The organism is Nocardia sp. NPDC056000 (assembly GCF_042269265.1).
In the GTDB taxonomy this organism is placed as follows: domain Bacteria; phylum Actinomycetota; class Actinomycetes; order Mycobacteriales; family Mycobacteriaceae; genus Nocardia.
In genome coordinates, this window is sequence record NZ_JBHJXS010000002.1 from 514,346 (window position 1) to 629,688 (window position 115,343).

At 67.0% G+C, this 115,343-nt stretch carries 67 protein-coding genes (2 of these 67 running past the window's edge); 52 read left to right on the plus strand and 15 right to left on the minus strand.

Going from position 1 to position 115,343, the window contains the following annotated elements; translation table 11 throughout:
- From ACFC4D_RS07235 to ACFC4D_RS07280, 10 genes are all read left to right on the plus strand, one after another.
- On the plus strand, positions 1–1,612 hold the 3' portion of the coding sequence (locus tag ACFC4D_RS07235; RefSeq protein ID WP_376062090.1) for a condensation domain-containing protein. Its footprint begins 77 nt before the window's first position; only the last 1,612 of its 1,689 coding nucleotides appear in the window; its start codon lies beyond the left edge, outside the window; it ends in the stop codon at positions 1,610–1,612.
- Positions 1,609–6,102, plus strand: coding sequence for an AMP-binding protein (locus ACFC4D_RS07240; protein ID WP_376062091.1), 4,494 nt, complete (start codon positions 1,609–1,611; stop codon positions 6,100–6,102). Before ACFC4D_RS07235 ends, ACFC4D_RS07240 begins: the two co-directional genes overlap by 4 nt.
- Before the next feature lie 292 nt (positions 6,103–6,394).
- Entirely contained in the window at positions 6,395–9,988 is a 3,594-nt protein-coding gene (locus tag ACFC4D_RS07245; protein WP_376062092.1) for an amino acid adenylation domain-containing protein, read from the plus strand.
- Positions 9,989–10,081: 93 nt separating this feature from the next.
- A complete protein-coding gene (locus ACFC4D_RS07250) occupies positions 10,082–16,285 on the plus strand; it encodes an amino acid adenylation domain-containing protein (RefSeq protein WP_376062093.1) in 6,204 nt (2,067 codons plus the stop codon).
- A 40-nt stretch (positions 16,286–16,325) separates the two neighbouring features.
- The gene (locus ACFC4D_RS07255; protein ID WP_376062094.1) at positions 16,326–17,090 is read left to right on the plus strand and encodes a thioesterase II family protein; all 765 of its coding nucleotides are present in this window, start codon (positions 16,326–16,328) and stop codon (positions 17,088–17,090) included.
- 65 nt (positions 17,091–17,155) lie between these two features.
- Entirely contained in the window at positions 17,156–18,481 is a 1,326-nt protein-coding gene (locus ACFC4D_RS07260; protein WP_376062259.1) for a polyketide synthase, read from the plus strand.
- Entirely contained in the window at positions 18,474–21,821 is a 3,348-nt protein-coding gene (locus ACFC4D_RS07265; RefSeq protein ID WP_376062095.1) for an SDR family NAD(P)-dependent oxidoreductase, read from the plus strand. Before ACFC4D_RS07260 ends, ACFC4D_RS07265 begins: the two co-directional genes overlap by 8 nt.
- A gap of 63 nt (positions 21,822–21,884) precedes the next feature.
- Positions 21,885–22,841, plus strand: coding sequence for an ATP-binding cassette domain-containing protein (locus ACFC4D_RS07270; RefSeq protein WP_376062260.1), 957 nt, complete (start codon positions 21,885–21,887; stop codon positions 22,839–22,841).
- The gene (locus tag ACFC4D_RS07275) at positions 22,838–23,608 is read left to right on the plus strand and encodes an ABC transporter permease (protein WP_376062096.1); all 771 of its coding nucleotides are present in this window, start codon (positions 22,838–22,840) and stop codon (positions 23,606–23,608) included. Before ACFC4D_RS07270 ends, ACFC4D_RS07275 begins: the two co-directional genes overlap by 4 nt.
- Entirely contained in the window at positions 23,605–24,414 is an 810-nt protein-coding gene (locus ACFC4D_RS07280) for an ABC transporter permease (RefSeq protein ID WP_376062097.1), read from the plus strand. Before ACFC4D_RS07275 ends, ACFC4D_RS07280 begins: the two co-directional genes overlap by 4 nt.
- A 19-nt stretch (positions 24,415–24,433) precedes the next feature.
- Here ACFC4D_RS07280 and ACFC4D_RS07285 read toward each other — a convergent pair whose 3' ends face one another.
- From ACFC4D_RS07285 to ACFC4D_RS07295, 3 genes are all read right to left on the minus strand, one after another.
- Complete coding sequence (locus tag ACFC4D_RS07285; protein ID WP_376062098.1) at positions 24,434–26,560, minus strand: glycogen debranching N-terminal domain-containing protein; 2,127 nt, start codon at positions 26,558–26,560, stop codon at positions 24,434–24,436.
- Positions 26,523–27,785, minus strand: coding sequence for a glycosyltransferase family 4 protein (locus tag ACFC4D_RS07290; RefSeq protein ID WP_375963000.1), 1,263 nt, complete (start codon positions 27,783–27,785; stop codon positions 26,523–26,525). The genes ACFC4D_RS07285 and ACFC4D_RS07290 overlap by 38 nt, the downstream gene beginning before the upstream one ends.
- A 346-nt stretch (positions 27,786–28,131) precedes the next feature.
- A complete protein-coding gene (locus ACFC4D_RS07295; protein ID WP_376062099.1) occupies positions 28,132–29,226 on the minus strand; it encodes an AMP-binding protein in 1,095 nt (364 codons plus the stop codon).
- Between the two features lie 112 nt (positions 29,227–29,338).
- Here ACFC4D_RS07295 and ACFC4D_RS07300 point away from each other — a divergent pair, with 112 nt between their 5' ends.
- Together ACFC4D_RS07300 and ACFC4D_RS07305 are read left to right on the plus strand one after the other, a co-directional pair.
- Complete coding sequence (locus ACFC4D_RS07300; protein ID WP_376062100.1) at positions 29,339–30,325, plus strand: ABC transporter substrate-binding protein; 987 nt, start codon at positions 29,339–29,341, stop codon at positions 30,323–30,325.
- 29 nt (positions 30,326–30,354) lie between these two features.
- Positions 30,355–30,708: an MmcQ/YjbR family DNA-binding protein gene (locus tag ACFC4D_RS07305; protein ID WP_375963007.1), complete on the plus strand. Its 354-nt coding sequence runs from the start codon at positions 30,355–30,357 to the stop codon at positions 30,706–30,708.
- 18 nt (positions 30,709–30,726) lie between these two features.
- Here the strand turns inward: ACFC4D_RS07305 and ACFC4D_RS07310 are convergent, their stop codons facing one another.
- Together ACFC4D_RS07310 and ACFC4D_RS07315 are read right to left on the minus strand one after the other, a co-directional pair.
- Positions 30,727–32,763: a M13 family metallopeptidase gene (locus ACFC4D_RS07310; protein ID WP_375963009.1), complete on the minus strand. Its 2,037-nt coding sequence runs from the start codon at positions 32,761–32,763 to the stop codon at positions 30,727–30,729.
- A 130-nt stretch (positions 32,764–32,893) separates the two neighbouring features.
- Positions 32,894–34,942, minus strand: coding sequence for a M13 family metallopeptidase (locus ACFC4D_RS07315; protein WP_376062101.1), 2,049 nt, complete (start codon positions 34,940–34,942; stop codon positions 32,894–32,896).
- Positions 34,943–35,266: 324 nt separating this feature from the next.
- Between ACFC4D_RS07315 and rplN the strand changes: the two genes are divergently transcribed.
- The 6 genes from rplN (at position 35,267) to ACFC4D_RS07345 (ending at position 39,293) form a co-directional block, all read left to right on the plus strand.
- Positions 35,267–35,635 (plus strand): 50S ribosomal protein L14, encoded by a 369-nt coding sequence (gene rplN, locus ACFC4D_RS07320; RefSeq protein ID WP_364641022.1) that lies wholly within the window; start codon positions 35,267–35,269, stop codon positions 35,633–35,635.
- 2 nt (positions 35,636–35,637) lie between these two features.
- Positions 35,638–35,952, plus strand: a complete 315-nt coding sequence (gene rplX / locus ACFC4D_RS07325) for a 50S ribosomal protein L24 (protein WP_153808457.1) — start codon at positions 35,638–35,640, stop codon at positions 35,950–35,952.
- Between the two features lies 1 nt (position 35,953).
- Positions 35,954–36,520, plus strand: a complete 567-nt coding sequence (gene rplE, locus ACFC4D_RS07330; protein WP_364641018.1) for a 50S ribosomal protein L5 — start codon at positions 35,954–35,956, stop codon at positions 36,518–36,520.
- A gap of 3 nt (positions 36,521–36,523) precedes the next feature.
- Positions 36,524–36,709: a type Z 30S ribosomal protein S14 gene (locus ACFC4D_RS07335; RefSeq protein ID WP_029923637.1), complete on the plus strand. Its 186-nt coding sequence runs from the start codon at positions 36,524–36,526 to the stop codon at positions 36,707–36,709.
- A 142-nt stretch (positions 36,710–36,851) separates the two neighbouring features.
- A complete protein-coding gene (locus ACFC4D_RS07340) occupies positions 36,852–38,774 on the plus strand; it encodes an FAD-dependent oxidoreductase (protein WP_376062102.1) in 1,923 nt (640 codons plus the stop codon).
- Positions 38,775–38,852: 78 nt separating this feature from the next.
- Positions 38,853–39,293: a hypothetical protein gene (locus ACFC4D_RS07345; RefSeq protein ID WP_376062103.1), complete on the plus strand. Its 441-nt coding sequence runs from the start codon at positions 38,853–38,855 to the stop codon at positions 39,291–39,293.
- A gap of 134 nt (positions 39,294–39,427) precedes the next feature.
- On the opposite strand, the gene ACFC4D_RS07350 is transcribed toward ACFC4D_RS07345, so the two are convergent.
- Positions 39,428–40,582, minus strand: coding sequence for a hypothetical protein (locus ACFC4D_RS07350; protein WP_376062104.1), 1,155 nt, complete (start codon positions 40,580–40,582; stop codon positions 39,428–39,430).
- A 441-nt stretch (positions 40,583–41,023) separates the two neighbouring features.
- Between ACFC4D_RS07350 and rpsH the strand changes: the two genes are divergently transcribed.
- The 11 genes from rpsH to ACFC4D_RS07405 all read left to right on the plus strand — a co-directional run bounded on the left by rpsH (position 41,024) and on the right by ACFC4D_RS07405 (position 47,887).
- Positions 41,024–41,422, plus strand: a complete 399-nt coding sequence (gene rpsH / locus ACFC4D_RS07355) for a 30S ribosomal protein S8 (protein ID WP_364641006.1) — start codon at positions 41,024–41,026, stop codon at positions 41,420–41,422.
- A gap of 14 nt (positions 41,423–41,436) precedes the next feature.
- A complete protein-coding gene (gene rplF, locus ACFC4D_RS07360) occupies positions 41,437–41,976 on the plus strand; it encodes a 50S ribosomal protein L6 (protein ID WP_364641003.1) in 540 nt (179 codons plus the stop codon).
- 3 nt (positions 41,977–41,979) lie between these two features.
- Positions 41,980–42,387, plus strand: coding sequence for a 50S ribosomal protein L18 (gene rplR, locus ACFC4D_RS07365; RefSeq protein WP_364641000.1), 408 nt, complete (start codon positions 41,980–41,982; stop codon positions 42,385–42,387).
- Between the two features lie 31 nt (positions 42,388–42,418).
- A complete protein-coding gene (gene rpsE / locus ACFC4D_RS07370) occupies positions 42,419–43,069 on the plus strand; it encodes a 30S ribosomal protein S5 (RefSeq protein WP_330183416.1) in 651 nt (216 codons plus the stop codon).
- Position 43,070: 1 nt separating this feature from the next.
- Positions 43,071–43,250 carry a 50S ribosomal protein L30 gene (gene rpmD / locus ACFC4D_RS07375; RefSeq protein ID WP_153809684.1) on the plus strand — a complete coding sequence of 60 codons (180 nt, stop codon included), beginning with the start codon at positions 43,071–43,073 and terminating at the stop codon, positions 43,248–43,250.
- Positions 43,251–43,252: 2 nt separating this feature from the next.
- Positions 43,253–43,696, plus strand: coding sequence for a 50S ribosomal protein L15 (gene rplO, locus ACFC4D_RS07380; RefSeq protein ID WP_364640995.1), 444 nt, complete (start codon positions 43,253–43,255; stop codon positions 43,694–43,696).
- Positions 43,697–43,851: 155 nt separating this feature from the next.
- On the plus strand, positions 43,852–45,171 hold the full coding sequence (gene secY, locus ACFC4D_RS07385) for a preprotein translocase subunit SecY (RefSeq protein WP_364640992.1): 1,320 nt from the start codon (positions 43,852–43,854) through the stop codon (positions 45,169–45,171).
- A complete protein-coding gene (locus tag ACFC4D_RS07390) occupies positions 45,168–45,713 on the plus strand; it encodes an adenylate kinase (protein WP_364640989.1) in 546 nt (181 codons plus the stop codon). The genes secY and ACFC4D_RS07390 overlap by 4 nt, the downstream gene beginning before the upstream one ends.
- Positions 45,714–46,514, plus strand: a complete 801-nt coding sequence (map, locus tag ACFC4D_RS07395; protein ID WP_364640986.1) for a type I methionyl aminopeptidase — start codon at positions 45,714–45,716, stop codon at positions 46,512–46,514.
- A 174-nt stretch (positions 46,515–46,688) separates the two neighbouring features.
- On the plus strand, positions 46,689–47,657 hold the full coding sequence (locus ACFC4D_RS07400; protein WP_376062105.1) for a DUF6585 family protein: 969 nt from the start codon (positions 46,689–46,691) through the stop codon (positions 47,655–47,657).
- Between the two features lie 11 nt (positions 47,658–47,668).
- Entirely contained in the window at positions 47,669–47,887 is a 219-nt protein-coding gene (locus ACFC4D_RS07405; RefSeq protein WP_375963032.1) for a hypothetical protein, read from the plus strand.
- A 151-nt stretch (positions 47,888–48,038) separates the two neighbouring features.
- Here ACFC4D_RS07405 and ACFC4D_RS07410 read toward each other — a convergent pair whose 3' ends face one another.
- Positions 48,039–48,947, minus strand: a complete 909-nt coding sequence (locus ACFC4D_RS07410) for a LysR family transcriptional regulator (protein ID WP_376062106.1) — start codon at positions 48,945–48,947, stop codon at positions 48,039–48,041.
- Between the two features lie 71 nt (positions 48,948–49,018).
- Here ACFC4D_RS07410 and ACFC4D_RS07415 point away from each other — a divergent pair, with 71 nt between their 5' ends.
- Positions 49,019–49,426: a nuclear transport factor 2 family protein gene (locus tag ACFC4D_RS07415; protein ID WP_376062107.1), complete on the plus strand. Its 408-nt coding sequence runs from the start codon at positions 49,019–49,021 to the stop codon at positions 49,424–49,426.
- 4 nt (positions 49,427–49,430) lie between these two features.
- On the opposite strand, the gene dtd is transcribed toward ACFC4D_RS07415, so the two are convergent.
- Positions 49,431–49,874 carry a D-aminoacyl-tRNA deacylase gene (gene dtd, locus ACFC4D_RS07420; RefSeq protein ID WP_376062108.1) on the minus strand — a complete coding sequence of 148 codons (444 nt, stop codon included), beginning with the start codon at positions 49,872–49,874 and terminating at the stop codon, positions 49,431–49,433.
- Positions 49,875–49,989: 115 nt separating this feature from the next.
- Between dtd and ACFC4D_RS07425 the strand changes: the two genes are divergently transcribed.
- The 12 genes from ACFC4D_RS07425 (at position 49,990) to ACFC4D_RS07480 (ending at position 94,283) form a co-directional block, all read left to right on the plus strand.
- Positions 49,990–52,122: a hypothetical protein gene (locus ACFC4D_RS07425; protein ID WP_376062109.1), complete on the plus strand. Its 2,133-nt coding sequence runs from the start codon at positions 49,990–49,992 to the stop codon at positions 52,120–52,122.
- The gene (locus ACFC4D_RS07430; protein ID WP_376062110.1) at positions 52,119–52,922 is read left to right on the plus strand and encodes an ESX secretion-associated protein EspG; all 804 of its coding nucleotides are present in this window, start codon (positions 52,119–52,121) and stop codon (positions 52,920–52,922) included. Before ACFC4D_RS07425 ends, ACFC4D_RS07430 begins: the two co-directional genes overlap by 4 nt.
- A gap of 134 nt (positions 52,923–53,056) precedes the next feature.
- On the plus strand, positions 53,057–53,371 hold the full coding sequence (locus tag ACFC4D_RS07435) for a hypothetical protein (RefSeq protein WP_376062111.1): 315 nt from the start codon (positions 53,057–53,059) through the stop codon (positions 53,369–53,371).
- A 10-nt stretch (positions 53,372–53,381) separates the two neighbouring features.
- The gene (locus ACFC4D_RS07440; RefSeq protein WP_376062112.1) at positions 53,382–53,882 is read left to right on the plus strand and encodes a YbaB/EbfC family nucleoid-associated protein; all 501 of its coding nucleotides are present in this window, start codon (positions 53,382–53,384) and stop codon (positions 53,880–53,882) included.
- Between the two features lie 29 nt (positions 53,883–53,911).
- Positions 53,912–87,490: a hypothetical protein gene (locus ACFC4D_RS07445; protein ID WP_376062113.1), complete on the plus strand. Its 33,579-nt coding sequence runs from the start codon at positions 53,912–53,914 to the stop codon at positions 87,488–87,490.
- Positions 87,491–87,593: 103 nt separating this feature from the next.
- The gene (locus ACFC4D_RS07450; protein WP_376062114.1) at positions 87,594–87,860 is read left to right on the plus strand and encodes a hypothetical protein; all 267 of its coding nucleotides are present in this window, start codon (positions 87,594–87,596) and stop codon (positions 87,858–87,860) included.
- A gap of 81 nt (positions 87,861–87,941) precedes the next feature.
- Positions 87,942–89,513, plus strand: coding sequence for a hypothetical protein (locus ACFC4D_RS07455; RefSeq protein ID WP_376062115.1), 1,572 nt, complete (start codon positions 87,942–87,944; stop codon positions 89,511–89,513).
- Between the two features lie 70 nt (positions 89,514–89,583).
- Positions 89,584–91,398, plus strand: a complete 1,815-nt coding sequence (locus ACFC4D_RS07460) for a hypothetical protein (protein ID WP_376062116.1) — start codon at positions 89,584–89,586, stop codon at positions 91,396–91,398.
- A 4-nt stretch (positions 91,399–91,402) separates the two neighbouring features.
- Positions 91,403–92,179, plus strand: coding sequence for an ESX secretion-associated protein EspG (locus ACFC4D_RS07465; protein ID WP_376062117.1), 777 nt, complete (start codon positions 91,403–91,405; stop codon positions 92,177–92,179).
- Positions 92,180–92,202: 23 nt separating this feature from the next.
- Positions 92,203–92,544 carry a hypothetical protein gene (locus ACFC4D_RS07470; protein WP_364640942.1) on the plus strand — a complete coding sequence of 114 codons (342 nt, stop codon included), beginning with the start codon at positions 92,203–92,205 and terminating at the stop codon, positions 92,542–92,544.
- 183 nt (positions 92,545–92,727) lie between these two features.
- Positions 92,728–93,045, plus strand: coding sequence for a type VII secretion target (locus ACFC4D_RS07475; RefSeq protein ID WP_375963059.1), 318 nt, complete (start codon positions 92,728–92,730; stop codon positions 93,043–93,045).
- On the plus strand, positions 93,042–94,283 hold the full coding sequence (locus tag ACFC4D_RS07480) for a hypothetical protein (protein ID WP_376062118.1): 1,242 nt from the start codon (positions 93,042–93,044) through the stop codon (positions 94,281–94,283). Before ACFC4D_RS07475 ends, ACFC4D_RS07480 begins: the two co-directional genes overlap by 4 nt.
- Here the strand turns inward: ACFC4D_RS07480 and ACFC4D_RS07485 are convergent.
- On the minus strand, positions 94,270–95,019 hold the full coding sequence (locus tag ACFC4D_RS07485) for a hypothetical protein (protein ID WP_376062119.1): 750 nt from the start codon (positions 95,017–95,019) through the stop codon (positions 94,270–94,272). The genes ACFC4D_RS07480 and ACFC4D_RS07485 overlap by 14 nt on opposite strands.
- Positions 95,020–95,037: 18 nt before the next feature.
- Positions 95,038–95,409: a hypothetical protein gene (locus ACFC4D_RS07490; protein ID WP_376062120.1), complete on the minus strand. Its 372-nt coding sequence runs from the start codon at positions 95,407–95,409 to the stop codon at positions 95,038–95,040.
- Between ACFC4D_RS07490 and ACFC4D_RS07495 the strand changes: the two genes are divergently transcribed.
- The 4 genes from ACFC4D_RS07495 to ACFC4D_RS07510 all read left to right on the plus strand — a co-directional run bounded on the left by ACFC4D_RS07495 (position 95,408) and on the right by ACFC4D_RS07510 (position 98,718).
- A complete protein-coding gene (locus tag ACFC4D_RS07495; protein ID WP_376062121.1) occupies positions 95,408–95,536 on the plus strand; it encodes a hypothetical protein in 129 nt (42 codons plus the stop codon). The genes ACFC4D_RS07490 and ACFC4D_RS07495 overlap by 2 nt on opposite strands.
- Positions 95,537–95,562: 26 nt before the next feature.
- Entirely contained in the window at positions 95,563–95,961 is a 399-nt protein-coding gene (locus ACFC4D_RS07500) for a hypothetical protein (protein ID WP_376062122.1), read from the plus strand.
- Between the two features lie 73 nt (positions 95,962–96,034).
- Positions 96,035–97,870 (plus strand): serine/threonine-protein kinase, encoded by a 1,836-nt coding sequence (locus tag ACFC4D_RS07505; protein WP_376062123.1) that lies wholly within the window; start codon positions 96,035–96,037, stop codon positions 97,868–97,870.
- A 62-nt stretch (positions 97,871–97,932) separates the two neighbouring features.
- Positions 97,933–98,718, plus strand: coding sequence for a hypothetical protein (locus ACFC4D_RS07510; protein WP_376062124.1), 786 nt, complete (start codon positions 97,933–97,935; stop codon positions 98,716–98,718).
- 87 nt (positions 98,719–98,805) lie between these two features.
- On the opposite strand, the gene ACFC4D_RS07515 is transcribed toward ACFC4D_RS07510, so the two are convergent.
- The 4 genes from ACFC4D_RS07515 to ACFC4D_RS07530 form a co-directional block, all read right to left on the minus strand.
- Positions 98,806–99,315, minus strand: coding sequence for a hypothetical protein (locus ACFC4D_RS07515; RefSeq protein ID WP_376062125.1), 510 nt, complete (start codon positions 99,313–99,315; stop codon positions 98,806–98,808).
- A gap of 23 nt (positions 99,316–99,338) precedes the next feature.
- Positions 99,339–99,836, minus strand: coding sequence for a YbaB/EbfC family nucleoid-associated protein (locus ACFC4D_RS07520; RefSeq protein ID WP_376062126.1), 498 nt, complete (start codon positions 99,834–99,836; stop codon positions 99,339–99,341).
- Between the two features lie 3 nt (positions 99,837–99,839).
- Complete coding sequence (locus tag ACFC4D_RS07525; RefSeq protein ID WP_375963074.1) at positions 99,840–100,163, minus strand: hypothetical protein; 324 nt, start codon at positions 100,161–100,163, stop codon at positions 99,840–99,842.
- Positions 100,164–100,249: 86 nt separating this feature from the next.
- Positions 100,250–101,776 carry a hypothetical protein gene (locus ACFC4D_RS07530; RefSeq protein ID WP_376062127.1) on the minus strand — a complete coding sequence of 509 codons (1,527 nt, stop codon included), beginning with the start codon at positions 101,774–101,776 and terminating at the stop codon, positions 100,250–100,252.
- Between the two features lie 399 nt (positions 101,777–102,175).
- On the opposite strand from ACFC4D_RS07530, the gene ACFC4D_RS07535 reads away from it, so the two are divergent.
- The 4 genes from ACFC4D_RS07535 to ACFC4D_RS07550 all read left to right on the plus strand — a co-directional run bounded on the left by ACFC4D_RS07535 (position 102,176) and on the right by ACFC4D_RS07550 (position 111,894).
- The gene (locus ACFC4D_RS07535) at positions 102,176–109,006 is read left to right on the plus strand and encodes an alpha/beta hydrolase (RefSeq protein WP_376062128.1); all 6,831 of its coding nucleotides are present in this window, start codon (positions 102,176–102,178) and stop codon (positions 109,004–109,006) included.
- Positions 109,007–109,056: 50 nt separating this feature from the next.
- Positions 109,057–110,124, plus strand: a complete 1,068-nt coding sequence (locus tag ACFC4D_RS07540) for an SMI1/KNR4 family protein (protein WP_376062129.1) — start codon at positions 109,057–109,059, stop codon at positions 110,122–110,124.
- 45 nt (positions 110,125–110,169) lie between these two features.
- A complete protein-coding gene (locus ACFC4D_RS07545; RefSeq protein WP_376062130.1) occupies positions 110,170–110,952 on the plus strand; it encodes a hypothetical protein in 783 nt (260 codons plus the stop codon).
- Positions 110,953–111,285: 333 nt separating this feature from the next.
- Positions 111,286–111,894 (plus strand): SUKH-3 domain-containing protein, encoded by a 609-nt coding sequence (locus tag ACFC4D_RS07550; protein WP_376062131.1) that lies wholly within the window; start codon positions 111,286–111,288, stop codon positions 111,892–111,894.
- A gap of 331 nt (positions 111,895–112,225) precedes the next feature.
- Here ACFC4D_RS07550 and ACFC4D_RS07555 read toward each other — a convergent pair whose 3' ends face one another.
- The gene (locus ACFC4D_RS07555; protein WP_376062132.1) at positions 112,226–112,834 is read right to left on the minus strand and encodes a DUF4126 domain-containing protein; all 609 of its coding nucleotides are present in this window, start codon (positions 112,832–112,834) and stop codon (positions 112,226–112,228) included.
- Positions 112,835–113,196: 362 nt separating this feature from the next.
- Here ACFC4D_RS07555 and ACFC4D_RS07560 point away from each other — a divergent pair, with 362 nt between their 5' ends.
- Both ACFC4D_RS07560 and ACFC4D_RS07565 read left to right on the plus strand, forming a co-directional pair.
- Positions 113,197–114,726 carry a YncE family protein gene (locus tag ACFC4D_RS07560; protein WP_376062133.1) on the plus strand — a complete coding sequence of 510 codons (1,530 nt, stop codon included), beginning with the start codon at positions 113,197–113,199 and terminating at the stop codon, positions 114,724–114,726.
- A gap of 24 nt (positions 114,727–114,750) precedes the next feature.
- Positions 114,751–115,343 carry the 5' portion of a hypothetical protein gene (locus ACFC4D_RS07565; protein WP_376062134.1) on the plus strand. 1,291 nt of this gene lie beyond the right edge of the window, so the window shows 593 of its 1,884 coding nt (coding positions 1–593); the start codon lies at positions 114,751–114,753; the stop codon falls past the right edge of the window.

The following is a 115,343-nucleotide window of genomic DNA, read 5'->3' on the forward strand; positions in this document are numbered from 1 at the left end:
GGAGCGGCTGGCCCGCATCACCGCCGCGAATGTGTTCCTGGCACTGGAGATTCCGGCCGCCCTCGCGGACGCCGTGGCGGCGCGCACGGCCGAAGTCCTTGCCGCGCACGAGATCCTGCGCACGGTCTACCCGGACGACCGCCGGGTCCCGTACCAGCGGGTGGAGTCCGCCCCGTCCGGTGCCGCCGACATCATCGAAATCGGCGACGCCGCACTGACTCCCGCATTGCTGACCGACGCCGGCCACGCCTTCAACCTGGCAACCGAATTCCCCGTCCGCATCCGGCTGTACCGCCTCCCCGACCGCACCGTCCTCTCCCTAACCGCGCACCCGGTCGCCGCGGACGACCGCACCCTGGACCTGCTCGCCACCCAACTCCTGGCGACCGGCCCGATCCCGGCCCCCACCCAGTACCGCGAATTCACCGCCGATCAGGTGAAAGCCCTGACCGCCAAAGACGATTCACTCACCTTCTGGACCGAACGCCTCGCCAACCTCCCCGAGCAACTCCTGCTCACCGGCAAGCGCCCGGCCCTGCCCCGCAGCGCTCGCGCGGTGGCGGAGATCCCCGCCGCTCAGTTGGCCGGGGTGATCGGCCCCGCCGCCGCGCCGGACGGGACTCCGTCCGCCGGTGCGACGGCCGTCTTGACCGCGCTGGTGGCCGAGGCACTGCGGCACCTGGGAGCGCCCACCGATATTCCGATCGGCATCGCGGCCGCGGGACGGTCCGAGCGGGCCGCGGACGTGCTCGGAAACTTCGCCAATTACCTTGTGCTGAATGTGGATTCGCCGCGCGGTGGCGCACCTCGTGAGCTGGTGGGCGCGGCGTCTCGTTTGCTGGCCGAGGCGTACGCCAATGCCGGTACTCGGATCGAGCGGCTGACGCATCAGCTGCGTGGTCCGGGTGCGGCGGCGCAGGGTGGACTGTTCCAGGTGTTGGCCGGGGTGCGCGCGGGTGTGCTCGAGGTCGCCACCGGTGACGGTGTCGCTCGTGAGATCGCGCGCGCGGTGGCTCGTCCGCACGGTGTGGATTTGATCGTGGATGCGATCGAGACCGCGTCCGGTTGGACCGTGACCGTCGACCTGGCCGAGGAGCTGTCCCGCCGTCATTCGGCCGGTGAGTTCGCTCGCCTGCTGGCGCGCACCGCCGAATCCTGGTCGGCGGCACCGGATACGGCGACGGAGGCGGGCGAGGTGCAGCCCAGCGCCTGGTTCGTGGCGGATGACGATTCCCTCGATCTGGACCCGCTGGCCATCTCCGGCCTGGGCGGTCCGCCGCAGAACGATGCCGAGCGGGCCATCGCCGACGCGCTGCGCGAGATCCTCGACCTGGATGACGAGGACGAGGTCGGCCGCGAGGACAATTTCTTCGCGCTCGGCGGGGACAGTGTGGCCGCGCTGCGCTTCGTCACCGTACTGGCCGAGCAGGGTCATATTCTCGACGTGCAGAAGGTGTTCGAGTTCCCGGCCGTGTACGAGATGGCCGAGAACCTCACCGCCGAAAGCGCCTCCGCGCAGCCCGAGCCGGTGGCCGAAGTCGCGCCGATGGCCGCCTCCGGTCTCGACGCCGCCGCCTTGAGCGCGCTCGCCGGAAAGCTAGCTGCCCGGTGACCGTGCAGATTCTCGATGTCGTCGCGCTGTCCCCGCTACAGCGCGGCCTGTATTCGGTCAGCGTCGCCTCCGGCGCGGTCGATCCGTACCTGGTCACCTTCGCGGTGCGGGTCGAGGGCCTGGCCGAACTGTCAACGCTGCGTACGGCTTTCGATCAATTGCTGGACCGCTACCCGCATTTGGGCGGCGCGGTGCTGACCGACGGTCTGCCGCATCCGGTACTTGTCACCACCGATGCCGGGCGCATCGGCTGGCGCGAGCTGGATCTGCGCTCCGCCGCCGATCCGGAAGCCGCTGCGCACCAGCTGTATTGGGATGAGGGCCGCCGCCGCATCGACCTCGATGCCGGGCCGCTGTTCCGCGTGGTCGCCGCGCGGGTGGGTGAGCACGACTACGAATTGGTCTGCACCGCACACCACATCATCATCGACGGCTGGTCCATCCCGTTGCTGTTCGCCGACCTCATCGCCCTGCACGGCGGTGCGGGCGCGAGCCTGCCCCCGGCTCCGCCGCTGCGCGAGCATGCCGCCTGGCTGGCGAGCCGCGATACCGCCGCCTCCATCGAGGTGTGGCAACGCGCCCTGCACGGCCTGTCTCCGATGTCCATGCTCGCGGCCCCGGCCCCCGCCGATATCCCGGTGCTCGGCGAAGCCCGCTTCACCCGCGAGGACACCGAACGCGTCACCGCCTGGGCGCGCAGCCGGGGCCTGACCCTCAACACGGTCCTGCAAATGGCCTGGGCCAGAGTGCTTTCCGGCCTCACCGGCCGCGACGACGTGGTCTTCGGCCAAACCACCTCCGGCCGCGACGCCTCCCTCCCCAATGCCGAACGCCTGGTAGGCGCACTCGTCACCACCATCCCGGTCCGAGTCCGCCTCGACGATCGCGCTCCCGCCGACATCGGCGTAGCCCTGCAACGTGAGGTCGCACAACTCCGCGCCCACGAATACCTCGGTATCGCCGAAATCACCCGCCACACCGGCGGCAGCCAACTCTTCGACACCCTCCTGGTCTTCGAGAACACCCCCCTGGGCGCGGTAACCGCCGACATGCCCATGGGCCACGGCGCTCGCTTGAAGCCCCGCCGAGTAGATTCCCCCAGCCACTACCCAATCGCGGTGGTCCCGGTCGTCGAGAACGGCGAACTCATCACCCGCGTAGAAATCCGCCCCGACCTGGTCACCCGCTTCCACCCCGACCGCCTCGCCCACCGCATGCTCGCGGTGGTGGCGCGCCTGGTCGATGCCGATTCCGCCGCCGACGTAAGCCTCCTCCTCGACGACGAACCTGCGGCCCTCGCCTCCAATCCCGCAGCGCAGCCTTCCCCCAATCTCGAGGCAAACACTTCCCCCGACCTCGCGGCGGATCCTTCCCCCGTCATCCCGGCACGCTTTTGGCCGGGATCCACGCCGGAAGTACTCCAACAGGATTCGGAGGATTCCGGCCAAGAGCACGCCGGAATGACGCATGGGGACGCGTTCGAGGCCGTGTCGCCTCATGCGCTGGTTTCCGACGTGCTCCTCGCCGCTGCGGACCGCTCCGCCGATGCGGTTGCTGTGATCGATGCCGACGGTGAGCACTCGTTCGCTGAATTCGGTTCGGCGGTGCGTACTCTCGCGGCCGCGCTGCAGGCGAGTGGGGTGCGTCCGGGCGATTCCGTGGCCGTGGTGCTGCCGCGTGATCGCCGAGTTCTGCACGCGCCCTTCGCCATTGCGCATGCGGGTGGTATCTGCGTGCATGTCGACCCGGGCACTCCGGCCGACCGGCTCGCCTATCTGCTGGAGACCTCCGGCGCTCGCCTGGTGCTCGGTGACGAGGCGCTGGTGGATGTGCTGGTGCAGGTCCGCGCGCAGGATGTGGATTTCGTGCACGGCGTCACCACCGGCACCGGAGAACTGCGTATTCTCGGTGCGGCGCTGAGCGATTCGACCGCACCGGCCGAGGCCACGCGCGGCAGGCTGTCCGTCACGAACGCGGCCGTGCCGTTCTATGTCATCTTCACCTCGGGCACCACCGGTCGCCCGAAGGGTGTTGTGGTGCCGCACGGTGCGCTGCTGAGCCACTGGGCCAATCATGAGCGGCGGATCTTCGCGCCCGCCGCCGAACGGCTCGGCAGGCAACTGCGCATCGGGCACGGCTGGTCGACAGGGTTCGATGCCGCATGGCAGCCGACGGTGGCGCTGTTGAGCGGGCATACCGTGGTGATGCTGGGGGAGCAGGCGCGCACCGACGCCGAGCAGATCGCGGCCGCCATCGCGCGGCACGGGATCGATATTTTCGACACCTCGCCGTCGATGTTGCCGCGGCTCATCGCTTTCGGGTTGTTCACCGAACGGAACGGTGTGGAGCACTGCCCGCTGGCGGTGCTCGCGCTCGGTGGTGAGGCGATCAACCCGGACACCTGGAAGCGGTTGCAGGGCTTGCCCGATACCCGGGTCATCAATTTCTACGGCCCGACCGAGGCGACCGTCGAAGCACTGATGGCCGATGTGCACGACCATATTTCGCCGACCATCGGCCGCACCTTCGATCGGATGACCGCCGAGGTGCTCGATCACCGGCTGCGTCCGGTGCCGCCGGGTGGACTGGGCGAGCTGTATCTGTCCGGCCCCCAGCTGGCGCTCGGCTACCTGAATCGCCCCGCGACCACGTTCGCCGCCTTCGTGGCGGGTCCGCATGGAAAGCGGTACCGCACAGGTGATCTGGTGCGTCGCGCCGATGACGGAACCGTCATCTACGAGGGCCGCGCCGATAAGCAGGTCAAGATCAACGGCTATCGGGTCGAGCCCGATGAGGCCGCGGTGGTACTGCGCGAACTCGACGGCGTCGAGAACGCGGCGGTGCTGGCGTACACCGATAACGGCCGCACCCGCCTGGGCGCACTCGTGGTGAGCGCGGTGCCGGTGCCGCAGTTGCGCGCGGGCCTGGCGCAGCGCCTGCCGCGCTTCCTGGTGCCCACGCGCATCGTCGCGGTGCCCGAGATTCCGTTGAACAGCAACGACAAATTGGACATGCACGCCGCGACGGCCCTGCTCACCGCACAGGTGGCCGGGTCCGGCGGCAGCGAGCCCGGCACCGATACCGAGCGCACCCTGCTCGGCGTGGTCTCCGCGCTGGGCGCGGCGGGCACCGGCCCGGGCATCACCGACAGCCTGGTCGATCTCGGCATCGACAGTATCGGCGTCATCGATCTCGTATCCCGTTTGCGCGGTGCGGGTTTCCGCGTCGCGGCCCGGGATGTGATGGCGGCCGGTGATCTCCGCGAGCTGGCGGCGCGCCTGGACGAACTCACGGCGGCGGGGGAGGATCACGCGGCCGCGGCGGTCACCCCCGGCGGTACCGTGCTCCCGCTGACGGCATTGGCGAACGAGATCATCACCAATGGCGACTACCGCTATCTGGCTCAGTCCCAGGTGATTTCGCTGCCCGACGATGCGACCGCGGCGGCCGTCGCCGAACGCCTGTCCGCACTGGCCACCGCGCACCCGACCTTGCGTTCCCGCCTCATCACCGCCGCGACGGGCCCCGCCCTGCTGGTCGAGGAACTCGCCCCCGCCTCGGCGTGGCTTACCGAAGCCGACGGAACCGATACGCCCGCAACGTATCTCACCGAGACGGTGGCTCGCCTCGATCCGGAAGCGGGCCGCATGCTGGCCGCCACCATCCTGGCCGGTCCGCAACGCCGCCTGCTGCTGTCCATCCATCATCTGGCCGTGGACGTGGTCTCCTGGCTGATCCTGGTGGATGACCTGCGCCGCCTCGAACAGGGCGATCTGCCGTTGAACGAGGAGCCCTACGGCGAAACCGATTCCGCGACGGTGACTTCCGGAGTCGATATCCTCGGCACGCCGCTGGCGGGTCAACTCACCGATCCGGCGCGCGATCGCGCGGGCAAGGTCACCCAGCGAGTGGTGGAGTTGGGCGCGGACCGCACCGAACAGCTACTGGCGGAGTGCACCACGGCGGGCGTTCCGCTGGAAGACGCTCTGATCTTGGCCTGCGCCGGCACCTTCCCGGATATCGCGGACGCGGGCGGCCGCATCGCCGTCACCCGCGAATCCCACGGCCGCCCGGACGATGACGATTCCCGCCGCGTCGGCTGGTTCACCGTCGAGGAGACCGTCCTGGTCCCGGTCGCAGCCGCGGACTGGACCCCGGGCGCACCCGTCCCGGACCTGTCCGATCGCACCTTCGCCGCCCGCGGCCAACTGCGCATCAACCACCTGGGCCGTTTCGACGTACTCCAATTCGGCACCGGCCCTTGGTCACCCGCGCCGCTGGCGGAGTTCACCGGCGAATTCGGCGTGGCCGCGCATCCGGATCTGCCGCTGCGTTTCAGCGTGGACATCACCACCGCCGTGGTGCCCCGGGACGGCCGCCCGTCCCTGGTCGCGCAATTCGATGTGAACACCGCCGTGCTCGACGGCCTGGCGGTCGACGCGCGCGCTGAGCGCTGGGCCGAAGTGCTGTCGGGTTTCGTCCGGGAGTGAGAGCGCAGCCGCATAACTGAAGAGTTCGCCCGTCGCCGAGGGTTGGTGTCACGGCGAAGAATTCGCAGGGGTTGAGGGGCTCGTGCGGGGTCGTGAATGGGACCCATCGGAAGTGATCCGATGGGTCCCATCGGCGTATTCGCTTGTCAGAGGCCCGTAATCAGCTATTTAGGTTAGCCAAACCACACCCCTTCACCGCGCCTGCGGCCATGGGCTACCATCCCTATGAAGTTAGGCAAGCCTACCTTTGGTGTCAGGCCCGAGGCGGAACATTCGCAGGATGAGGAGTTCGATGCTCGACAAGGCTGGGATTCGCGCAATCGTGGCGGCTGCGCTGGACGTCGCCCCCGAATCGATCGGCGATGACGACGATCTCGTCAGCCTGGGCATGCACTCCATGAAGCTCATGCACCTGTCCGCCAAATGGCGTAAGCAGGGCTATGAGGTGCGCAGCTCCGCCCTCGCCCTGGAACCGACGCTCGCCGCGTGGACGGCCCTGCTCGGCGCGGGCCAGGTCGCCGCCGAATCAGCCTCGGCAGCAGCCGAATCCGCGACGGCCCCCACATCGAACGGCTCCGTGGCCCCGGCCGCGAACGGCTCCGCCGACGCCCCGGCCCCCGGCAGCGAATTCCCCCTCGCCACCATGCAGCACGCCTACTGGATGGGCCGCCGCCAGGATCAGGCCCTCGGCGGCGTCGCCGCCCACCTGTACGTCGAATTCGACGGTGACGGACTCGATCCCGAACGCCTGCGCCGCGCCGTGACCCGCCTGGTGCACCGGCACGAGCAGCTGCGCGCCCGCTTCACCGACAGCGGCACCCAGCAGACCCTGCCCGAACCGCTGCGCCCGGTCTTCGAAGCCCTCACCCTGAGCGCCGATTCCGAGGCCGATGAGCTGGAACGCCTGCGCCAGGCCAAGAGTCATCAGCGTATGGATGTCGAGGCCGGGCAGGTCATCGATATCGCGCTGTCGCTGCTGTCCGGCGGCGGTCACCGCCTGCACGTGGATGTGGATATGCTCGCCGCCGACGCGCAGAGCTACCGCCGCATCCTGGAGGATCTGGCGACCCTGTACGAGACGGACGCCGACCTCACCGAATCGCTGGACTACACCTTCCGCGCCTACCTGGCCGCGAAAGAGCAGGCCGCCCCGGATAATTCGGCCGATCGCGACTGGTGGGCGAGCCGCCTGGGCGAGCTGCCCGGTATTCCGGCCCTGCCCGTGCTGCCCGAGGCCGAGCGCCGCGACCCGAGCCGCAGTGTGCGCCTGCACCACTGGTTCGATCCGGCCGCCCGGCAGCGCCTGAACAAGAACGCGCACGGCCACGGCGTGACGCCCGCCGTCGCACTGGCCACCGTCTTCTCCGAGGCCATCGCCCGCTGGTCGGCCCGGCAGCGCTTCCTGCTCAATGTGCCGCTGTTCAACCGCGAACCGCTGCACGACGATATCGACCGTGTGGTCGGCGACTTCACCAATTCGGTACTGGTGGACGTGGACGCCACCCGCGCCGAATCCATGGTGGATCGCGCCAAGCGACTACAGCGCGAATTGCACACCTGCGCGGCGCATTCGGAGTACGAGGGCCTGGACGTCCTGCGTGATCTGGGCCGCCTGCACGGTGCGCCGGTCACCCCGTCGGTGGTCTTCACCTCCGGCCTGGATCTGGGCGAGCTCTTCTCCGACCGCGTGCTGCGCGTCTTCGGCGCGCCGGTGTGGATCATCTCCCAGGGCCCGCAGGTCGATCTGGACGCCCAGGTCGTGGAACTCAACGGCGGCCTGCTGGTGAACTGGGATCTGCGCCGCGACGCCCTCCCGGAGGGCGTGGCCGATGCCATGTTCACCGAATTCCGCGCTCTGCTGGACGGTTTGGTGGCCGACGACGCGGACTGGACCGCGGATCTGGCCATCGCCCTGCCGCAGGCGCAGCGCGATATCCGCGATCACGTCAATGCCACCGACCTCGAACTCGGCGGCCCGCGCACCCTGCACGAAGCCTTCTTCACCCTCGCCGAGCGCCACCCCGAGCGCCCTGCCCTGCGCTGGGACGCACAGGCCGTCGGCTCTCCCGACGAGCTCGCCGTGCGGGATTCGGCAGGTGCGGGTGTGCACGACGCGGCGAGCACCGGTGCCCTCACCTACGGCGAGCTGGCCGGTGCAGCACTGGCCGTCGCGCACGCGCTGACCGAGGCCGGGGTGCGCCCCGGCGACACCGTCGCCGTCATGATTCCCAAGGGGCACAGGCAGATTTCCGCCGTGCTCGGCGTGCTCGCCGCGGGTGCGACGTACCTGCCGATCAGCACCGCGCAGCCGCAGGCGCGTCGGGACCGAATCCTGGCGCGCGGTGGCGCTCGGGTGATCCTGCTGGACACCCCGGCCGATTTGCCCGCCGAGGTGAGCCCGCTGCTGCTGGCCGATGCCATCGCGGGTCCGCGACTGGAGGCCGCGCACGTCGCGGACGCCGATTCGGTTGCGTACGTGCTGTTCACATCCGGTTCGACCGGTGAGCCCAAGGGCGTGGAGGTGAGCCACCGCGCGGCGGCCAACACCATCGACGCCATTATCACGCACTTCGACCTGGGCGCGGACGATCACACCGTGGGTCTGTCCGCGCTGGAGTTCGACCTGTCGGTATTCGATATCTTCGCCCCGCTCTCCCTGGGCGGCGCGGTGGTCGCGGTCGAGGCGAGCATCGAACGCGATGCCGTGGCCTGGTCCGCGCTCATCGCGGAAACCGGTGTGACGGTGGTGAATGCCGCGCCCGGCCTGATCACCATGCTGCTCGATACCGCCGCACCCGAGCAATTGCGCACCGTGCGCGTGGTCATCACCGGCGGTGACCGGGTGAAATCCCAGCAGGGCCACCGCTTCCGGGAAGTCGTGCCGGGCGTGCGTTTCGCGGGCCTGGGGGGCACCACCGAGACCGCCATCCACTCCACCATCTGCGAGGTCACCGACCTCTACCCGGCCGACTGGGCGAATGTCCCCTACGGCACGCCGATGGCGAATGTCCGCTGCCGCGTGGTCAATTCGCGCGGCGAGGACTGCCCCGACCATGTCCCGGGTGAGCTGTGGATCGGCGGCGTCAGCGTGGCCGACGGCTACCGCGGCGATCCGGAGCGCACCGCCGACCGCTTCGTCACCGTGGACGGCATCCGCTGGTACCGCACCGGCGATATGGCCCGCTACCTGCCGGACGGCACCCTGGACTTCCTGGGCCGCGCCGACCACCAGGTGAAGATCCGCGGTTTCCGCGTCGAACTCGGTGAGGTCGAGTCCGCGCTGGCCGCCCAGCCGGGTATCGGCGAAGCCGTTGCGCTGGTGACGGATTCGGGACGCCTGGCCGCGATCGCCGCCTTCGCCGCGGGCGGTAAGCATGCCGCCCCGGAGCACGCCCCGTCCATCGAGTCCGTCACCGCCGGACTCCGGGAACTGTTGCCCGCGCACATGATTCCGGAAATCCTGGAACTGGTCCCCGCGATCCCGTTGACCGGCAACGGCAAACTGGATCGCGCCGCCATCCGCCGCATGGTCGCCGCCGGTGACGATGCCGCCGCCGACAGCTACCTCGCCCCCGAGACCGCGCTCGAGGCGGCCGTGGAATACATCGCCGCCATGGTGCTCGGCATCGAGAAGTTCAGCGTGACAACCGATTTCTTCGATATCGGCGGCAATTCGATTCTTGCCACCACCCTCACCGCGAAACTGCGCGGGCTTCTGGCGGTGGAACGCTTCGGCGTCACCGCGGTGCTCGAGGGCCGCACCGTGCGGGGCATCTGCGCCGCGCTGCTGGCCGCCGAGCCCACCCCGGACCGGCTGGACCAGGTGTCCCGCATTCTGCTCGAGCTCGCCGAGATCCCGAATCCGGAACCGGTCGCCGCGCTCTGATCGGTTCCATCCGATAGCGCACTGAGCGGTATCGCGTGCCGGAATCCGGTGCGGTGCAGGGTTTCTCGAAAGAACAAGGATTGGTTTCACCTGATGAAGTCGCTGGAAGACCTACAGGCAGCAATGGCGGCCCGGCTCGCGAGCGCGGGCCTGGCCGCCGCCCCCGCGGTACCGGTGCGCCGCGATCCGACGCGCGCGCCCCTGTCCTTCGGACAGCGCAATGTGTGGGCGCATCAGCAGATCGCTCCCGACAGCGCCGCCTACAACCTCTGTCTGGCACTGACTTTCGACGGTGAGGTGGACGGTCCGGCCCTGCACCGCGCCTTCCTGGCCCTGGTGCGCAAGCACGAGGTGCTGCGCACCACCTATCACAATGACGAACACGGCGACCCGTACCAGCTCATCCACGACGGCCTGCCGCCCCGCATCACCGAGATCGACCTCACCGCGCACGATCCGGCCGAGGCGGACCGGCGATTGGCCGAACTGACCCGGGCCGCCGCCTACGAGACCTTCGATCTGTCGACCGAATCCTCACTGCGCGTGACCTTCGCCCGCACCCGCTCCGATCGCCTGGTGGCGTTGCTGGTCATCCAGCACATCGCCTGGGACGGTATGACCCTGCCCGCGCTCTCGCCCGATATCGAGAACTTCTATCGGCAGGCGCGCACCGGTGACATCACGGTGGAACCGCTGCGACTCCAGGTCGCCGACTTCGCCGAATGGGAGCAGGACCGCTACCGCGACGGCGACCACTCCGTCGAAATGGAGTTCTGGGCAAGCCAATTCGACGGTGAAGTACCCGAACTCCAGCTGCCGTACGATCGCCGCCCGGTCGCCGTCACCGAACGCGGTGACCGCTTCGACCGGCTGCTGGGCGCGCAGGCGGACGCCAACCTGCGCAGGCTCGCCGCCGATCTGCGCAGCACCCCCTTCTCGGTCTTCCTGGCCGCCTACTATCTGGCGCTGCGCCAGACCACCGGCCAGCGCGACATCGTGGTCGGCACCACCGTCGCCAATCGCGAGGAGTCCGGTCAGGAACTGCTGATCGGCAACCTGTCCAATATGATTCCGCTGCGCTTCACCGGCGCGGGCGCGCACACCTTCGCCGAACTGGTGAACCAGGTGCGCGCCACCACCACCGAAGCCTTCCGGCACAAGCATTTTCCGCAGGAGGGCATCATCCGGGCGGCCAACAGCGCCACCGGGCATATCGGTTCCAAACTGTTCGACACCATGGTGCTGTTCCTGCACCAGAAGATCGACGGCCCGCAACTGCCGGGCGCGGTCACCAGCTGGGAACTGATCGACAATGGCGGCGCACTGCTGCCGCTGGTGGTCGAGACCTTCATGCACGCCGACCGCACCGACGTCCAGATCACCTACCGCACCGATCTTTTCGATCACGGCACCATCGAGCGCCTGCACGAGTACATCGAACAGGTGCTCGCCGCCGCCACCCCCGGCGCGACGCTGACCGCGCTGGAAACCCTCTCCGCCTCCGATCGCGCCCGCCTGGACGACTGGTCGCACGGTGACCGCCCCGCCATCACCCCCGACACCATCGACGCCATGATCCGGACCTCCGCGCAGGAGCATCCGGACCGGGTCGCGGTGATCTTCGAGGACACCGAACTCGACTACGCCGAATTCGATTCGCGCGTCAACGGACTCACCCGCATGCTGCGCGATCGCGGTGTCCGCAACGGTGATCGGGTCGGCGTCTACGCCGAACGCAGCGAATGGCTCCCCGTCGTCTTCGCCGCCGTTTTGCGCGCGGGCGCGGTATACGTCCCCGCCGACCCGAGCTACCCGCTCGACCGCATCGAATACATGCTGGGCGATGCGGAGCTGTCCCTGCTGATCAATACGGTTGGCGCTGATTCCCCCCGTCATCCGGGCGTGTATCTGGCCGGGATCCACGGCTTCGAATCATCTTCCACCGGTGTGGATTCCGGCCGAGAGCGCGCCGGAATGACCGAGGCGCGTCTGCCGCTCCTGGACCTTGCCGCCCCGGATGTCCGCGCCGAGCTGGCCGCCACCGACGGCTCACCGGTCCGTGCCGAGGAACTGGCCCGGCCCGTCCACCCGCTGGACGCTGCCTATCTGCTGTACACCTCGGGCACCACCGGCCGTCCGAAGGGCGTGGTCATCCATCACCGCGCCATCGCGAACCATGTGCAGTGGATGCGCGACTACCTCGGCTTCGGGCAGGAGCGCATTCTGCAGAAGGCGCCGATCGGTTTCGACGTATCGGTGTTCGAACTGGTGAACGCGCTCGGCACCGGCTCGGCAACCGTGCTCCCGCATCCGGAATGGTGGCAGGCGGATGTGGAGGCGCTCGCCGGAATCATCGAGCGGCACCGCGTGACTCAGCTGTCCCTGGTGCCCAGCGTCACCCGCGCCTTCCTCGACGCGGGCCCGGACCCGAAGCGCTTGCAGTCCATGCGCTACGTCTACCTCGGCGGCGAATCCGTGCCGCCCGCGCTGGTGGAAGAGGCCGGCCGGGTGTTCGGCGGCACCGTGCTGGGTCTGTACGGCCCGACCGAGGCCGCCATGGACCTCACCCACGAGGATTTCGCGGGAACCCAGGGCAGCGATGAGATCCGTTCCGCGCTCATCGGCCGCCCCGAATCCAATTCGTCGGTGTACGTCCTCGATGAGCAGCTGCGGCAGGTGCCCCCGGGCGTCACCGGTGAGCTGTATCTGGGTGGCGTACAGCTGGCGCGGGGCTACCACCGGCGGCCCGGCCTGAGCGCCGCCACCTTCATGGCCTGCCCGTTCGCCGGAGAGCCCGGGGCGCGGATGTACCGCACCGGCGATATCGTGCGCTGGAACTCCCGTGGCCGCCTGGAATACCTGGGTCGCGTGGACGATCAGGTCAAGATTCGCGGCCACCGCATCGAACTCGGTGAAATCGGCACCACACTGCGCCGCATGCCGGGTATCGGCTCGGCCGCCGCCATCGCACTGCCGCGCGGCAATGACTCGGTGCTGGTCGCCTACTACGTGGCGGAGCCGGATTCGGTGTACGCCAACGATTCCGAGACCGCCGTGGCGGGTGCGATTCGTGCCTACCTCTCGGAACGCCTGCCCGAGTACATGATTCCGTCGGCCCTGGTGCGCATGGCCGCGCTCCCGCTCACCGCCAACGGCAAGCTGGACCGGCGCGCCCTGCCCGAACCGGATCTCGGCGGCAGCAGCGGTCACGGCCGCGAACTCGGCGACGGCCCGGAAACCCTTGTCGCCGAAGCGGTCCGCCAGGTGCTCAACCTCGGCGACGATCTCGCCCTGGCCGCCGATGACGACTTCCTGGCCCTGGGCGGCGATTCCATCACCGCCATCCGCATGGCCTCGGCCCTGAAGAAGCGCGGACTGGCCATCACCACCAGCGCCCTGTTCGACGCCCGCACCATCGCCGCCATCGCCGCCGCGACCACCCCGATCCTCGACACCGGAGCACCCGCGCTCATCGGCGCGGGCGCGGACACCGGCTGGATCCCGCTCAACCCGATCGCCGCCATGCTCGTCGAAAAGGTCGGCGAATACACCGGATACAGCCAGGCCACCGCCGTGGTGACCCCGCCCGGCGCGACGGCCGAGCAGCTCACTGCCACCGTGGCGGCCCTACTCGACCGCCACCCCCTGCTCCGCGCCCGCCTCGGCTCGGAAACCCCGGAGAGCGCTCTCGCCTACTACGTCCCGGCGGTCGGCGAGGCGTACCCGCCCGTCGAGCTGATCGAGGTCGTAATCGATGGCGACGATTGGGAACTCAGTGCGGGCGAGGTGCTTCAGGCGCATCTGCACGAGGTCGGCGCGGCACTCGATCCGGCCGCCGGGAGCATGGTCGGCGCGGTGTGGGCGCGTACGCCCGATTCCGCCACCGGCCGCCTGCTGCTGGTGATCCACCACCTGGTGGTGGACGGCGTCTCCTGGCGCATCCTGCACGACGATCTGCGTGGTCTCTGGCAGGACGGCGCGCTGGAGCCGGAGACCGGCACCTCGGTGCACACCTGGAACAGCAACCTGGTGCACTACGCCCAAAGTGATGCTCTGGCAGCGGAATTGCCGCGCTGGCAGGAGGTCGCCGCGGCGGCCGATCCGCTGCTCGGCACGCGTCGCGTCGATCCGGTCGTGGACACCGTCGCCACCCTGCACGAGGTCACCGCCGAGCTCGACGCCGATGACACCCAGCTGCTGAGCACGCTCGGCGCGCAGGTGTTCGGCTGCGACTTCCTGGATATCCAGGTCGCCGCGCTGGCCGTGGCCGTACACCGGTTCCGGCGTTCGCACGACAATGACGCCGATACCGTCGCGCTCACCATGGAGCGGCACGGCCGCGTCGAAACCCTTTTCGCCGGAGCCGATCTGGCCAATACCGTGGGCTGGTTCACCAGCGCCTACCCGGTCGCGCTGAACGTGCTGCGCGGCGGCGAGGCCGATATCGTGGACGCGGTCAAGGCGGTCAAGGAACAGCTGCTCGCGGTGCCGGACTCCGGTATCGGCTGGGGTCTGCTGCGCTGGCTGAACCCCGCCGCCAAGGCCGAGCTGGAAGTTCACGCGGCCCCGCAGATCAGCTTCAACTACATGGGCCGATTCACCGTCGCCGATAACGCCGACACCCTCGAACCCTGGGATGCCGCACCGGAATTCGGCTACCTGGGCGGCCACGCCGACCCGGCCATGCCGGTCCCGGCCGTACTGGACGTCAACACCGTGAGCATTGCCGACGGCGACCGCACCGGTCTGCGCGCCTCCTTCCGCTTCCCGGCGGGCGTGCTCACCGACGCCGATGTGCACGAACTCGCCGACCTGTGGACCGGCGCACTGCGCGATCTGTCGAAGACGGTGCGGGACAACCCGGTTCGCCAGCCCACCCCCAGCGATGTGCTGGCGCGCGGCGTGACCCAGCTGGACCTGGACCGCTGGCAGACCCTGTACGGCGCGTTCGCCGACGTGCATCCGCTCGCGCCCATGCAGGCCGGGCTGTACTTCACCGCGCTCGGTTCCGGCGGTAAGGATTTCTACAATGTGCAGACCATGATCGCCGTGCGCGGCGATCTGGAACTGCCACGCCTGACCGCCGCACTGGACACCGTCCTGAACCGCTATCCCAATCTGCGCGTTGCGATTTCGGTCTCGCACGCCGGCCAGCCGTACGCACTGGTCAACGAGCATATGGACTTCCCGGTGCGCGAGGTCGACTTCGCGGGCCGGACCGACTCCGATGAGCGACTGCGCGATTTCCTGCTCGCCGATCAGGGCGAACAGTTCGACCTCGCGCGCGGCCCACTCACCCGCGTCACCGTCGTGCACCTGCCCGAGGCGGTGCACATGCTGGTGCTCACCTCGCATCACCTGCTCACCGACGGCTGGTCCGGTCAGCTGCTGCCGCAGGAGATCTTCGCCGCCTACCTCAGCGACGGCACCGCAGCACCGCTCGGCAACCCGGACACCTTCGCCGAATTCCTGGCCCTGACCCAGGATCGGGAGGAGGCGACCGAGGCCGCCTGGTCCGGCTATCTGGACGGCGTGCAGCCCTGCCTGGTCGCGCCCAACCGGGTGCCAGAGGGCGGCGGCGTGCCCACCGGCCGCTCCGCCGAGATCGACGCGCAGGTGGTGGACCGGCTCACCGAGCTGGCCACCGAACTCGGCACCACCTTCAGCGTCATCTGCCAGCTCGCCTGGGCCAACGTACTGCGCTACGTAACCGGTTCGGAGACAGCGGTATTCGGTGAGGTTGTCTCCGGCCGCCCCGCCGACCTGGACGAGGTCGACAATGCCGTCGGCTGCTTCGCCAACACCATTCCGGTCGCGGTCGGCCTGCGCGGCGATTCCACCTGGCGCGAACAGCTGGCCGAAATCCAGCGCCGCCGTGTCGAACTCATGGAATTCCACCAGTACCGCCTCACCTCGGCCATCCGGGCCACCGGTGTGCGCAAACTGTTCGACTCCATGTTCGTCTTCCAGTCCTACCCGCCCGGCCGGGCCGAACTGGAAAGCCTGCTGGCACAGGCGAACCTGGAACTGGTGACCTTCGAGGGCGGCGGCGCGACCGATAACGCCCTGCTGGTCATGATCTTCCCGGCCAATGAACTGCTGCCCGGCGACGGCGTGCGGGCGGTGGTCTTCTACGCGGAGGACTCCTTCGACGACACCGAGGCCGAGATCATCGAGGCCGCCTTCCACGACACCCTGCGCGCCATCGCCGCCGCCCCGGACACCCGGATCGACGATGCCGCGGTCATCGGCGACGAAGACCACGGCCTGCTGGTGATGCGCCGGATGTGGCAGTGAGCGCCGGAATTCCGCGCGCGGAGAAACAGGAGCAAGGACTATGAGCAATACCCTCGGCTGGATCCGCAAATTCCATCGCCCGCGCACGCCGGGCAGCGCGCCACTGGTCATCTGCCCGCACGCGGGCGGCGGCGCGTCCACCTACCGCCCGTTCTCCAAGGCGCTGAGCGAACACTTCGACGTCTCGATCTTCCAGTACCCGGGCCGCCAGGACCGGGCCCGCGAGGCCGCGCTGACTAGCGTGCCCGATATCGCCGCGGGCGCGTTCGCCGAATTCGTGCGCTCGCCCAGCAATAACGGGGAGCCGATCACCGTCTTCGGCCACAGCATGGGTTCGGTCGTCGCCTTCGAATTCGCCAAGCTGGCCGAGAGCGAGGGCATTCCGGTGCGCCTGCTCGCCGTATCCGGCGCGGTCGCACCGTATCGAGTCGTCGATATGCCCAACCATCCCACCGGGGATGAGGAACTGCTCGACCACGTCGGCGGACTCCAGGGCACCGGCGCGGACGTGCTGGGCAACCGCGACCTCATGCGCATGGCACTGCCCGCGCTCAAGGCCGACTACGCCGCCTTCGACGCCTACGTCTGTGCCCAGGACGTCCAGTTGGACACCCCGCTGCACGTGATGGGCGGCAGCGAGGACGAATTCGTCTCCATCGGCGACCTGTACGGCTGGCAGTCGCACACCCCGCACGAACTCCAGGTGAGCATGTTCGACGGCGGGCACTTCTACCTGCACGACCATGTCGCCGCCATCGCGGAAACCCTCGCGGCGGAACCGATCCGGACGGCGGTAGCCCGATGAGCAACGGCGGCGATCCGATCGGCTCGGACAATGGAACGGCGGACAATGGCGCGGCGGGAACCGGCATGAGGGGCGGTGCGGAGGATCCGATCGTCATCACCGGGATGGCGATCGAAGCGCCCGGCGGTATCGAGACGCTGGCCCAGTACTGGGAAGCGCTGGCCGAATCGCGCGATCTGATCGGACCCTTCCCGCGTGATCGCGGCTGGCCGCTGGAGAAGCTGTTCGCGCTCGCCGAGACCGAAGGCTGGGGCGAAGTCCGCGACGCGGGCGGATTCCTCGATACCGCAGCTGATTTCGATCCCATGTTCTTCGGCATCACCCCGCGCGAAGCGGTCGCCATGGACCCGCAACAGCGGGTGGCGCTGCGGGTGGCATGGCGCGCGCTGGAGAACGCGGGCATCAACCCCACCGCACTCGGCGACGGCGACGACATCGGTTGCTACATGGGCGCTTCCAACACCGAATACGGCCCGCACGGCGCGGAAGTCAACGACTTCACCGGATATCGCGCGGGCGGAGCCGCCATGGGCGCGGTCGCCGGGCGCATCTCCAATGTGCTGGGCCTGGGCGGACCTTCCGTGGTCGTGGATGTGGCCTGCGCATCATCGCTTGCCGCAGTTCACCTGGCCGCCAATGCGATTCGCAATGGCGAATGCGAATGGGCGCTCGCGGGCGCGGCCTGCATCATGGGCTCACCCGGCGCGTTCTTCGAATTCTCCAAGAACAACGCGCTCGCCGCCGACGGCCAGTGCAAGCCGTACTCCGACAACGCCCTCGGCACGCTCTGGGGCGAAGGCGTCGGAGTCGTTGTGCTGGAACGTGAATCGCGGGCACGCGAACTCGGGCACCGCGTCTACGGCCGCCTGCTCGGCTCGCGCATCAACCACAACGGTAAGGGCGCGCCCATCGCGGTGCCCAGCTCCGCCGCACAGGAACGCCTGGTCCGCGCGACCGTGACCGCCGCCGGAATCGATCCGAACCTGATCGACATGATCGAGGGCCACGGCACCGGCACCGCCGTCGGCGATCCGCTGGAATTGACCGCGCTGCAACAGGTTTACGGCACACCCCGGGCCGATGGCAGCAGCCCGCTGCTCGGCTCGGTGAAATCCAATCTCGGCCACGCGCAAGCCGCCGCGGGGCTGCTCGGCCTGATCAAGGTGCTGCTCAGCGGCCTGCACGGGCAGATCGCCCCCACCCGGCACGCCGACAGCCCCAACTCCCGCTTCGACTGGGAGGCCGGAAACCTGCGCCTGGCAGCCAAACTCACCGACTGGGAACCGCGCGACGGCGTTCGCTACGGCGCGGTGTCGTCGTTCGGCGTCAGCGGCACCAACGCACACGCCGTGCTCGCCATGCCCGTCCTGGAAGAGGAAACCCATGCCTGACTACCGCCTTCCGGACGGCAGCACCCCGATCCTGCTGTCCGCCGAAACCGCCGACGCGCTCGGACGTGAGGCCGCCGCCCTGGTCGCCTACCTGGAGGAGCGGCCGTCGGTCACCCCGGATGCGGTGGCGGACATGCTCTTCCGCACCCGCGCGGCCCGGCGATACCGGGCGCTCATCGCCGTCACCGACCGCGACCGGCTGATCGAGGCGCTGCACGCGATCGTCGCCGGGAAGCCGCATCCGGCCGTGACGGCCGGTAACCGCGCCGCGAGCGCACGCCGCATCGCCTACGTCTTCCCCGGCCAGGGCTCTCAACGGCCCGGTATGGGCGTGCTCTACTACGCGCATTCACCGATCTTCCGCGCCACCGTCGACGAATGCGACGCGATCTTCCAAGCGCAGCACGGTATTTCGCCGCTGACCTACCTGCTCGACGAGTCCGGTGCCGACTACGGCGTCGAAATGGTTCAGCCCGCACTGTTCATGCAGATGCTGGGCCTGGCCGCCATCTGGCGCGCCGCCGGGGTGGAACCGCATGTCACCGTCGGGCACTCACAGGGTGAGATCGCCGCCGCCGTGGTCTCGGGCATCATCTCGCTCGCCGACGGCGTCCGCGTGGTCACGCTGCGCGCCAACCTGGTCGGCTCACTCGAACGCGAACACGAGTGGAACGGCCAGTGGGCCATGGCCGTGGTCGGGGTCAATCGCGATGAATGCGAGGCGCTGCTGGCCCGCAATTCCGGCTGGGCCGAACTCGCGGTGGTCAATTCCGCGAACGTGCTCGCCATCTCCGGTGAGCGTCCCGCCGTCTCGGAGCTGGTGGCGACCCTCACCGCACAGGGCAAGTTCGCCAAGGAGATCCGCGTCGAATACCCGGCGCACACCTCCTTCGTCAGCAAGTTCCGCGAGGATCTCGAGAGCACCCTGCGCGACACCCTGGACTCCCCGGTCTTCGCGCCCACCGAGATCCCGTGCCTCGGCGCGACCCTCGGCGAAGCCATCACCCCCGATCTGACCGCCGCCGAATACTGGTACTGGAACCTGCGCAACCGCGTCCGCTTCGACCTCGCCATCGCCGAGGCCGCCGCCCGCGATATCGACATCTTCCTGGAGATCGCCGACCACCCCGCCCTCATGCTCGCCATGCAGGACACCCTCTCCGGCGCGAGCAAGGACCGCGACTTCCGCACCATCGGCACCTCCCGCCGCACCGCCGTAGACCTCGCCGAATTCACCAGGAACCTGGCCCAGGTCGCGGTCCTGGACACGGCCTTCGCCTGGGACACCCTGCGCGACACCACATCCGACGTGCGCCGCCTCCCGCTCTTGGACTTCCCCAACACCCAGACCACCCCGAAACAGCTCTGGGCTCCCTTCAACTACCGCCCCGAAGCGCCGCAGGGCGGCACCGCATCGACATCGGCGGACGCACGCGGTAGCGAAAATGCCTCCGGTGCACTGAGCTCCGGAGCTCTCGCCACCAGTGACACCGAATCCACTGCCGCACAAGCGAGTTCCATCGCAGAAGGTACCGTCGCCCCGCAGCGCCTCGCCGAGCGCTGGGTCCGCCTGGACCGCCGCAAGCTGGTCCCGCCCCGCACCCTGACCGTGATCGACCACACCGGCCGCGCCGCCGACCTCGCCGCCGCCATCGAGCAGGCAGCCCCCCGCCACGGCGCGAAAGTGGTTGCCGGCAAGCGGGGTATGGCAGACGGGACAGCTGCGTCGGCTGCGGGAACCGGCGTTGCGCCCGCTGCATCGAACGGCGCGGCCGGAACCACCGCCTCCGCGACCGCTGCGAGCACGGGTGGGGGAGCGGGTGCCGTGAGTGCTGCACCAGCCACGTCCGGTACGACCGGCGCGGGTGTCGTCGCCTATGACACGGTCGTCCTGCTGCTGCCGCCGTCGGCGGCTGCCGATATCGCCGCGGCGGTGCGGGAATCCGCTGACTTCGTGGGGGATCGGAGCTGGCTGCCCGACCTCACCGGGGTTCGGGACGTCTGGTTGGTGACCTCCGGTGGTGAGCAGGTGCTCGAGGGTGAGACGCCCGCGATCGCGCATGCCGCCGCGCAGGCCGGATTCCGGTGCCTGGCGGCGGAGCATCCGGGTGTCGGCTTCCGGCATCTGGATCTGGCTGCCGGACAGGAGATTCCGGAGGCGGCCAAGGCCGTGCTCGGCGCGATCCACACCTCCGGTGAGCCGGAACTGGCCGCGCGTGCCGGAGCCTGGTACGGCAAGCGGCTGGTCGTGGACGATGCTCCCGGTGACTGCACGCTCACCCCGGCGGACCTCGCCGAGGTCGTGATCATCGGCGGCACCGGCAAACTCGGCCTCGACTGCGCCGCGGACTTCGCGCGCGCCGGGGCCCGCCGCATCACGCTCATCGGCCGTTCGGGCGGTTCCGCCGAAACCGCCAAGCGGGTGGCGGAATTGAGCGCGCACGGCACGGTCATCAAGATCCGCACCTGTGATGTGACCGATGACGAGGCCGTGCGCTCGCTCGGCGACGATTTCGTGGTCACACCGGTCACGCTGCTGGTGCACGCGGCCGTCGACTACAACGCCGCCGCTGCCGAGGTGAGCCCCGAAACCGTGCTCGCCGCAGCGGAATCCAAGGTCGTCGCGCTGGACCGGCTGATTCGCGACCTTCCGCTCGCCCCGGACGCCCGCGTCGTGCTGTGCTCCTCGCTCTCGGCCACCATCGGCGGCCGCGGCCACGCCGTCTACGCCGCCGTGAACCGCATGCTGGACGCCGCCGCCACCGGCTACCGCCGCGACGGCATCGGCGTCACCTCCGTGCAGTGGGGACTGTGGCGGGCCGTCGGAGCCGACAATGCCGATGCTGTTGCCCGCATCAGCGGTACCGGCCTGCTGCCCATGGATCCGGCCACGGCCATCGCCGCCGGATTCGCCGCTGCGGGCAACAGCATCGTGGTAGCGGCCGAATGGTCCAAGCTCCGTGCGATTTTCGCGCTCTTCGGCCAGGAGCCGCTGTTCGCGGAGATCCCGGACGAGCCCGCCCCGGTCGTGCGGTCGTCCGTCGCCCCGGCGGCAGCCGCAACCCCGGTCGCAGCCGCCCCGGTGGAGATCACCACCGCACCGGCCGCCCCGATCGTCCAGGACATCGCCGGACAGGTCCGCGATGCCCTGCGCTTCGTGATGGGCATGGACAACACCGAACCCATCGACGGCTCCATGCCGCTGGTGGCGCTCGGCCTGGATTCCCTTCAGGCCCTGGACCTGCGCAAGCGCATCGAAGCCGAACTTCAGCGCGATCTGCCGGTCACCGCCATCCTCGGCGGTGCGTCACTGGACGAAGTGGTGTCACTGCTCGACTAGTCAGCACGTCCGAAATAGCAACGCAGCAGGGGGAATAGCGTCATGACCAGGATGGAGAATACGGTGCCGGAACCCGAGGACGCGATCATCGTCGAGTCCGTGGAGAAGTCCTTCGGCGAGGTGAAAGCGTTGCGCGGCATCAGCTTCACCGCGCCCGCGGGCAGTGTGCTGGGGGTGCTCGGCCCCAATGGCGCGGGCAAGACGACCACGGTGTCGGTGCTCTCCACCCTGGTGCGCCCGGACGCCGGACGGGCGGTGGTCGCCGGTTACGACGTGGTGCGCCAGCCCACCGAGGTGCGCTCCTCGATCATGCTCACCGGCCAGTACGCCGCACTCGACGAAATGCTCACCGGCCGTGAGAATCTGGTGCTCTTCGCGCGCCTGCTCGGCCTCCGCCGCAAACAGGCCCGGGCGCGCGCGGAGGAACTGCTGGAACAGTTCTCGCTCACCGAGGCGGGGGATCGGCGGGTCGGCCAGTACTCCGGCGGTATGCGCCGCCGCATCGATATCGCCTGCGGTCTGGTACGCCCGCCACGCGTGGTCTTCCTGGACGAGCCCACCACCGGCCTGGACCCGGTGAGCCGCCAGAGCCTGTGGGCGCTGGTGCGCGAACTCAAGGCGCAGGGCGTCACGGTGCTGCTCACCACGCAGTATCTGGAAGAGGCGGATGCGCTGAGCGACAACATCATTGTCGTGGACAAGGGCACCGTCATCGCCGAGGGCACCGCCGATCAGCTCAAGGCCCGCTCGGGCTCGAGCTACTGCGAGGTCGTCCCGGTCGACGCCGCCGATGTGCCACGCCTGGTCACCGCCCTGTCCGGGCTGGGCGAGGTCACGGTGGCCGACTCCGCCGACCGGGTCTCACTGCCCGCACCCGACGGCGCTGCCACCCTCACCGAGGCGCTGGCCCGAATCACCGGCGGCGGCATCGAATTGATCGATATCGCGCTGCGCCGCCCCTCCCTCGACGAGGTCTTCATCGAACTCACCAAGCCGAGCGCGGCACAGGTGAGCGCATGAATCAGGTTCCCATCGTGCGGGTTCCGGCCGGATTGCAATGGTCGGCCTTGAGCGAGCGCGGTATTCGCGCCGCCCTCCGCGAAGGCGATGTAATGCTGGCGCTGTTCGCGCCGGTGGCCATCTACATCTGCTTCTACATCCCGCTGCGTAAATCCATGTCCGCCACCGGGATCGACTTCGCGCAGTACCTGCTGCCGCTGGTCGCGGTGTACGCCATGTTCTTCACCGCCATGTTCGCCGCCGACCGCGCCGGGCGCGAGGTCGCGGGCGGTATGGCCACGCGTTTGCGCTCCCTGCCGGTGCGCCCGTGGGTGCCGGTGGCCGCGCGCATGTCCGCGAACCTGTTGCGCGGCTGCGCCGCGCTGACCAGCGCGCTGGTGGTGGGCATCGCCTTCGGCTTCCGATTCCACGATCCGGCAACGGCTCTGGTGTTCATCGCGGTGACGCTGGCCTTCGGAGCCGCGGTCGTGATCGCGGCCGACGCGCTCGGCACCGCCACCCGCAATCCCGAACTCGGCGGCACCGTACTGTTCGTCCCCCAGTTGCTGCTGATCATGACCTCCACCGGATTCGTTCCGGCCGAAGGCTTCCCGGGCTGGATTCAGGGCTGGGCGCGCAATCAGCCGGTCTCGCAGGTGACTTCGGCCCTGCGCGGTCTGGCCGAGGGCCGCTATCCCTCGGAACTCGGCGTGGCCGCGCTGTGGATCGCGGGCCTGCTCATCGTGGGCGCTTTCCTCGCGACCCGTGCGGAAGGACGGCGCGCATGACAACCCCCGAACCCACTGTCGCACAGCCGAACCCGATCGGCTCGGGTTCGCTGCCCAGCCAACTGCTGATCGAGACCGGCCGCCTGCTGCGCCGCTGGTCCCGCCAGCAGGAGGTGATGACCAGCACCCTGGTGCTGCCCGTACTGCTGCTGCTCATGTTCGACCTGGTGCTGGACCGATCCCTGGGCCTGTCCTCGGACGCCGACCCCATCTACGGTTTCGTCCCCATGATCGCCATCGCCGGAGCCATGTACGGCGCGATGGGCACCGGCCTGTCCCTGTACGGCGAACGCCAGAGCGGCCTGCTGCGCCGCTTCTGGGTACTGCCGATCCACCGATCGGCAGGCATGCTCGGCCGCCTGCTCGCCGAATGCGTGCGCGCCGCCGTGGTCACCCTGGTGGTGGTGCTGATCGGCATGGCGCTGGGCCTGCGCTTCCAGCAGGGCTGGCCCGGATTCTTCGGCGCGCTGGCGGTCCCGGTGCTGGTCATCGCCGGATTCACCCCGGTGGTAATCCTGGTGGGCGTCAGCCGAATCGGCGATAAGGTCGTCCAGCTCGCCGCCATCGTCGTGCTCATCGGCATGTTCTTCAACTCCGGATTCGTCCCGCTGGACAACTACCCGGATCTGATTCAACCGATCGTCCGCGCCCAGCCCATGAGCTGCGCCATCGAAGCCATGCGCGGTTTCATCCTGGGCGGCCCGGTCGCCACCCCGATGCTCCAGACGGCGGCGTGGTCGCTGGGCCTGGCCGCCGTCTTCGGCGCCCTGGCCGTGCGCGGCTACCGCGCCGCCGCCGAAAGCTGAACCGCCGGTCGATGATTCGCTAGTGCGTGATGAGCCGCCAATCCTCGGGGAGATTGGCGGCCGTCACCTTCTCGCCCTCCACCGCCAGATCGATCACCGCACCGCCCAGCCGCAGATCGGTGAGCTCCACCCGCCCCCAGCGCGCGGGCAGATGCGGCAGCACGGTGAGCGTGCGCCGCGGAATATCCGGATCCAGCCCCAGGAACGACCGCACCAGCAGCAGCGGTGCGGCACTGGCCCACGCCTGCGGTGAACAGGACGTCGGATAGGGGACCGGTGCGGCGAACTTGGCGCGCGGGAAACCGCAGAACAATTCCGGCAGTCGCCCGCCGAAAGCCCCTGCGGCATCGAGCAATCCCTCGGCCAGTCGCGTCGCCAGCTCGATCGCTCCCGGGATATGCCGGTAGCGCAGCAGCCCGGCCACCCCGATCGCGGTGTCGTGCGGCCACACCGAACCATTGTGATAACTCATCGGATTGAACGCGCCCATCCTGGAAGACAGTGTGCGCAAACCGAATCCGGTATCCATATCCTCGGCCGCCAGCCGTTCGATCACCACCGCGGCATGCTCGTCCGAGATGATGCCCGACCACAGGCAATGCCCGATATTGCTGGTGAGCGCATCGAGCTTGCGCTTATTGCCGTCCAAAGCGACCGCGAACCAACCCTTTTCGGGCAGCCAGAACGCTTCGGCGAATTTGGTGCGCAACTCGGCCGCGCGATCCCGCAGATGCGCCGCTGTCATCGGGTCACCGAACTCGTCGGCCAGTTCCGCCCGCGCCAGCAGCGCCGCGTACACGTAGCCCTGCACCTCGCACAGCGCGATCGGCGGCTCCGCCAAATGCCCGATCGCGTCATTGACGCCGTCGAAACTGTCCTTCCAGCCCTGATTGATCAGACCGCGATCGGTGGCGCGCCGATACTCCACGAACCCGTCACCGTCGCGGTCCCCGTAGTCGGTGATCCACGCCAGCGCCGCGTCCGCCGCGGGCAGCAGCGCCCGCACCGATTCGGCATCCGCGCCCCAGCGCCGTGCCTGCGCCAGCAGCATGACGAAAAGCGGTGTGGCGTCGATGGTTCCGTAGTACGTCTCACCGCCCAGCACCGCACCGCTGGCCGGGCCGCGCCGCATCTCGTGCATGATGCGACCCGGCTCCTCCTCGGTCATCGGATCCACCCGTTGTCCCTGCATCTCGGCCAGCTGCTCCATGGTGCCGACCGCCAGGCCGACATCCAGCGGCAGCGCCATCCACGCGGTGAGCAGCGAGTCACGGCCGAACAGCGTCATGAACCAGGGTGCGCCGGCCGCCACGAAGGGACGGCCGCCACGGCTCTCGTCATGAATCTGCAAGGCGCCCAGATCACTTTCGGTGCGGGTCAGCACCAGCGCCAGCTGCGGATCCGCGGCGGTGATATTGGTGGCGGTATCGCGCCAGGCCGCGATCTTGCGGCTCGGCTCACTGAATTCGTAATGCTCACCCGGACCCAGCGACGACCGCACGGGCTGGCTGCCCATGGTGGGCTGGGCCAGCACCTCGGTCTGCCAGCTGCCCCCGGCGGGCACCACGGCCCGCCAGGACAGCGAACCCGGCAGTACCACCGGCGGTTCCGAGGACGAGACCGTCAGACCCCGGGACCGATCCGACCGGTCGTTTAGTAGCAGCTCCTGATCGGACACGATGATCTCGGCCCGCGCACTGGCCGTGCGGCCCTCCTTGACCGCGAACAGATCCACGAAATCCGCGTCGATCAGCAATTGCAGATCCACGGCCGTGGTCTCGCGGCCCATGTTCTCCACCGTGATGGTCTCGCGCAGCCCGTCCGCGACAAGGCGTTCGCGCACAATGAGAACCGTGCTGTCCGCGACCCCCGCGCGGGGCGGGCGGCGCAGGATGAACCGCGCGGTGAACGCCTCCGGCGTCAGCACCGACAGTGCCTCCGGCCGATTCCCGTCCACCCGCAACTCCCAGCGGGACAGCACCCGCGCGTCCCGGAAGAACAATCCATACGGCGTCCCCGGTTCGACATCGCCGACGCGATCCGACAGGCAGAACGTACTTCCCTCCACCAGCGTCACCGCCCCTCCGCTACTGCCCAGGGCCGACGGCTCACCGGCGTTCAACGCGACCGGAACCTCTTCGCTCACTCACACTCTCCCGTTCGATGATGTCGACGCCGAGTCCCGCCCCGACCGCGGCGCCGACACTCGCCGGACGCGGCGGTGCGGTCGCGGACTGGTGCACGGAATTCGCGGACCTGGCGTGCAGGGCCGCCGCGCGGCGCGGCCGATGCGCGCGCACCACCCGGCGATAGATCTCCTCATAACCGCGGCCGAGAGTGTCCGCGCCGAAATGCTCGACCACATGCGCGCGCATGGCGTGCGGATCGTAGGTCTGCACTTCCTTGATGGCCGTTGCCAATTCGGCCGGATCGTCGCAAATGCGACCGGTGACACCGTCCACGATCACCTCGGCCACGGCGCCGCCGCGCAACGCCACCACGGGCGTGCCGCACACCATCGCCTCGATCATCACCATGCCGAACGGTTCCTCCCACCGCACCGGGAACAGCAAAGCGCGTGCCCCGGCCAGCAATTCACGTTTGGCCACGGCATCGGCCATACCGAACATGTGATCGCGTTCGGTGAGCAATGGCCGTACCGCACTCTCGAAATACCGCAACTCGGGCGGTTCGGCGCACTTCCCGGCGAGCACCAGCGGAATATCCGCGGCATGCGCGGCCTCCAGCGCCAGATGCGGCGCCTTGTCCTCGGTGAACCGGCCCAGGAACAGAGCGTAGTCGTCCTTCTCCGCCCGGAAGGGCCAATCGTCGACACGGAGCGCATTGTGCACGCGGCCAACCCAATTCAGATCCGGGGCGAGCGAGCGCTGCCGATCGCTGATGGCCACCAGCTGCGCGTCCTCACCGAGTTCGCTGTAGTACAGGTACGGTTCGCCGTTCACGGGACCGTGCACGGTGATCACGGTCGGCATACCGAGCTCGCGGTACATCGGCATATTCAGCGGTCCCGCGAAGGTGTGGTCGTGGACCAGATCGAAACCCTCCAGCGCCGAGAGTCCCTCCAGCGCGCGCCGGACCTTCAAGGCGTGCAATATCTCCGGAAACGGATCGCCCAGCCGATCCGACTGAACCCGATCCCACAGCGAGACCATCCGCCCGGCGGTGCCGTTCACGCCCGCGCCCAGCAGCGTGACCTCGTGCCCCCGCTCCACCAGGGCGTCCACCAAATCCGCCACCACGGCCTCGACACCGCCGTACGCCTTCGGCGGGATGTCGAAGTACGGCGGCACCACCATCGCGATGCGAAGCCGATCACGGGTAAGGGATGCGAATTCGAATGTGGCGCTCATGACCACTCCTTCCGGAACACAACCGCCTTCGCCCGGTGCAGTGGGCGTCGGCATGGGCGGCCGACTCCGGTGGAAGATCGAAAGCGACTGTGCCGCAGTGAACTACCCGGCTCATCTGGACGCGACAGTGCGCGGATGAGCCCGGTGGGAAGTTCGACAGCACGCTCTAGGGTTTGAACGCCTGATGATCGTCGCGCCGGCCGGTGCCTGGCGGTTCGCTGACCGGATCACAGGCACCCCGGGCGCTTCCTCGCGCTCGGCGGCCATTTGGTGATTTCCACACTATCGCCGCAAATCACATATCAGGGACAGATCGGAATTGTTCCGGTGTTTATTGGCAGAAAGTTCAGGCCGCGTAGCCGACTTCGTCATCCGCCGTCGCGGTCGCGTGCTCGGCCACCGTGACGGTGATCGCCGTGTCAATCGTTTCGGCCACCTCGGCCGATTCGAACACCAGCCAGCCATCGGCGGTCCAGTGCCCGCGCGCACCGGTACGGGAAAGCGTGCCGCGCACGGCGAACGGGTCCGCGACGAAACCGCCGGCGGTGACCGCCAGCGCCGCACCACCCAGATACACCGCACCGGTCACACCCGGCGCGACCAGCTCCAGCGCCTCGTCCAGCACCAGTAGCCGCGCACCCGGAATCGGGCGCACCCGGCCCGAACCATCGAGCGGACCGCGCGCCGCGACACCCGCGTAAGCGGCCGCGCTATAGGCGAATCCGGCCACCGAACCCGGGGCGATGGACCGCAGCAGTCCGGAAAGCACCGCCGGACAGGCGGTTCCGGTGACATCCCAGCGTCGCACCGTCGGCAGTGCCGGGGCCGGGCGATCGGCCAGCCCGGACAGGATCTCGGCCGGGGCCACCACGTGGGTCGCCGCACAGGTCGAGATGAGTTCGGCCAGCGCGGTCGGATCGGTGCGCTGCGCCTCGGTGGCCAGCACCAGGGTCGCGCCGTCGGCCAGCGCCGCCAGCAATTCCACGGCTGCGTCCGCACAATCCCAGCGGGTCGCGAACAGACGCACATCGGCCGAACCGAAGGCCCGATCCACCCGGCACTCGCGATGATCGGCGACCACCGCGCGGCGATCGTCCGCCGCGGCGGCCAGCGCGTCCGGGGTCAGCGAGATGCCGGAGCCGAAGGTGACCGCGGAATCGTTCTCGGTGGCATCGGCGATATCGCACAGCACCCGGGCCAGACCGTCCAGACTGGGACCGGCGGTGCCGATGACGCCGCCGTCGAGCACGGTGAACAGCTCGGCATAGGTGAGGATGTGGCCGCCATGACGGACAGCGGTACGCAGAACCGGCACGCGACGCCCGCAGCCGATCAGCGATTCCACCGACGGCACGTCGTACAGTTCGACTCCGTTGGCCCACTCGTCCACGAGACGATGCCGCTCGACCGCGGAAAGACTCTCCGGCAACCAACGCTCCATCGCTCACACCCCCGAACAATTACTTATGCAACCCTAACCTAATCGATCGAGGACACAATAGGCAGCCCCATCGGGGATCGAACCTGCAACAGCTTGCGACGGAAGGGCGGAAATGGGGTCGATCCGCAGGTCACGCGTCCGAAAGCGGGCAGTCTTCGCCACCTTCGCAATGCTGTTCGCGCTCTTCGTCGCGGCGTGTGAGAAACATGACGAACCAACCGGTCCCGTCGAAACGCCCGCACCCCAGCCGGTCACCATCACCCACGCCTTCGGCGAAACCACCATTCCGGGCATCCCCAAACGCGTTGTGGCCCTGGGTAATCAGTGGCTGGACACCGCCCAGGCGCTCGGTATCACCCCGATCGCCTATATCGACGACCTCGCCGCCCCCGCCGGATCCACTCCGCCCTGGGAACCCGCCACCCTCACCGCGGCCCGATCGCTCGACACCAGCGCATCCCTGACCGACCAACTGACCCCGCTGCACCCCGACCTCATCCTGGCCGACCCCGTCATCGCCACCCGCGCCACCTACACCGATCTATCCACAATCGCCCCCACCCTCCCCGCACTCTCCGAGACGGACGACACCGCGTGGCCCGACCACCTGCGCGCCCTCGGCAAAGCCCTCCGCCAAGACGCTCCCGCCGAAACCCTCATCACCGACCTGACCACCCGAATCAACGCCATCCCCCAACAGCACCCCACCCTGAAGACCAAAACCTTCACCACCACCTGGCTCTCCGCCCCCACCCAATTCATGGCCTTCACCGCCCCCGAAGACCCAGCCAACACCCTCCTCACCCAACTGGGCCTGACCATCCCGCCACCCCTGATCACCCAGGGCCGCCCCACCGGCCGCCTCACCCTCGACCACCTCCCACCCCTGGACGCGGACCTCCTGATAGCGGCCTATTCCCCCGGAATGGACGAAACCTACCGAGCCCTACCGGGATTCACCGACCTCCCCGCCGTACGAAAGAACGCCACCCTCTTCCTCACCACCCAGGAACTAGCCGCCCTAACTCATCCCACCCCCCTGTCCCTCCCACACCTGCTGACCAAACTCGAACCCGCCCTCGCCAACGCCGCTCGGTAGCTGTCGTACCCGGCTGGGAAGATCGGGGCATGCGGGTGAGTGGTGAGGATGTGCGGGCGGTGGCGCTTTCGCTGGGGGAGGTGCGGGAGCTGTTCGAGTGGGATATGCCTACGTTTCGGGTGGCGAAGAAGTTGTTTCTGACGTTGCCGGAGGGGGAGACGTCGATGGCGGTGCGGTGTCCGATCGTCGAGCGGAACGAATTGGTGCTGGCGGAGCCGGAGAAGTTCTGGGTGGCGCCGCACGAGGCGAGTGGGGCCTGGGTGCGGGTGCGGTTGGCCGCGCTGGAGGATCGCGAGGAATTGGCGGCGATCGTGGAGGATTCGTGGCGGCAGGCCGCACCGCCGAAACTGGTGCAGGAGCGGGACGCCGCCGAACCCGTGTGAGTCCGGCGGCGGCAAGCGTCAGAAGGTGATGCGCTGATCCTCGGGGAGGAACAGTTTGTCGGTCGACTGGACGCCGAAGGCGGCGTAGAACTCCGGCAGGTTGCGCACCACCTGATTGCAGCGGAACTCGTCGGGGGAGTGGGTGTCGGTGAGGAGTTCGGCGGCGAGTTCCTTGGTCATCTTGATGCGCCAGCCACGGGCCCAGGACAGAAACAGCGTGTGATAGTCCGGATTGTCGTTGCCCGCACGCTTTTCGGCGATCCGATAGGCCGCCAGCGCGATCTGCAGACCGCGCAGATCGGCGAGATTCTCGCCCAGGGTCAGGCGGCCATCGACATGCTGATCCGGATTCAGGCCCTCGGGGACGAGCGGATCGAACTGTGCCACAAGCTTATCCGCGGTCGCGTCGAACGCGCGACGATCCTCCGCGGTCCACCAATCGTGCAGATTGCCGTCGCCGTCGTACTTGGAGCCCTGATCGTCGAAGCCGTGGCCGATCTCGTGGCCGATGGTCGCGCCGACCGCACCGAAATTCACCGCCAGCTGCGAGTCCTTGTCGAAGTACGGAGCCTGCAAATACGCTGCGGGAAAGACGATTTCGTTCAGCGGTGGTGAATAGTAGGCATTGACGGTCTGCGGGCTCATGTTCCACTCGGTCCTGTCGACCGGCGTCCCGAGCCGCGCCAGATCCCGCTTGGATTCGAAGGTCCCGATATTGCGCAGGGATTGAATGAGCTTGCCGCGCACGATCTCCAGCTTGGAGTAGTCCACCCAGTTGTCCGGATAGCCGAGCTTGACCCGCATCTTGTCCAGCTTGGCCAGAGCCGCATCCCGCGTCGGCTGGGTCATCCACTTATTGGTGCGGAAGTTCTCCCGGTAGGCGGACATGAGATCGTCCACCATCCGCTTGACCTCTTCCTTGGCCTCCGGCGGAAAGTACTGCGTCACATACAGTTTGCCGAGCTGCTCGGACAGCGACGAATTGACCATGTCCACGCCGTACTTCCAGCGTTCGGCGCGCTCCTTCTGCCCGCGCAGAATCGTGCCGAAGAAACGGAAGTACGCGTCGTTGAACGCCAACGGCAGATACCGCGAATACCCGCGAATCACACTGAGCTTCAAGTAATCCCGCCACACCGCGATATCGGTGTCGGCCCAGATCTGCCCCGCCGTGGTGATGAACGACGGCTGCCCCACCACCACCTCGGAGAACAAGTCCTTCGGCCGGTCGGTATTGCCCGCCAGCCAAGGCTCCCAATCGAATCCGCGCCCCAACTCGGTCAGCTGCTGCCAGCTCATCTTGTTGTAGGTGGCATTGGCATCGCGCCCGCGCACACTGTCCCAGTGCGCGGCCGCGATCCGCGTCTCCAGATCGAACATGCGCTGCGCCACCCCGGCCGGATCCGGGAAATTCGCCGCCTTGGCGATGTCCTCGAGATAGGTGCGATACCCCGCGCGAATCTCGGCGTACTGCGGCTTGCGGTACTGCTCCTCGTCGAGCCCGATCCCGGACTGCACCACGATCGGCACATAGCTGTCCGACTTCTTGCGATCCACGCTCACGCCGAGCCCGATCAGCCCGCCGATCGGCAACTCCGCCATGACCTTGGCCAGATCCGGTTTGGTAGCGGCCTTGTCGACCTTGTCGAACAGGTCCTGTAATGGCGAGAGCCCCAGCTTCTCGACCGTGTCCCAGTCCACGCGGGCGTCGTACAGATCGCGAATCTGCTGCGCCTCGGATCCGGGCTTCGGATCCTTGATGCCGTCGATGATGGCGCGCAACCGATCCTGCGTCCGCTCCCCGGCCTCACTGCCCGCGCCGAACGCGGTCTTGTCCGGCGGCAACTGATACTCGCGCAGCCATTTGCCATTGACGTACCGGTACAGATCGTCCTGCGGCCGGACTGCTTCATCCACACCCGCCAGATCCACCCCCGACAACTGCTTGGGCGCATCATCTTTCGCACACGACGCCACCACGGCAGCGGCCGGAACCAGCCCGAGTGCGATCAGAAATGCGCGGCGATCGAGGCGCACCGGACCCGACGAAGTCACGAAGAACCCTCCCGGTGCGGTACGCCGCACCCCTGCTAGTAGCCAATGGTGCGCCCGAGGCTACCGGGGTTCGCCCGCCCGCGTCGGTCTGTCGCGGGCGGGATGTCACCATCGCGGGCGGGTGCTCGAGTCAGAGACTCACGCGCTGCTCCGGCGGCAAGAACTCCTTATCGCCGTCCTTCACCTGATACGTCTCGTAGAAATCGGCGAGATTGCGCACCACCTGATTGCAGCGGAATTCGGCCGGGGAATGCGGATCATTGGCGATCTGATCCTCCAGGGCCTCCTGCGTCTGCTTGGTGCGCCAGGTCCGTCCCCACGATTCGAACATCGGCTTCAAATCGGGATTCGCATTGCCGCCGCGCTTTTCGAGCATCCGGTACGCGGCCAGCGAGATCTCCAGCCCGCGCAGATCCGCCAGATTCTCACCGACCGTGAGTTCGCCGTTCACATGCTGATCGGCGGGCAGCCCGGTCGGCACCAGCGCGTTGTACTGCTCGATCAGCAGCTTGGTCTTGGCCTCGAACGCCGTCCGATCCCCGGGCGTCCACCAATCGTGCAGATTCCCGTCCGCGTCGTATTTGGAGCCCTGATCGTCGAACCCGTGCCCGATCTCATGCCCGATGACCGCCCCGCCCGCACCGTAATTCACCGCGGGCAGCGCGTCCTTGTCGAAGAACGGCGGCTGCAGGAACGCGGCCGGGAAGACGATCTCGTTCGCGCTCGGGTTGTAGTAGGCGTTCACCGTCTGCGGCGGCATACCCCATTCGGTCTTGTCGACCGGCGTCCCGAGCCGGTTGAACATCCGCTTGGCCTCGAATTCGCCAATCGCGCGGATGGATTCGATGAGTTTGCCGCGCGTGACCGTGACGGACGAATAGTCCTCCCACTTGGCCGGGTATCCGATCTTGGCGTCGATCTTCTCCAGCTTCGCGATGGCCGCGGTCCTGGTATCGGGCGACATCCAGCTGGAGTTGGTGAAATTCTCCTTGTACGCGGCCCGCAGATCCGCCACCATGTCATCCGCCCGCTTCTTGGCCTCGGCCGGAAAGTGCTTGTCCACGTACAGCTTTCCGAGCGCGTCCCCGAGATTGGAGTTGATCGTCGCCACCGCGGACTTCCAGCGCTCGGGCCGCTGTTTCACCCCCGCCATCACCGTGAAATTGAAGTCGAAATTGGCGTCGTTGATCGCTTTGGGCAGATACGGCGCGAACCCGCGCACCAGCGCGAGCTTCAAATAGTCACGCCACTGCGCGATATCGACCTGCTGCCATAGGTCCCCGGCCGCGGTCATGAACGAGGGCTGCCCGACATTCACCCTGTCGAACAGGTTCTTCGGCCGGTCGGTATTGCCCGCCAGCCACGGATCCCAATCGAATCCCGGTGCGAGCGCGACCAATTCGGCCCAGCTGCGCGGGTTGTACCCGGCATCGGTATCGCGCAGTTGCACATTGGTCCACTGCGCGGCCGCGATGCGGCCCTCCAGATCCACCACGCGGCCGGCCAGCGCCACCGGATCGGCGAATCCCGCACCGCCGGCGATCTGCGCCATGAAAGTGCGGTAGGCCGTGAGCTTGTCGGCGTTCGCGGGCTTGAGGTAGTACTGCTGATCCAGCCCGGTCCCGGACTGCTGGACCTGTGCCAGATAGGCATTGGAGTTCTTGGGATCGGCCCCGACCATCAGCCCGATCAACCCCACTCCGGGCAGCGCGCCCATCACCTTCGCCAGATCGGGCTTGGTCTGCGCCCCGTCGACCTTGGCGAACAGATCCTGCAGCGGCTGCATGCCGAGGGTCTCGATATCGTTCAGATCCAGCCGCGCGTCGTACAGATCCCGGATCTTCTGCTCATCGGTCCCGGATTTCGGATCGTGAATCCCGGTGATGATGTCCCGGAGCTGTTCCTCGACCCGGTCCTGCACCTCGTCGAAGGTGCCGAACGAGGTCTTGTCCGGCGGCAGCTGATACTCGTCGAGCCATTTGCCGTTGACGAACCGGTACAGATCGTCCTGCGGCCGGATCGCCGGATTGGATCCGGACATATCCGGTCCGATCAGTTGCGCGGCGGTTTTCGCGGGCTCCGAACTCGAACATCCCGGCAACAGCGCGGCGGCAGGCAACACCCCCAGCGCGATCAGGAACTTCCGGCGATCAACAGCGAAGGGGCGCGCAGAGGTCAACGCGAATCTCCTCATATCGGATAATCGGGTATTGCTCGGTCGGCCCGACGCTAATAGTCGAGGCTGAGCATCAGCTGAATCCACGCCCGGTGTCGCCTGCGATAACCGCCGAACCGACCCCGATTTCGCTGCCACCTGCGGCTTGGCTACACTTGTCCGGTTGCCTGCGGGAGCTATGCCCGCACTTCGGCCGCGAACCCACAGCGGTTCGGTCTTCCCAGATCGGTGAAAACCGCTGGCAGGCGCGCGTGCGAAGGGCAACTGACCATGCCCGTCGGGTCGGCAATCCGGCGTGCATTTCGTCCAGGTCTAGGAGGAGCTGAAGTGATTCAGCAGGAGTCGCGACTGCGCGTCGCCGACAACACGGGTGCCAAGGAAATCCTTTGCATTCGCGTGCTCGGTGGTTCGTCGCGTCGCTATGCCGGTATCGGCGACATCATCGTCGCCACCGTGAAAGACGCCATCCCGGGTGGCAACGTCAAGAAGGGCGAGGTCGTCAAGGCCGTCGTCGTTCGCACCACCAAGGAGCGCCGTCGCGCGGATGGCTCGTACATCCGTTTCGACGAGAACGCCGCGGTGCTGATCAAGCCGGATCACGATCCGCGCGGCACCCGCATCTTCGGCCCGGTCGGCCGTGAGCTGCGCGAGAAGAAGTTCATGAAGATCGTTTCGCTGGCCCCGGAGGTGCTCTGACCATGAAGGTGCACAAGGGCGACACCGTGATCGTCGTTTCGGGCAAGGACAAGGGCGCCAAGGGCAAGGTCATCCAGGCCTTCCCGGCGACCGGCAAGGTCCTGGTCGAGGGCGTTAACCGGATCAAGAAGCACGTCGCGAACTCCGCGAACCAGCGTGGCGCCAGCTCCGGCGGCATCGTTACCCAGGAAGCTGCGATCCAGGCCTCCAACGTGATGGTTGTGGACTCGGACGGCAAGCCGACTCGCGTCGGTTACCGCACCGATGAGAACGGCAAGCGCGTTCGCATCTCCCGTCGCAACGGGAAGGACATCTGAGATGACTTCGACTGAGAACAAGGTGCAGCCGCGCCTGAAGGCGCGCTACCGCGCCGAAATCAAGGACGCGCTGAACAGCGAGTTCAACTACGACAACGTGATGCAGATCCCGGGTGTCGTGAAGGTCGTCGTGAACATGGGTGTCGGCGACGCCGCCCGTGACGCGAAGCTGATCAACGGTGCGGTCGCCGACCTCACCCTGATCACCGGCCAGAAGCCCGAGATCCGCAAGGCCACCAAGTCCATCGCGCAGTTCAAGCTGCGTGAGGGCATGCCGATCGGCGCGAAGGTCACCCTTCGTGGCGACCGCATGTGGGAGTTCCTGGATCGCCTGATCTCCATCGCGCTGCCCCGTATCCGCGACTTCCGCGGCCTGTCGCCGAAGCAGTTCGACGGCAACGGCAACTACACCTTCGGCCTCTCGGAGCAGTCGATGTTCCACGAGATCGACGTGGACCGCATCGATCGCCCCCGTGGTATGGACATCACCGTGGTGACCACCGCGACCAACAACGAAGAAGGCCGTGCCCTGCTCAAGCACCTCGGCTTCCCGTTCAAGGAGAACTGATCCATGGCTAAGAAGGCTCTGATCAACAAGGCCAACGCCAAGCCGAAGTTCGCGGTGCGTGCCTACACCCGCTGCCAGCGCTGCGGCCGCCCCCACGCGGTCTACCGCAAGTTCGGCCTCTGCCGCGTGTGCCTGCGCGAAATGGCGCACCGCGGTGAGCTCCCGGGCGTGCACAAGAGCTCCTGGTGAGCTCAGCTCCCTCGTGAGCTGACAACTTGATCGAAGGCCCCCATGCCGGAATTTTCCGGTGTGGGGGCTTTCGGTGTTTGAACGACCGACCATCAAGACCATTTCCCGGTCCGGCGCCACCGCCCTCGCCGATACTGTGGCTATGACACAGCCGCGTGGATCGATTGTGGTGGTGGGTGCGGGGATCGCGGGATTGGCTGCTGCGCAAGCACTTCGCAAACTCGGATACGCGGTGACGGTGCTGGAGGCTCGGGATCGGATCGGCGGGCGGATCTGGACCGATGCGGACGGGGTTGATCTCGGGGCGCATTGGATTCACGGGACCGAGGGGAATCCGCTGACCGAACTCGTGGAACGGCTGGAGCTGCCGTACGGGTATGTGGGCGGGGACAGTTCGTATACGGGCGGGTTCGACAGTCTCACGCTGTTCGGGCCGGATCGGGTGGCCGCGCCCGCCACCATGAAGAACCGGACGCTGGAATTGGCGGACGCGGTGCTGCACGAACTGGAGCTGCGGGCGGAATTGGCTCGGCGGCACGGAGATCCGGATGTTTCGCTGGCCGCGGTACTGGATGAGATTTTGGCCGCGGGCGGGTATGAACCGGCCGATGAGCAGGCTATTCGCTATCACCTCAATGTGATTCTGCGCGAGGATGTGGCCGAGGATCCGGGGCTGCTGTCCTTCAAGTACTGGGAGGACGGGTACCGGGTCTACGGGTACGGGGACAGTGTTCTGCACGGTGGTTACCAAGCCCTGGTGCGAGCGCTGGCGGCCGATCTCGATATCGAAACATGCAGTGCCGTAAGCGATATCGCGTACGGCGAGGCGAACAACCCGGTGCGGGTCACCACCTCGAAAGGTGTCTACGACGCCGATAAGGTGCTCGTCACGGTCCCGCTCGGAGTGCTCAAGGCGGGTGATATCGGCTTCGAGCCGCCGCTGCCCGAACTCAAACGCCGTGCCGTCGAGCGCCTCGGGTTCGGCACCCTCAACAAGATCGCCCTGCATTACGACGCCCGCTTCTGGCCCGCCGAACAGTACGTCTTCGGCTATATGTGCCGCGAGACCGACCGCTATCCCACCGTCGTGATCAGCATGTGGAAGTCACACGGCAAGCCGATCTTGGTGCTGCTGCTCGGCGCATCGCTGGGCCGGGAAATGGAATCCTGGTCCGACACCGAGGTCCACGATTACGCGACCACCGTCGTCTCCGATATCTTCGGCACGAATGTTCCTGAACCGCACAAGATTTCGCGCACCAGATGGTCGGCGGACCCGTATGCGCGCGGTTCCTACGCCTGTATCGGCGTCGACGCCTCCCCGCGCGATCTGGACACCCTCGCCGAACCCATCGGCGACCGGGTGTATTTCGCGGGCGAGGCCACCAACAGCTACCACTGGGGCTGCGTGCACAGCGCGTACGAATCGGGCCTGCGCGAAGCGGCCCGCATCGCCGACGACCCTGCCCTGCACACCCCGCCCGCCACCGAAACCTCCCGCCGCCAGCGCCGCGATATCGACCGCATGAAGCGCTTCGCTCGAATGCGCATGAGCCACTACAGCTTCCAATCCCTGCGCGACCGCACCGCCTGCCTGTCCGAGGGCGTCGACCCCTTCGGCGTCCGCCTCTTCGCGCCACTGGTGGACGCCGACCTGGAAACCCTCGCCTCCATGTTCGACGAAATCACCTACACCCCGGGCGATCTCATCTGCCGCGAGGAGGACCCCGCCCACGGCGTCTACGTAATCGCCGACGGCGAAGTGGAAGTCGACTTCGGCGGCGTCTACGAACCCGCCGTCATGTCCCGAGGCGCCGTCCTGGGCAGCCACGACATCTTCTACGACGCCCGCACCACCACCGTCACCGCCAAATCCCAAGTCCGCCTCTACTTCCTGGACCACTACCGCTACAAAACCTTCCTCTACGCCTTCCCCGACGTCATGATGACCATGCTCGCCGACCTCGTCTCCCGCTGGGAACAACTCGAAGACGTCCTCGACGCCGCCACCCTCACCGGCGCCCTCCGCCTCCTCAAACCCCGCCACCCCACCACCGGGCAATAATCGGGTTCGCTAAGGTCGACGCCGAAAAGGTACCTATTGGTTTGTTTTGGCTATGCCGAGTCGGGGGTTCGAGAACAGATGACAACGACCATGCCCATTGCCCGTGCGTTCGCGGTCACGGCGTCCATTGCGGGATTCCTCTGCGCGGCTGCGGGTTCGGGACAGGCGGCTCCCGAAAACGGGAAGCAGTACCTCAGCATGGGCGTCATGAACGGCGGCTGTGTCCGGTCGGTCGGCGTCGTCGATGCCGTGGGATTCGTTCAGGTCGGGGCGCAGCCGCGGTCGTCGGTGGATACGGATCTGCGGGTGGATGTGGGCTGGAACGCCACCAATGCCGCCTACCTCGAAGTGCCCGCCAGGAATGTCAGGGTGCCCCTGCCCATGACTTTGGCGGGTACCGCGCAGATCTCAATTCCCCTGGGCGAATTGACGCCGGGCCCGCTGTTGGTTCGCATCGTCTCGCCCAACACCACCGGCAGCGCGGGCACCGGTTGCGAGGAAATTGTGTCGGTCGCCTAGTACCGCCGCGTGCCCGGCCGTCTTCGTCGACGCCGGGCGCTTCCGACAAACCGAGTGACTCTCAACTTCTCTGGGCGGCAGAGTTTCTCGCCGCGGAGGCGGCGGAAACTCTTGCCCACGAGCCGAATTCGTGGTCAGGCCGCACCGGTGGCCAGGCCCAGGAGCGCTCCGGCTCCCACACCCGCGGCGGTGCCGAGCGCACCCGCGAGGGCACCGCCGACGGCCGCACCGGCGGTCCCGCCCGCAACGCCGCCGCCGATGCCACCCGCCGCCACACCCGCCAGACCGGCGAGCGCGCCGACTGTGGCCCCGCCGACCAGCGCACCCCCACCGGCTCCGAGCACGGTGCCGCCGACGACTCCGGCGGTGACGCCGATCGCCGCACCCACCGCCGCGCCGATCGCCGCCCCGATGGCGCCACCGGTTACGGTGCCGACCGCACCCGTGACCGGGGTGACGACGATTCCGACGCCGGTCAGGGCGGGAAGCCCGACTCCGGCTGTGCCGCCGATTGTTCCGCCGATCAGCCCGCCCGCGATTGCCCCGATGGCGGTTCCGGCCGCGAGACCGAACGCGCCGCCGCCGACCGCGCCCAGCCCCGAGCCCACCAATCCGCCACCGATCGCCCCGACGGTCGCGCCCGCGATTCCCGCACCGGCACCGACCGCGAGCCCACCGGCGGTCGCGCCCGCGAGCCCGGCCAGCGCGGCTCCGGCGGTACCGCCGAGCACGGCCGCCGGCACGCCCACGGCGGCCGCACCGGTGGTCGCGCCGAGCAGACCTCTACCGGCGAGCTCATCGGAGCGATTCGGTGAAATGCCGATCGACCGAGCGAAAGTCGAGATGTCGGCCTCGAGGTTCGCGGCCGTCGCGTTCACCCCGTCGGTGAGTCCCTTCGGCACCACGCTGCCCACGGGAGCGGTGAAGTCGCCGATGCGGATCGTCTCCGGAGCCGGAACGATGGGCGCGACCCGGGGTGTGGGCTCGGGCGCGTGCAACTGTCCGAGATCCAGCGGCGCGGTGTACGCGGGCGCCGGAATCGGCCGAGAAACCCCGTAATCGGTATCGGGCGCGGCCTGATCATGCGCGACCGCGAGCGAATCCGACGGCGCGATGGTCACCCCCGGCTGCCGGGCGCTCGGCGGCGTGGTCACCCCCGGTTGCGGCGTGATGAATTGCGGAGCAGCCTGTGCCGATCCGGCGAAGGTGATCACGGCGGCGATGGGCACCGCGGTGACGGATCCGAATAGTGCGTTGCGTGCCGCGGACTGCTTGCGGTGACGAGCCATGTATGTACCAAACCTCTTCTTGCATTGGGTCTTTCGAGCTTTTCGACCGCAATGAAGCGTCCGCATCCCCCCGAAAGCGATTACCGTCCCAGACAACTGGCGGCCACGAGTACAGTCGCGCGAAACGCCCGGTGTCAATCCAGCCCCCGGTGTATGTGACTCAGATCGCCGAACGTTTGCGGCGCTATGCATCCGCCCGCCGAAATCGCCGTGAGCAGTCGCACACCACCCCCGATTTGGTGGCTGAGCAGGGGTTGCCTACACTGAACCGGTTGCCTGGGCACATCTATGTCCGCACCTCGGTGTGCGGGCTTGCCCAGAAGGCGATAGCTAATCCGGTCGGGCATACCCGGCTGGACCGAACCGAATTGTCGTAGGCCCACGACCGCCCGTGTGACGGTGCTGAATGGGAACCGCGGCGAGAAAGGTAGCGGTCAACTCATGACCATGACTGACCCAATCGCAGACTTCTTGACCCGTCTGCGCAACGCCAACTCGGCGTACCACGATCAGGTGAAGGCGCCGCACTCGAAGATCAAGGTGAACATCGCCGAGATCCTCAAGCGTGAGGGCTACATCGCCGACTACCGCATCGAAGATGCGACCGTCGGCAAGAACCTGGTTGTCGACCTCAAGTACGGCCCGAGCCGTGAGCGCAGCCTGCAGGGCGTGCGTCGCGTTTCGAAGCCGGGCCTCCGGGTTTACGCGAAGTCCACCAACCTGCCCAAGGTGCTGGGTGGCCTCGGCGTGGCGATCATCTCCACGTCCGCCGGCCTGCTCACGGACCGTCAGGCCAAGCAGCAGAGTGTAGGCGGGGAAGTCCTCGCCTACGTCTGGTAAGGGAGGTAGGAACAATGTCGCGTATCGGTAAGAAGCCGATCCCGGTTCCCGCCGGTGTCGAGGTGACCATCGACGGCCAGAACATCGCGGTGAAGGGTCCCAAGGGCACCCTGTCGCATGTGGTCGCCGAGCCGATCACCGTCACCAAGGCGGAGTCCGGTGAGCTCGAGGTCGTTCGTCCGAACGACGAGCGTCAGAACCGCTCGCTCCACGGCCTGACCCGCACCCTGATCAGCAACATGATCGAGGGTGTCACCAAGGGCTACGAGAAGAAGATGGAAATCTTCGGCGTCGGTTACCGCGTGCAGGCCAAGGGCTCGAACCTCGAGTTCGCCCTGGGCTACAGCCACGCTGTCCCGGTCGAGGCTCCTGAGGGCATCACCTTCGCGGTCGAGGCTCCCACCAAGTTCTCGGTGTCGGGCATCGACAAGCAGAAGGTCGGCCAGATCGCAGCGGTTATCCACGGCCTGCGCAAGCCCGACCCGTACAAGGGCAAGGGCATCCGCTACGCCGGCGAGGTCGTTCGCCGCAAGGTCGGAAAGACGGGTAAGTAAGCCATGGCACAAACTGAGAACCAGAAGCTGAAGCGGAAGCCGAAGGGCACCGACGCTTCGACTCGTCGTCGTTTGTCCAAGACGCGTCGCCACTTCCGTCTCCGTAAGAAGATCGAAGGCACCACCGTGCGTCCGCGCCTGGTGGTCAACCGCTCGGCTCGCCACATCCACGCTCAGCTGATCGACGACACGGTGGGTAAGACCATCGCTTCGGCGTCGACCATCGAGGCCGATGTGCGCGCCGTCGAGGGTGACAAGTCCGCCAAGGGCGCCAAGGTCGGCGAGCTCATCGCCGCCCGCGCCAAGGCTGCCGGCGTCGAGGCGGTCGTGTTCGACCGTGGTGGTCACGACTACCACGGCCGTATCGCGGCGCTCGCGGACGCCGCCCGTGAAGGTGGGCTGAAGTTCTGATGATCAACACTGCAAACGGAAGGAACGTCTGATGCCGGGACGTCAGCGGCGTGACGGCGGAAACAACGGTCCCGCCGGAAACAATGGCCCCAACGCGGGTGGCAACGATCGTGATGGCGGCCGCGGCCGCGGTCGTGGCGATCGTCGCGATCAGCAGCAGGCCGAGAAGAGCAATCAGCTCGAGCGCGTAGTCGCGATCAACCGCGTCTCCAAGGTCGTGAAGGGTGGTCGTCGCTTCAGCTTCACCGCCCTCGTGATCGTCGGTGACGGCAACGGTCTGGTCGGCGTCGGCTACGGCAAGGCCAAGGAAGTTCCCGCGGCCATCCAGAAGGGTGTCGAGGAGGCTCGCAAGAGCTTCTTCCGCGTTCCGATGATCGGCTCCACCATCACTCACCCCGTTCAGGGTGAGGCGGCGGCCGGTGTCGTCATGCTGCGTCCGGCTTCGCCGGGTACCGGTGTGATCGCCGGTGGCGCGGCTCGTGCCGTGCTGGAGTGCGCTGGCATCCACGACATTCTGGCGAAGTCGCTCGGTAGCGATAACGCCATCAACGTTGTGCACGCCACCGTTGCTGCTCTCAAGATGCTGCAGCGCCCCGAAGAGGTTGCCGCTCGCCGCGGTCTCCCGATCGAGGATGTGGCTCCTGCGGGCATGCTGCGTGCACGTGCGGGACAGGGAGTCTGACATGGCAGATCTCAAAGTGACCCAGACCAAGAGCTCCATTGGCGCCCTGCGTAACCAGCGCGAGTCGCTGCGGACCCTCGGCCTGCGTGGCATTCGCCAGACTGTCGTCCGTGAGGACAACGCGCAGAACCGCGGTCTGATCAACGTCGTGCGCCACCTCGTTCAGGTTGAGGAGGTTTAAGCATGACCATCAAGTTGCATCACCTGCGTCCTGCCCCCGGTTCCAAGACCGAGAAGACCCGTGTGGGTCGCGGTGAGGGTTCCAAGGGTAAGACCGCGGGCCGTGGTACCAAGGGTACGAAGGCTCGCAAGAATGTTCCGGTCCGCTTCGAGGGCGGGCAGATGCCGATCCACATGCGTCTGCCGAAGCTGAAGGGGTTCAAGAACCCGTTCCGCACCGAATACCAGGTCGTGAATGTCTCCGACATCGCGCGGGTGTTCCCCGAGGGTGGCACCATCGGCAAGTCCGAGCTCGTGGCTCGCGGCCTCGTTCGCAAGAACGAGCTCGTGAAGGTGCTCGGCGAGGGCGAAATCGGTGTGGCCGTTCAGGTCTCGGCCGATAAGTTCTCGGGTTCGGCCGTGGAGAAGATCTCCGCTGCTGGCGGCACCACCACCGTTCTGGCCTGACGGTAACCTGAATTAACCAGAGACACCGGACGAGTCGCGAGCTCGTCCGGTGTCACTGTTAGAGTTCAAGTGTTGTCTGCCAACACCGTCATGGGGATTCGGCGTTTCCGTCGTTGTAGCCATGGCCTGACCTATGTCGTTCGCCAGGAGGATCTGTGCTTTCCGCCTTCGTGTCGGCTTTCCGGACCCCGGACTTACGGCGGAAGATTCTCTTCACGCTGGGACTGATCGCCCTCTACCGGCTGGGTGCGTCCCTGCCTTCGCCGGGCGTCAGTTACAAGAACGTCCAAGACTGTGTGGCGCTGGTCAACGGCGGGGATTCCGCCGGCATCTATCAGCTCATCAATCTCTTCTCCGGCGGCGCGCTACTTCAGCTCTCGGTGTTCGCGATCGGCATCATGCCGTACATCACCGCGAGCATCATTATCCAGCTGTTGACCGTTGTGATTCCTCGGTTCGAGGAACTACGCAAAGAAGGTCAATCGGGTCAGAACAAAATGACCCAGTACACCCGCTATCTGTCGGTCGCGCTGGCGATTCTGCAGTCGACCGGTCTGGTCGCGCTCGCTTCGCGTGGACAGCTGCTGCGCGGGTGCCCCAAAGACATTCTCGATGACACCTCCGTCTTCGGCATGATCATCATCGTGCTGGTCATGACGGCCGGTGCGGCCCTGGTGATGTGGTTCGGCGAGCAGATCACCGAGCGCGGTGTCGGTAACGGCATGTCGCTGTTGATCTTCGCGGGTATCGCGGCGCGTATCCCGTCCGAGGGCAAGACGATCTACGACGGTCGTGGCTGGGGCGTCACCGCGATGGTGGCCGCCGCCGCGCTGGTCGTGATCGTGGGCGTCATCTTCGTGGAGCAGGGCCAGCGCCGGATTCCGGTGCAGTACGCCAAGCGCGTGGTCGGCCGGAAGATGTACGGCGGTTCGTCGACCTATCTGCCGCTGAAGGTGAATCAGGCGGGCGTCATCCCCGTCATCTTCGCCTCCTCGCTGCTCTATCTGCCGAACCTGTTGGCGCAGTTGACCCAGAAGACCACGGGAGATCCGGCCAAGTGGCAGGAGCTCATCCAGAAGTATCTGGTCAATCCGAGCAACCCGGTGTACGTCGGGATCTACTTCGCGCTGATCGTGTTCTTCACCTACTTCTATGTCGCGATCACCTTCAATCCGGAGGAGCGCGCGGACGAGATGAAGAAGTTCGGCGGCTTCATTCCGGGCTATCGGCCCGGTAAGCCGACCGCGGACTATCTGAACTACGTCCTGAGCCGAATCACCCTGCCCGGTTCGATCTACCTCGGCGCCGTCGCCGTGCTTCCGAACCTGTTGCTGGGCCTCGGCACCAATAGCGGTGTGCAGAACCTGCCGTTCGGCGGTACCGCGGTGCTGATCATTGTGAGCGTCGGCCTCGATACGGTGAAACAGATCGAGAGCCAGTTGATGAATCGAAATTACGAAGGGTTCCTCAAGTGAGAGTTGTTCTGCTCGGGCCGCCCGGTGCCGGCAAAGGCACCCAGGCCGTGCTGCTTTCGGAAAAGCTGGGTGTACCGCATATCTCCACTGGGGATCTGTTCCGTGCGAACATCGGCCAGCAGACCGCGCTGGGCCTGGAAGCCAAGAAGTACATGGACGCGGGCGATCTGGTGCCCAGCACGGTGACCAACCGCATGGTCGAGGCGCGTATCGCGGAGCCGGACGCGACCAATGGCTTTGTGCTGGACGGTTACCCGCGCACCGTGGATCAGGCCGACGCGCTGGAGAAGATGCTCAAGGAGTCGGGCCATGAGCTCGACGCCGTGCTGTGCTTCGTGGTCGCCGAGGACGTCGTGGTCGAGCGCATGCTGGCCCGTGGCCGCGGTGACGACACCGAGGAGACCATCCGTAACCGCATGCGTGTCTACCGCGAGGAGACCGAACCGTTGCTGGATCACTATGACGGCCTGGTCGTCACCGTCGAGGGTGTCGGCGAGATCGAAGACGTGAACGCACGCGCACTCGCGGCGCTGGGTCACTGAATGGTCTTCGGCCGCAAGAACAAGAAGGTGGTGCCGTTCCGCACCGCCGGTGAACTGGATGCCATGGCGGCGGCCGGCGCTATCGTCGGCCGTGCGCTGGTGGCGGTGCGCAATGCCGCCAAGCCCGGGGTCTCGACCCTGGAATTGGACGAGGTCGCAGAGCAGCTCATCCGCGAGAACGGTGCCATCCCTTCGTTCAAGGGCTATCACGGTTTTCCGGGATCGATCTGCTCGTCGGTGAATGATCGTGTGGTGCATGGCATTCCGTCGAAGGACGATGTGCTGGCCGAGGGCGATCTGGTGTCCATCGACTGCGGCGCGATTCTCGAAGGCTGGCACGGTGATTCGGCCTGGACGTTCGGGGTCGGCAACATCATCGAGGCGGATCGGCTGTTGAGTGAGGCGACCCGGTTGTCGATGGAGGCGGGTATCGCCGCCATGATCGACGGCGCGCGGCTGACCGATATCTCGCACGCCATCGAACTCGGTACGCACGCCGCCGAGGCCGAGCACGGTCGCTCGTACGGCATCGTGGACGGGTACGGCGGTCACGCCATCGGCCGCGAGATGCATATGGATCCGTTCCTGCCCAATGAAGGTGCGCCCGGTAAGGGTCCGCGCCTGGTGGTGGGTTCGGTGCTGGCGATCGAGCCGATGCTGACGCTCGGGACCACCGAGACCAAGACGCTCGACGATGACTGGACCGTGGTGACCACCGACGGCACGCGTGCCGCGCACTGGGAGCACACGGTTGCGGTTACCGAGGATGGTCCGCGCATTCTGACCTTGCGTCCGGAGTAGTCCGCCGCGGCAAGCCGCCACTGGCACAAAGTTTTTCGCACCCGTACCGGTTTTACCGGTGCGGGTGCGTTTTTTTGTGGGTCCAATAGAACGAGTTCGCAACGTACCGGTTTGTTTTGCGGCGATCGCGCACGGGGGATAGTTTGAGCCCGAAGTGATCGAGCTAGGAGGGGCATGGCCGGGGCGCAGGTGGGGAATCAGGATCCGGAGCTGCTGCGGCGAATCGCGCAGACGGCCGATGTGAATCGGCTCGGCGCGCATCGCAAGGGATACCTGGCGCTGAAGGGGGATTCCCGGCTCGATCTGTACGAGAACGGGTGCACGCTGCTGCAGGGCGGCGAGGTGCGGGTGGTGCTGTATTCCTCAACCAGGGTGTGGCAGAAGGTAACTCGGGTACATCGCAATGGCGTGCACACCCATACCAATCACGAATACCGGCTCATCGATATCCGCGGCGCGGAACTGAAACTCACCGAGGGCCTGTCGAATCCGGACGAATGGGGTCCGGAATTGGTGGAGTCCATCGCGGTGCGCCAGGCACAGGGTTCCCTCGAGGCATTGCGCACCGGGCAGCGGGTGGAGTTCGGGGCCTGGTCGCTGTCGGCGGTCGAGCTCGGCACCGGTAAGAAAACCATTGCGCTACAAGACCTTCGGGCCTTCCGGGTGCATCAGGGGCAGGTCGTGGTCGAGGCGGGCGATGACATCCGCATCACCCAGGGCATCGACGCGATCCCGAATTTCCTGGTCTTCCGGTTCCTGGTCAAACAGTTGCTGCCCGAGCTGCCGGAGTCGGCGGGCAAGGTGTTCGGCCGCCGCCTGCTGGTGCGCGGTCTGAACACCTTCTTCGCGATCGTCGCGGTGATCGCGTTCGGCATCGCCTGCCTGACCAGTTGGCCGGTGCAGAAAACCGAACTCTGCGACAAACTCTCGACCCTGCAGGCGGCGAGATCGGAATTGACCGAACAACTGAAAGATCTCCGCAACGCATCGGAAAACTATCGCGGCGACAATCAGGATGGCGTCCGTGCCGACAGCAAGAAGTTGGGTAAATACACCGGCTCGGGGTATCACTGGCTGAAGGATTCGGATCTCGACGACGCGACGGTCTCCATTCGCGCTGTCTGCCAAGCAAGTCCGTTCTGAAGGGAAGTGCCATGAACCGAGATACGCAAAGCCTGCTGGTCAGCACCTTCACCCTGATCCTCGGCGCGCTGGCCATGGTGCTGACCACCAGCTGGGTCTGGCCCAGCGTCATCCTCACCCTCGGCGGCATCGGCTTCATCCTGGCCCTGAGCACCCCGGCCCGCGAATCCCGCCCGGCCCCGCCTGCCGGACCTACAGGCGATGAGCGCATGTATTGGCAAGGTAACTGACCGGCCGGAACCGGAATCTCGAGTGCCATGGCCCTGGCCGGTGTGGTGGCGGGCTGAGGCCCCGGGTGCGCCGGGATTCGGTGTCCGGTCCGCGTGCCACCGCCAAGCGAGGCAGACTCATCGGTATTGCGGAATTGCGTATGCTTGACGCTCAATTCCTCAGGCGCACACGGAGTTCGGCGGCGAGTTGAGCCGCGCTTTCCTGGAGTGCCTCGGCAAAGGGATGTGCGTCGCCCGACTCGCCGCGGCGATAGGCGAGCACGGTCGGCCGTACTGCCGCCGGATCGTCGACGAGAATGACGGAAACCGTTGCGGGAAGCGCCGGTACGGCCAGTCCGGGGACCAGCGTGACGCCAAGTCCCGCCGCCACCAGTCCGAGTTTGGCCACCCAGTCGCGTGCGACATAGGCGATGTGTGGCTGCCAACCGGCGTGTGCCCACATACCGAGCAGTGTGGTGCGCGGATCCTCGCTGCCCACGATCCACCTCTCGTTGCGCAGCGCGGTCGGCGAAAGTCTGGTGTGTGCGGCCAGCGGATGGGTCGTGTGCACCGCCACGTGGAGTGAATCCATCAGTAGCGGTGAGACTTCCACGCCGGCGGGCGCCTCGACATCACCGGAGAGCACCGCCATGTCGATGCGTCCGCGCGTGATCCCGGACAGCAGCCCCGGCGTCATTCCCTCGCGCAATCGCACTTGAAGGCTCGGGTGCTGCTGCGCGGCAAAGGTTATGGCGCGCGGGATCAACGCGGCGGTCGCGGTGGAGAATGCTCCGACGCGAATACGGCTGGGCGGTTGGGGGTTACGCAGCTCCTCCCGCGCGGTGTCCAGCGAGTCCAGCACGGTGTCGGCGTGCCGCAGCACGATCCGGCACGCTTCGGTGGGTCGTACCCCGCGCGCCTGCCGGTCGAAAAGCGGATGTCCCGCAGCCTGTTCCATCAGCGTGATCTGCCGCGACACCGCCGACTGCGTGTACCCCAGCCGCTCCGCCGCCCGCGTGAATGATCCGGTGCGCGCGGCCTCGCGCACCACCCGCAACCCGGTCACCGTGAACTCACCCATGCGCAAATGTGATACCAGATATGCCAGACTCTCGCTGGTCGCATGACTCGCGCGCCCGTAGCTTCGCTGATGTGAGCACTCTCGAGAACAAGGAATTCATCCGCGGCGTCTTCGCCCAATTGGCGCAGGGCAATACCCGCGCACTGAGCGAAGCCATGGCCGACGACTGCCGCTGGACCTTCCCCGGCAATTGGTCCTGGGCGGGCACCTGGGAGCCGAAAACTCAAGTCCTGCACGGCCTGCTACGCCCCCTCATGACCCAGTTCGCCGACGGTTACCGCATGGAAGCGGATTTCGTCCTGGCGGACGAGGATCGCGTGGTGGTCCAAGCACGCGGCTACGGCACCACCACCCGCGGTGAGGCATACCCCCAGACCTACTGCCTGATCTTCCGCATGGCCGACGGCCGCATCACCGAAATCATCGAGCACTGCGATACGGCACTGGTCGAGCGTGTCCTCGCCCCGATCACAACCTGAGTGCTCACCCCTCCAGCAGCAACGTGACGGGCCCGTCGTTCACCAGCTCAACGTGCATATGCGCCCCGAATCGCCCGGTGGCCACGGTCGCCCCCAGCTCCCGCAGCGCGGCGGCGAACGCATCCACAAGTGGTTCGGCCACGGCCCCCGGCGCGGCCGCGTTCCACGACGGCCGCCGCCCCTTCGCGGTATCGGCGTACAGCGTGAACTGACTGATCACCAGGATCGGCGCACCCAGATCGGCGGCCGACCGTTCCCCCTCGAGTATCCGCAGCCGGAACAGCTTGTCCGCCAGCGTCTTCGCGGTCACCTCGGTATCCCCGTGGGTGACTCCCACCAGCGCCACCAACCCGTGCGGAGCCCCGTGCGCCGCCGGATCGATCCGCCCGACCACCTCGTCATCGACGGTCACCGCCGCCGCACTCACCCGCTGCACCAGTACTCGCATAGCCCCTGATCATGGCAGAGACCTCGAATTCCATTGCGCGCCACCGTCAGTTAATGAAAGTAGGCTGTGCTGTGCATGACACGTTGATCACGGGCGGGAAGAGACTGAAGCACCGATGGCACCACCTGAGGACAAGACGCGTACTGCCTTCCCCGGTTTGAAGGCACAGGCCGAGCAGAGCGGGGAGATGCTGCGGTTCAAGCCGGAGTCTGCGCAGCGGGCGCTGACCTCGGCATCCACGCTTATCGGTGAGCTCCGCTACTTCCAGAGCCAGGTGACCTCGAGCAATCTCAATAATCTGCCGACGATCGCCAAGCAGCCGATCAACAACAGGCTCAAGTCAGGCGAATTGCTCACCACGTACTACAACAAGCGTGGGCAGGATCTGTTCGACGCCCTCGACATTCACATCGCCATCGTCACCGATATGGCCGATACGTTCCGGGCCGCCGGTAAGGCCTACGTGAACATGAACGAGGACAACAAGAAGAAGTTCGACGGTATCCCGGCCAAGCTGGATGGGATCAAGCCTCCGGGCACCGCGACGGATCTGAAGTTGAAGCCACCGACGGTGGACGCGTGGAAGCCCCACTCGAGCGACGATATGTCCGATATGGAGGACAGGCCGAAGGAGCTCAAGGATTTCAAAGGCTCCCAGGAAGCCGCCGACGTCATGCCCGAGGGCAAGGACTCGATGCTGTGGCCTGATCTCTATCTGCTCGGTCACCAGATGAATGCCGATGTCTACGCGACCGCGGCCGAGCGCTGGTGGTGGATCGGCAAGGAACTCGATACTCGCATCGGCTCGTTCGACCAGGATATTCAAGCGCTGCGCTATGACTGGGAGGGCACCGGCAGCGATGCGGCCCGCGCGGCGGTCAAGCAGTACTCCGATGACCGGCAGCCGTTGATCACGACCATCAAGCTCATGGGTGACAGCATCAACTTCACCTCCGACTTCATGGCGTTGACGGCGAAGCATATGCCGACCCATTCCGATGACGGCTACCTGTACGACAGTGAGAAGCAGGACGAGCTGGACTACTACCGCGACCAGTTCCAGACCTTCTATCACGAGCCGATCGCCGAGGTCGCCCAGGTGATGCCATTCGTGCCGGGGCCCAAGGTGATTCCGAAGCCGGAGATCAAGACGCCGCCGACGAAGGACGACGACAAGAAGACCGGCGACGACGACAAGAAGACAACCGACGATAAGAAGACCGACAACACCGGCGGCAATACCGGTGGCAACACGGGTGGGAACACCGGCGGCAATACCGGTGGCGGGAACGGCGATCAGAAGAAGGCCGCCGACGACGCGAAGAAGGCTCAGGACGCCAAGGACGCGAAAGACGCGGCTGACAAGAAGGCCGCCGAGGACGCGAAGAAAGCCCAGGACGCCAAGGACGCGAAGGACGCCGCCGACAAGAAGGCCGCTGACGACGCCAAGAAGGCCCAGGACGCCAGAGATGCGAAGGACGCCGCCGACAAAAAGGCGCTCGAGGACGCCAAGAACGCGCAGAACGGTGGAAATCCCAACGGTGCCAATCCGAATGGCACCAATCCGAATGGTACGAACCCGGGCGCGGGACTTCCCGGTACCAGTTCGCCCGGCGGCTCGTCGTCACCGTCGACCGGCGGCACCGCGGGTTCGTCCAACGGCAGCCAGGGCCTGTCGCAGCTGTCCAGCCTGTTGAGCAGCCTGGCGAGCGCGGGATCGACTGCGGCGCAATCGTTGCCGCAGCTGCTCACCGCGCTGGACTCGGCGCTGAATACCGGGAACACACAGCAGCTCGCGCAATTGCTCGGTGTGCCGGAGGACAAGATCACCGCCGCGATGGCGCAGATTCAGAACCAGCCGGACAAGTTGGCTGAACTGTCCCAATTGCTGGGTCTGACGAACGGTGCGAATCCCGCCGTGCCCGCCGCCGGACTGCCCGCCGGTATCGCTCCCGACGGTGCGGCCGTGGTAACCCCGGCCGCCGCGTCGGTGACCACCAATCCGGCCGCCGCGACCAACCCGCTGTCGTTCACCAACCTGTTCCCTCGCGCGGGCATCGATGCCTCCATCACCGAGCCGGTTTTCGGTGTCACGGCGGGTCTTTCGGACAATGTGATGGTCGGAGGAGTGCACGCGGGCGCGGATCACGAGCCGCCCCCGGTGGACTTCCTGGGCGCGCTCGCGCATATCGGTGAGCCGCATCCGGAGCAGCCACATGTGGAGGCGGGCCCGGTGGTCGAGGCATGAGGTGGCAGTTCACCGACCTCGAATTCAAGGCGCTGTGCTACCGCTACCGCTATCAGGCCCGGATGCCCTCACCGCTGGTGTACACCAGCCGCACCGTGCTCGCGGCGGATTACGAGCTGGAGCTCTACGAGGCGCGCACCCGGCTCGAGCAGGAGTTGGATCCCGGATTCATCAGCTTGTTCGAGGCGATGGCGGATCCGGAACTCTTCATCGGTGTGCACGGATTCCGCGACGATGATCCGCATGCGCCACGATTGCGCGCGCATGCGGCCCGGCGTGGCCACCGGGCCTGTGTGATCGTGCAGAGCCCGGGTGAAACCCCTTTCCACAGTGGCGATATCACCGTGCTCGAATGCGAGCCGCATGAGATGTACGCCCTGCTGGTGGCGCAGCTGCCCGAGGTCGAGGCGGGCGGTATGTCGCCGATCCCGATCTCGGATCGGCCGTATGTGCCGGAGCCGGATCCCTATGACAGTCCGCCGGCTTCGGCCTTCGACAGCTTCGAGGAGACCGGTGAGGTGCGCGGGCTGCGGTTCTGGAACACCCGGGCCGACCGCATCGGATTCATGCGGGTGATTCAGGGCCGGTCCAAATATGGTCCGCGCGGTGTGGAGCATCAGCTGCTGCTGTGGCGGGATCTGCCCGGCGACGGCCGCTACCTGATCGAGCTGGAGACGCCCGAGATGACGGCGGTGGGCACCGACGCGAAGCGTTTCGCGGCGCGACTCCAGCATCACGTGGAACGGATCCTGCAGATCATGGAATCCCGTGGGGAGCAGGAAGAATTGCAGCAACGGTAGTGGCCGGTGGGCTGAGCGCCTGCTGGTGTTCCTCTCGAATCGGCACTCGCCGTTAATATTCCGTCAACTGACCGGTCGCTCAGGGCTGTAAGGGTTGAGACCCCCGTACCCTGCCCGAGTGAGGGAGACGAACCGTGACCGACCGATTGCAGTCCTACAAGGAGTTGTTGCGCACCGCCTCCAGCAAGACCGGCGCGGTACGCGATGGCATCGACAAGATCGTGGACACCTTGGTCTCGGCCACGGAGGGGCGCGGCGAGCCGTGGGGCAATGACACCATGGGATCGGGATTCGCCAACGGCGACAACGGTTATCTAAAGAGCAGCGGCAATATCATCTCCGGTGCGCGCAATATGTCCGGCACCTTCGGCAACTTCTCGAAGGGGCAGAAGGAAGCGCTGGACCTGCTGACCACTATGGATGACGGCAACGGCAACGGGTTCAAGTGAGGCGGCGCCGATGACCAATAACGAGCGCGCGCGCCACGACCTCTCGGACATTCTGGAGGGCTTCGCCGACCAGATGCGCACCATCACCCAATTGCAGCGTGAGCGTGCGGCTTTGACCGCGTCCGCTTCGGTGCGGCAGAAGCGGGTGACGGTGACGGTGAACGCCGAGGGCACCGTGATCGAGACCAAATTCAATTCCGAGATAGCCGATCTGGACTATCCGGAGATCGCGAAGGCGATCACCGAGGCGGCGCAGCAGGCGGCCGCGGAGGTGGCCCAGCGCGGCAGGGACATCCTGGCGCCGGTGTCGCAGAACAGGAATCGGCTGCCCAAGCTTTCCGATCTGGTGCCTGGCATGCCGGATCTGAGTCGTGAGCTGCGGATTCCGGAGCCGCCGGTGGTGTCGACCGCACCGCCGAAGTCCCCGGAACGCCTTGCGACGCAAGCGAATGACGAACCCGAATCGCAGACGCCGCCGCGTCGCGGTGCGGCCACCGACTCCGGCTGGTAGCGGGCGGGCCTCGGGGTGAACCACCGGACATGATCGAACTGCCCGGATCGCTGGAATGGCTGGGCTGGCTCGTCGGCATGGAATGGCCGGACGGGAACGAAGACCAGATGTGGGCGCTGGCACAGGACTGGCGCACAGCCGGTGATGACCTGCGCGCGATGGTCTCGTCGATCGATGACGCCAAATACGCGACGCTGGCGGCATATACGGACGGTAAGGGCATCGAGGAGATGTCCCGGGCGTTCGATTCCCTGAGCGGTAAGGGCGGGGACAAAGAGGCGACCTCGCTACCGGATCTGGCGAAGTACTTCGATCAGATCGGTGAATCGGCCTACGGGGTCGGCACCGAGATCGAATACACCAAGCTGATGTTCTACTCATCGCTGGCGTTGCTGGCGGGGGAGATCGCCGCGGCCTGGCTGTTCCCGCCCACCGCACCCGCGGTGGAGGCCGCCGCCACCGTCGCCACGCGCATCGCGGTGCGCATCATCGGCCGCGAGGCGCTGGACGCCATTCTGGCGCGGGTGGCGCGCATGGCCGGTGCGTCACTGGTGAAGTTCTTCCTCAAGCACGCCGCCATCGATACCGCGCTCGGCACGTTGCAGGAGCTCGGCATACAGGAATGGCAGGTGATCGAGGGGCACCGCAAGGACATCAACTGGACCCAGGTCGCGGTGACCACGGTCAGCTCGGCCGCGGGTGGTCTCGCCGCCGGACCGGTCGGCGAGATGATCGGCAACAAGCTGGGGCGGGCCGGGGTCAACCATGTCGTGAGTGCGGGCCTGACCGGCATCGGTGCCGGAGTTGTCGGCGCGGGAGCGGGTTTCGTCGCCGCCACCGGCACCCAGTTCGCGGCGGATGTGATGCAGCACGGCCTGGATCAGGCCATGCAGAACCTGGCCAATACCCAGTTCGATCCGCGCATGCTCACCGCCGGTGTCACCAATGGAGCCATGTCCGGCGTCAATCACACACTGGCGCACAACTTCTGGGACTCCAGGCTGGGTGGTAGCGGCCGCAACATACCCGGTATCGGTTTCCGCCCACCGGAATTCGACGGAGCGAACGGCCTCGGCAATCACGGTGACCTTCCCGGCCTGAACGGCAACGGCGCGAACGGAACCGGTATTCACCCGCCCGGCACGGACGGTGGCGGTACGAATGGCAACGGCCACAACGGAACCGGTGCCACGACCGGTGACGGCGCGAGTGCGGACGGCAGTAGACCGCACCCCGCCAGTTCCGCCGATCCCGGCGACTCCGCCGACCGCACGCACGGCGATGACCGCCCCACCACCGGCGAAGACCGCACCCACTCCAATGGTGAGCCCCTCGCCGTCTCCGACAACCGCAACCCCGCTGCGAACGAAGCCAAACCCACCGACCCCGGTATCGGCCCGAACGGTGCCGCCCCGCACGGCTCCGATGGCACCCATGCCCCCTCCGAAAACCACTCCGGCGCACCATCATCCACCGACCCCGGCACCCGAGGCGCATCTCCCCACGCCTCCGACACCGTCCCCACCACCCCCATCAACGCCGCCCCGAGCGGCGCACCCACCGCCATGGCCCCCGGCGGAACACCACCCGCGTCGACCCCCGGCGGTTCACCCACGACCGCACCGTCCTCCGCGCCCGGCAGCACTTCACCGGCGTCTTCCCCGAGCAGTTCCCCCTCGTCTTCCTCGGGCGCGACGTCACCGGCATCCTCGCCCGGCAGCCCGTCACCCGCCTCGTCATCGGGTGGAACCACACATGGCGCCGGTGCTCCCGGCGAATCCTCACCTGCCGCATCGTCACCTGTTGCCCCGACCGCCGGCGGATCGTCGCCCTCTGCCTCGTCTCCGGGTGGATCGTCACCTGCCGCCTCATCACCCGGCGGCACCGCCCCGGGGACCTCGTCGCCAGGTACCTCGCCCGCCGCTGCCTCCGGCGGCAGCGCGCCCGGTACAGCATCGAGCCCTACCGCAACCTCCGGTGCCTCATCTCCCGGTGCGAACTCACCCGCCGGTGCCAGCCCAGCCGAAGCCCCCCGCGCGGGCGCGAGTTCCCCCAACGCCCCGAACACGAACGCGGGCAACACCTCCGGCGTCAACGCCGGATCGAACCCCAACGCGAACCCCGGAACCCACGACCGATCCGTCTCCGCCGCCCCCCGCGCCTCCGACGGCACCACGGCCCGCCCTGCCGACGGCTCGGCCCCGCGCTCCGAACCCGCACGGCCACAGGCGGGTCCGGAGTCGCGCCCGGCGGACGCCCGTCCCTCCGACACTCGCCCCACAGATACTCGCCCCGCAGACTCTCGCCCCACCGGGGTTTCCGACCCTGGAGCCAAGGCCGAACTCGCCACACCCGAACGATCCGCCCCTCATACGGACGCGCCCACCCCGAAGCCTGATACAGACGCCTCCACCCCCAAACCCGACTCCGAACCCCCGAACCCCGCCGACACGGACCACCGTGCCGGTCACCCCGACGACTCTGCCAATGCCCCTCGTGACCGCGCAGAAACCGTTGGTGACCACCAAGATTCGCCGGATGCTCCCCGGGACCGCGCCGATTCCATCCCGCGTAGCGACGACACCACCCCGCGTAGCGACGGCAGCAGCCCGCGAAACGACGACAGCAGCCCGCGAAGCGATGAGGCCCCTTCGCGAGGTGATGAGACCACCCCGCATCGAGATGAGACCACCCCGCGTGCCGATGACACCGAGCCGCGCGGCGATGATTCGAATACTCGACCGGGTTCGGACGATGGTGTCCGCGACCGCTCGGATACCATTGAGCGACAGCAGGATTCGCAGTCCCCACGCGACGATGCCGCCACTCCGCACGATTCGGATCGATCCCCGCGTGCGGACACCGAAGACGGCTTCCGAGATCGTCCGGACTCCGAAGAGCGGCAGCAGGATTCGCCGCGCTCGGACGACACGACGCCCCATGACTCGGACGCGAAACCCCGCTCGGACGCGGAACGGGATTCCGATCACGCCCGGCCGGACGCGGATGACCGTGGACAGCCGCACCCGGTCCGCGATGGTGCGTCGGATCCCGCTCGCACAGAGAGTGATTCGTCCCAGCGCAGATCCGATGACGATTCCCGCCCCCGCGGCGATGACCCGGACGCCCTGCTGGTGGCCCCGATTCCAATCGCGGACGGCGCGACCCCGCACACGCACGATGGTGCACAACGCCCCGCCGATTCGCGCTCTCGCACGGACCGAGCCGACTCCGACACCGCGCAGCCGCGCCCGAATGCCCGCAAGCCCGAGGACGAGCCCGGCCAGCGTTCCACCCCGCCGGATCGCGGCGACGGTGCGACCCCGCATCCCGGCACCCTGGACGACACCGCGCAATCCCCGGCGCGGCAGGATGATTCGCCCGCCCCCGACCACGACGAGCGCCGCTCCACCCGAGGCCGCTGCGGGGAACTGGCCCTGCGCCTGCTGCGCGATCTCACCGGCAGCGATCGAATCAACCTGCCCGAGCGCACCATCGGCGCTTCGGGCATGTCCCGAGACGAGTTGGTCTCGGCGGCGGGTGGACAACTCCGCGAATTCCCCGACCACGACGCCATCGCCGATCGCCTACGCGATCTGGGCCCCGGCTCGTCGGCCCTGGTCGTCGATCACTACGCCGGTGATGCGGACGCCTACGGCGTCGGCGCACATGCCTATCTCCTGGTCAATGACGGCGGCGAGATTGTCGTCCGGGATCCCGGCGCGGAACGCGAGCACGGCTTCCCGCCGGTGGTGCCCCGCGAAACCCAAGGCACCCACGCGATCCTGTTCAAACCGGACGGTGATCCGGTGCACCGCCTCGCGTCCAAGCAGCGCACCATGCTGGACGAGCGGGTCCGCATCGGTCAAGGCCATCAGCCGGTGCGGTTCCAGCGCACCTCGGACGAGGCCGGTCTCGACCCCCATGCCATGGTGTACGGACGCGAGAACTGGGCAGACGCGCATACCCGTCTCACCGATTCGCAGCGCGAGGCGATTCGTGCCTACCTGGGCGATCCGGGCGGCGACTCGCCGCGCGCACGCCCGGCGGACACTCCCACTCGGGCCGAGATCGACGCGGTCCTGCGCGGCGAGGCCGATCCCACCCCCGAGATCGCCGGCGCCATAGCCGATATTAACGGCGCCCTGAACCTGCACCCGCTCACCGAGCCGGTCATGGTCACCTGGACTGCGGGCGAGAACCCGTTCGCCGGTTCGCCGCCCGATCTGGTCGGTACCACCCAGCATCTCCCGGAGTTCCTGCGCCCCATGCTCGGCGCGCTCCCGTCCCTGCAGGGCGTAACCCACCACATCGAACTGACGGTCCCGGCGGGCACCCCCGCCCTCTTCCTCGGCGATCTCTCCCGCATGGGCGACCGCCTCCCCGCCATGCTCCTGGCCCACGGCCTGGACATCCACATCGACGCCGTCCAAACCCGAGGCGAAGGCCACTTCGGCATCCAGGCCACCGTTCTTCCCCTGGCGGAAACCCCAACCCCCGCAACCCACCCCGACGCCGCACGGGCACGCCCGGACACCGACACCACCCGCGACGAGACCACGGCGACCCGCGAAGACTCCCTCCCCATCCACCCGGTCGCGGATACTCCGCGCACCGATACCGACGCCACCCGCGAAGATCCACAATCGACCCGCCGCGACCCGGAAACCCCACGCCCGGAACCCGGTACGACTCGCACGGATACGCCAGCCACTCGTGTGGACACGCCGACGACGCGTGCGGATACACCTTCTACCCGGGAGGATTCACGGTCGCCGCGTGCCGATGCGCGATCCACGCGTGAGGATGCGCTGCCCACGCGCCCGGACGCCATCGATGCAACGGATTCGCCTGCCACGCAACCGGATTCGTCCGACGCAGCCGGTGGCGGCAAGCCTCCCGAGGATCCTCCGGCGGTGTCGGCCACGCCGGATCCGGATGACCCGAATCATTCCGAGCGCCCGTCGGACGCATCGCTCGATGCGACGAATCCCGATGTCACCCAGCTGGATTCGACTCCAACCGTGGCGGAGGCAATCGATCGCGCCAATGCGGTCATCCGCGAATCGGAGGCGCGGCTGGCCGAGCTGCAACGCCGCCTCGATGACGGCTTCGCCGCCCTGGACCGCATGGTGGCCCGAAACCTGGAAGCGGCGGCCGAAGGCGGCGAACCGGGCCTGGTGGAGGCGCTCGACCGCGCCGGTGACGTCCTCGACGAGACCGTGGCGCGAATGGGCGAGATGCAGCGCCGCATCGACGCCGGACTCGAGGAGTTGGATCGCGCCACCCGCGCCGGTCTCGACCGTCCCATCGACCCGATCCCCGACCACTCCCCGGATACCACTGCTTCGCAACGTGATTCGTCCGACAACTCCCGCGACCACGCCGACTCCGACCGCCACGACACTGCCCCGGATCAGGCCCGCGGGCTCGACGGCACCTGGCAACAGGACGGTCCACCCGAGCATTCGCGTCGCGAAGACGGCACGTGGCGTCAGGAAGACGCGCCGGCCCAGGCCCGCCGCGAGGACGGCACCTGGCAACAGGACGGTCCCCCGGACCAGTCCCGCCGACCCGACGGTTCCTGGAACACCGACGACCCGAACACCACCCGCACCGACATCCCGGTCAGCGAGCACACCCGCGCAGACGACACCCGCACGGATCTGCCAACCGGTGATCGCACGCGCGTAGACGACACCCGCACGGATCTGCCCACCGGGGATCGCACCCGGGTGGACGACACAAGTCCCGACTTGCCGGCCAGTGATCGCACGCGGGTGGACGACACCCGCACGGATCTGCCGACCGCCGAGCCGGCCGAGATTCCGCCCACGCCAACGGATGTCCAGGTGTGGCCGGAGCCCGCATCCCCCGCGGCCCGTGCGGAAGGACCGCTGCAGCGGCTGCGGGATATCGCCTCGGAGATCGGGTCGCTGCTGCGCGAGCCGCGCGTTCCGCACCCGAAGCACGGTTCGGGCAATCGGCTCGACGGTTTCGGCGCGAAGTTCCTGGAGAACGCCGTCACGTTCCTGCTCGGCGGTCACGTCGACCCCGCACTCACCTCGAACGGCGGTGTGCGACTCCTCAAGGAGCTGGTGGACCTGTTCCGTGAGCGTCGCCGGATCATGGAGTTCTTCCGTGGCATAAACGCCGATCGCCCGGATGATTTCGTTATCCCGAGGAATCCGGACGGTTCGGAGAACCGTTACTGGGAGACCGAGGCGGATCCGCGTCTGGCCGCGGATGTGGATGTTCCCGAGCGGCTGCGTGATCACTGGGTCGATCTGGATGCGGCTCTGCCCCAGCCCGATCCGGCCGAGCCGACCGGCAGGGAGGACACCCGCGCCGATATCGCCCTCCCGACGCAGGGTGATGCGGACCGCCGCGCCCTCGAGACCCAACTGTCGAATCTGGCAGCACGTTTCGGTGTCGCGCTGCCAGATTACAGTCAGCTGTCCTTACGCCTGGCCGAAGCCGATATCCGCGCCCGGGTGCAGCAGCGGAGCGAGGCGATCGATCATTTCGAGGATGTCGCCAACCGCTACGAGGCCGAAGACCGCCGCGCCCCGTTCAGTCGCGAGCTGCCCCTTGATCTGAAGGGCTTGCTCAGTGACGATCCGGGCCGCCGCTTCCTGCGCGAACTGCTCGGCCCTGACGCCGTGACGATCCTGGACAACCACGGCGTCAACAACAATCACGCCTCGGTGCCCCTGGACACCGAACTCCTGGACCGTTACCGCGAGGTCGGTGAGCAACGCCGTGCCCTGGCCGAAGAGCGCACAGCCCTGTCCGACGAACTCGACGTCGATCTCACCCGCGAAAATCTCGTCCCGGTCCTGAACCGCTTGCGCGCGGACGCTCTGCGCCAGGACCTCCTGGCCGAGGTCTTCCACGAACTGGCGGGCCAACACGAACGCCTCCCCGCCCCGGCCGCACCCACCCCGCTCGACGCCGCCCCAACCCACCCCGACCTCTCGGACGCCACACGCACCGATGCGACGCGCCCGGAGTCTCTGCCGTCGAACGAGACTCGCACTGATGCGACGCGTCCGGAGCCGTTGCCGGCCGACGACACCCGTACGGATGCGACGCGTCCGGAGCGACTGCCCTCGAACGAGACTCGCACCGATGCGACGCGTCCGGAGCGACTGCCGGTCGATGACACCCGTACGGATGCGACGCGCCCCGACCTGACGCGTCCGATCGGGGAGGACGCGGGCCCCGAACCCGACCAGCCGCGTAGGCCGGACGGTTCGTGGCGCACCGACGAGCCGGGCAATACGCGAGTGGACGACACCCGCCCCGATCTGCCCGGCCCGGATCAGCAACCGGGACAGCGCCGTTCGATGGACGACGACGCCGAGGGTCCGGAGTTCTTCGACGAAGGCGACTGGGGCACGGTCGACCACACCGGTGAAGGTGATGGCCCCCAGTTCTTCGACGGAAATGACTGGGGAAGTGAGCATCCCGCGCCACAGGAACATGCTCAGGACCCGCATGCGCAAGCGGATCATGTTCCGGCGGACCATGATTCCGCCGATGCGCCCACGCCCCCGCAGGACGGCGATTGGTCGCCGCACCCGGATGACCGCTGGTCCACCATGGATCGCGAGACCATCGAACGCACGCTGCGCGAGGATTTCGCCCTCGTAGTCGAGGGTTTCGACAATCCGAACGTGCATCCGGAAGCGTTGCGCGAGTTCGCCCGTGCGCTCGAATCCGTACTCTCCCGCTATCCGGTCGTCGATCTGCGCCGGGTGGTGATCGGTGAGATCAGCGACGCCACGGTGTACGCCGAGGCCTGGCCCGCACTGGGGCCGGACGGCCATCCGACCCATACCGACTACATCGTCCTGAACCAGAAGTTCGCCGCCGACCCGCATGAGCTGGGCCGCCTGCTCACCGGCGATGAGGTTCGGAGCGGCATGGTCCCGGGTTCGGGTGCGCGCCCGATCTTTTCGACGATCGTGCACGAACTCGGCCATTCGGTGGACTTCGCGGGCAATATCGTCGCCCGAGAGCACGCCTTCGACGCCCTCGCCGACCATTTCGAGGAGAAGTACGGCCCGATCAAGGGTAATGAGGAGGCGTTCCGGGCGTGGCTGGGGAAGCTGAGCCGGTACAGCTTCCAAGAGAACGGCATGTTCCACCCGAAGGAGGCGCTCGCCGAAGCCTTCGCGGATGTCGAACTCAACGGCGAGGCCGCGAGCGAGCCCGCCAAGGTGCTGTACTGGACGCTGCTCGACGCCGCCGAGGCCAGATGGCATGCCGATCACCAGGCGGGCGACGCACCGCGCGATCCGCGCGCGGTGGGATCCGATCCGGCGCAGCACCTTCCCGCCGCCGCGAGTCACCCCGCGAATGAAACTGGCCCGCAGGATGATTCGGCGCCCGGGCGGCGGGGACCGAGCAATCATATGGAGCCGCAGGGCCCCGAACCCGAACCGTATCGCCCGAGCGCCGAGGCCCCGCCGCAGCAGCAGGCGGTACGCGATCTCGCGTACCCCGCCGAGGCTCCGGACGCCTGGGCGGGTCGTCCCGCACCGGCCGAACTGATCGCGGTCACCGAGGTGCTGGCACAGACCGAACCGGGCCGCGAGGCGCTGGCCGCATTGCGCGAAGCCGGTGTCACCCTGCGCCTCACCGACGGCGCGGGTGCGGGCCTCACCGATGGTGCGGGTGTGGGCACAGCCGACGCGTACCACGCCGCCACCCGTGAACTTGTCATAGACACCCACGACCGTGGCCAACTGGAGCAGGCGTCCGCGATCGTCGCGGCGGCGGCTCATCTCGATACGCTCACCGGCCCCCGACCGGAGTCCGCGGCACCGATTGATCGCACCGAGCCCGACGGCGTCACCGAACCGGACCGCACGGCGTTCACCGACCCGGACTTCGATCTCGCCGATCGCGGGTTCGGTGATCCCGATTCCGATTTCGCCGACCGGGACTTCCACGATTCCGACGGCACCGACCGCCCCGGCGCGGATGCGGAGATTCGCCCCGCGCTCGATCGCAGTCCGGAGGACCGTCTGCGGGCCGCCGCCGACTCCTTCGCACGGCAGGCGGATTTCGAGCACGCCCTGCGCGCGGCCGGTTATGGACCCGCCTCGAACGCATGGCACGATCGAGCCGAGGTGGACTACCGCCGATCGGTGCAGGACGATTACGTGCGCGCCGGCCAAGACGCCGTGCACGCCGCCCGCACGCACGACCCCGGGCTGTCGGACGCGGACGCCCGCGATATCGCTCGCAAGGCCGGTATCGAGGCACTGCTGGCCGATGACCGTTTCACCGGCGGCGGCGATGAGCGGCCTTTCCCCGCGAATGACATCGGAAACCGCCCCGACGCCATCGCGGATCAGTTCGACGAACCGCTCGTGCGCGGTCACGAACCCGTCGCGGGCCAGGAGCCGCTGCGCGGGTCCTGGCAGGAACATCCACTGCCGCTGGAGCTTTCGGCCGCGCGGGATCAGCTGCGCCTGACCGGACTCGACCATCGAACCGGCACCGATGTCAGCCGCTGGGCCGTCGAAACCCTGGACCGGCACGGTGTCGCCATCCGATTCAGTGGTGAGCCGGAGGCCTCGGCGCGAGTACTGCCGGACGGCCGCACCCAGTTCGGCCCGCTGATGGGTTATGACCCGGCCACGAATACCGTTGTGCTGCCGTATCCTTCGAGCTCGCACGAGCGTGCGGTCGCCGATCTGGTGCACGCGGCGATGATGGTCGATGCCCTGCATTCGGTCGAGGGCCCGCCGGAGCGCTTCGCGCTGACCCGCGAAGAGTACGTGCGCATCATGCTGGACAGGCAGGCCGAGGGCTTGGCCCTGTCCTACGAGAACAGCCGAATCATCTACGAGCGCGGCGGTTTCGAGCGCCCGCCGGTGCGCGACCCGCTCGAGCGCGCCTTCCTGGAGACCAGGCAGAAAGCGCTGGAGACCGCGACCAAGGCTTACCGGGGCAATGACGCCGCCACCCGCCGCATGCTGGAGGCCGCCGCCCACCGCGCCGCCGTCCGCGAGGTACGCGCGCGGCTGGTCTCCGACGGGCCCCTGGTGGCCCGCTACGGTGACCTCGGAGTCGTACACGGCGCGGAATGGGATCGCGCACGCGGTCTTTCGCCGAGGACCGAAGCCACCCCCGCGCCCGTGCACGGTAAGGACACCCCGGCGGCCCGTGAGCGTCGTGCCGCCGACTACGCCCTGGGGATCGAACACCTGCGCCTGCTCCGCGATGCCGGTACCCCGATTCCGACCGGCCCGGCGGAACGCGCCTACACCGCGGCCTACGACAAGGCACTGTCCCGAGCGGGCGATGCCCCGGACGCCCACACCCGCGCCTACGAGGCGGGTGTCGACGCCCTGAACCGCTATCTGAGGAAGACCGGCCTCGATGCCGCCGAAATAGCCTTCGACGTGGTCCGCTCCTACGGCGAACCCAACGACCCGCGCTGGGGCCGCCCCCTCAATATCGACCCGGCTCCGCCGCACTCCGACCACTCCGAACCAGCCCCCGATCCCCGCGTACCGCCACCGCCCTCCGATCACGTCCCGGCTCGGGATGAGCCGTCCGCGCATCCGGATCGTGAGGCCGAGAACGCCGATCCGGCGAAGCGAGCCGCCGATGACGCGATGCGTGGCGGTTACCCGGTTTCGGAACGGCTGACCGACCATGTGGTGCGGGAACCCGCGACCACCGGCCCGCAATCCAAGTTGATCGTGTACGCAACCGAGGGCGGCCATATGGCTGCCCTGGAGGCGCTGGCCGCGCGGGATCCCCACTACGCGAATGCCCTGTGGGACAACGCGCATCGCATCGAGTACCGACAGGTCATGCCGGACGGCGCGGGCGGTTTCCGCACCGATGTGATCTCGGCCCATCACGCCGAGGGGGATATGCGTCGCCCCAGCCATACCGAGGCGCTCGGCGAGATGCTCGCCCACTATCTGCGCTACCGCGAAAATGGCTCTACCACACTGGGATTCGAGCATTGGCTACGCCAGCTCGGTCCGAACGCGTTCGAGTCCACCACGCGCCCGCGCTTCTCGATGAACCGCGATCGCATGCACGAGCAGGTGCCGACGAGTCTGTCGGATCGCTTCCTGGGCGTCGGCCACCGGATGGCGGACTCCGATCCCGCGATCGCACACCCGCATCCGGCCGCCGTGGCCCGCGATCTGGTGACCCGCCGCCTGTCGATGCCGGTGTGGGAGGGCGAATCGCCCGATGCGCACCGCGTCCAGGATCCGGACCGCTACACCCGATTCCAAGTCCGTGTCGGCGATGTCGATCTGCACATGTGGCTCGAGCGAGACGGTCGCGGCGGTTGGCGCGTCCCCGGCCCGACCGGAGCCGGTGGCCCATCGGATGTGCTTGCCCACCAGTTCCGCCATCTCACCGACACCGATCCGGTCCGGCTGGCCGACCGCATCGCCACCACCCTGCGTGACGGCGCGGCCCCGCTGAGCGGCGAACCGCAACGCCCGCGCGGCCTCTGGCAGCGCCTCACCGACCGCTTCGGTGGCGATGCCGGCACCCCCGCCGACAACCCCCGTCCCCGAAATGGCGACGATCCGGGCGCTCCCGGTCAGCGCCGCGCCCTCGACCCGGACCATGCCCGCCGCCCCGCCGAGGACAGTGCGCCCGAGGACCGTTCCCGCGCCGACGATGACTCCACCCCGGGTGAGCGCACCGCCGATCCCGCGCCCGATTGGTCCCCACGCCCGAATGATGAATGGGCGCAGCTGAATCCGGAGCAGATCGCCGAGCGGCTCACCGAGCGCTGGGGCCTGGAGGCCTTCAACTTCGACGATCCGCGCGTCGATGTCGAGGTGCTGCGCGAATTCGCCCGAGGCATCGATGACGAGATGACCCTGCATCCGGACGCCCCGCTGGGAAGGGTCGGCATCGGCCCGGTCGAGGACGGCGATCGAGTCGTCGGCGAGGTGCATCCGGATGTCGGTCCGGACGGCCGGATCTATGCCGAGACCATGGTGCTCAACGAGCGGTACGCCACCGATCCCGCCGAATTCGCCCGTATGGCCCGGGTGAGCGAGTCGATCCGCGATTCGGTGCCGAACTCCGCCGAGCGCCCGATCTACGCGACGGTCGTGCACGAGTTCGGTCACGTCCTCGACCTGGCCGGTGAGATACGCGCCCGTAACGCCGCTTTCGATACGCTGCTACAGCACTACGAGCAAACTCGGGGCACCACAAAGGGTTTCGCCGATTGGCTGAACCAGCTGACCACCTACAGCTTCAAACCGGGCCTGTTCAACAAGCTGTTCAACGCCCACGAGGCGCTCGCCGAGGCGTACACCGACGTGCGCCTGAACGGCGATGCCGCCAGCGAACCCGCCAAGATCCTGCACAAACTCCTGATCGACTCGGCCGCGCTGCGCGGCACCACCCCGGTCCGCCGCCTCGACTTCGATCCCGAGCGCGTGGCGGGTCGTGACCGCCCGGCTCCGCCACCCCGCGACACCTACACCCCATTCAACCCCGACGGCACCCTGAAACCGCCCCGGGCCTTCGCCGAGGGCGACCCGACCCCGCGCGCGAACGAGGCCGCCCCGGCGACTCCGCACCCCGATGGCGCGGCCCCGATCCAGCGCACCGACCACGCGCCCACGCCCGAGGACCATCGTCCGAGCGCCGCGGACAATCCGCGCCGTCGGATGGCATTGCCCGGCGACGATTCGGTCGATCCCGCCGCCACACCGCTCGATCCCGCTGCCGCGCAGCACGATCCGCCCTCCCCGCCGCATGATCCCCCCACCGCCGAACACGCCGCACCCGATGCGGCGGCGCACGAACCTCCGGCGGACTGGTCGCCGCGCCCGGATGACGCCTGGTCGAACCTGGACCCGGAGCAGATCAAGGAGCGGCTGGAGCAGCTCTGGAATCTGGAGATCATCGGTTTCGATCATCCGCGCGCCGATATCGAGGTGTTGCGCGAGCTCGCCCGCGCCGTCGACGACATGATGAACCTGCATCCCGATACCAAGCTCGGCGTCATCGAGATCGATGAGTTCAGCGAGGATCGCGAGGATGTCGCCGCGTTCGTGGACCCCGAAATCGACGCGGACGGCCGGATTTTCGGCGAAGCGATCGTGGTGAACATCGATTTCGCCGGCGATCCGGCCGATTGGGCCGCCAAGGTTCGCGCGGGTGAGGCCGCGGGCATCTTCCCGCCGGGCATCGGTGCGCGGCCGATCTATTCGGCCTTCGTCCACGAATTCGGCCATGTGCTCGAACTGCACGGTGAAGCGCGGTCGCTCGACCGTGCCTTCAACACCCTGCTCGACCACTATCGGGAGACGCGCGGCACCAGGGTCGGGTTCTATGACTGGCTGGGCCGGCTGAGCCGCTACAGTTTCGACGAGTACGGGGATTTCTATCCGTCCGAGGCCGTGGCCGAAGCCTTCACCGATGTGATGCTCAACGGCGACGCCGCGACCGAACCGGCCAAAATCCTGTACCGGTTGTTGCTCGACGATGCCGCATTGCGCGGCACCGAACCGCCCCGCCCGGTCGATTTCGACACCACCCGCCCGGATGACACCGCGGGCGGCACCACCCCGCCCGCCCGCAATATGATCCCCGGCGGCCCCGGTCCGGACGGTACCGAACCGACCGTGCCGCGGACTCCGGGTGAGCCGCCGAATAACACCGCACCGCAGCGTTCTTCGCCCGACGACCCGACCCTCGAACTGCCGACCCTCGATCCGACGGTAGCGATCCCGTCCTCGGAGGCTCCGACGGTCGAGCTTCCCGCGCACCCGGACGGCGCGAATCATGAAGGCGCGCCGGTGGATCCGGCCACGGCCTCGCCCGCACTGCGCGATGTGGGTGATCTGCTGCGGCAGTTGCCGCCGCAGCAGGGCCTGCCGCGCACCCCGGAGCAGCAGGCGCATATGGCGCGCCTGCTGGACGCGGTCGGTCTCGGCGACGCCCTGGCCCGTCATCCCGATCCGCTGGAGGCCCTGCGTGCGGTCGCCGAGACCGCAAGGGAGCACGGTCATTTCGGCGACCCGGACCGGGGCACGCCGACTACTCCGCTGCACAATGACGAATCGGCGGCTCCGCCGCGGCGGTTGGCGCTGGAGCCGGGCTCCGGCCCGATTCGCGAGGGTGTTCCCGCCGAGCCGCGTGCCCTGTTCATGTCCGAGCTGCGCGATGAGATCGCGACCCGGCTGGGCCTGTCCGACGCGGATCTCGTACCCACCCGCCTGGCCGATCTCGCGGGCGAGATGCAGTACCGAAACCTGTTGCGCGCCGGCGCGATCGAGGAGCTCGCCCGGCTGTCGCAGCAGCACGACTCGGCCGCCGATCCGGCGCAGCGCGCCGAACTCGCCGCCGCACGGGACGAATGGGCCCGCCTGCTCGGCCACGGCGCGGACACCGACCGCCTCGCCCCCGAGCACCGCGACGCGTTCCTCACCGAGCTGCGCGATGAAACCCTGCGCCGCGCCGAGGATGTCGCGGACCTGGTGGCCGCGGCCAATTACACCGGTGACACCCCGGACGTCCGGCACCTGGCGCTGGAAGCCGACGGTCAGCGTGTGCACGTGCGCGTCACCACTGATCCGGACGGCGCACAGCACATCGCCCCGGCGAACCGCCCGGAACTGCCGACCCATCCGACGCCGGAGAAGCCGACGCCGGAGAAGCCCCATCGCTCGCTGCTGCGCCGTCTGTGGGATTCCCTCAGGGGCGGCTACGGCGGCTACTCGCCGAAGTACGGTTCCGGCTCCAAGATCGACAGCAAGTACCTGACCGGTATGACGATGGAGGTCGGCTACCTCATCGGCAACCACAATATGGAGCACCTGAAGGAGGGCTTCAATCCGGTTCGCATCGGCAAGGAAGCCGCGACGGTCTGGAAGTCGCGTGAGCACATCCCGCTGTTCAACCGGCTCTTCTCGCGCATGCGCGATGTATCGGGCGATGCGGTCCCGATGCACACCGCCGCTGGCGAATATCAGCCGTGGCTCACCGAGGCCGATCCCGAGGTGCGCGCGGCGATAGAGGACAGCGTGCGCAGGGCGGGTCAGCTGCCCGCCGCGGACATGCCCGCCCTGCCCGCCCCGGCAGCACCCGAACTGCCCGCGGCGCAGCATGATCCGGCCCCGGGACAGCATGATCCGGGTATTCCGCAGCCGCTCGCCGATGCCGTCGATGCCCGCGCCGCCGCACTCGCCGAGCTGCTTCGCCTGACCGGTCTCACCGATGTCGATCTCACACGCACGGATGCGGAATCGCTGCGGGACGCGCTCGAGAAGTCCGACTATCTGGCCATGCGCCGCGCGGGCGCGATCGAGGCGCTGGCCAACGTGTCCGAGCGCTACAACACCGAGAACGCCCGCATCCCGTTCAGCGAGGAAGTGAGCTTCTTCGATCAGGATCCGCTGGGCCGGTTCCTGCGGGAGATGGCGGGCGCACGGGGGGACAGCACCGCACTGCTGCGCTGGGAGGGCGTCAACAACAGCGCCGATCCCACCCGTGAATTCGACAATCTGAATGCCGATGAGCCGTACGCGATGTCCAGCAAGGAGGCCAGGCTCTTTGCGAATGCGCTGCTGCGCGACCAGATTCGAGATGAACGCTCGAATTGGGCGCAGCTGCTCGGCATCGAACTGGACGCGCTGTCACCACCGGAGCGCCTGGCCCGCACCATTGCCGATTTGCGCATGGAAATGCGCGATCAATTCGATTCCATCGCCGAATTGTCCACCGCCGTCGATGATTTCGTGCGTGCCGATGCCGAGGCGAGTGCGCAACGCCAGCTGCTCGTCGACGGCATCGCCCGCGGCTGGCTCGATGATCGCGGTGGCGTCACCCTCGATCGCGGCGTCGGCATCTATCCGGGCGACGCGCCCGGTGATCCGCATCGCCTGGTCGTCATGCGCGGTGCGACCGACCACGACACCCGTCTCGCCGAAGTGCTCGCGGAGCATCCGCGCCTGGGCGAACTGCTGAATTCCGGTGCGCTGCGGCTGGATTACCAGTTGGCGCTGCTGGACGAGCACGCCGTGGTGCACATGTTCGAGGGCGAACCGCCGCAGGTGCGCTTCCAGCATGTCGATGTGGACGGCCGCGATATGGCCGTCACCATGCTGCGCGCGGGCGACGAACCCTGGCGTGCGCTCTCGCCCGGGCTCGAACCCGTTGCCCCCCAGGGTGAATTGCCGAGCGGTCAGCCCGAGACGCGGCGCGATCCGGATGCGGTGCGCACCGCCCGCAATGAGGTCGCGGCCCGGCTGTCGCAGTTCCACATGGATTTGAACTCGGCCCGGCTGGACGACACCATCGCCGCGCTGCACCAGGAGAACGCGCTGCGCGCCGCCCAGATCGAGGGCGCGGTCGATTTCATCCGCACCACCGATGCCATCGACAACTTCCACGATCTGACCAGGCTCCGCGAACAGCTCGCGCATCGCCTCGGCGTCGATCCGGCCGAGCTGACGCCGGAAACGGTGGCGCACAAGCTGTCCGAGCTGTCCCGCCTGACCGACAAGTCCACCTGGGACGCGCGACGTGCGCAGCAGGTCCAGGATCTGGTCAACTACGCCAAACGGCTGCGCGAGCTGGACGAGGGGGCGGTGCTGGCGGCCCGCGACCGGCTCGCGGTCCGGCTCGGAATCGAGCCCGAGGAGCTGTTCCCCAAGAAGCACAGTAAAGACCTGAGCAGCTACGCGCCGGATCCGAAGGGCCTGCACGCGAAATCGCTGCACAAGGTCATCGACGGGCTCATGCGCCAGCCGGAGCAGCGCGCGAACCTGCATGCCGCGCTCACCGAATTCGCCCGCGCGCTGGGCGCGATCGATCCATTCACCGACGGGCTGCGTTTCGATCCGGCCACCGATCCGCGGGTAGCCGAGGGCGAACTGCCGATCCATCAGCCCGAGGCGGCCGGACCGCTGCGCGCACTGCTGACCGATCTGGTCGGTGAGCCGCCGACCAGCGACGCGCCGTCGCGAGCGGCGGAGGTGTGGTCTCGGCTGCTCGGGGTCGAACTGGGCGTCGACCCCAAGCGCTGGGCGGAGGTCTACGAGGCGTATCGCGACGGCAAGATCGACAAGCATGAGCGGCTCACGCCCGAACGGCTGTCGGACGTGCTGGCCGAGTTGCGGGAGGAAGTTCGCACCCGCGCGGCCGATATCGAGGAACTCGCCGCACTGGCGGCCGAGCACAACCGGCTCACCGAACCCGCGCCGGCCCCGCTACCCACCGATCCCAAGCAGCTGGCAGATGAGGTCAACGCGACTCGTCAGGAGATGGATCGCGCAGGTTCCCTGCGGGATTACGCGCTGACCCGGCTCGGATTCGATCCGGGCCGCGTCATCGGGGAATCCGATCTGACCCGGAATCGACTGGCGGGCACCATCGATTACCTCTCGACCCGAGACCACGGCATCGCGCCCGCGGCGGTGGACCCGCGCATCGCCGATGTCCGTCGTGCCGCCGAGGACTACAACCGTGCCGCCGACCGCCTGGCCGAACTGAGCGCCGCCCATGACGCGGCCGTGCTCGCCGCCGCCGACGACACCTCCGCGACCGGCGCCTGGGAGCGCGAAATTCGCAGGGCCACAGCAGATCTCACCGCTCTCATCGGAAATCTGCCGCTGGACCCGGCCGCGCTGACCCCGGACAACTATCACACCGCCATCGACGAGGTCGCGGCCCGCAACCTCCCGATCGAGGAGCATGCCGCCTGGACCGATCGGGTCACCGATATCGTGCGTGCCGCCGAGCGCCTGCATTTGGCGCAGGACGGCCTGGCGCGCGCCGAATCCGATCTGATGGACACCGTTCGCGCCGCCGCCACCCCGCTCGAGGTGGCGCGCCGCGGTCTGGCGGACGCCGAATTCGAACTCGGGTTCGCCAATATCCACCGCGATATCGTCAATATCGGCCGGGATGGCCGAGATCCCACCGCCCCCACCCGGCCCCCTACCACCGATCCGGAGGCGCGGGCCGAAATGTCCGCCGCCGCAGATCGAGTCGCCCGCGCCGAGGCCGCCGTCTCCCGCTGGCAAGCCGAACTCCGCCGCCTCGAACTCGCCGCCACTCCCGCGGATATCCAGCAGGCCGCCGACCAGGCCCGCGACACCGCCCACACCGCGCTGCGCGAAGCCATCATCGCCTTCCGCGAAATCACCGAACTCAACGTCTCCGAATCCGACCTGAGCCCGGCCGATTTCGCCGAGACCATGGCTCGCCTCGAAGGCAGCCGCGTCCGCTTCGACCTCGGCGATCCGGCCGCCGCCCTGCAAACCCTCCGCACCGCCGCCACCGACCACCATCGAGCCGAGGCCTTCGCTCGCTGGATAGCCGAAAACCTCACCCCCGCAACGACCCCCGACCCCCCACCCGCCGACCCCCGGGTGGCCTGGGCTGATTACCCGACCCCGCCGACGGATCCGCGTGTGGCGTGGGCTGATTACCCGACCCCGCCGACGGATCCCCGGGTGGCGTGGGCTGATTACCCCAAGCCCGAATCGCCGCAGCCGACTCCCCGTGACCCGCGCGTGGACTGGGCCGACTACGAGAAGCCGTCGGACAACTCCGCCCCGCCGATCGACCCCGACGCGGGCGAAGGCGGTCCCGCCGAGTCGCCGACCGGCCCACCCTCGGACAACCCCGGCGGTGCCGGGTCTCGCGGTGAAGCCACCCCGCCAACGGCAGATCCGGCCGGGCCGCGTTCCGAGGGTCCGCCCGCCCCCGATGACAGTGCGCCGCAGACCGATCCGGAGTCGGGGTCCGGGGACGATCGCGCGTCGGACAACCGGGCCGGTTCGCTGGAACAGCGGCCAGGCGCCGATGATTCGGAGCGGCAGCACACTCCGGAGCCGGAGTCGCCGGGTGACGGTGGTCAGGAGCCGCCGAGCGATGTCTTCCGTTCGTCGGCCGATGAACCGGATGGCCCGGACGCGTGGTTCGAGCGGATGCGCGCCGAACAGGCCGACTGGGATGCGCGCATGGACGCCGAGCGCGCTGAATGGCTGCACGGCCTAGCCGATCTGGAAGTGCCCGGCTCGATGGACGAGCGCTGGGCTCGCTTCCAGGCCGACACCGCTGACTGGCTCGCCCGCATCTCCGCCGAACGCGCCGACTTCCTCTGGGAGATCGCGGGCGGTCGCCCCGACACCGAACCCCCCACCACCCCAACCGATCCGAACCCCGGCGACCCGCCGGAAGGCCCCGGCCCGAGTGGTCCCCGCCACCCCGGCCCGACCGGCGGTCCCACCCGCCCCGGCGCCGACCCCGGCGCGGTCGAGCCGCCGTCCGATCCTCGCGTTTCCTGGGCGGATTACCGCGATTCGTCCGAGGCCTCGAACGCCCCGGCCGACCCTCGTGTCGACTGGGCGGATTACCGCGATTCGAATGAAGCTCCGGTACCCGCGAGTGAAGCGCCTACGGTCGAGGTGGATACGGCGAAGTTCGCGGTGCCGCCGAGTGAGGCTCCGACGGTGGAGCTCGGAGCGGGCCTGCCCGCGAGTGAGGCTCCGACCGTCGAGGTGCCCGCGCATCCGGCGACGGCCGAGGTGACGGTGCGGGATCCGCTGGCCGCGCCGCCCGGTGATCCGCATGCGGCACAGACGCGGACGATGGAATTGCCCTCGGGCGCACGGGGTGACGGTGAGATCGTCGCGCCGGTGGATCCGGTGCTGGCTTCGCCCGCGTTGCGGGCGGTGGGGGAGTTCCTGACCCAGTCGCCGGGTCCGGTTGTCGGCGCGCGGATTCCGGAGCGGGAGGCGTACGGCCGCTGGTTGGCGAATGAGCTCGGGCTGGGCCCGGCGCTGGCGCGACATGTGGATCCGCTGTCCTCGCTGCGTGAGGTGGCCGAAATTGCCCGTGCACGTGGTCATTTCGGTGACCCGGAGCGGGGCGTCCCGCCGCGCGCCCTGCGGCCGGACGATCTCGCCCCGCTCTCGGCGGATGAGCGGGATCGCGGCCTGGACCCGCGCACCCGGCCCGATCCGGGAACCCCGGCCCGCGGCGACCTGCCGCTCTCACCGTGGTCCGAGGTGAATCGCGATTTCTCCCAGCAGGATCCGCGCGTGCGAAGCCTGGATGAGCTGCGCACCGAGATCGCCGACCGTCTCGGTTTGTCCGATGCCGACCTGGCCCCGGATCGCCTGCCCGATGTCGCTGGCGAGCTTCAGCTCCGAAACCTGTTGCGCGCCGGTGCGATCGATGCGCTGGACACCGTATCCCGGCAGCGTGACCAGGCCCTGGACCCCGCCGACCGCGCCCGGCTGACCGCCGAGCGCGACGAATGGGCCCGCCTGCTCCGCATCGACGACCCGGAAAGCCTGGCCCCCGCCGCCCGCGACGCCACCATCGCCGCCCTGCACGACGAAACCCTCCGCCGCGCAGCCGATGTCGCAGACCTGATGGCCGCGACCTTCCACACCCCGGACCCGTCGGACGGCATTCGCGCTGTACTTACCGCGGGTGACGATCGCGTACACCTGCGCGTCACCGAATCCCCGGACGGCACCAAACGTGTCGAGGTCGTCCAACGCCCCGACCTGCCACGCCCGGCCGATCCGGAGACCAAGGCCGTCGAGAAGCGCCCGGGCCTGCTGCGCAGGATCTGGCAGCGCATGATGGGTGGATTCCACGCCGACACACCGAAGTACCCCTCCGGCTCCGGTTGGGACAAGAAGGGTCAGGTCAACCTGACCCACGGACTCGGTGACCTCATCCACAACGACGTCCTCGCCAATATCGGCGATGATTTCAACCCGGTGCGCGCGGCGAAGGAGATCGCCACGATCTACCAGGATCGCGAGCGCATGCCGATCCTGCACCGCCTGACCGCTCGCATCGCGGACATCTCCGCGGATGTCGTCCCCATGCATACCCGGGACGGCCAGGAGTACCAGCCCTGGTACACCGAAGCCGACCCGGTGCTGCGCGCCGAGATCGAGGAATCGCTGCGCCTGGCCGGTTTGCCGACCGAGGCGGACTACGAACCCGCCCCCGCGCCACAACCGGATTCGGAACGCCCGCGCCTCGAGCCCCCGAACGAGCGGAACTGGGGTCCGAATCTGCCCGAACCGCTGGTGTCCGCCTTGGACGCCCGTGATGCCGCACTGGCGGATCTGGTGCGCGTCGCGCGCGAGCACGGCATCGACCTCCCGAACGCGGATCCGGCGACCCTGCGCCGCGCGATCGACGAAGCCACCTACCGTCTGGTGCGCCGCGCGGGCGCGATCGAGGCGCTGCGAGATGTGGCCGCCCGCTTCAATGTCGAGCACGAACGCACCCCGTACAGCCCGGTCAGCTTCTCCGACAAGGATCCGCTCGGCCGCTACGTGCGCGAATCGCGGCTCGCCGAAGCGATGCGCGTCGAGGAGGAGCGTGCCCAGCGACGCCGCGAGCGAGCCGGAGCCGATCCCGATGACGATTCGCTGGAATTCCGACCGCGCCCGCCCCGCGCCTCGGCCCTGGACGCGCTCTCGGTCAACAATGGCGGCGAATGGGCCAGCCATTTCGATGATCCGGATGAGAACTTCTCGGCCCGCCGTGAGGGCCAGCTCTTCGAAGACGCACTCGTGCGCGACCAGATCCGCGATGAGCGCTCGAATTGGGCTCAGCTGATCGGTGAATCGCTCGAGGGTTTGAGCCCGGAGGAGATCCGGCACACCATCGGCGATCTGCGCATGCAATTGCGGGACAGCGTCGACCGGCTCGGCGATTTCATCGACGCGGCCGATACCTACCAGCAGTTGGACGCGCAAGCCCGCACGCGCGCACAGGATTTGGCGGAGATCGCCGCGCACGCCTGGATGGACGCGCAGGGCGGCGTCATGGTCGCACCCGGTGTCGGTGTGCATCCCGGTGTGCATCCGGGCGACCCGCACCGGCTCGTGGTCATTCGCGGCGACTCCGATCACCATGCCCGTCTCGCCGACGCCCTGGCCGCCGATCCGGAATTGGGAAGGCAGCTCAATCACGGCGCGCTGCAACTGGATTACCGACTGATCGGGCTGGCGGACGACGGCCGTTTGCACGTGATCGAGGGCAATACCCCCCAGGCCCTGTTCCATCACGGCCCGGAGGGCGGCGATCGACTGCCAATGCTCATGCTCCGGGAGGGCGAAGGCCCCTGGCAGGTGGTGCAATCCACGCCGGAGACGCCCACCGCCATCGCCCCGGGTGCCACGCCCGAGCACGCTCCCGCCGTGCCGCGCGACCCGGATGTCGTTCGCGCCGAACGCAACGCTGTCGCCGCGCGCCTCTCGGTCTACCGTATGGACCTCGGTCCCGGTTCCCTCGACGACACCATTCGCGCACTGCGGCACGACAATCTATTGCGGGCCGCGCAGATCGAGGGCATGGCGGACTTCATTCGCGCCAGCGATGCCATCGACAATTTCCACGATCTGAACCAGCGACTGGAGAACCTGGCCAATCGACTCGGCATCGATCCGGACGACCTGTCGCCGCAGCGTCTCGCGGAGGCGATGGCCGATCCGAGCATGCGCCGGGTCCGGCGGCTCCAGGCGATCGCGGACCTGCTCGATTACGCGAAGGTGCTGCGCGACAATGTCGATGAGTCCGCGGTACTCGCCGCGCGGGATCGACTGGCGCACCGCCTCGGTGTGGAGCCCGAGGAGCTGTACTCGAAGAAACACGTCATCGACAAGAAGCTCGGCGAGGTCGTCGGCTATCGACCGGATCCGAAGAGCACCAACCCGAATGAGGTGCTCAACGCGGTCAACGACCTACTGCACCGCTCCGGGCTGAATCCGGATCTGGTCACCGCGCTCAGCGAATACGTCGGCGCGCTCGGTGATCTCGATCCGTTCCGGCACGATTTGCGGTTCGATCCGTTCACCGATCCGCGCGCCGCCGACGGCGAGGTGCCGATCTTCGATCGTGACGCGCCCGCGCTGCTGCGCGAGCTGATGAGCGAATCTGTCGGTGAGCCACCGCTTTCCGACAACCCGTCGCAGGCCGCGAGCGTCTGGTCGCGATTGCTCGGCGTCGACGTGCACGATATTCCGCGCACCGTGAGCCTGTACGAGAAGCACGGGGGCGCGCTGCATCACCGGCTCAGCCCCGGACAGCTCGAACAGGTGCTGCACATCCTGGACACCGGTGATGTGCAGGCCGCCTATGACGCGTACCGGGACAGTACCGTCGACCGCCGGAACCTGCTCAGCCCTGAAGAATTGACCACGCTGGTCGATCGCGCCCGCAATGCGCGGTACGCCGAGGTATACGAGGTGTACAAGGACGGCAAGATCGACAAGCATGAGCGCCTGAAAGCCGACGAGCTCGCCGCCGCGATCGACGATATGCGCGCGGAGATCCGCGAGCGCGAGGCCGATATCAAGGAACTCGAGCGGCTGGCCGATGAGCACAACAGACTCACCACCCCACCCGAACCGGTTCCGCCGCAACGGAATTTGACCGAACTCGCGCGTGATCTGGCCGCCGCGCGGCATGAGTTCGAGCTGGCGCGGGATGCCCGCGAGCACGCCGTCGGCCGCATGTACCTGGAGAACAACCGGCCTATCCGGGAAAGCGATCTGACGCCCGAGCGCATTCGCGGCACCGCCGACTACCTCGGCACCCGCAATGCGGCCGAGGCCGGGACGCTGCCCGACCACGCGCAGCGCATTTCGGATCTGGTGGACGCGGCGGGGGAGTACACACGAGCCGAGGCCCGGGTTGCGGAGCTGGAATCTGCGGTGCGGCAAGCGGTTCGGGACGATCTCGGCGCAGATGAGACTCCGGTCGATGTGTGGCGGCGTGAATCGGCCGCTGCCAGAGCGGATTTGGAGGGCCTCATCGCCGCGGATCCGAGCCTGGCCGCGGTCGGCCTGGACCGGGTGGTGGCGCAGGTCGACCGTATGTCCCGCATGCCCTTGGATCAGGCCGATGTCTGGACCGACGATCTGGTCCCGTTGCGCGACGCCGTGCATCGATACCAGCACGCCCTGGAATTCCTGGCCGCCGCCGAGGCCGATCGGACTACGGCGGCGCATACCGCCGAAACCTCGGAACAGGTTGCGGCACGTGAACTTGCCTCCGCCAGAAGGGAACTCACCGAGGCCACCGTCGCGCGCGATGCCGCCCTGTTCGGCCTGCCCCTCTCGGCGGCCGACCTGACCCCGGAATGGGTCGCCGCCACCAACCGCGAATTCGCCGACGCCCATCGCCCCAACCTGTCCGCCCCCGATCGCGCCCGCCTCGAACTGGCCGATGCCGCGGATCGGCACAATCAGGCCCGAGACCGCGTCTCGCGCTGGGAGGCCGAGCAGGACCGCCAGGCCGCCGCCCGCGCCATTGCAGCCGACACCCCCTCCGCTGCCGCCACTCGCGCCCGCGACGCCGCACACCTCGCCCTGCGCGCTGCCATCGCGAACCTGCGCGAGGTCACCGGCCTCACCACGAGCGAACGCGAACTGACTCCCGCTCAACTCGACGTCACCATGCGCGACCTCCAGGGCCGCACCATTCGCCTCACCACCGGCGACCCAGCCGCCGCGTTCACCCAACTTCGCGCTGCCGCGGAACAGTTCCACCGGGCCGAAGCCTTCGCCACCTGGCTCGACTCCCACACCCCACCCGCACCCGAGCTCCCGGGTGCCTCCGCATCCACCCTCGAACTTCCCGGTTCGTCGATTTCCGACGTCCCGCCGAATTCCTTGCCCGCCAATGAACTCCCGCACCCGCGTGATGACCGGGACGGTGACGACGACGGCGAAGCGGGTCCGGCGCCGGCCCGTCCGGGTGGCCCGACCAAACCCCCCACCGGCCCCGCCACCGACGCCGCGACCCCACCGGTGGATCCACGGGTGGAATGGGCGAATCGCGATGCCACACAGCCCGGCCCCGTAGCCGAGCCTCCGGCGGAGTCCGCGAATACCGTTGAACGCCAGTCCCCGGCCGCGCCCACGGAGATCACGGAACCGCGTCCCGACCCGTCCGGCGCAGGTGCCGGCCTTCCGCCGAATGACCCGCCACGCACCCCGTCGTCCCCCGATCCGGATGAGGGCTCCGAAGCCTGGCTCGCCCGCGAGGACGCCAAACAGGCCGACTGGGTCGCCCGCACCGATGCCCGGCACGCCGAATGGCTGCACGAACAGGCCGATCTCGAAGTCCCCGGCACCATGGACGAACGCTGGGCACGCCTTAAGGCCGACACCGCCACCGCCCTCGCCCGCATCTCCGCCGAACGCGCCGACTACCTCTGGGAAGCCGCGGGCGGCCGCCCGGAACCCGCCCCGCGTCCCACCGAAACCCTCTCGACCCCAACGGAATCCCCCACCATCCCGCTCAACCCACCCGACGCCGCCGCGTCCGCGAGTGAGTCTCCGACGGCGCCGTTGAGTCCGCCGGATGGTGCGTTGCCCGCGAGTGAGTCTCCGACCGTGTCGTTGAGTTCGCCGGACGGTGCGGTGCCAGCCGGCGAGGCACCGACCCTGCCGGTCAACTCTCTCGATCACGCGGTGCCTTCGAGCGAGGCCCCGACGGTGGAATTGCCGGGTGCGGTTGTCGAGGGCGAGACTGTCGCACCGGTGGATCCGGTGTCGGCCTCGCCCGCGCTGCGGGCGGTGGCGGAGTATCTGCGGCAGTCGGCGGGTGGGCCGGGTACCCCATTGCGGCCGGTGGTGGATTCGTATGTGCGGCGGCTGGCCGATGATCTCGGGCTGGGGGAGGCCCTCACCCGGCAGGGCGAGCCGCTGGCGGCGCTGCAGGATCTCGCCGAGATGGCGCGTGCGCGAGGTCATTTCGGCGACCCGGAACTCGGCATTCCGCCATCGGCCCTGACCGGCGACGATTTCCGCCCGCTCAGCCCGCAAGAGCGCTACGGAACGGAGGAGTACTGGCGCACCGAAGTCGCTCCAGAAGAGCTGCGCGCCATCGACAATGAGCACCGCGCCCTCGGCCTCGGCGACCGCCTGACCCGCGCGGCCGACCTCGAGGCGTCCCTGCCACGCCCGGAACTCCCCGCTTCCGTCCCGCATCCGGATCCCGCAGCCGCGGAACATCTTCCGGACCGATCTGCGGCACACACCCGCCCCGAACCCGCGGTGGCCGAGCCCAGGACACATGGCGAGCTGGAGACTCGTTCCGATTCCGGTCTCGCCGAGACGCGCCGTGACCTCCCCCTCGAACCCTGGTCCGACGCGAATCACCCACTGGCGCAGGGTGAGCCGCGTGCTCTGCTTCTCGACGATCTGCGCACGGAGATAGCGGAACGGCTCGGCCTGTCCGATGCCGATCTGACCCCGCCGCGTCTCTCCGAGGTCGCGGGCGAGCTGCAATTCCGAAATCTGTTGCGCGCCGGAGCCATCGAGGCTCTCGACCAGGCCGCCCAGCTGCACGACGCCGCAACGGATCCCGAGGCGCGCACCCGATTCGCCGCCGAGCGCGACGACTGGGCACGCCTGCTCGGTGCGGACTCCGCACGGCTCACCGGCCCGCGCGCCGAACTCGCGCTTGCCGAACTGCGTGCCGAAACCCTGCGCCGTGCGGCCGATATCGCCGATCTGGTCGCGGCTACCCTGCACGCCCGGGATCCGGCCGACGGCATACGCGCGGTTTTGGAGGCCGGCGGCGAGCGGGTGCACGTGCGCATCACGGACAACCCGGACGGCACCCGCACCGTGAAGGTGGTCGATCGCCCCGACCTGCCCACCCGTGAAGTCGCCGAGGTCGAGGCCGAGAAGACCCGTCCGGGCCTGCTGCGCCGCCTGTGGAATCGCCTGAAGGGCGGCTATCACGGCCACACCCCGAAGTATCCGTCCGGTTCCGGCTGGGATCGCAAGGGTCAGATCAACCTGGCGCGCGGCTTCGGCGAACTGATCCACAATGACGCGCTGTCGCACCTGACGAACGATGACGACTTCAACCCGATCCGCGCCGTCAAGGAGATCGCGACAATTCTGAAGGACCGGGAGAACATGCCGGTCCTGTGGCGCTTCACCGGCAAGATCGGCGATATCTCCCCCGATGTCGTCCCCATGCTCACTCGGGACGGCGAATACCAGCCCTGGTACTCCGAGGCCGACCCGTGGCTGCGCGCCGAGATCGAGGAGAGCCTGCGCCTGGCGGGTCTGCCGACCGAGGCCGACTACCTCGAGGCGGCGGGCGAAAGCCTGCACCCGGTTCCCGAGTTGCCCGCACCCGACCCGGTCCGGAATTGGAGTCCCGATCTACCCGAATCGCTGGTCGACGCGGTCGAGGCCCGCGACGCCGCACTGTCGGAGCTGCTGCGCGTGGCCGTCCGGCACGGGGTGGACATCACCGGTGTCGATCCGGCGACCCTGCACCGCACCGTCGACGCCCAGACCTATGAGCTCATGCGCCGCGCCGGCGCGATCGAGGCATTGCGCGGCGCGGCGACTCGCTTCCACGCCAAGGACGCGGCGGTCCCGTATCTCCCGGTGAGCCTCGGCGACAAGGATCCACTCGGCCGATACGTGCGCGAATCCCATCAGGTGAACGCGCGGCAGCGGGAGGAACAGCGCGCCGCCGACCGTCGCGAGCGCAATGGCGTGGATCCCGATGACGATTCGCTGGAATGGCGGCCCCGCGAACCCGCCGTCACGGCCCTGGACTGGCTGGGTGCGAACAATGGCGGCGAATGGGCCCGCCATTTCGACAATCCGGATGAGGAACTCGCCTCCCGCGAAGAGGGCAAACTCTTCGAGGATGCCCTCGAACGCGATCGGATTCGTGACGAGCGCTCCAATTGGGCGCAGCTGCTCGGCGTCAGCCTCGATGACCTCAATACTCCCGAGGATATCCGCCACACCATCGGCGATCTGCGCATGCAGGTCCGTGACCGCGCCGATCAACTCGGCGAATTCTCCACCGCCGTAGACGATTTCGTGCGTCTGGAGGCTGTGGCGCGGGACCGCGCCACCGAACTCGCGGACGGTGTCGCGCACGCTTGGCTGGACGCCAACGGCGGCACCCTGCTGCGACCGGGCATCGGGGTGAGCCCGGGGGAGACGCCCGGCGCACCCGGCAGGCTCGTCGTCATTCGCAGCGATCTCGCCCACGATGTCCGCTTGGCGGACGCCTTGGCCGCGCACCCGGACGTGGCCGCTCGCCTCAATCGCGGTGAGCTGCAACTCGATTACCGGCTGGTCGATGTCGACGAGCAGGGCGTGCACGTGCTCACGGCGCGCCCACCGCAGGCGTTCTTCCAGGACGTTCCCACCGCCGACGGCGCACGTCAGCCGGTGCTCATGCTGCGCGACGGCGACGGTCCCTGGCGCGCGGTACAGCCCGAGCCTGTCGCCATCGCACCGCATTTCGAACCCGCGACCGAACCGGCCGTGCCGCGCGATCCGGATGTGGTGCGCGAGGAACGCAATGCGGTCGCCGCTCGCCTTTCCGATGAGACCGTGGATCTGAGCGGCAATCTCGATGAGACGATCAAAGCGCTGCGGCATGCGAATGCCCTGCGCGCCGCGCAGATCGAGGGCATGGCGGACTTCATCCGCAGCAGTGACGCCATCGACAGCTTCCACGCCCTCGATCTGACCCTGCAGAACCTGGCGCACCGACTCGGTCTGGATCCCGACGCACTGACCCCGCGCGGTCTGGCCGAGGCGATGGCAGATCCGGGCGTGCGTCAGGTCCGCCGTCTGCAAGCGGTCGACGATCTGCTCGATTACGCGCAGGCGTTGCGGAACTCCAAGAACGAGGACGCCATATTCGCCGCTCGCGACCGCTTGGCGGCGCGACTGGGCGTGCCTCCGGAATCACTGCACGGCTTCAAACATGTCATCGACAAATCGAATGACGAGGTCGTCGGCTACCGGCGGAACGATGAGGTCACCAGCCCCGCGGCAATGGCCGAGCTGATCAACGATCTGCTGCACCGCTCGGCCGAGCGACCGGAGCTGCTGGCCGCGCTCACCGAATACATCGAGACCCTGGGCAATCTCGACCCATTCCGGCAGAATCTACGTTTCGACCCGTTCACCGATCCGCGCGCCGCGAATGGTGAACTGCCCATTCATGATCCGGACGCACCGGCGCTGCTGCGCGCGCTGATGAGCGAATCCATCGGTGAGCCACCGGTTTCGGAGAATCCGTCGAAGGCCGCGAGCGTATGGTCGCGCCTACTCGGCTTCGACCTCGACAATGTGGAGCGGCTGGTCCGGCTGTACGGCATTCACGCGGTCGACCTGCACGACCGGTTGAGCCCCGCACAACTGACCGATGTGCTCAACACCCTCGATCGCGGCGGCCCGGACGCCGCGTACGCCGGATACCGGGACAGCGTGGACGATCCGCGCAAACTGCTGACCCCCGAAGAGCTTTCGAATGTGGTGCAGCAGGTTCGCAAGGCCCGCTACGCCGAGGTGTACGAGTACTTCCGCGACGGCAAGATCGACAAGCATGAGCGCCTGAAGGCGAGCGAGCTGGCGCAGACCATCGACACCATGCGCGCCGAGGTCCGGGCCCGCGAAGCCGATATCAACGATCTCGCCCGGCTCGCGGCCGAACATGACGCACTCACCCGGCCCGCCGAACCGGAACCGCCGCAGCGTGATCCGCGTGAACTGGCGAGGGATCTGGTGCGGGCGCGCCATGAGCTGGACGTGGCGCGGGACGGCCGCGACCACGCCATGAGCCGGATGTACCTCGAACACAATCGCGCACTGCGGGAAAGCGATCTGAGCCCGAACCGCCTGCCCGGCACGGTCGAATACCTGGGCGGGCGCAATGATGCCGAGGCGGGCAGGCTGCCCGGCAATGAGCGGCGCGTCGACGATCTGGTCGCCGCGGCCGGGGAATTCGAACGAGCCCGAACCCGGGTCGCCGACCTGGAATCCGCACTGCACCGGGCGGTTACGGACCGGCTTGCACCGGAGGAGACACCGCTCGATTTCTGGCAGCGCGAAGTCGACACGGCGCGAACGGAATTGGAAGCCGTCATCGCTGCCGACCCGGCATACGCGGGCGGTGACGTCGACCGCGTTGTCCACCAGGTCGAACAACTGGCCGCGATGCCGCTGGAACAACACGAAATCTGGACCGACAATCTCATCCCGCTCCGTGACGCCGTCGAGCGCTACCAACAGGCCCAGCAGTTCCGCGACGCCACCACCGCCCTCGCCTCGGATGCGCCGGCCCCGCCGCTCACCGAGTCCCCGCAACGCCCGGAGCTGGCGGCCCCGCATGGTAGCGAGCCGACGTCGAAGCGCCCGGACGGGACCGATCCCGATGAGCCGACCGGCGGTGCCGCGCCCGCGCGTCCGGACGGCCCGACCGAGCCCGGCTCCGATCCCGCCGCGCTGAGCCCGGCGGCGGAGACCGAGGCCGCGCGGTCCGCCGCGCCGGAAGCGTCCGGCTGGGACGCGGCCGGCCCGGCCCGGGTGCATCAGCCCGCCGATCCCCGTGTGCTGACCGAGATCCAGGCTCATCTGGACGACGCGCAGACCGCGCTCGACGCAGGCCGGCGGGCAGTGGAGCGAGCGGGTGAGATCGCGCGCCAACTGGGTGTCGACCCCGCCGGGCGTACGCCCCTGGGCCTGGAATCCACGGTGCGCGCCATCCTGGACGCGGAGGACGCGCGGGTCCTGCACGTCATCAATTCCCCTGTCCCGGGCGCGAATCCGGCCGAGTACTTCGCCGCCCGCGATATCGCACAGCAGCGCCAGAACGAGATCGGAGCTCTCCGAGCCGGTTTCGAGCCCGATATCCGCGTGGCCATCGAATCCCAGCACGCCATGACCGCCGCCGTTCGCTCCGCCCAACTGCTCGCGGTATCCAGCGTCATGTCCGAGGCCGGGGCGATTCCGCACCCCCGCAACGCCGGTGTCGGTCGCTTCGCCGGCGAGAATCACATCCTGGTGGTCTCCCTCGACCCGGACCCCACCACCGTCCTGTCCGCCGCCAGCCACGAAACCCTAACCGCCGCGGGCACGACCATCGCCTACCAGCACCTCCGGCTGCATGCCCCCGGCGACCTCCTTCCCGACAACACCCGCGCCACCGCCCTCACCCTGACCCTCACCGATCTCCGCCACCCCGACGCCCCCGGAGCCCCCGCCACCCCTCTCCCCACACCCCCGCACCAACCTCCCGCATCACACACCGCGGCACCCTCCGCTGCTTCCGCATCGCACGCCACGCGTCCGGATACCGGTCGCAGCGAACGCTCGACGCGATCCGGTGAGCCGGAACCGTCCGGGGAGACGGATGCGCGGCAGGCGCTCCCCGTGGGTGACCCTGCGGCCCAGCATGTTTCGGAGGAGGACCGGAGCGACCACGACGGCGCGGTGCTGTTCGAGGGCTCGCTGCCCGAGGGCGGCGAGCCGCTGTACCGGGGTGTGCCGCGACTGCTCCCCGACGGCACGGTGAACCCGGCATACACGGCGGCACTATCCGGTGTGGTGAATCCGCGCGGCACGCTCGACCTGGACTACACGGGTCACACCTCTCATCTCGGGGATCAGAGCGATGCCACCTCCTGGAGCCGAAATCGCGTCACCGCGGGCGTTTTCGCCTTCGGCGACGGGCTCATCCTGGAGTGGCGCACCGGCCTGCCCCCGGCGGACGCCGCCTGGCGCTTCAAACCGATCTACGACGTCGACGACGATTTCGCCCAGGTCCTGATCCAGGGCACCCTCACCGACGCCCGCGCCGTGCGCTTCCTCCCGGACACCACGCCCTCGCCCGAAGCCCCGACCGCCGTCGATACCGCCGAACAGGTACGGCGGACGCCGACCGCCAGCGGGTCCGAAGGTCTGCTCACCCCCGAAAACGTAACGACGGCAGTCGATTCCGGTGAGCCGGTGTCGCCGGTGAATCCCGGCGAATCACCTGACGGCTCCGATTCGCCCGGTACCGATCGCGCGCACGCCGCACCCGCGGCACATGATTCGTCCACCGGTCCCGTCCGGCCCGATGACGCGGATGACGAGGCTCCCTCGGCCCCCGCGACTGACCCGGCCGACACCGCGGGCGACCCGCCCGCCGCCGACCACGATCTCGGCAAGAGTGCCCCGCCCGGAGAACTCGGCGGAGAGGGCACGGTGGGCACGGACCATGACGCCCGGCAGGCCGACCCGCGTAACGGGAGTGATCTCGGTGATGCGGACGATGAGGGCCATCGCACCGACAGTGACGACGGTGGCCGTGTCGCCGGTACCCGTGACGATGATGACGGCAGCGCCGGTGGTGACGATCGTCATGACGGCGACGACCGCGGCGGCGATGATGGCCGCGATGAGTCGGATTCGGATGAGCGGCACCGGTCGGAGCCGAATTGGGCGCATATGCGGTCACATCTGCCGAAGGTGCCGCACCAGGAGCGATTCGAGTTCCCGGATTACACGCCGGAGCCGTCGCTGCAGCCGTATCCGTGGACTTTGCCGCCGGACGATCCGGGTATGCAACCGCCCCCGAAACAGGAGCCGCCGCAGCCGCACACGCCGCAGCCGCAGTCGCACACGCCGCAGCCGCACACGCCGCAGCCGCAGCCGAACACACCGCAGCCGCACACTCCAACGTATCCGCAGCCGCAGCCGCAGCCGCAGCAACCGCCGCAAAATCCTTGGCCGCCAACGATTCCGACACCTCCGGAGGGCTGGCCGCCCGGGATGCCCTGGCCGCCTACGGGGCCGACGCCTCCGGAGGGCTGGCCGCCGGGTTGTGCATGGCCGCCGACCGATTCCTGGCCGCCGGGGGTACCGCTGCCGCAGTGGCCGCCCAACGGATCATGGCCGTCGAATGGCGGCCGGCCGGCCGATGGCTCGTCGAATGGCGTGTGGCCGAATGGTTTCGGACCGGGCGCGGGATCGTGGTCGCCGGGTGCGGCACAGCCGTATCCGGCGCACCGGTACCCGTCCCCCGATGGTGCGCAACCCGGATCTCATTGGCCGTCAACTCCGCCCAACGGGAATGGTCATGTGCCGGTAGAGCCGTTGCAGCCGTATACCCCGTGGGAGACGAGCCCGCCGGGGCACGGTCCGGCCGGAGCCCCCGGCGGTACCGCGCCGGAGTTGACCCCCGCCAACCCGCGCGGATTCGCCGATCCGGATACCGGTTCGTCCACCCGAGACGGCGTCCCGGCCAATAGCGGTGTGCCGCAGAATGGTTCGGGCACGCCGGGCGGCGCGCCGATGATGCCGCCGGGTGCGAACCCCGGAAATGGCAACGGCGGCAACGCCAAGCGTGCTTCACGGTTCCCCCGCGCCGGTGCCGGTGCGTCGAAGAACGGCACGATCTATCTGCGCTCGCACGCGGGGTATGGCGAGTTCGCCACTTTCGATCCGGCCACCGGTCTCATGCAGCCCGCGGCGATGGCGGCCGGCGCGCTGGCGGGTGTCTACGGCGATATCGACGGAATACCGGTGGTCTTCTACCGCGGCGCGCAGGGCCTGGTGTTGCGGGTGGGTGAGCAGCAGGTGGAGGTGGACCGCCTGGGCGCGGAGGCGGTGTGGGAGCGCGCGGACGCTGATTCCGTGCGTTTGCTGGTCACCGCCGGTGGGCATCCGCACTGTGAGCTGCGCTACCGGCCGATCGCCGCCGATGCCGATCTGGGCCTGCTCATCCGAGACGTGCTGGCTGATCCGGTGCGCAGGGCCGGGATTTTCGGGTGATCGAGCGGTCGCGAATTCGCCTGATCGTCCGATTCCGGCAACCGCCCGGTCGACTCGAATATGCGATGCTGAGAGTTGGTCCGACGAACGAGGGAGAACGGACGTGCGCTTCGGCCATCCGAGCACTGAGCAGTTGCGGCTCAACTTCGACAGCGTGCTGGAACAGGTGTTGTCCGGGCGTGGAGTGCGCACCGAAACCGGCCTCGATCCCAAGACCGAGAACGCGCTGTGGCAGATCCGGTACGCCTACCCGAACGCCTCGGAGGACCTCATCGAGGCGGCCCGCCGCGCCTTCGCGGGCCAATTGGACGGCACCAATGCCGAGGAGTGGCGCGCCGAGATGGATCGCCGCATCGCCGAACGCGGATAGCGCCGACTGTTCCCCGTTCCGCCCGGCCCCGCCCGGGCCGTGGCGTCGGCTCGAAAGTGACCGTCGAGGAGACGATTACGCGTGACCAAGTCCCACGAGATCAGCGAGACGCCCACCGCGGCAACCTCATCGCGGGATTCCGAACCGGATCCGCTCGCCCCGGATCCGGCGACTCCCGGCGCGACCCCCGAATTCGCCGTTCCGGCAGACGATTCCGCACCGGACGTGGGATTCACCCTGACCCCCGGAACCGTTCCGGTGCTGGGCGAGCCCGATATCGCAGATCGCGCCCGAATGCTCGCGCACGGCATCGCCCGCGAGCTCATGTCGCAGGCTCCGCAGGGCTGGACCCGGGTCCGCGCCTCCTTCGCACTGACCGTGACCGGTCAGCTGTCGCATCTGACCTACGCCGACGACGGCGGCCGTCAGGCGCGCCCCGCACCCTCCCCGGAACTGCTGGAGCTGGTGGTCGAACACCGCACCCTGTCCGCCGAACTCGGTGACGGCCCCTGGTGGCGTTTCGAGATGACGCTCACCGCCGCGGGCGAATTGGATGTGGACCACGATTACGGCGACGATCCGTTCCCGGACGATCAGCTGTTCACACCCGAGGACTACCTGGCCGATCTGGAGGCGTACCCGCGCGCGACGCTGCCGATCTGGCTGGCCGCCTACGTCCGGCACGACAATCAGCAGGCCCGCACCCCGCAGCAGGCGGGTGTCGCCGCCCGCGCCGACCGTGAATCAGCGGTGCTCCCAACGATTTCCGAGAACGATTTCCCGGACTTCCCGGTGCTGTGGTCGCGCTGGTCGGCCATCGCCGCCGCCTTCGTCGCCATCGGCTCGGACTGGGGTCCGCGGGTGCTGCCGTCCTTCGGCTGGTTCGAGGGTTCGCGCCGCTCCGGCTCCTCGCTGTACGCGCTGCCCGGCGGTCGCGCGGTGTTGTCCGGAGGCGTGTGGAACGCCCCCGAACTCGATGCCGCCTACAACGGCGGCTCCGCGCTGCCGCGCCTGTACGCGGGCGCCCCGGAGTGGGTTGCCAACTCGGTCTTGAACTCTCGCGCCGCGGGCGGCCTGCTGACCTTCTGCTACTGGTGGGAGCGCGGCCGCTGGTATCGCGGCGAATCCCCGCGCGCCACCGAGCTGGCGGCCGCGGTCCCCGGCATCTGGACCACCGCCACCGTGGTCGATCTGATCTGCGGCTTGCTCGCCGATGCGCCCTCGGAGCCGTTGCGCGCAGCCGTCACCGCCTATGTCACCGCTGCCGAGCGCAATGACATCACGCGCGAACAGCTGTCCGAAACCTTCGGCGATACAGCAGATCTCGATGGCGCGCACTATCAACTCAGCGTCTCGGGCGTGGCCCGCACCGGTCCCGGCCCACTGCCGCGGGAGGAGGCGGTGGCCGAGGTGCTGCGCCATATCGCCACCGTCGGTCTCGATGTCACCGGTTACCCGCTGGATCGGCTTCGCGCGGAACGACTTACGGTCGGCTGGCTCATTTACGCCCCCGCCGAACCAGGCGAGATATCGGTACAGCGCGCACTGTTCTATATAGCCGATGACGGCGTGGTGGAGTCCTCGACCTCCGCCAGCCCGCCATCGGTCCACCTGCCCGGCTTCGAACAGCGGTTCCGCGCCAGGCATGCGTAGGAATCGGGGGCTGCCGAATTGAACGGGTGCGCATTAGCGTTCGACGAGCATATGAGAGCGGGAGTGGGACGTGGTTGAGAAGAATCCGAACCCGTGGCCTGGTCTGGCTCAGCAGGCGCACGAAGGCAATCTGGAACTTGCCCCCGGTGCGGCGGGTGAGGCCGCCAAGTTCGCCGCCGAGGTCGCGAACGCGCTCGGCGTCGCGCTCGCGTATCAGCCGCTGCTCGTCGCGCACCGGGGCTTCAGCGATAATGGCCACCTGAAAATGGTTCGGGTACTGCAGGATCGATTCAACGCGCAGGGCCAGAACCTCGGCGACATCGTGAAGCGGTACATCGAACTGGTCGAGGGCATGGCCGACGTCATGATCACCGCCGACAAGAACTACAACTCCGTCGAAGAGGACTCCAAGACCAAGTTCACCCGGTTCAAGAACGAAACCCACGACGCGGCGGGCTTTCCCACGGGTGATCCGAAAATAGTGAGCGGCACCAAGATTCCGGTCTGGAATGACGAGGCGGCCCCGCCGCTGGACAGCAAGCACGGCCACCAGAATCTGGAGAAGGTCGCCAAGGAGAACGGGCACTACGAGGCGATCGATCCGGAGGACCCCAACGGTAAGGATCGGGTGTGGTTCCACGCGGCGGGCGAGGGCATGAACCCGCAGTTGGTGGCCGATACCGGTGGCACCTGGCTGCTGGTGGCAGAGAAGATCGACACCGCCTTCAACCACCTCACCACCCGGCTGCACCAGATGGAAGCCGATAAGAGCTGGACCGGTCAGGGTGCGCAGGGCGCGATCAAGGCGGCGCAGGATTTCAAGATCGAGGCCGACGGTCTCACCGCCGATATCCGATCGATGGCGGGCAATCTCAACTACGTCTCCGGCTGGCTGTCCAATACCAAGGTCGCCATGCCCAGCGCCCCAACCGATTTCGATTACGACCATCCGGCTCGTGAGGATCGGATCATCAACGCCGCCCGGCTGGCCTTTCAGCGCTGGTACGTCACCGGTCTGATCGCGGCGAGCCCCGCCGTGCCCAAACTGGGCAATCCGACTGCGTATCTGCCCGCCGTCGCGCCGCAGGGCCGCACCACCTCCGATGACACCCGCGGCGGTGGCGGCACATCGTCCAAGAGCGGGCTGACCGGAGCGTCGCTGTCGGCGGACTCGCTCAATTCGAATAAGTCGAATCCGAACCAGAAGAGCCCGCAGGGCACGGACCAGAACAAGAACCCCAATCAGAACGACCCGAACAAGACGGACCCGAACAAGACCGATCCGAACGGGAACGGCAACGATCCCGGCAAGAACGATCCGAACAAGACCGACCCGGGTAAGTCCGGCCCCAACGGCACCGATCCCGGCAAGAGCTCGGAAACCGGTACCTCGCAGCAGAGTTCGAACGGTTCGCAGGACGGCTCACAGCTCAGCAGCGCGCTCCAGCAGGGCATGCAGGCGCTGACCTCGGCGACTAACCCGCAGAAGACCAACGATCCGAACTCCACCCTGGCCGGTATCCCCAACCTGCTCAATTCCCTGTCCAAGGATCTGGCCAAGGGCGGCGGCAGTCCGGGCGGCGGTGGCGCGGGCATCAGTCCGGCCGCCGCGCCCAAGGAGCTCACCGCGCGGCTGTTCCCGCGTGCCGCGCTCACGGCCGAGGTCGAGGGTGCGATCGCCACCAGCCGAGCTGGAATCGCCACCGCGGGTGCCGCTCCCATGGGCGGTATGGGCGGCGCGCCGATGGGCGGCGGCCATGGCGCGGGCGGCCACGGCGGTCAGGGCAAGGAACACAAGCGACCCGAATTCCTGGACTCCACAGAGTATTTGGAGGAGGCCATGGGCGCGGCCCCGATCGTGGCGAAACCCGTGGTGGAGGGCTGACCCGGTGCTTCGAACCTGGTCCTTCACCGATCTGGAATTCCTGGCGCTGTATCAGGAGCGCGGGGAGGAGGTGCTGCCCGAACCGCTCATGTTCACCAGTCGCACCGAATGGTGGAGTCAGCATCTGGACAATATGGCCCGCACCCGGGACGAGCTGCGGCACCGCGAGCCCGATTGGCTCGAAGCGTTCGATGTCCTGCTGCTTCCCGATGTGCGAGTCGAGGTGCGCGGCTGGGACGGGCTCGACCCCGCCAATCCCACCGGCAGTATTCGCGTCCTGGGCGCGCGGCGCGGCGACTTCGGCTATCTGGTGGTGCAGCAGCCCGGCGAAACCGTCAGTCACAGTGCCGGTTTCAGCATTTCCGAATGCGATGCCCGGCAGCTCGCGACCGAACTGCTGACCGCGCTGCCCGATACCGCGCCGGGTCGCGGCGGGGAACTGGTGCTCGCCGAACCGGCCGATACCGATGAGCACGATTACGGGTTCGGCATGTCGCCCGCGCACGAGTCGATGGACGGCACGGTCATCGACCGGGCGGCGGAGTTCCTGGCCGCGCCCGCGGTGAGCCGGGGAATTATCGAAGTGGTGCAGGGGCATTCGCGCTTCGGCCCGCGCGGTATCACCCGCCATCAGCTGCGCTGGCGGGATCTGGTGGAGGACGGCCGCTATCTCATTACCGGCGATTTCCCGCCGGTGGCCGCACCCGCCGATCGCCGCCGGATGATCACCGATCTCGATACCAGGATCGCTGCGGTGCTCGAGGCGATCGAGGATGAATGACGAGCGAAAAAGAAGGTGTACCAGTGCAACTGGAGGATCAGTTCCCCACCGAGTTCACCATCGCCTCACGGACCGGAGCGGTGGTCGTCTGCACCACCGAACAGGGTCTGCCGCTCGCGGTGAGCGTGGAACGCGATCAGCTGCGCGGTGATCCGGCCGCGCTGGCGGCGGAGGTGCTGCGATTGTGTAAGCAGTCCGCCGCTCGCGCCGGTGCGCAGCGCCGCGAGCAATTGCGTTCAGCCGGTCTCGCGCCCGAGATGCTGGCCTTGACCGGATTGCCTACGCTGTCGGAGGTGACCCGGCAGGAAATTATCGAGGAACAGGACTTCGATACCGAACCGGACAGCTGGCTGCGGCCCATTTGAGCCAATGCCTCGGCGGAAACGGACGAAAGCCCCAGTGTGGCAACCCGATCCGAGCTGCGAAGATAACCCGCCGCTCACCCGCCGTTAACGCTTTGCGTTTGGAATTCGCTCAGATTTTGATGAGCTCACCGAATATTCGCTCTGTATAGTTCATTTCGAGTTGATCTTCCTGATGGGGGTCTCATGAGCAATCTCGCAGCCAACTCTGACACGATCCGGCACTACGGTGACGTCTCCGCAGCCATGGCATCCACGATCGCCGGCGTCGCCGCCGCCGATCAGGCCGCCACCGTGGCGGCCGTCGTCCCGGTCTTCGGTTTGATCGGCCAGGAATTCCTGCTGAGTTTCGCGGGCGCGCAAGGTAATCACTTCGCCGCCACCGCGGATCTCGCCGCCGTGCACGCCGGTACCGCGGTCACCGCGCACGAGGCCGCCGCGGCCTACGACGCGGTCGAGGAGCGGTCCAGCGTCGACTTCCTGTCGCTGTCGCTGGAGTCATGAGCGCGCCGCAGCCGGATCCCACGGTGGCGGATATCCTGCGCGGCACCGATATCGGTGCGCTGCTGGACCGCCCGGTCAATGACGTCCTGCGCGATCTCGGCTTGTCGGCGCTGCCGCAGTTGACCGCCATGCCGCCGCTGCCGGGTATGCCGGTGCTACCGGTGCTCGACCTTTCCACCCTCGCACGCCCGCTCACCGATCTCGCGCAATCCTTCGGGACCGGCAAGCTCGGCGGTGCGAGCGTGGATCCCACACAGGTGCTGTCGAGCGTTTCCAGTGCGCTGCAACAGATCATGACCATGGCGACCTCGCTCATGTCGATGGCCTCATCCGGCGATTGGCAGGGCTCCGGGGCTACCAGCGCGCTCGCGAAAGGCACTGCGGCACAAGCGGACGCGGTGCAGCTCGAGACCCAGAACGGGCAGCAGAAGATGGTGCTCGGCGGTGCGGCGGGCACCGTCGCGACCGGTGCGGCATCGATGTCCGCGATCATCGCCAAATTCCTTGCCGCCGTTGTCGCTTCGGCGCCATTCCTGGTGACGCCGCCCGGACAGGCCTTCCTGCTGTCCATGGCGGGGGAGACCGCCGCCGAAGCCACCGCCGTGGTCGCCAAGACCAAGGGCGAACTGGCGGTGCACAGCGCGAATATGACCGCCGCCGGGCAGAAGGTGAAGGTCACCAATGCCCCGAGCGGCGTGGATTCGCTCTCGCAGGTGACCCAGCTGCTCGGGTTGCTCTCGCCGCTGGCGAGTGCGGCGAATACCGGTGTGCAGCAGGTGCAGTCGATCGCGCAGACGCTGACCGCCACCGAGACGGCCGAACAGATCACGCCGGTGGCGGATGCCCTCGATCCGAGCAAGGGCGGCGGTTTCGCACCCGGTGGCATGCCGCTCGGCGCTCTTGGGCTGAGCACTCCGACGCAGCTGAGCGAATACAGCGGTACCCGTTCGGCTTCCGCGCCTCCCGGAAATGCCGCTGCCGCAACGCAACCGGCGGCGAATTCCCGTGCGGCCGCGACTCCTGGACCGAGCATGATGCCGCCGATGGCGGGCGCGGGCCTGGCGCCGCGGTCGGAGGACGGCGAAGGCGATGCGGAGATTCGCTCGCAGCTTGTCACCGGTGAACACGGTGACGATGTGGTCGGCGACCTCGGCAATACCGGGGTGCCGGTGGTGGGTGCGGTCGGTGCGGCCAGTCCGCGGGTGCCTACGACGAACCTGAACGTCAGTAACGGGTGATCTCGCCGTTGTAGATGTACTGTGCCCGCCGGTCGACATCGAGATCGAGGTAGGGGCAGTCCGCCGCGCCCGTACGCAGCGTGGCGGTGTTGTCGCCCGGTGCGATCCACAGCAGCTTGCCTGCGTCGAGCCAGGGGAGCAGCTCGAAATCCGCGCTTCGGCTGGGCATCTGGTCGGCGTATTCGCGATCCAGGCTGGTCGGATCGAAGATCGGATTGCGGCATTGCCCCCAGATATCCTCGAGTGAGATATCTTTCGGGCGCTTCGGCGCGAAATAGGTTATCGCCCAGCTGATATCGGTGCCGATCGGAATCTGCGCGAGTACGGCCCGGGTCTCCGGTGGTGCCAGCAGATGCGCCGATACGAAGGGGGCGCCGGGACCGGGGCGGCAATCGAAAGGCGCGATCGCGGCGGGCTCGGCAACGCGCACAGCGCCTTTCAAGGCGATCCAGGTCGCGGGCAGGCCGATCGGCCGCCGTTGCACCGGGTTGTTGTACTCCCAGTACCAGCCGTCCAGACCGCCGGTGTCCAATGGCCAGCGCACGATGCGATCGGTCATCGGACAGCGCGCGATGACCGTCTCCGGCAGCAGTTGCCGGTACTCCTGGTGCAGATCGGATATTCGGTTGAAGGCGGCCCTGGTCTCCGGTGAGTACGGGGTCTGGCGGTAGTACACCTCGAGCGGAAAGCCCTCGTCGAGCAGTTCGCGTCGCCTCACCAGATCGAAATCACTCATCCGCCGGCACCTTTCGACTCAGCCGGTGATGAGCCGGACGGCGGCGTCCTTGGCCGCCTCATCCACCTCGGCAACGCGGCAGTCGCGCGCCAGAATGTGGGTAACCAAATCCATCTCCGGCGGCAACCCGTGCTTGCGCAGATAGTGCGGCACCGAGCCCGACCACACCCACACCCCGTCGGTCCGGAAATTCAACGGCACATCGCGCTGCCCGGGCGCGAATTCGTCCACATCGAAACTGCGCGCCGCCAGCACCACCGGCGCGGATTCGAGATATTCGAGCACCCGCTCGGTGAACCACGGAATCACCGGTGCACGGTCCGCCACCGGCCGTCCGTCGGCGTCCCGGCCGTCGTAGACCCGGGCCATGCGCAAGGAGTACTCGAACATGAATCGCAGCCTATGCCAGTCGCGCGCCGGACCGCTGCGTTGTTTATCGGTCTCGGCCCGCGATATCCACCAATGGCGAGTCCTGCCCGCCGCCGCGAGGGTTGCCGGTCGCGTCCGCACCGAGTGATAGTGTCCGCCCGGAGAGGAGTTCGCATGGGCGAAGTACCAGGTGCACGGGCCGAACTGGACCGACTCGGAAACGCGCTGCGCACCCAACTCCTCGCCCTGATCACCGAACTGACCCCCGACGCGGACCGCACCCTGCTCTTCCTCGACGAGCCCACCCCCGTCGACGATGAACACCCGTCCGCCCACCACTACGCGACAACCTTCCGCGGCAAACGCCCCGACTCCGTCACCGCCGCCGACACGGTCCGCCACGCCGCCGCCCTACTCGCGAACTCCGGCTGGGAAGTCTCCGAATCCCGCGAAGTAAACCGCACCCTGATCACCGCCTACCGATCCGGCTGCACCCTGGAACTCCGCATCCCCGACCACACCCCCACGGTCCTCTACAACGCCACCACCCCGGCCTTCCCCCTCCCGGAGTAATTCCCCACCCGGCGGACGGTCACCACCCTGATCTACGCTGTCCGAGCACCGGATAGATCAGCTAGGGGGAACCGTGGTTCAGCTGAGTGCGGGCCAATCGTTCGCGGAATACACACTCGACGGGATGCTCGGCCAAGGGGGAATGGGCAGCGTCTACCTCGCCCACCACCCCCGCCTGCCCCGCCAAGTCGCCCTCAAACTGCTGGGCCAAGAAGTCTCCACCGACCCCGAACTACGCAAACGCTTCGAACAGGAAGCGAATGCCATTGCCCGCCTGGACCATCCGAATATCGTCGGCATCCACGATCGCGGCGTCCACGACGGCCACCTCTGGATCGCCATGCAATACGTCCAGGGCGTCGACGCCTCGCGACTCGACCCCCGCCAGGTATCGGTCGACCGCGCCCTCCGAATCATCATTGAGACGGCATCCGCACTGGATTTCGCACACAGCCGCGGCGTACTGCATCGAGACGTGAAGCCCGCGAACATCCTTTTGTCCGAGGCGGATACGGGCCGCGACGAGCGCGCGATTCTCACCGATTTCGGCATCGCCCGCCTGCTGGACTCCAACACCCAACTCACCTCGACCGGAATGTTCACGGCCACCCTCGCCTACGCATCCCCGGAACAGTTATCCGGCGAACAGGTAGACCACCGCGCCGACCAATATTCCCTGGCCTGCACCCTTTTCACCCTCCTGGCAGGCCATCCTCCGTTCGCCTCGGGCAATCCGGGCCAGGTAGTGGCAGCACACCTGAGCCAGCCGCTCCCAAGACTCAGCCACATCCGAAACGACATCCCACCGCACCTCGATGACGTAATCGCGCGCGCCACAGCAAAGCGGCGCGAGGACCGCTTCACCAGCTGCACCGAATTCGTCACAGCGGCAAGGACTGTGCCGAGTGGCCAATCGGCGAGCCCCGTCTCGCGCACGCCGCCTACCGTCGTCGGTCATCGTGGTTCGTCGGGCACCTCGCTGGCACTGACGGGAGACGTCAAACAGCATGGCTCGTATGCGAATTTCATTCGTGTGCTGCGCGGGTCGTTAGGGCTCGTCGCGGGTCTTGTTGCTCTCGCGTCCTTCTTGACGCTCGCAGTCAAGGAGAAATGGGGTGACTCGGATCAGTGGCAAGCATGGCGCTACGTTCGAGGAGACTCACATGGGAACACGCCATACCTCCACCTCCTTGGCGGCGCCTTTGCGCTGGTGGTGGTTCTGGCAATCGTTGCCGGGATATTTCTACGTGAGCAGCGTGGAACGGTTCGATGGTTCGCGGTAATCGTGTCCGGGATTGCATTTGGTGTCACTACTACTGCGGCACTGGACATCATCGCAGCTGTGCGAGTCGACGAGAACCTTATTTCGGGCACCCCGGGTGCAGGTTTCTGGCTGTTGGTCCCGGCCGCCGCCGTATCGCTTGTCGCAGCCCTCATCGGCGGTGTGTCAGCCATTCGGGCGGCAGAACCCGCTCCTTCGTCGAATCGGAACGGGGACTTCGCGATTGGTGGACTACTGTTTTTCGCGGCAACCGCCACCTTGCTTGCATCGTTCATGGATCTCGACAAGATCGGTCACACCGGGCTTCCCCTAGCCGTTGGAATGTCGGGAAGTGGTATCTACGAGTTGCCGGAGGCCCTGCTGACCGGCGCGGCCGTCTGCGGGCTTTCAACAGCCCTACTGCTGATGACTGGTCGCGGATCTCGAATGTTCGCACGTTTGCTGGCAACATCGGCTACAGCCGTGATTCTCGGTGTAGTCATCACTACGATCCTTGAATCCTGTTCGCAAGCATTGATATACGGCGGCCAACTGAGTTTCCTCACGGACGGATTCTGGGCTCTCGCTGTTGCCACGGCACTGTCCGTTGCCGCCGCAATCGCAAGCATGGTTGCTGCGCGGCGCTAATCGCATGTAGCGCATCGACCATGTTGAAATCACAATTACTGCCTGACTGAGGATTAAAGACGATGTCATCAGGTGAAATCGAGCAGTTGGTTGAGCAGCTGCGGGGCCTCAGTTCTCGTTATCCACAGTTGGTGCAGCTGTTTCCGGGATTCAGCGATGATGAGCTGGAGGCATTCCCGGTGTCGGTAACTGAACCGGAGCGATCAGTCCTGCGACAGGTCGGCGGGTTCTTGGTGAGCAATGGCCTGCGTCAGCGTAGTTTCGGCCCGGGGGTTCGAGACAAGCTGGGAGATCCCCTGTCCTGGGTGGCGGAGATCGGCGGACACCTCGATGGTCCCGTTGGTTCCGCGATCCGACTGAACGACGAGTCGACAGGCGACTACTACATCGTCGACGTGCACCCCGAAACAGGTTCGTGGGGAAGAGTTTTCGCTCTATCCACCGACTTCGCGGACATGGGTCCCTGCTATATGGCCGAGTCGATGACTGCCTGGTGGCGTGCTCTGGCACGCGATATCGAGAAGGTGATCACTACTGCTGAGGCCGATGGCCTCGAATTAGGTGAGCACTTCCCAGTTTTCGATGAAGAAGATGAGTTCAGCACGTCCTGGTGCTCATGGTCCGATGACATCCCCAGAGCATTCGCCCACGAATTGAGTCACCTGAAAAATACCCTCGCCCCGGAAGCCGTAGCCGCCCTCGCCGACCTCCCCGCCGAAACGCCCATCATCGACCTCGACACCATCACACCACCCGCAATGCTCGACCTCGACGATCAAGGTTCCTTCGAACGCCGCGCCAACGGCCGCTTCGCTCTCTCAATCCCGAAATCCCACTGCGGCAGATGAGTTCGAGGTGCTGCACTACCGTGCGGTCCACGAAGATGGTTCATGGGACAGTGACCTAAGGTCCACAGCATTGGCGGATCGGCTCGGCTAATACTCGAAGGTCCCCAGTTCCGGCCAGGTCTGGTTCTGGCGATTCGCGTATGCCCAGGATTTCGCGAGGGCTGCTGGCTCGGGGATACCGTGCTCGTTCGTTCGGGAACGCAGGGTTTTCTTGTTTATCACCAGCTGGATTCCGGTTGTCGGGTGCGAGGTTTCGAGCAGTGACCGGGTCAGCACGTGGTACTCGATCTCGGTCTGATCTTCCCGGATCCGCCGCACCGTCACACTCCAGCGGAGCGGATAAACCTGGCGACCCTGCACCGGTTGCCCGGTCCTGATTGCTTCGTCGTAGCGTTCGCCGATCGTCAGCGGATGCAGACTTGAATGAACGGTTACCACTCCGGTTTCGGCATCGACGACAAAGTTGCCCTGGCCGGGATGCGGTCGGTTCGGAGAGTCCCTCCCGGACGAGATCGGATGGCAGACCCAGCCGTATTCCGTCTGGTAGATGTGAAACTTCAAGCCCTGCTGGAAGATATGGGCCAGCAATTGCTCCACTTGGTCCCGGGTCCGGTACCGAGTCACCAGTCGTCGGCGCTGATTCGGCTGGGGCGGAGGTCGTCGAGATCTTCGACGTCGGTGAAGACCATGCCCGGGTCGTGGTGTTGGCGCTCGGGGGAGTTCGGGGGTGCGAGGGAGGCGGGGATCAGTTCGGGGAGGTGGGTGTCGAGGTTGGGGAAGTCCTCGATTAGGTCGGACATTTTCGGCATGCGGCCGCGTTGCTGCTGGATGGGGTTCATCAGGTCGGCTGTTTTGCGGGACAGCTCGGCGGCGGCTTCCTGGGCGGCTTCGGTGACAGCCTTGGCGAGTTCCTCGTGGGTGAGGTCGTCGGTGTCGGTGAATCGCGTTTCGATGACGACGCCATCGGCGTTGAGCGTCACCGTGATTCGCTTCTGGGAGGCGGTTCCGGAGGCAGTGAGGCGGGCTCGCCGCTGCTGGACGTCGGCGAGCACCGTCATCTGCTTCTGGAACTCGTCCATCATCGAGGCGAGTTCGCCCTTCAGGAATTCGTTCGCCATGAGCTACTTCTTGAAGGCGTTGGCGCTGTTCGTATCGGTGTTGTCGTGCAGCTTCGACGAATCGTTCTGCGCGTTCGCCTGATCCTCGGCCTGTTTGGTGTAGTCGGTGGTGAGTTCTTTGAGGTTGTCGCGCGCGGCGGTGTAACCGTTGTTCGCCTCACCATTGGCGAACTTCGTACCGTAGGTATCGCTGCCCCAGGGCTGGCCCAGGCCGTCGGCCGCCGCGGACAGATTGGCGAACACATCGCGGACCTTATCGGTCACATCCAAGGTCTTGGCGGACGCCTGTCGCAGCAATTCCGCGTTGACCTCTACTTTTCCGGTCATGAAACCGACTCCTCCCCAATCAGTATTGCCGCCGACGATAACCGCTGATCAGCATCGACGGCAATGCGAACCATGTGTTTTCGCGCTCAGACGCTGCGAGCTCGATAGCGCTGGGTGAATCCCGCGATGTACACGGCGGGCGGCACCGACGACGATGACGCCTCGATGACACCGTCATCGGCGATGTAGTAGATCGCCCGCCCCAGCATGATCTCGCCCGGCTGGGTCGGCACGTAAACCATCCACCCCGATTCGATGCGATCCGCGGTCAGCTGATCGAGCGGATATCCGGTGGTGTCCGAGCCTTTCTCCACGATGTGCGCCCGCACCTGCTCGATAGCATCGACCCGCGACAGCGGGGGAGCGGTCACGAAGGTGCGCAACCCCGCGAGCGTGAACTGATTGAGCGCCGCATCCACATCGAATCGCGCGGGATCGATTGCGGCGGTGATGGTTTCGAACGTGACAACCCCGGCTTCGGCGGCGGCGACCAGCGTTGCCGCCGCACTCCTGTCCTGATCGCTCAGCGGCGCACCGGTCGCCTGCGCGAGCGCCCCGGTGATGATCTCGGCGGTGACATCGGAGGTCCAGACCCCGGGGCACGCCAGAGCCAGTCCCGGCCCACTCGGCGACTCACCGCGATACCACCGCCCGTTCTCCCACCAGTAGCAGAACGACAGCAGCCCGGACGCCGTACGCGGGTTGAGCACCGCATCGGTCACCCAATCCGGTGCTCCCGCATACAGTTCCGGCATCGGAGCCTCGCCGTTGTACGCGGCGTCGAGCTCCGGCGAATTCCAGACCCCACCGGAGATGACCGCCCGATCACCCGGCAGCACATACAGCGTGCTGCCACTGCGCTTGGTCGTCTCGAACCACGCCAGCGACGGCAGAATGCGCGGCCCCTGTGTCACCTCGAGCGCGGCATAGGTCGCCGCGATCGCCGTCCATCGTGCCCAAAGCAGCGGCAGCACAGGGAAATCCGTTGTGGAGACTTCCCCGCGAACTCCTTTCCCCCGATCGACCCGCGACTGCTCCGCCGCCACCCGCGGCGGCCGCGCCTGCCGTCCTTCATGACCGACATACGCCGCCAGCCACACCGGCAACCGCCGCCGCGGATACTCCGCGAGATCGGCCTGATACGCCTCCGCCGGAAACAACTGATCATCGGGAAACGGCTCATCGCCGTAGTCGTAATCGGTCTGGATCTCACCCTTATCGGTGAGCACGATCCGCATCCGCCACCACGGCCCCTCGGACAGCTGCGCGGCGACCTCCCGCTGCTCCTGCACCAAAAGCAATGTCGCCTGCGGTGGTTCGGCCCGCACCCCGCGCCCCTGCGCCGAATAGATCACATTCCAGGCTTGTGTGGCGACCGTCCACGCGAACACCGCGTCGATCCGCTCCCAGCCCTCGGGTCCGTCGGCCGCGAGCGCCCGCGCGATCTCGTGGGTGAGTTCGCGCGCCCGCTCGGTGATCTGCTTCTCATCGGGACCGCTCGGCTGACCGGGATGAGAGACGATTGTCATGCCGACGTCGCCGCCGGCCTGCGTGAAACCATCCATGAATGTCTTCATGAAGTCGTCCGGGCTCCCGGCCTGCGGATTGTTCACGATATCGCTCCCCTCCTCGACCGGGCGTCAGCGGCCGCCCGTTCGGATACGCCTGCGACCCTACACATTCGTGAGCGGTGATTCAGGTCCGGTCGGTGCGGTAGCGGGGAATTCACCGGTGGGGGAGCGACCCGCTGGCGTCTCCCCATCCCGGGTTCGGCCTGTTCCGGGCGAACCTGCCCGAGCAGCAGGGCTGCTGACCGATAGCGGACCGCATCGGCCCAGTTGCTGATCACCGTGTTCTATGGCACCGTGACGCGAGATCACTGCCCCGCGTCGGTGAAAACCGCCACCCGGCAGTGCGATAACTGACGGTCGGTCGAATCCGGGGGCGGGAGTGGCAGTTCGGGGGGCGAAAGCCGCTGCTGGGCACGTGCTTTCCACTATGGCGAGGTCGCGGTGATCTGGCGTCCGCCCGGCGCCGATTACTACGGCTGGCTCGTGGGCATGCAGTGGCCCGAGGGCAATGAAGACAATATGTGGAAGCTGGCCGACGACTGGAAGGCCGCCGCCACACAGCTCGACAATGTCAAAGCCGATATCGACGCCGCCATATCCGCGGTTCGGGCCGCCTATCCGGAGGGCGATGGCGGAGACGCCATGCTGGCGCAACTCAACGCGCTCAAGTGCGGGGATCTGAGCAAGGACGGCGCCGGATCGATCGACAGCTTCGTCAAGTGGTTCGAGAGCATCGCGGGGCTGGCGGAGAACACCGGCACCGAATTCGAATACACCAAGCTGATGTTCAACGCCATGTTGTTGATCATGGCTGTGGATATGGCGTTCGCCGCCTTCAGTCTGTTCGGAGCCCCAGCGGCGGAGGCCGCGATCATCGCCGCGAATCGCGTTGCCGCGCGGGTCATCATGAAGAAGTTGCTGACGAAGCTGGTCACGCAGGGCGTGAAGTTCGCCGAGATCGCCGAGCTCAAGGCTGTACTCAAGCGGTTGGCGATCGATGCGGCCGTGACCGGGGCGAAATCCGCCGCTCTCGGCGCGGCCATGGGCACGGTGCCCGATGCGGGAATTCAGTTGTGGCAGCGCTACAACGGACGCCGCCAGGAATTCAGCTGGGAACAGGTCGGCATCATGGCCGTGGCGGGTGCTGCGGGTGGGGTGGCGGCCGCGGGCATCGGCAGTGGAATGCGCGGACTGTTCGGCATGCCGGTGAAGATGACCACGCGGGTTGCGACAACCGGTGTCACCATGCTGGCGGCCGGTGGCGGTGCGGGTCTCGCGGGTTGGGGTGCCAGCGCGTTGATCACCGGCAATACCGAGCTGGACCCCCGCATGATCACCGCTGGCATGTGGGGTGGCGCGGCACCGGGTGCGTTGCGTTCGGTCAAACCGAAGATGCACGCGCCGACGGTGGTCGATCCGGTGAAGAGTGACCCGGCAACGGCCAAACCGGCTGGTGTCCAGCAGGTCCCGGCATTGGCTGACCGCGCACCGTCTACGCCTGCCGACACGGCGGCGGGAGCCGGACCGGCGAACGGCGCGCCACACGCCGGGGATTCGTCCGTGTCTGCGAACGGCCGCGACGTCGCCCCCGCTGCGGCTCCGGCCGCGGGTTCGGCGGGAGAGCCGCAGATCGTTGGAAACCCTTCGGGGCGAAGCGATCTCGTCGGTAGTCAACTGTCGAACGGTCAGAATGGCGCTTCGGCGCCGGGCACGCACCAACCGCCCGCCGCGCAGCCGACAGCCGGACCCAAACTCGATACCGCCCAGCCCGGCGCGACTCAACCCGCCGCCGCGCATCCCACCGGCGAGCCGAAAACGCCACCGGAAGCGCGCGCACCCCGCACCGAGGCCCCTGCCCCGCCGCCGACAGATCGCGCCGCAGGTGCCGCTCCCGGCCGCGAGGTTCCCGGCCAGTCACCGCATGCCCAGGCGAAAGCCACTGGGGTGGAGGCGACTTCGCGTGCCGAACGCTTGGATGTCAGTTCGAACGATCGCGCGAGCGTCCCGGCCTCGGATCGACCGAAGGGGATGATCGGTGGCCTCGAGGAGCATCAGCCGCCGAACGGCTCGGGCCGCACCCACAACGACGACGTCGCCAATGGTGAACGGAATCCGCAGCGGGACACCGATACAACCGGTGACGGTCACACGAATCGGGACGGGCACACCGATCGACACGGGCAACCGGCTCGCGACGACGAGCATGATCGCACCGGGCAGCCCGATCGGGATGGCCAACCTGCTCACGACGGTCGGCAGGATCGCACCGGGCAGCCTGCACATGACGGTCAGCGGAGCCACGATCCGCTGCCATCGCATCCCGAACCGTCCTCATTCGGCGATCACACCCCGAGACCTGTACTGCCGGTGGATCATCCGATCACCGCCGCCGAGCGCCAACATGCCGCCAACGCACTCGCCAAGCTCGGCCACGACACCGAGCCACGGCAACTTCTGCATGCCGATAACGTCGATCAGGCTGGTGCCCATCAAAAAGCCCGCGAAAACCACAACTGGTGGCAGGACCTGACCCCCGACCAACAATCGGCGGTCACTCGCCTGCACCCGCACGAGGTCGGCAATGCCGACGGCGTACCCCCGCACGCGCGCGACCAGGCCAATCGCCTCTCGATCGCCCGGGACCTGGCCGAACTCCGCGAACGCAATCCCCGCGTGGAGAAGTGGACGAGCCGCTTCTCCGATCCCGAGGGCCGCCAGCAGTTCCAGAATCTGCAGAGCACCATTCGCAATCTCGAGCACGCCGACACCCTGGCCGACAACTTCGCCAATCGCGATCGCACCGATCCGACCGACCCGCCCGGCTACCGCCCACCGGTGCACGTACTGTCCTACGACTCGAAGGCTTTCAACGGTGAGGGCCGCGCGGTCGTCGCGATAGGCGACGTCGACCACGCGTCCACCGTCTCGTTCCACATCCCCGGCATCACCACCACCGTCCGAAGCCTCGAAGTGAACTTGAACAACGCCTTCAACCACTTCTGGGCGACTTCGGACAATGTGCACGACCCTGCCACGGTCGCCGCGATCGCCTGGATCGGCTACGACGCCCCCAGCGGTTCGCGAATCGGCCGCGAGATGACGAACCCCGCTCTGGCCCAACGCGGAGGCCAACTGCTGGCGCGAGATGTGGCCGCCTTCAACCAGACTCGAAAGATCAACGCTGGTCTGCCAGGGGGATCACCACCCCCGGAAGTGCACCTGTTCGGCCACAGTTACGGCTCCACCACAACGAGCTACGCCGGTGCGGGCGGCCGCCTCACCGGCGAAGTCAGCACCATCACGCTCCTGGGTTCACCGGGCGCCGGCCCGATCGTACACGCCTCCGAATTCGGCATCGGCGCGGAAAACGTCTTCGTAGCCAGCTCCTCCCGCGACCCGGTCACCTGGATTGGCTCCAGCACCCCCGGCGAAATCGCCCGAGCCGCACCCGGTCTCGGCATGGGCTTGGGCATGGACCCCTCGGTGGAGGCTTTCGGAGCCCGCCGCGTGATCGCCCAATTCCCCGGTGGTGTCAAAACATTCAGTGATATCAGTACCCACACCGGCTACTACAGGTTCCACGACGAGGCGCACTCGATCCCGAGCGAGTCACTCCACAACTTCGCCAAGATCGCCGCGGGCGACAAAGCCAACATCATCCCCGAATTCGCCCGCCCCGACCACGAGAGCCTCAACGCCTGGCAACGCAACATAGGCTCCCTCCCCAGCGACCCCGCCCACCTGCGCCCACCCATCTTCGACCCACACGAGGGCGCGCCTTTCGGCTACGAACACCTCGTAGACGAATTCCGCCACCCCGACCCGATCCCCGACCACCCCACCCTCCCCGCCGACCACCAGCCGGTCAATGACTGCGGCCCCCAAGCCCTCCGCCAAGCCCAAGATCTCACCGGCAACGAAAACATCCGCATCCCAACCGATCCGGAAATCGCCCAACGCGGCATGAGCGCCCAAGACCTGGAAACGGCGGCAGGCGGCCGCATGCAACACATGGAAACCCCAGGCGTCCTGGCAGATCACCTCACCCGCCTCGGCGAAGGCGCAACCGCCATCGTCATCTCCGAATTCCACGGCCCCACAGACACGAACGGCATCGGCGCGCACGCCTATACCGTCACCAACGACGGCGGACGGTTGATGGTCCACGACTCCACTGTTCCGGGTGGCCCTCACACCTGGCCCGTCAGCACCACCAATGTCCGCAACACATACGCGGTCCTCTACGACTCGCACGGAAATCCCACGCGCCCTATTGATTCCGCTACCCAGCCACATGCGAGGCCAGCGCATCCGGAGGTCCGCATCGGACAGGCGGAGCCACACGGCCGGCAGCCGGGCCACGAGCAGCCGCACACAACTCCACAGCACCAGCCGGAGACCCCCGCGACCACACCCGACCAGATACGCCGCTTCGACACCGACGATGAGGGTCGTAAGTTCGGTGACGAGACGATGGGGTCCCACATTGACTCCCTGACCGAAACAGAAGCGCAAGAGGTTAGCCGTTACCGGAGATACGCGTGGATCAATGAAATACTTCGTGATCCCGACCCGGGCGCGAGATTCGCTCAGCTCGCCGAGGACCACTCCCGCCAGCAACAGTTGATGCGCCTCAACGGTGGCAAGTCGTTTCAGCCGAAGCTCGAATTGCTCGAGTCCTATGCGAGCCATCCGAGTCTCGACCCACCATTGCGGGCCGCGCTGGACAGCGTTCTGCATGATCAGTATCCGCGGGAGCGCCTCACCAAACTGTGGTTGAACGGCCAAGAAATCACCGAGATTCGCCGCAATCTCGGCACCGAGCCCACAGTCGAGGTGCTGAAGCAGCATGTACAGACGCTGGATCGGCTGACGGGGCACCTCACGCCGGAGGGGTTCGAGATTACGCGGGGTACCGGCATCCGCGGACTGGATCACCTGACCATCGACCAACACGGAACGATGTTGGATGGCAAGCATCCCCGAGAACTGATCAACACCGTCCAGACCGAGCGGGGATACCTGTCAACCAGTTTGGGAGAACGCCCGCCGAGCAACTTTGCGCGACTGGACGTACGATTCGAGCTCGACGTGCCAGAGGGTTCAAGGGGCCTGTGGATCGGTGATTCCGAACACGAGTTCTTGATGCAGCGCGGAACCCGTTACCTGATCACCGATGTTATCGAGGATCCGCCGGGGACGAAACACACCGGTGTCAAATATCTGATCAAGGGCACGGTGGTAGGTCGTGACTACGTTCATGAGCCAGCCGCGCGAGGCGACCACCCTTTGGCTCCCGACCAAGATCACGTACCATTCAACCTCGCCGACGAGCAGCCTGCTCCAGCCGTCGAAGTGCCCAACGATCGCCCTGCATCGCTGACGCCGCACTTACAGGGTCGTTTCGATCAGCTGAAGTCGCTGGCAACAGAGATCGCCAAATCCCTGAACAACCCCGCGCGCTTCATCGAATTGCCCCGCCTGCGTGACGATTTCACCCGCGTTCTCGACCGAACCGGATTCATGCACCAGGAGACGTACGCCACCCTCTGGCGCCTCCTGGGGGAGCATGACCCCGCCTTCAAGGACTACCTCGGCAAGTATGGCAACGATCTGCTCGCCATGGACCCCGAGGCGCGTACTCCCACCCACACGAATGACTCACGGTCCCAACATCATCCAGCGGACACGGTCCCGGAAATCTCGCATCCCGCCGCCGAACCACATTCCTTCCCCGCCAAGGAAACCGAAGCCGGCGCCTCCTTCCACCCCGACGACGCAGTAGTCGCGGACCTTGCCGCTCGAATAGCCAAGGACCCCGACCACTTCACAGCAGATGTTCACATCACCGAGGACGGCCACGCCCACATAGGCGACCGCACATACACGCCGGAGGAATTCGCCAACCTCCTCCGCCAAACGAACTGGGACGGCAACACCCCCATTCGCCTGGTCGGCTGCGACGCGGCCAGCAATGGCTTCGCCGCCCATCTGGCCCGCTATCTCGGCGTTGATGTGCTGGCACCCACCAAACCAGCTTGGTCCGACCATCAGGGTCGCCTTTACACCAGCACTGCCGAGACTCATCCGGACGGCACCCGGCGACCGCGCATTCCACCCGACGGCACGTGGGAGACCTTTCATCCCGACGGTACGAAAACACGGGCCACCGAGGATGGTTTCGCCCCCGGTACGCGGGCGGAGGACAAGCTGTATCTGTCCCCGGAAGATGCGAGGGACCGCGCGGAGAACCCGTCCGATCGATCCGAGCGATTGGACGACTTCCGGGAGCTGCGGGACGAAAACCGGGCAAAGCGGATCGAAGGTTTCGAAGCGGTTCAAGACATTACGCACCGAAACCCGTCCGTCGATGGGGTTCGACGTCCCATGGAGCGAGCTCTTACAAACGTTCGGTACCGGCCCGACGATAACCCCGCGCCGCATGATTTCTTCAATTACAGCGGTGTTTCGCACGACTGGCCTCCGGCATCGGAGGCGCCGACTCGACCGCCCAAGGGGCAGAGGGTGTTCGAGACATCGCATGCCAACGCCTTCGACCCGAATACCGGGAAGCTAGGGCTGGGGGAGGGATCCGATCGGGCAAACGATTCCGAGCCGAAAGTGCTCGAGGATGTCCTGCGATACCAACTGGAAGAGCACTCCGGGCTACCGCGTGATGTTGTCGAGCAGGTACTCGCCGCATCTATCCGGGAGGTCGACAACGCCGCAAGAGCCGAGTACGCGGAAGTGAGAGCGGCTTGGAAGGATATCAATAAGCTCTTGACCGAGGACAATCGTCAGGCGGCTCGCGATGCCGAACGTACTGGTACTTCCTTCACTCCACGTACGATCCGTGATTCGACGGTTCACGAGTTGGTCAATGAAACGGGTCTGCCATGGCATTTGGTGGAACGCGTGATCGAGGATTCGCACGAGGTTCATATATCGAACTTGCCTGATATGCAGCCGGGTCGGGAGTTTCAAGAGCTACGAACGCGGGCGCGAATCGAGCTTGCGATTGAAACGCTTAACAACCGAGCAGTTGCCGAGGTTCCACCGGGCGGGACGCCGCACACACCCTTCTCAGCAGAAACCATCGCGGGTGAACTACGGATGATGATCGATCTGCCCTCGGCGCGGTCGTCGCATATCCCAGAGATGTTTCAGATCTGCGATTCGTGTATGAACCTCATTGATGTCTATCAGCGAATGTTCCCCAACATGCGTGTCGAGGCGCTGAATCTAGCCCTGGAGAGGTTGTATCCACTATGACTCGACCACAGGAAGTGACACGAGAACGGATTCGGTCCAGCATTGAGGCAGTGCTGGCGCAGGGACTGCGGCGGGACTCGGTAAGCGGTGCTTCGGCCGAGGAGATCGCTCACTTTGCGGCTGAGCAAGGGGTTACCCAGGTACCGGCGGCAGTCGATGAGGTTCTCCGACTTATCGGGCGACAGCCGGGATTGTGGTTCGACGGCGCCGAATTCGGCGTACTCAGCGGTATTGATGATGCGGTGAAGCGCCACGTCATCACAAGGTCGGTCGTCGGCGTGGAGCACGGAATCCGCGATCTAGCTGGAATTTTGGTGCTGTCGGCTCGGCAGGGATATGTGTACCACATTCTCGATGGCGCTGATTTGGGCCATGACGATCCTCCGGTCTGGGAGATCGTGGAGGGCGCTTCAAGCCGTAGTTGGCCGACGACCAGTGCGTGGCTGTCCGACATGGAGCCCTTGGTCGAAAGCCTTCGGCGAGACCTTGAACGATATGAGCTGAATGGTTGGGAGCGGCCGACTTGGGGAGATGACATCCTTCCTCGCACCGCCAAGGGTCTCCCCTCGGAACATCCCGGGGAGCGAGTCCGAAACATCACCGAGACCGCGTACTCCGCAGGGCTGCGTCGGAGCTCGGTCAAAGGCGCATCCGAAGATGAGATTGACCGATTCGGTGCGGAGCAGGGTGTTCAGAACATTCCTACCGCGGTTCGTGAGATTCTCCGGTCTGTAGGTCGGGAGCCTGGATACTGGATGTTTCCAATGAAATTCGGCACCGCCGGGATCGACTCAGAATCGAAACGGACTGTCGTTGCGGCTCTCCGCGGGATGAAGCACGATTTGATAGACCCCGAAGGCACGCTGTTGTTGGCCGCATACCCCGACCAAACCTACTACGTGATCGATGGCGCGGATCTACTTCAGGATGACCCGCCGGTATGGACCATCGGTATCGCGGGGCCGGCGAAGCGAGTCCGGAAAGAGTGGGCAAGTACAACGAGTTGGTTCGAGGCTATGGCTCCAGATATCCCGAGGGCCAGAAGGAGTTTGGCGAGGTTCGAGGATCAAGGCCGGCCCATCCCGGCTTGGGCCGATTTTCTGGAACCGGAAAAATGACTCCGAGAAACCGTGGCCTTCCGCAACCCGTTCGAGGAAGTATCGATGACTGATCGATCACAAGACCGCTACGAAGTATGGACCCGTCGTCCGGTCGTCTACCTGCCAATCACGTTGGGGGCCAACCTCGTTGGCTACCTGTGGGGATCGCGCGAGGGATCGGCCGCAGGGTTCTTCGCCCGCGCCGCCTCCGGCATCAACCACGTGAAATCGTCGATCTACTGGCATGGAAAACTCGACGAGACATACCGACTTGGTCTAAAACCTGTTGAGGCGATCAGCCATTGGGCTGGGAAGCCGCAGGATCCTCAGTTTGGCGGGATCGCAGCCGATGCCGAGCTCGGTGCGGCTCGAACCATTCAGGACTTGGCGCTGCAACTGAATCCGGATGCGCCGCTGGGGGAAGGGCCTTGGGTCCAAGATGGCGAGTATCCCAGTGGCGCGCCCGCGGATCGCTCCGCGGGTTGGGGGCCATTGGAATCGGTGCCCACCTCGACGTACCCCGAATCCGCCGATTCCCCGGTCAGGTATCTGCCGATCGCCTGGAACGGTGAGGTACTGGGTTATCTGTGGGCTGCCGCGGCCGACAACGCGGCTGGTTATGTGCAACGAGCAGCCACCGGCAAGGTGGGCATGCTCGCGGGCGGCCTATGGCGATCGCGCCTCATTGATGCATTTGAGGCAGGTCTGCCTGCCTCAGACGTCCTGCAACGCCTCCGTGTCCTGCCCGAATACTCCCCGGAGCTGTTCGGTGCCATTGACACGGCAACGCTCGAACAACAAGTCGGCAGTCTCGTCGACCTTCAACGCCTCGCCGAGAACGACTAGTGATCCTTCCCGGAAGCTGACGGCGGACGAGCTGTTCCGCGATTGCATCCGTTGTGCATTGCGTTTCGATGCGATTGCTGACTATCCGATGTTCGAGGAGCTGTCGCGGGGCCGCAATGGGCAGACGTCGGCATCGATTCGCTCGGGGTTCGGGATCTGTTGTTGCACAGAAACGTTGACGTGAGAAATGGTATCGCTGCCAGGGAGGATCTTCGATACCCGTCAGCCAGAGGAAATGAAGCGGATAGCAGTGGAAGTGCTGGGTCCCACGATGAGAAGCGGATCGGACGACCCGGAGATTCGGGCCAAGGTGGACCGCGACATGGAATCCTGATGGACAAGGAAGCGAAGGGTCGTCCCGTGGCCACCGTGGATCAGATGAGGATCTGGCAGATATGGGGTGAATCGGAGATCAACAAGATCAAACGAGAGCACGGTGGAGGGGCGGAGAATGTCAGGGAAGGTGACGGTGGGATGCACTCTGCGAACACGGCTGAATGGCTGGCGGCGGCCGGGTGGACCCTGGCGCGCGATATAGGCTCTTGCGCTGAGGATTTGATTGCGATACGCGTCGAGGATGCGGCACGCCAAGGTGTCTCGCTCGATGTTATCGATCCGGCCGTCAGATTCATTCATTCCTACGGAGACCTGGAACTTCCGTTACCGGGGACGTCACCCGAGAGGTCTCTGATTCTCAAACCTACGATCGGTTACAGAGGTGACGTCGACAACTTCGCAGAGCTCGCGCACGGCCTTGGCCTACGAGTGTTCCCCGTCGCTTACGAGACGATCGAAGGTTCGATCTGGCTGATTGATGAGACCGCACGGTTCTTCGTTTGGCATCACACCGGCGGTAGCTTTCTGGGAGCGAACGAGTACGAGGCGTTCACCGCGTCCTATACCGGAGTAATGCTCGCTGACGCTGAGGATTTCTTCATTTGAAGTACGAGCGCGGAAGGAATGGCCTTACCGTGCAAGAAAATTCGTTCGATCGAGAACGGGCGATCGGTCGGGGGAGTCGTCGGCTCGTGAGATCGCCGGCGACTATGAGCGGGACTTCGAGCTGTTCGAGAAATCATTCGTTTTCCTCACCCACCACGGCTACATGTTCTTCTACTTCCGGCCCGAGGATCTCGCGGCGCAGGATCCGAACTTCTGGGATCTGTATGGGCGACAAGTCGATTCGTGACAGCGGGTTCTGCTTCAGCCAGTGGCTGCGCAGCCTGGCCGACTACCTGCCCACGGCCATCGAGCTGCGGCGAGTTATGTGACCTCACCGTCCCTGTCGGAGCCCGGAGTCCTTCCGCTCTCGCCTGCGACGCATCCACCTCGCGGCCCGGAATGCGATCCAGCCCAACACAATCAGAAGGATCAGTACCACCACGAACGCCACCACCGGGACAGCCAGTGCCAACACGGTCAGCGCCAGCGAAGTCCCGTCCTCGGCGCTGGAAACAACTGGATTACCCACTCCCGCAGTAGTTCCTGTAATGAACGGCCGCGCCATCGATCGTCCGACGTGCACGCTTCCGGCGGTGATCGCGCCGAGAACCGCGGCAACAGCGGGCGGCATATGAGAGGAGATGCTGCTCTCGGCAGTGAAGAGGATTGCGCCGGAGGCCGGAGCGATGAGGGTTCCGATGCCATGCAGCACTGAATCCAGGGCGGGAATCTTGTCGCCGATGAGGTCGAGCAGGAAGACCAATCCGATCGCCATCAGTGCGGGAGTCGACGACAGCCAGCCGTATGAGCTGCCGAGATCGATCCAGCCGAACCGGTCCGCGATGCCGACCGCGAGCAAGGGCAGCCAGGCGTTGAGGCCGGCCGCGCCCGAGAGGCCGAAGGCGCCGAGGACGGCGCTGACAGCCGATGTGATCTCCATGCCACGAGTGTGAGGCCGGGGCGCGGATTCGGCTGTATTTGGATGGTCACATCGGATCGAGCCGGATGCCGAGTGTGATGTAGGTGCCGCGTCTGATCGGCTGGTTCCGGCAGCGCGTGCGGGTTAGGGTCGGTGCGATTGCCGGATTGCAAGGGGGGTTTGTGGAGCAGCACTTTGATCAGGGCGCGCTGTCCGGAAGGCATAGTGCACCGGAACCGCAGAATGCACCGGATCGGCCCGGTCGGCATGCACGGCCCGAGACTGCCCTGGAGGTTTCGTACACCGCTGACTCGCGTACCGCTCTACGGCTCAGCCGGGCGCTGGAGTTGGCGCGATGGCGGACCCCACGACCCTGGGTGATTGTGGCCGTGCTGCCCCTGATCATCATGGCTCGCCGCGTCTTCGAGCTGATCACGGGTGAAAGTCAGTCCGGACAGGGGATTCTCGGAATCCTCGGTGTGTACCTCGTCTTGCTGATTCCGGCTGCGATCATGGCTGCGCTGATCACCGCGATTCGCATGATGAGGCAAAATCCGCTGGTTACCTCCTATGCGGCTGTAGGCATCCAGATATGGGCGCGATATCGCGACGAGTCGATGGATGTGCCGCCCGCGACCGGTTACGCGACTCTCGACTATGACGAACTCGCGGATGTCGTTGTTATCGGTACCGCCGTAGTCATTCGGCCCAAGGCCGGGCAGGCGTTCGCGCTGCCGAGGGAGTTGGTGCCGGACGAGGCGTTGGCGGCACTCCGGTCCGGTTTTCGCCCCGCCCCGCGAGCATCCGGTGCCGCAGTCGATGTGCATCCCGATAATGATGATGCCGAGCCAGCGCCTGTCTCTCGTCGGCGCAGGGCGATAATCGCGGTGTGTGCCGTCGGTGCGGCCGTAGCGGTTTTCGCGACGATCGGACTGACTACGCCAGGTGACCACACTCCCGGAACCTCGACGCGGAGAGCCGTGGACACCACTATCGCAGTCGAGCTTCAACCGTCGGGCACCCTCGCGATCGATTCCGTCGCAAAGCTGCTCTACGTGGCCAACTCCCCGGCGAGCGATTCCAACCCGGGTTCGGTATCAGTCATCGATCTCGGCAGCAATACCGTGAAGGTGACCATCAACCTGACCTCGAATCCGAATTTCATTGCGGTGGACCCGGGTACGCGTACGGTGTATGTCACGAGCTCATCGGGGACCAGCAGCCGTGACGGTCGCGTGACGGTGATCGACGCCGTAACCAACTCCATCACCGCCAGTATTCCGACCAAGCAGGATTCACGAGTCATAGTGGTGGATCCGATCAGCCACACCGTATTGGTGAACAATCTGTCGGGCAGCTTCGATGTGAACGATCCGAGGTCCGATCCCGCGGAGAGCTCCGTCTCGGTGATTCCCCGCGGTTCCGCATCGGTCAGTGCGACCGTGCCGAGCGGTATCAACTCGATGGGTATCGCTGTGGCACCGGACCTTCGGACCGCCTTTGTCAGCAGTCGCGACGGAACTGTCAAGGTCATCGACCTCGCGACCAATATCCAAACCGGCTCCATTCCGGTGTCGATCGACGCCGGGACCATGATGTTCGACCCGGGCTCCAACAAGGTTTTCGCCGTGGACCGCAAGGGGATGATCGCCGTAATCGACCCGAGCATGCGCAAAGTCATCGGTTCGATCGATGGTCTCGGCCAGGAGATCCATGCCGTGGCAATTGATTCCGGCACCCACGCCATGTATCTGGCCAGTATGACCGATAGTCGGATCAAGGTCGTCGATACCGTCTCCCAAGCGATCACCGGTACTCTGAGTGCTCCGAGTCCGCAGTCGCTCGCGGTCGATCCGAGCACGCATACGCTCTATGCCTATGCCGCGGGCCAGGTTTCGGTGATTCGACGATGACGAAGAACAACAGGGGTGGGATGAATGGCTGAACCCAATGCTTTAACCGGTCTGAAGGACAGCGCTGCGGCCGGAACCTTCCAGTTCGATCGTGCCATAGCGGAATCCATCGCCAATCTCTGCGCCGGCATGATCTATGTTGTCGAGCAGATTGACAGGAATACGGAATCCCTTACGAAAGTCATGGACTTCAGCATCTTCGGCTCCGGTCGAGCCATCGCCTCCAAGTTCGAAAAGGCGGCCCACGACCTGCGAGGCAAGGTTATCGTCGACCAAAAGCGGACACTCGAAGATTTGGCGCAGACATTCATCTCGGCAGGGAAACTGGCCACCCAGACGGAGGCCAACTCAGAGGCCGCATTCAATCGCATCCGAAGCACTTTGCAGTCGAATCCGAGCTTCACCGGGGGGCGGAACTTCAGCCAGGGAGCCGTGACTTTTCCGGGCTGGAAAACCTCGGAAGACTCCAGTGGCATTGATGATGACGGCGAAGGAATCTACGTCGAGAAGCAAAACGGTCAGGGAGGTAGTCATTACTATACTGTCGAGCTGACTCAAGAGTATGAAGACAAATTGAATTCGCTCAAGGAGACGTCGAACCTCGATACATTATTCAC

Coding starts and splice junctions, on each gene's coding strand:
- ACFC4D_RS07245 (WP_376062092.1), top strand. CDS start 6,395: ATGCTCGACAAGGCTGGGATTCGCGCAATCGTGGCGGCTGCGCTGGAC.
- ACFC4D_RS07250 (WP_376062093.1), top strand. CDS start 10,082: ATGAAGTCGCTGGAAGACCTACAGGCAGCAATGGCGGCCCGGCTCGCG.
- ACFC4D_RS07255 (WP_376062094.1), top strand. CDS start 16,326: ATGAGCAATACCCTCGGCTGGATCCGCAAATTCCATCGCCCGCGCACG.
- ACFC4D_RS07260 (WP_376062259.1), top strand. CDS start 17,156: ATGAGGGGCGGTGCGGAGGATCCGATCGTCATCACCGGGATGGCGATC.
- ACFC4D_RS07265 (WP_376062095.1), top strand. CDS start 18,474: ATGCCTGACTACCGCCTTCCGGACGGCAGCACCCCGATCCTGCTGTCC.
- ACFC4D_RS07275 (WP_376062096.1), top strand. CDS start 22,838: ATGAATCAGGTTCCCATCGTGCGGGTTCCGGCCGGATTGCAATGGTCG.
- ACFC4D_RS07280 (WP_376062097.1), top strand. CDS start 23,605: ATGACAACCCCCGAACCCACTGTCGCACAGCCGAACCCGATCGGCTCG.
- ACFC4D_RS07290 (WP_375963000.1), bottom strand. CDS start 27,785: ATGAGCGCCACATTCGAATTCGCATCCCTTACCCGTGATCGGCTTCGC.
- ACFC4D_RS07295 (WP_376062099.1), bottom strand. CDS start 29,226: ATGGAGCGTTGGTTGCCGGAGAGTCTTTCCGCGGTCGAGCGGCATCGT.
- ACFC4D_RS07300 (WP_376062100.1), top strand. CDS start 29,339: ATGGGGTCGATCCGCAGGTCACGCGTCCGAAAGCGGGCAGTCTTCGCC.
- ACFC4D_RS07305 (WP_375963007.1), top strand. CDS start 30,355: ATGCGGGTGAGTGGTGAGGATGTGCGGGCGGTGGCGCTTTCGCTGGGG.
- rplX (WP_153808457.1), top strand. CDS start 35,638: ATGAAGGTGCACAAGGGCGACACCGTGATCGTCGTTTCGGGCAAGGAC.
- rplE (WP_364641018.1), top strand. CDS start 35,954: ATGACTTCGACTGAGAACAAGGTGCAGCCGCGCCTGAAGGCGCGCTAC.
- ACFC4D_RS07335 (WP_029923637.1), top strand. CDS start 36,524: ATGGCTAAGAAGGCTCTGATCAACAAGGCCAACGCCAAGCCGAAGTTC.
- ACFC4D_RS07340 (WP_376062102.1), top strand. CDS start 36,852: ATGACACAGCCGCGTGGATCGATTGTGGTGGTGGGTGCGGGGATCGCG.
- ACFC4D_RS07345 (WP_376062103.1), top strand. CDS start 38,853: ATGACAACGACCATGCCCATTGCCCGTGCGTTCGCGGTCACGGCGTCC.
- ACFC4D_RS07350 (WP_376062104.1), bottom strand. CDS start 40,582: ATGGCTCGTCACCGCAAGCAGTCCGCGGCACGCAACGCACTATTCGGA.
- rpsH (WP_364641006.1), top strand. CDS start 41,024: ATGACCATGACTGACCCAATCGCAGACTTCTTGACCCGTCTGCGCAAC.
- rplF (WP_364641003.1), top strand. CDS start 41,437: ATGTCGCGTATCGGTAAGAAGCCGATCCCGGTTCCCGCCGGTGTCGAG.
- rplR (WP_364641000.1), top strand. CDS start 41,980: ATGGCACAAACTGAGAACCAGAAGCTGAAGCGGAAGCCGAAGGGCACC.
- rpsE (WP_330183416.1), top strand. CDS start 42,419: ATGCCGGGACGTCAGCGGCGTGACGGCGGAAACAACGGTCCCGCCGGA.
- rpmD (WP_153809684.1), top strand. CDS start 43,071: ATGGCAGATCTCAAAGTGACCCAGACCAAGAGCTCCATTGGCGCCCTG.
- rplO (WP_364640995.1), top strand. CDS start 43,253: ATGACCATCAAGTTGCATCACCTGCGTCCTGCCCCCGGTTCCAAGACC.
- map (WP_364640986.1), top strand. CDS start 45,714: ATGGTCTTCGGCCGCAAGAACAAGAAGGTGGTGCCGTTCCGCACCGCC.
- ACFC4D_RS07400 (WP_376062105.1), top strand. CDS start 46,689: ATGGCCGGGGCGCAGGTGGGGAATCAGGATCCGGAGCTGCTGCGGCGA.
- ACFC4D_RS07405 (WP_375963032.1), top strand. CDS start 47,669: ATGAACCGAGATACGCAAAGCCTGCTGGTCAGCACCTTCACCCTGATC.
- ACFC4D_RS07410 (WP_376062106.1), bottom strand. CDS start 48,947: ATGGGTGAGTTCACGGTGACCGGGTTGCGGGTGGTGCGCGAGGCCGCG.
- dtd (WP_376062108.1), bottom strand. CDS start 49,874: ATGCGAGTACTGGTGCAGCGGGTGAGTGCGGCGGCGGTGACCGTCGAT.
- ACFC4D_RS07425 (WP_376062109.1), top strand. CDS start 49,990: ATGGCACCACCTGAGGACAAGACGCGTACTGCCTTCCCCGGTTTGAAG.
- ACFC4D_RS07430 (WP_376062110.1), top strand. CDS start 52,119: ATGAGGTGGCAGTTCACCGACCTCGAATTCAAGGCGCTGTGCTACCGC.
- ACFC4D_RS07440 (WP_376062112.1), top strand. CDS start 53,382: ATGACCAATAACGAGCGCGCGCGCCACGACCTCTCGGACATTCTGGAG.
- ACFC4D_RS07445 (WP_376062113.1), top strand. CDS start 53,912: ATGATCGAACTGCCCGGATCGCTGGAATGGCTGGGCTGGCTCGTCGGC.
- ACFC4D_RS07475 (WP_375963059.1), top strand. CDS start 92,728: ATGAGCAATCTCGCAGCCAACTCTGACACGATCCGGCACTACGGTGAC.
- ACFC4D_RS07480 (WP_376062118.1), top strand. CDS start 93,042: ATGAGCGCGCCGCAGCCGGATCCCACGGTGGCGGATATCCTGCGCGGC.
- ACFC4D_RS07485 (WP_376062119.1), bottom strand. CDS start 95,019: ATGAGTGATTTCGATCTGGTGAGGCGACGCGAACTGCTCGACGAGGGC.
- ACFC4D_RS07495 (WP_376062121.1), top strand. CDS start 95,408: ATGAATCGCAGCCTATGCCAGTCGCGCGCCGGACCGCTGCGTTGTTTA.
- ACFC4D_RS07490 (WP_376062120.1), bottom strand. CDS start 95,409: ATGTTCGAGTACTCCTTGCGCATGGCCCGGGTCTACGACGGCCGGGAC.
- ACFC4D_RS07500 (WP_376062122.1), top strand. CDS start 95,563: ATGGGCGAAGTACCAGGTGCACGGGCCGAACTGGACCGACTCGGAAAC.
- ACFC4D_RS07510 (WP_376062124.1), top strand. CDS start 97,933: ATGTCATCAGGTGAAATCGAGCAGTTGGTTGAGCAGCTGCGGGGCCTC.
- ACFC4D_RS07520 (WP_376062126.1), bottom strand. CDS start 99,836: ATGGCGAACGAATTCCTGAAGGGCGAACTCGCCTCGATGATGGACGAG.
- ACFC4D_RS07525 (WP_375963074.1), bottom strand. CDS start 100,163: ATGACCGGAAAAGTAGAGGTCAACGCGGAATTGCTGCGACAGGCGTCC.
- ACFC4D_RS07545 (WP_376062130.1), top strand. CDS start 110,170: ATGACTGATCGATCACAAGACCGCTACGAAGTATGGACCCGTCGTCCG.
- ACFC4D_RS07550 (WP_376062131.1), top strand. CDS start 111,286: ATGGACAAGGAAGCGAAGGGTCGTCCCGTGGCCACCGTGGATCAGATG.
- ACFC4D_RS07555 (WP_376062132.1), bottom strand. CDS start 112,834: ATGGAGATCACATCGGCTGTCAGCGCCGTCCTCGGCGCCTTCGGCCTC.